This window comes from Streptomyces sp. NPDC006551 (assembly GCF_040611675.1).
Classification (GTDB): Bacteria; Actinomycetota; Actinomycetes; order Streptomycetales; family Streptomycetaceae; genus Streptomyces.
In genome coordinates this window covers 169,981-282,339 of sequence record NZ_JBEXOT010000005.1, presented here as the reverse complement: position 1 = coordinate 282,339, position 112,359 = coordinate 169,981, and the positions used below count along the sequence as shown (strand labels likewise).

The 112,359-nt window shown below is 72.2% G+C and carries 106 protein-coding genes (2 of these 106 cut by a window edge); 37 read left to right on the top strand and 69 right to left on the bottom strand.

Features of this window, described 5'->3' with window-relative positions; all coding sequences use genetic code 11:
- The 4 genes from ilvD to ABZY12_RS08790 form a co-directional block, all read right to left on the bottom strand.
- A protein-coding gene (ilvD, locus tag ABZY12_RS08805) for a dihydroxy-acid dehydratase (protein WP_356888570.1) crosses the window boundary here: on the bottom strand, positions 1 to 196 show its beginning. 1,658 nt of this gene lie to the left of the window's left edge; the window shows 196 of its 1,854 coding nt (coding positions 1–196); its start codon is at positions 194 to 196; the stop codon falls past the left edge of the window.
- A gap of 132 nt (positions 197 to 328) precedes the next feature.
- The gene (locus tag ABZY12_RS08800; RefSeq protein ID WP_356888569.1) at positions 329 to 940 is read right to left on the bottom strand and encodes a TetR family transcriptional regulator; all 612 of its coding nucleotides are present in this window, start codon (positions 938 to 940) and stop codon (positions 329 to 331) included.
- Entirely contained in the window at positions 937 to 1,776 is an 840-nt protein-coding gene (locus ABZY12_RS08795; RefSeq protein ID WP_356888568.1) for a sugar phosphate isomerase/epimerase, read from the bottom strand. The genes ABZY12_RS08800 and ABZY12_RS08795 overlap by 4 nt, the downstream gene beginning before the upstream one ends.
- Positions 1,777 to 1,910: 134 nt before the next feature.
- Positions 1,911 to 2,843: a Ppx/GppA phosphatase family protein gene (locus ABZY12_RS08790; protein WP_356888567.1), complete on the bottom strand. Its 933-nt coding sequence runs from the start codon at positions 2,841 to 2,843 to the stop codon at positions 1,911 to 1,913.
- A 40-nt stretch (positions 2,844 to 2,883) separates the two neighbouring features.
- Between ABZY12_RS08790 and ABZY12_RS08785 the strand changes: the two genes are divergently transcribed.
- The gene (locus tag ABZY12_RS08785; RefSeq protein ID WP_356888566.1) at positions 2,884 to 3,765 is read left to right on the top strand and encodes a hypothetical protein; all 882 of its coding nucleotides are present in this window, start codon (positions 2,884 to 2,886) and stop codon (positions 3,763 to 3,765) included.
- Between the two features lie 195 nt (positions 3,766 to 3,960).
- On the opposite strand, the gene ABZY12_RS08780 is transcribed toward ABZY12_RS08785, so the two are convergent.
- Positions 3,961 to 5,700, bottom strand: a complete 1,740-nt coding sequence (locus tag ABZY12_RS08780) for a hypothetical protein (RefSeq protein ID WP_356888565.1) — start codon at positions 5,698 to 5,700, stop codon at positions 3,961 to 3,963.
- A gap of 242 nt (positions 5,701 to 5,942) precedes the next feature.
- Between ABZY12_RS08780 and radA the strand changes: the two genes are divergently transcribed.
- Complete coding sequence (radA, locus tag ABZY12_RS08775; RefSeq protein ID WP_356888564.1) at positions 5,943 to 7,355, top strand: DNA repair protein RadA; 1,413 nt, start codon at positions 5,943 to 5,945, stop codon at positions 7,353 to 7,355.
- A gap of 255 nt (positions 7,356 to 7,610) precedes the next feature.
- Positions 7,611 to 8,735, top strand: a complete 1,125-nt coding sequence (disA, locus tag ABZY12_RS08770) for a DNA integrity scanning diadenylate cyclase DisA (protein ID WP_356888563.1) — start codon at positions 7,611 to 7,613, stop codon at positions 8,733 to 8,735.
- 47 nt (positions 8,736 to 8,782) lie between these two features.
- On the opposite strand, the gene ABZY12_RS08765 is transcribed toward disA, so the two are convergent.
- Positions 8,783 to 9,595 carry a hypothetical protein gene (locus tag ABZY12_RS08765; protein ID WP_356888562.1) on the bottom strand — a complete coding sequence of 271 codons (813 nt, stop codon included), beginning with the start codon at positions 9,593 to 9,595 and terminating at the stop codon, positions 8,783 to 8,785.
- Positions 9,596 to 9,777: 182 nt separating this feature from the next.
- On the opposite strand from ABZY12_RS08765, the gene ABZY12_RS08760 reads away from it, so the two are divergent.
- From ABZY12_RS08760 to cseC, 6 genes are all read left to right on the top strand, one after another.
- Positions 9,778 to 10,440 (top strand): phosphatase PAP2 family protein, encoded by a 663-nt coding sequence (locus tag ABZY12_RS08760; RefSeq protein ID WP_356888561.1) that lies wholly within the window; start codon positions 9,778 to 9,780, stop codon positions 10,438 to 10,440.
- Between the two features lie 22 nt (positions 10,441 to 10,462).
- Positions 10,463 to 11,377 carry an A/G-specific adenine glycosylase gene (locus tag ABZY12_RS08755; RefSeq protein ID WP_356888560.1) on the top strand — a complete coding sequence of 305 codons (915 nt, stop codon included), beginning with the start codon at positions 10,463 to 10,465 and terminating at the stop codon, positions 11,375 to 11,377.
- Positions 11,378 to 11,584: 207 nt separating this feature from the next.
- A complete protein-coding gene (locus tag ABZY12_RS08750; protein WP_356888559.1) occupies positions 11,585 to 12,160 on the top strand; it encodes a SigE family RNA polymerase sigma factor in 576 nt (191 codons plus the stop codon).
- A 341-nt stretch (positions 12,161 to 12,501) separates the two neighbouring features.
- Positions 12,502 to 13,113, top strand: coding sequence for a hypothetical protein (locus ABZY12_RS08745; RefSeq protein ID WP_356888589.1), 612 nt, complete (start codon positions 12,502 to 12,504; stop codon positions 13,111 to 13,113).
- 97 nt (positions 13,114 to 13,210) lie between these two features.
- Positions 13,211 to 13,915: a two-component system response regulator CseB gene (gene cseB / locus ABZY12_RS08740; RefSeq protein WP_356888558.1), complete on the top strand. Its 705-nt coding sequence runs from the start codon at positions 13,211 to 13,213 to the stop codon at positions 13,913 to 13,915.
- Positions 13,916 to 13,925: 10 nt separating this feature from the next.
- Entirely contained in the window at positions 13,926 to 15,242 is a 1,317-nt protein-coding gene (gene cseC, locus ABZY12_RS08735) for a two-component system sensor histidine kinase CseC (protein ID WP_356888557.1), read from the top strand.
- 68 nt (positions 15,243 to 15,310) lie between these two features.
- Here cseC and ABZY12_RS08730 read toward each other — a convergent pair whose 3' ends face one another.
- Positions 15,311 to 16,888: an MDR family MFS transporter gene (locus tag ABZY12_RS08730; protein WP_356888556.1), complete on the bottom strand. Its 1,578-nt coding sequence runs from the start codon at positions 16,886 to 16,888 to the stop codon at positions 15,311 to 15,313.
- Between the two features lie 124 nt (positions 16,889 to 17,012).
- Here ABZY12_RS08730 and ABZY12_RS08725 point away from each other — a divergent pair, with 124 nt between their 5' ends.
- The gene (locus ABZY12_RS08725) at positions 17,013 to 17,567 is read left to right on the top strand and encodes a helix-turn-helix domain-containing protein (RefSeq protein ID WP_356888555.1); all 555 of its coding nucleotides are present in this window, start codon (positions 17,013 to 17,015) and stop codon (positions 17,565 to 17,567) included.
- A gap of 16 nt (positions 17,568 to 17,583) precedes the next feature.
- Here the strand turns inward: ABZY12_RS08725 and ABZY12_RS08720 are convergent, their stop codons facing one another.
- Positions 17,584 to 18,306 carry a M23 family metallopeptidase gene (locus tag ABZY12_RS08720; RefSeq protein ID WP_356888554.1) on the bottom strand — a complete coding sequence of 241 codons (723 nt, stop codon included), beginning with the start codon at positions 18,304 to 18,306 and terminating at the stop codon, positions 17,584 to 17,586.
- 472 nt (positions 18,307 to 18,778) lie between these two features.
- Here ABZY12_RS08720 and ABZY12_RS08715 point away from each other — a divergent pair, with 472 nt between their 5' ends.
- Positions 18,779 to 21,808, top strand: a complete 3,030-nt coding sequence (locus ABZY12_RS08715; RefSeq protein ID WP_356888553.1) for an NACHT domain-containing protein — start codon at positions 18,779 to 18,781, stop codon at positions 21,806 to 21,808.
- 73 nt (positions 21,809 to 21,881) lie between these two features.
- On the opposite strand, the gene ABZY12_RS08710 is transcribed toward ABZY12_RS08715, so the two are convergent.
- Positions 21,882 to 24,407, bottom strand: coding sequence for an ATP-dependent Clp protease ATP-binding subunit (locus tag ABZY12_RS08710; protein WP_356888552.1), 2,526 nt, complete (start codon positions 24,405 to 24,407; stop codon positions 21,882 to 21,884).
- 463 nt (positions 24,408 to 24,870) lie between these two features.
- On the opposite strand from ABZY12_RS08710, the gene ABZY12_RS08705 reads away from it, so the two are divergent.
- Entirely contained in the window at positions 24,871 to 25,467 is a 597-nt protein-coding gene (locus ABZY12_RS08705; protein ID WP_356888551.1) for an SCO3374 family protein, read from the top strand.
- Here the strand turns inward: ABZY12_RS08705 and ABZY12_RS08700 are convergent.
- The 10 genes from ABZY12_RS08700 to ABZY12_RS08655 all read right to left on the bottom strand — a co-directional run bounded on the left by ABZY12_RS08700 (position 25,446) and on the right by ABZY12_RS08655 (position 33,463).
- On the bottom strand, positions 25,446 to 25,781 hold the full coding sequence (locus tag ABZY12_RS08700) for an Lsr2 family protein (RefSeq protein WP_356888550.1): 336 nt from the start codon (positions 25,779 to 25,781) through the stop codon (positions 25,446 to 25,448). The two genes, ABZY12_RS08705 and ABZY12_RS08700, sit on opposite strands and share 22 nt — an antisense overlap.
- A gap of 144 nt (positions 25,782 to 25,925) precedes the next feature.
- A complete protein-coding gene (locus tag ABZY12_RS08695; protein ID WP_356888549.1) occupies positions 25,926 to 26,462 on the bottom strand; it encodes an amino-acid N-acetyltransferase in 537 nt (178 codons plus the stop codon).
- Between the two features lie 9 nt (positions 26,463 to 26,471).
- Positions 26,472 to 26,894, bottom strand: coding sequence for a BlaI/MecI/CopY family transcriptional regulator (locus ABZY12_RS08690; RefSeq protein ID WP_356888548.1), 423 nt, complete (start codon positions 26,892 to 26,894; stop codon positions 26,472 to 26,474).
- Positions 26,895 to 27,014: 120 nt separating this feature from the next.
- Positions 27,015 to 27,191, bottom strand: a complete 177-nt coding sequence (locus tag ABZY12_RS08685; RefSeq protein ID WP_356888547.1) for a hypothetical protein — start codon at positions 27,189 to 27,191, stop codon at positions 27,015 to 27,017.
- A 14-nt stretch (positions 27,192 to 27,205) separates the two neighbouring features.
- Positions 27,206 to 27,781 carry a hypothetical protein gene (locus ABZY12_RS08680; protein WP_356888588.1) on the bottom strand — a complete coding sequence of 192 codons (576 nt, stop codon included), beginning with the start codon at positions 27,779 to 27,781 and terminating at the stop codon, positions 27,206 to 27,208.
- A 151-nt stretch (positions 27,782 to 27,932) separates the two neighbouring features.
- Positions 27,933 to 28,739, bottom strand: coding sequence for a type III pantothenate kinase (locus ABZY12_RS08675; protein WP_356888546.1), 807 nt, complete (start codon positions 28,737 to 28,739; stop codon positions 27,933 to 27,935).
- Positions 28,739 to 29,785 (bottom strand): carboxylating nicotinate-nucleotide diphosphorylase, encoded by a 1,047-nt coding sequence (nadC, locus tag ABZY12_RS08670; protein ID WP_356888545.1) that lies wholly within the window; start codon positions 29,783 to 29,785, stop codon positions 28,739 to 28,741. Before nadC ends, ABZY12_RS08675 begins: the two co-directional genes overlap by 1 nt.
- Positions 29,786 to 29,787: 2 nt before the next feature.
- Entirely contained in the window at positions 29,788 to 31,485 is a 1,698-nt protein-coding gene (locus ABZY12_RS08665; RefSeq protein WP_356888544.1) for an L-aspartate oxidase, read from the bottom strand.
- The gene (gene panC, locus ABZY12_RS08660) at positions 31,482 to 32,555 is read right to left on the bottom strand and encodes a pantoate--beta-alanine ligase (RefSeq protein WP_356888543.1); all 1,074 of its coding nucleotides are present in this window, start codon (positions 32,553 to 32,555) and stop codon (positions 31,482 to 31,484) included. Before panC ends, ABZY12_RS08665 begins: the two co-directional genes overlap by 4 nt.
- Entirely contained in the window at positions 32,552 to 33,463 is a 912-nt protein-coding gene (locus ABZY12_RS08655) for a DUF2520 domain-containing protein (RefSeq protein WP_356888542.1), read from the bottom strand. The genes panC and ABZY12_RS08655 overlap by 4 nt, the downstream gene beginning before the upstream one ends.
- Positions 33,464 to 33,587: 124 nt before the next feature.
- Here ABZY12_RS08655 and ABZY12_RS08650 point away from each other — a divergent pair, with 124 nt between their 5' ends.
- Positions 33,588 to 34,730, top strand: a complete 1,143-nt coding sequence (locus tag ABZY12_RS08650; RefSeq protein ID WP_356888541.1) for a beta-eliminating lyase-related protein — start codon at positions 33,588 to 33,590, stop codon at positions 34,728 to 34,730.
- Between the two features lie 198 nt (positions 34,731 to 34,928).
- On the opposite strand, the gene ABZY12_RS08645 is transcribed toward ABZY12_RS08650, so the two are convergent.
- Genes ABZY12_RS08645 through ABZY12_RS08635 form a run of 3 tightly spaced genes read right to left on the bottom strand, consistent with a single transcriptional unit; the run spans position 34,929 to position 37,443 of the window.
- The gene (locus tag ABZY12_RS08645) at positions 34,929 to 35,540 is read right to left on the bottom strand and encodes an ATP-binding protein (RefSeq protein WP_356888540.1); all 612 of its coding nucleotides are present in this window, start codon (positions 35,538 to 35,540) and stop codon (positions 34,929 to 34,931) included.
- 4 nt (positions 35,541 to 35,544) lie between these two features.
- On the bottom strand, positions 35,545 to 36,219 hold the full coding sequence (locus ABZY12_RS08640) for a response regulator transcription factor (RefSeq protein WP_356888539.1): 675 nt from the start codon (positions 36,217 to 36,219) through the stop codon (positions 35,545 to 35,547).
- A gap of 21 nt (positions 36,220 to 36,240) precedes the next feature.
- Complete coding sequence (locus tag ABZY12_RS08635; protein ID WP_356888538.1) at positions 36,241 to 37,443, bottom strand: sensor histidine kinase; 1,203 nt, start codon at positions 37,441 to 37,443, stop codon at positions 36,241 to 36,243.
- 97 nt (positions 37,444 to 37,540) lie between these two features.
- Here ABZY12_RS08635 and ABZY12_RS08630 point away from each other — a divergent pair, with 97 nt between their 5' ends.
- Together ABZY12_RS08630 and ABZY12_RS08625 are read left to right on the top strand one after the other, a co-directional pair.
- Positions 37,541 to 38,548, top strand: a complete 1,008-nt coding sequence (locus tag ABZY12_RS08630) for an SAM-dependent methyltransferase (RefSeq protein ID WP_356888537.1) — start codon at positions 37,541 to 37,543, stop codon at positions 38,546 to 38,548.
- Positions 38,549 to 38,638: 90 nt separating this feature from the next.
- Positions 38,639 to 39,781 (top strand): NADH-quinone oxidoreductase subunit D, encoded by a 1,143-nt coding sequence (locus ABZY12_RS08625; protein ID WP_356888536.1) that lies wholly within the window; start codon positions 38,639 to 38,641, stop codon positions 39,779 to 39,781.
- A gap of 21 nt (positions 39,782 to 39,802) precedes the next feature.
- Here ABZY12_RS08625 and ABZY12_RS08620 read toward each other — a convergent pair whose 3' ends face one another.
- From ABZY12_RS08620 to ABZY12_RS08605, 4 genes are all read right to left on the bottom strand, one after another.
- Positions 39,803 to 40,804, bottom strand: a complete 1,002-nt coding sequence (locus tag ABZY12_RS08620) for a hypothetical protein (protein WP_356888535.1) — start codon at positions 40,802 to 40,804, stop codon at positions 39,803 to 39,805.
- Positions 40,805 to 40,945: 141 nt separating this feature from the next.
- Complete coding sequence (locus ABZY12_RS08615) at positions 40,946 to 41,932, bottom strand: ABC transporter substrate-binding protein (RefSeq protein ID WP_356888534.1); 987 nt, start codon at positions 41,930 to 41,932, stop codon at positions 40,946 to 40,948.
- Positions 41,933 to 41,957: 25 nt separating this feature from the next.
- A complete protein-coding gene (locus ABZY12_RS08610) occupies positions 41,958 to 42,617 on the bottom strand; it encodes an ABC transporter permease (RefSeq protein ID WP_356888533.1) in 660 nt (219 codons plus the stop codon).
- A 1-nt stretch (position 42,618) separates the two neighbouring features.
- A complete protein-coding gene (locus ABZY12_RS08605; protein WP_356888532.1) occupies positions 42,619 to 43,317 on the bottom strand; it encodes an ABC transporter permease in 699 nt (232 codons plus the stop codon).
- A gap of 151 nt (positions 43,318 to 43,468) precedes the next feature.
- On the opposite strand from ABZY12_RS08605, the gene ABZY12_RS08600 reads away from it, so the two are divergent.
- Positions 43,469 to 44,572, top strand: coding sequence for an ATP-binding cassette domain-containing protein (locus tag ABZY12_RS08600; RefSeq protein WP_356888531.1), 1,104 nt, complete (start codon positions 43,469 to 43,471; stop codon positions 44,570 to 44,572).
- Here the strand turns inward: ABZY12_RS08600 and ABZY12_RS08595 are convergent.
- The gene (locus tag ABZY12_RS08595) at positions 44,559 to 45,671 is read right to left on the bottom strand and encodes an alpha/beta hydrolase-fold protein (protein ID WP_356888530.1); all 1,113 of its coding nucleotides are present in this window, start codon (positions 45,669 to 45,671) and stop codon (positions 44,559 to 44,561) included. The genes ABZY12_RS08600 and ABZY12_RS08595 overlap by 14 nt on opposite strands.
- Before the next feature lie 173 nt (positions 45,672 to 45,844).
- On the opposite strand from ABZY12_RS08595, the gene ABZY12_RS08590 reads away from it, so the two are divergent.
- The 6 genes from ABZY12_RS08590 to ABZY12_RS08565 all read left to right on the top strand — a co-directional run bounded on the left by ABZY12_RS08590 (position 45,845) and on the right by ABZY12_RS08565 (position 50,770).
- Positions 45,845 to 47,677: a phosphatidylglycerol lysyltransferase domain-containing protein gene (locus ABZY12_RS08590; protein WP_356888529.1), complete on the top strand. Its 1,833-nt coding sequence runs from the start codon at positions 45,845 to 45,847 to the stop codon at positions 47,675 to 47,677.
- 74 nt (positions 47,678 to 47,751) lie between these two features.
- Complete coding sequence (gene folP, locus ABZY12_RS08585; RefSeq protein ID WP_356888528.1) at positions 47,752 to 48,612, top strand: dihydropteroate synthase; 861 nt, start codon at positions 47,752 to 47,754, stop codon at positions 48,610 to 48,612.
- Positions 48,609 to 49,067, top strand: coding sequence for a nuclear transport factor 2 family protein (locus ABZY12_RS08580; protein WP_356888527.1), 459 nt, complete (start codon positions 48,609 to 48,611; stop codon positions 49,065 to 49,067). Before folP ends, ABZY12_RS08580 begins: the two co-directional genes overlap by 4 nt.
- 200 nt (positions 49,068 to 49,267) lie before the next feature.
- Complete coding sequence (gene folB, locus ABZY12_RS08575; protein ID WP_356888526.1) at positions 49,268 to 49,627, top strand: dihydroneopterin aldolase; 360 nt, start codon at positions 49,268 to 49,270, stop codon at positions 49,625 to 49,627.
- Positions 49,624 to 50,223: a 2-amino-4-hydroxy-6-hydroxymethyldihydropteridine diphosphokinase gene (gene folK, locus ABZY12_RS08570; RefSeq protein WP_356888525.1), complete on the top strand. Its 600-nt coding sequence runs from the start codon at positions 49,624 to 49,626 to the stop codon at positions 50,221 to 50,223. The genes folB and folK overlap by 4 nt, the downstream gene beginning before the upstream one ends.
- A 64-nt stretch (positions 50,224 to 50,287) precedes the next feature.
- On the top strand, positions 50,288 to 50,770 hold the full coding sequence (locus tag ABZY12_RS08565) for a DUF3180 domain-containing protein (protein ID WP_356888524.1): 483 nt from the start codon (positions 50,288 to 50,290) through the stop codon (positions 50,768 to 50,770).
- Between the two features lie 17 nt (positions 50,771 to 50,787).
- On the opposite strand, the gene folE is transcribed toward ABZY12_RS08565, so the two are convergent.
- The 6 genes from folE to dacB form a co-directional block, all read right to left on the bottom strand.
- Positions 50,788 to 51,393: a GTP cyclohydrolase I FolE gene (folE, locus tag ABZY12_RS08560; protein WP_356888523.1), complete on the bottom strand. Its 606-nt coding sequence runs from the start codon at positions 51,391 to 51,393 to the stop codon at positions 50,788 to 50,790.
- 98 nt (positions 51,394 to 51,491) lie between these two features.
- Positions 51,492 to 53,534 carry an ATP-dependent zinc metalloprotease FtsH gene (gene ftsH / locus ABZY12_RS08555; RefSeq protein ID WP_356888522.1) on the bottom strand — a complete coding sequence of 681 codons (2,043 nt, stop codon included), beginning with the start codon at positions 53,532 to 53,534 and terminating at the stop codon, positions 51,492 to 51,494.
- Between the two features lie 149 nt (positions 53,535 to 53,683).
- Entirely contained in the window at positions 53,684 to 54,223 is a 540-nt protein-coding gene (gene hpt, locus ABZY12_RS08550) for a hypoxanthine phosphoribosyltransferase (protein WP_132917781.1), read from the bottom strand.
- Between the two features lie 41 nt (positions 54,224 to 54,264).
- The gene (tilS, locus tag ABZY12_RS08545) at positions 54,265 to 55,326 is read right to left on the bottom strand and encodes a tRNA lysidine(34) synthetase TilS (RefSeq protein ID WP_356888521.1); all 1,062 of its coding nucleotides are present in this window, start codon (positions 55,324 to 55,326) and stop codon (positions 54,265 to 54,267) included.
- A gap of 196 nt (positions 55,327 to 55,522) precedes the next feature.
- Positions 55,523 to 56,653, bottom strand: coding sequence for a zinc-dependent metalloprotease (locus ABZY12_RS08540; RefSeq protein WP_356888520.1), 1,131 nt, complete (start codon positions 56,651 to 56,653; stop codon positions 55,523 to 55,525).
- 74 nt (positions 56,654 to 56,727) lie between these two features.
- Positions 56,728 to 58,152 carry a D-alanyl-D-alanine carboxypeptidase/D-alanyl-D-alanine-endopeptidase gene (gene dacB / locus ABZY12_RS08535; RefSeq protein ID WP_356888519.1) on the bottom strand — a complete coding sequence of 475 codons (1,425 nt, stop codon included), beginning with the start codon at positions 58,150 to 58,152 and terminating at the stop codon, positions 56,728 to 56,730.
- A 102-nt stretch (positions 58,153 to 58,254) separates the two neighbouring features.
- Here dacB and ABZY12_RS08530 point away from each other — a divergent pair, with 102 nt between their 5' ends.
- A complete protein-coding gene (locus tag ABZY12_RS08530; protein WP_019888410.1) occupies positions 58,255 to 58,749 on the top strand; it encodes an inorganic diphosphatase in 495 nt (164 codons plus the stop codon).
- 101 nt (positions 58,750 to 58,850) lie between these two features.
- Complete coding sequence (locus ABZY12_RS08525; RefSeq protein WP_356888518.1) at positions 58,851 to 60,518, top strand: threonine/serine exporter family protein; 1,668 nt, start codon at positions 58,851 to 58,853, stop codon at positions 60,516 to 60,518.
- A 172-nt stretch (positions 60,519 to 60,690) separates the two neighbouring features.
- Here ABZY12_RS08525 and ABZY12_RS08520 read toward each other — a convergent pair whose 3' ends face one another.
- Positions 60,691 to 61,389 carry a VTT domain-containing protein gene (locus ABZY12_RS08520; RefSeq protein WP_356888517.1) on the bottom strand — a complete coding sequence of 233 codons (699 nt, stop codon included), beginning with the start codon at positions 61,387 to 61,389 and terminating at the stop codon, positions 60,691 to 60,693.
- A 183-nt stretch (positions 61,390 to 61,572) separates the two neighbouring features.
- Between ABZY12_RS08520 and ABZY12_RS08515 the strand changes: the two genes are divergently transcribed.
- Positions 61,573 to 62,985: a glutamate decarboxylase gene (locus ABZY12_RS08515; protein ID WP_356888516.1), complete on the top strand. Its 1,413-nt coding sequence runs from the start codon at positions 61,573 to 61,575 to the stop codon at positions 62,983 to 62,985.
- Positions 62,986 to 63,218: 233 nt separating this feature from the next.
- On the opposite strand, the gene ABZY12_RS08510 is transcribed toward ABZY12_RS08515, so the two are convergent.
- The 6 genes from ABZY12_RS08510 to ABZY12_RS08485 all read right to left on the bottom strand — a co-directional run bounded on the left by ABZY12_RS08510 (position 63,219) and on the right by ABZY12_RS08485 (position 68,786).
- Positions 63,219 to 63,983, bottom strand: coding sequence for an ABC transporter permease (locus ABZY12_RS08510; RefSeq protein ID WP_356888514.1), 765 nt, complete (start codon positions 63,981 to 63,983; stop codon positions 63,219 to 63,221).
- The gene (locus ABZY12_RS08505) at positions 63,980 to 64,930 is read right to left on the bottom strand and encodes an ATP-binding cassette domain-containing protein (protein WP_356888512.1); all 951 of its coding nucleotides are present in this window, start codon (positions 64,928 to 64,930) and stop codon (positions 63,980 to 63,982) included. Before ABZY12_RS08505 ends, ABZY12_RS08510 begins: the two co-directional genes overlap by 4 nt.
- Positions 64,931 to 65,050: 120 nt before the next feature.
- Complete coding sequence (locus ABZY12_RS08500) at positions 65,051 to 65,680, bottom strand: PadR family transcriptional regulator (RefSeq protein ID WP_356888510.1); 630 nt, start codon at positions 65,678 to 65,680, stop codon at positions 65,051 to 65,053.
- Between the two features lie 53 nt (positions 65,681 to 65,733).
- Positions 65,734 to 66,273, bottom strand: a complete 540-nt coding sequence (locus ABZY12_RS08495; protein ID WP_356888508.1) for a DinB family protein — start codon at positions 66,271 to 66,273, stop codon at positions 65,734 to 65,736.
- 100 nt (positions 66,274 to 66,373) lie between these two features.
- Positions 66,374 to 67,831 carry an aldehyde dehydrogenase family protein gene (locus ABZY12_RS08490; RefSeq protein WP_356888587.1) on the bottom strand — a complete coding sequence of 486 codons (1,458 nt, stop codon included), beginning with the start codon at positions 67,829 to 67,831 and terminating at the stop codon, positions 66,374 to 66,376.
- 82 nt (positions 67,832 to 67,913) lie between these two features.
- Entirely contained in the window at positions 67,914 to 68,786 is an 873-nt protein-coding gene (locus ABZY12_RS08485) for a helix-turn-helix transcriptional regulator (protein ID WP_356888506.1), read from the bottom strand.
- Positions 68,787 to 69,107: 321 nt separating this feature from the next.
- Between ABZY12_RS08485 and ABZY12_RS08480 the strand changes: the two genes are divergently transcribed.
- Positions 69,108 to 69,605 (top strand): ATP-binding protein, encoded by a 498-nt coding sequence (locus ABZY12_RS08480; protein ID WP_356888504.1) that lies wholly within the window; start codon positions 69,108 to 69,110, stop codon positions 69,603 to 69,605.
- Between the two features lie 69 nt (positions 69,606 to 69,674).
- Here ABZY12_RS08480 and ABZY12_RS08475 read toward each other — a convergent pair whose 3' ends face one another.
- The 5 genes from ABZY12_RS08475 to rpmG all read right to left on the bottom strand — a co-directional run bounded on the left by ABZY12_RS08475 (position 69,675) and on the right by rpmG (position 71,865).
- Positions 69,675 to 69,887, bottom strand: a complete 213-nt coding sequence (locus ABZY12_RS08475) for a DUF397 domain-containing protein (protein ID WP_041129870.1) — start codon at positions 69,885 to 69,887, stop codon at positions 69,675 to 69,677.
- Positions 69,888 to 70,043: 156 nt separating this feature from the next.
- Complete coding sequence (gene rpsR / locus ABZY12_RS08470) at positions 70,044 to 70,283, bottom strand: 30S ribosomal protein S18 (RefSeq protein ID WP_356888502.1); 240 nt, start codon at positions 70,281 to 70,283, stop codon at positions 70,044 to 70,046.
- Positions 70,284 to 70,286: 3 nt separating this feature from the next.
- Positions 70,287 to 71,426 (bottom strand): GTP-binding protein, encoded by a 1,140-nt coding sequence (locus ABZY12_RS08465; RefSeq protein WP_356888500.1) that lies wholly within the window; start codon positions 71,424 to 71,426, stop codon positions 70,287 to 70,289.
- Positions 71,426 to 71,692, bottom strand: coding sequence for a type B 50S ribosomal protein L31 (locus ABZY12_RS08460; RefSeq protein ID WP_356888498.1), 267 nt, complete (start codon positions 71,690 to 71,692; stop codon positions 71,426 to 71,428). The genes ABZY12_RS08465 and ABZY12_RS08460 overlap by 1 nt, the downstream gene beginning before the upstream one ends.
- Before the next feature lie 8 nt (positions 71,693 to 71,700).
- Positions 71,701 to 71,865 (bottom strand): 50S ribosomal protein L33, encoded by a 165-nt coding sequence (gene rpmG / locus ABZY12_RS08455; protein WP_356888496.1) that lies wholly within the window; start codon positions 71,863 to 71,865, stop codon positions 71,701 to 71,703.
- Between the two features lie 63 nt (positions 71,866 to 71,928).
- On the opposite strand from rpmG, the gene rpmB reads away from it, so the two are divergent.
- Entirely contained in the window at positions 71,929 to 72,165 is a 237-nt protein-coding gene (rpmB, locus tag ABZY12_RS08450) for a 50S ribosomal protein L28 (protein ID WP_356888494.1), read from the top strand.
- Positions 72,165 to 72,470 (top strand): 30S ribosomal protein S14, encoded by a 306-nt coding sequence (gene rpsN, locus ABZY12_RS08445; RefSeq protein WP_356888492.1) that lies wholly within the window; start codon positions 72,165 to 72,167, stop codon positions 72,468 to 72,470. Before rpmB ends, rpsN begins: the two co-directional genes overlap by 1 nt.
- A gap of 283 nt (positions 72,471 to 72,753) precedes the next feature.
- On the opposite strand, the gene ABZY12_RS08440 is transcribed toward rpsN, so the two are convergent.
- The 5 genes from ABZY12_RS08440 to ABZY12_RS08420 all read right to left on the bottom strand — a co-directional run bounded on the left by ABZY12_RS08440 (position 72,754) and on the right by ABZY12_RS08420 (position 78,280).
- Positions 72,754 to 73,290 (bottom strand): GNAT family N-acetyltransferase, encoded by a 537-nt coding sequence (locus ABZY12_RS08440; RefSeq protein WP_356888490.1) that lies wholly within the window; start codon positions 73,288 to 73,290, stop codon positions 72,754 to 72,756.
- A gap of 73 nt (positions 73,291 to 73,363) precedes the next feature.
- Positions 73,364 to 73,924, bottom strand: coding sequence for a hypothetical protein (locus tag ABZY12_RS08435; protein WP_356888488.1), 561 nt, complete (start codon positions 73,922 to 73,924; stop codon positions 73,364 to 73,366).
- A 95-nt stretch (positions 73,925 to 74,019) separates the two neighbouring features.
- Positions 74,020 to 76,071 carry an FUSC family protein gene (locus ABZY12_RS08430; protein WP_356888486.1) on the bottom strand — a complete coding sequence of 684 codons (2,052 nt, stop codon included), beginning with the start codon at positions 76,069 to 76,071 and terminating at the stop codon, positions 74,020 to 74,022.
- A 662-nt stretch (positions 76,072 to 76,733) separates the two neighbouring features.
- Entirely contained in the window at positions 76,734 to 77,876 is a 1,143-nt protein-coding gene (locus ABZY12_RS08425; protein ID WP_356888484.1) for a DUF2786 domain-containing protein, read from the bottom strand.
- A complete protein-coding gene (locus ABZY12_RS08420; protein ID WP_356888482.1) occupies positions 77,855 to 78,280 on the bottom strand; it encodes a helix-turn-helix domain-containing protein in 426 nt (141 codons plus the stop codon). Before ABZY12_RS08420 ends, ABZY12_RS08425 begins: the two co-directional genes overlap by 22 nt.
- A gap of 79 nt (positions 78,281 to 78,359) precedes the next feature.
- Here ABZY12_RS08420 and ABZY12_RS08415 point away from each other — a divergent pair, with 79 nt between their 5' ends.
- The 3 genes from ABZY12_RS08415 (at position 78,360) to ABZY12_RS08405 (ending at position 82,223) form a co-directional block, all read left to right on the top strand.
- Positions 78,360 to 79,172 (top strand): NAD(P)H-binding protein, encoded by an 813-nt coding sequence (locus tag ABZY12_RS08415; RefSeq protein WP_356888480.1) that lies wholly within the window; start codon positions 78,360 to 78,362, stop codon positions 79,170 to 79,172.
- Between the two features lie 88 nt (positions 79,173 to 79,260).
- Positions 79,261 to 80,139, top strand: a complete 879-nt coding sequence (locus ABZY12_RS08410) for an ABC transporter ATP-binding protein (RefSeq protein WP_356888478.1) — start codon at positions 79,261 to 79,263, stop codon at positions 80,137 to 80,139.
- On the top strand, positions 80,133 to 82,223 hold the full coding sequence (locus ABZY12_RS08405) for an ABC transporter permease (RefSeq protein WP_356888476.1): 2,091 nt from the start codon (positions 80,133 to 80,135) through the stop codon (positions 82,221 to 82,223). The genes ABZY12_RS08410 and ABZY12_RS08405 overlap by 7 nt, the downstream gene beginning before the upstream one ends.
- A gap of 63 nt (positions 82,224 to 82,286) precedes the next feature.
- Here ABZY12_RS08405 and ABZY12_RS08400 read toward each other — a convergent pair whose 3' ends face one another.
- Both ABZY12_RS08400 and ABZY12_RS08395 read right to left on the bottom strand, forming a co-directional pair.
- Entirely contained in the window at positions 82,287 to 82,478 is a 192-nt protein-coding gene (locus ABZY12_RS08400; protein WP_356888474.1) for a DUF397 domain-containing protein, read from the bottom strand.
- Positions 82,475 to 83,332 carry a helix-turn-helix transcriptional regulator gene (locus ABZY12_RS08395; RefSeq protein ID WP_356888472.1) on the bottom strand — a complete coding sequence of 286 codons (858 nt, stop codon included), beginning with the start codon at positions 83,330 to 83,332 and terminating at the stop codon, positions 82,475 to 82,477. Before ABZY12_RS08395 ends, ABZY12_RS08400 begins: the two co-directional genes overlap by 4 nt.
- Positions 83,333 to 83,494: 162 nt before the next feature.
- On the opposite strand from ABZY12_RS08395, the gene ABZY12_RS08390 reads away from it, so the two are divergent.
- Both ABZY12_RS08390 and ABZY12_RS08385 read left to right on the top strand, forming a co-directional pair.
- Positions 83,495 to 83,929, top strand: a complete 435-nt coding sequence (locus tag ABZY12_RS08390) for an ATP-binding protein (protein ID WP_356888470.1) — start codon at positions 83,495 to 83,497, stop codon at positions 83,927 to 83,929.
- A gap of 476 nt (positions 83,930 to 84,405) precedes the next feature.
- Entirely contained in the window at positions 84,406 to 85,302 is an 897-nt protein-coding gene (locus ABZY12_RS08385) for a helix-turn-helix domain-containing protein (RefSeq protein WP_356888468.1), read from the top strand.
- Positions 85,303 to 85,346: 44 nt separating this feature from the next.
- Here ABZY12_RS08385 and ABZY12_RS08380 read toward each other — a convergent pair whose 3' ends face one another.
- Together ABZY12_RS08380 and ABZY12_RS08375 are read right to left on the bottom strand one after the other, a co-directional pair.
- Positions 85,347 to 86,633, bottom strand: coding sequence for an aminotransferase class V-fold PLP-dependent enzyme (locus ABZY12_RS08380; protein ID WP_356888466.1), 1,287 nt, complete (start codon positions 86,631 to 86,633; stop codon positions 85,347 to 85,349).
- A gap of 157 nt (positions 86,634 to 86,790) precedes the next feature.
- Positions 86,791 to 87,708, bottom strand: a complete 918-nt coding sequence (locus tag ABZY12_RS08375; protein WP_356888464.1) for an NADP-dependent oxidoreductase — start codon at positions 87,706 to 87,708, stop codon at positions 86,791 to 86,793.
- A gap of 125 nt (positions 87,709 to 87,833) precedes the next feature.
- Between ABZY12_RS08375 and ABZY12_RS08370 the strand changes: the two genes are divergently transcribed.
- Both ABZY12_RS08370 and ABZY12_RS08365 read left to right on the top strand, forming a co-directional pair.
- Positions 87,834 to 89,078, top strand: a complete 1,245-nt coding sequence (locus tag ABZY12_RS08370) for a LuxR C-terminal-related transcriptional regulator (RefSeq protein ID WP_356888462.1) — start codon at positions 87,834 to 87,836, stop codon at positions 89,076 to 89,078.
- Between the two features lie 68 nt (positions 89,079 to 89,146).
- Entirely contained in the window at positions 89,147 to 90,838 is a 1,692-nt protein-coding gene (locus ABZY12_RS08365; RefSeq protein WP_356888460.1) for a bifunctional 3'-5' exonuclease/DNA polymerase, read from the top strand.
- Positions 90,839 to 90,915: 77 nt separating this feature from the next.
- Here ABZY12_RS08365 and ABZY12_RS08360 read toward each other — a convergent pair whose 3' ends face one another.
- Positions 90,916 to 92,229, bottom strand: a complete 1,314-nt coding sequence (locus ABZY12_RS08360) for a hypothetical protein (protein WP_356888458.1) — start codon at positions 92,227 to 92,229, stop codon at positions 90,916 to 90,918.
- A 72-nt stretch (positions 92,230 to 92,301) separates the two neighbouring features.
- Positions 92,302 to 92,814, bottom strand: coding sequence for a SigE family RNA polymerase sigma factor (locus ABZY12_RS08355; protein ID WP_356888456.1), 513 nt, complete (start codon positions 92,812 to 92,814; stop codon positions 92,302 to 92,304).
- Between ABZY12_RS08355 and ABZY12_RS08350 the strand changes: the two genes are divergently transcribed.
- Entirely contained in the window at positions 92,783 to 93,346 is a 564-nt protein-coding gene (locus ABZY12_RS08350; protein WP_356888454.1) for a DUF6479 family protein, read from the top strand. The genes ABZY12_RS08355 and ABZY12_RS08350 overlap by 32 nt on opposite strands.
- A gap of 163 nt (positions 93,347 to 93,509) precedes the next feature.
- Complete coding sequence (locus tag ABZY12_RS08345; protein ID WP_356888452.1) at positions 93,510 to 94,418, top strand: sigma factor-like helix-turn-helix DNA-binding protein; 909 nt, start codon at positions 93,510 to 93,512, stop codon at positions 94,416 to 94,418.
- 104 nt (positions 94,419 to 94,522) lie between these two features.
- Here the strand turns inward: ABZY12_RS08345 and ABZY12_RS08340 are convergent, their stop codons facing one another.
- The 13 genes from ABZY12_RS08340 to ABZY12_RS08280 all read right to left on the bottom strand — a co-directional run.
- Positions 94,523 to 94,738 carry a hypothetical protein gene (locus ABZY12_RS08340; protein ID WP_356888450.1) on the bottom strand — a complete coding sequence of 72 codons (216 nt, stop codon included), beginning with the start codon at positions 94,736 to 94,738 and terminating at the stop codon, positions 94,523 to 94,525.
- Positions 94,738 to 96,045, bottom strand: coding sequence for a cation:proton antiporter (locus ABZY12_RS08335; protein WP_356888448.1), 1,308 nt, complete (start codon positions 96,043 to 96,045; stop codon positions 94,738 to 94,740). Before ABZY12_RS08335 ends, ABZY12_RS08340 begins: the two co-directional genes overlap by 1 nt.
- 30 nt (positions 96,046 to 96,075) lie before the next feature.
- On the bottom strand, positions 96,076 to 97,098 hold the full coding sequence (gene gntD, locus ABZY12_RS08330) for a guanitoxin biosynthesis L-enduracididine beta-hydroxylase GntD (RefSeq protein WP_356888446.1): 1,023 nt from the start codon (positions 97,096 to 97,098) through the stop codon (positions 96,076 to 96,078).
- Positions 97,099 to 97,180: 82 nt separating this feature from the next.
- On the bottom strand, positions 97,181 to 97,360 hold the full coding sequence (locus tag ABZY12_RS08325; RefSeq protein WP_356888444.1) for a hypothetical protein: 180 nt from the start codon (positions 97,358 to 97,360) through the stop codon (positions 97,181 to 97,183).
- 211 nt (positions 97,361 to 97,571) lie between these two features.
- Positions 97,572 to 98,729, bottom strand: a complete 1,158-nt coding sequence (gene rsgA / locus ABZY12_RS08320; protein WP_356888442.1) for a ribosome small subunit-dependent GTPase A — start codon at positions 98,727 to 98,729, stop codon at positions 97,572 to 97,574.
- Entirely contained in the window at positions 98,726 to 99,487 is a 762-nt protein-coding gene (locus tag ABZY12_RS08315) for a 4'-phosphopantetheinyl transferase superfamily protein (RefSeq protein WP_356888440.1), read from the bottom strand. The genes rsgA and ABZY12_RS08315 overlap by 4 nt, the downstream gene beginning before the upstream one ends.
- Positions 99,488 to 100,126, bottom strand: a complete 639-nt coding sequence (locus ABZY12_RS08310; protein WP_356888438.1) for a hypothetical protein — start codon at positions 100,124 to 100,126, stop codon at positions 99,488 to 99,490.
- Between the two features lie 7 nt (positions 100,127 to 100,133).
- Positions 100,134 to 101,393 (bottom strand): MFS transporter, encoded by a 1,260-nt coding sequence (locus ABZY12_RS08305; RefSeq protein WP_356888436.1) that lies wholly within the window; start codon positions 101,391 to 101,393, stop codon positions 100,134 to 100,136.
- Positions 101,390 to 109,663 (bottom strand): amino acid adenylation domain-containing protein, encoded by an 8,274-nt coding sequence (locus ABZY12_RS08300; protein WP_356888434.1) that lies wholly within the window; start codon positions 109,661 to 109,663, stop codon positions 101,390 to 101,392. Before ABZY12_RS08300 ends, ABZY12_RS08305 begins: the two co-directional genes overlap by 4 nt.
- The gene (locus ABZY12_RS08295) at positions 109,660 to 109,884 is read right to left on the bottom strand and encodes an MbtH family protein (RefSeq protein WP_356888432.1); all 225 of its coding nucleotides are present in this window, start codon (positions 109,882 to 109,884) and stop codon (positions 109,660 to 109,662) included. The genes ABZY12_RS08300 and ABZY12_RS08295 overlap by 4 nt, the downstream gene beginning before the upstream one ends.
- A gap of 5 nt (positions 109,885 to 109,889) precedes the next feature.
- Positions 109,890 to 110,969 (bottom strand): thioesterase domain-containing protein, encoded by a 1,080-nt coding sequence (locus tag ABZY12_RS08290; protein WP_356888430.1) that lies wholly within the window; start codon positions 110,967 to 110,969, stop codon positions 109,890 to 109,892.
- 28 nt (positions 110,970 to 110,997) lie between these two features.
- Positions 110,998 to 111,756: an SDR family oxidoreductase gene (locus ABZY12_RS08285; RefSeq protein ID WP_356888428.1), complete on the bottom strand. Its 759-nt coding sequence runs from the start codon at positions 111,754 to 111,756 to the stop codon at positions 110,998 to 111,000.
- On the bottom strand, positions 111,753 to 112,359 hold the 3' portion of the coding sequence (locus ABZY12_RS08280; protein ID WP_356888426.1) for an alpha/beta hydrolase. Its footprint extends 563 nt past the window's final position; 607 of the gene's 1,170 nt are visible here — the last part of the coding sequence; its start codon lies off the right edge, out of view; the stop codon is at positions 111,753 to 111,755. Before ABZY12_RS08280 ends, ABZY12_RS08285 begins: the two co-directional genes overlap by 4 nt.

Genomic DNA, 112,359 nt, shown 5'->3' with positions numbered 1-112,359 from the left:
TGATGGCCTCGGAGACGATCCGGCCGACCGGCTGGAGGTGGGTGTGGCCGGGGACGAACTCGGTGAAGGAGTTGGCGACGGCGATGATCGGCTTCCGGCCGATGTCCGCGCCAGGTACACCGGAGGCGCGCATAAGGGCGCGTGCGCCCGCCATGTTGCGGCCGTGGGTGACAGTGCGGGACCTCAGCTCGGGCATCGTCGCTCGCTCCTCGTGATGGGGGTGCTTGCTTTCGAGCGTACGCCGACGCTCCAAGATCTGGACAGGCTGTCCGCATGCCGGACCGGTTGTTCAGCTTTCGGTCAAGCGGTCGGCCCGGCCGGGCCGCGCTCAGGCTTCCGTGAGGTACCGCTGGAGGGTCGGAGCGACCTGGGCCACGATCTCCTCCGGGTCCGCGGAGGCCAGCGGCTCCACCTGGATGACGTACCGCAGGATCACGACGCCGATCATCTGGGAGGCGGCGAGCTCCGCGCGGAACTTCGGGTCCGGTACGCGAAGGTCGGCGGCCACCCGCTCCAGCAGACGGCGCAGGACGAAGCCGCGCAGCACCTTGGCCGCCGCCTCGTGGGTGAGGGCGGAGCGGATGATCGCCAGCAGCGGGGCACGGGTCGTGGGGTTCTCCCAGACGCCGATGAAATAACGGGCGAGGCGCTCGCCGATGCCCTCGAGCGGGCCTCCGAGGACCGCGGGGATGACGAGAGCGGGCTCGAAGGAGACCTCGATGGCGGCGGCGAAGACCTCGTCCTTCGTACCGAAGTAATGGTGCACCAGCGCCGGGTCGACGCCGGCCGCCTTGGCGATGCCGCGGACGGAGGTCTTGTCGTAGCCCCGTTCGGCGAACTGCGCCCGGGCCGCCTCCAGGATCCGCTGCCGTGCGCCGGGGCCGCTGTCCTCGGCGGTACGGGACGGGCGGCCGCGCCGGCGCGGGGCCGGTCCGGTCATGAGCGGGGGACCCGGCGCCGGGGCGTCGCGGTCGACGAGGCGAGGTGCAGCCGGGTGAACGCCAGGGCCTCGGCGAGGTCGGCCTCGCGTTCGGCGGCGGACATCGCGCGGCGGGTGTTGACCTCGATGACGACGTGGCCGTCGAACCCGGTGAGCGCGAGGCGCTCCAGGACCTCGGCGCAGGGCTGGGTGCCGCGGCCGGGGACCAGGTGCTCGTCCTTGGCGGAGCCCCTGCCGTCGGCGAGGTGGACGTGACCGAGGCGGTCGCCCATGCGGTCGACCATGGCGAGGGCGTCGGTGCGGGCGGTGGCGGTGTGGGAGAGGTCGACCGTGAAGTGGCGGTAGTCGTCCTTGGTGACGTCCCAATCGGGGGCGTACGCGAGCATCTCGCGGTCCTTGTACCGCCAGGGGTACATGTTCTCGACGGCGAACCGGACGTCGGTCTCGTCGGCCATCCGCCAGATGCCGGTGACGAAGTCGCGGGCGTACTGGCGCTGCCAGCGGAACGGCGGGTGCACGACGACGGTGGAGGCGCCGAGCTTCTCGGCGGCCGCCTGGGCGCGCTGGAGCTTGACCCAGGGGTCGGTGGACCAGACGCGCTGCGTGATGAGGAGACACGGCGCGTGGACGGCGAGGATCGGGACCCGGTGGTAGTCCGAGAGCCGGCGCAGGGCCTCGATGTCCTGGCTGACGGGGTCGGTCCACACCATGACCTCGACACCGTCGTAACCGAGGCGCGCGGCGATCTCGAAAGCCGTCGCCGTCGACTCCGGATAGACCGAGGCCGTCGACAGGGCGACCTTCGCATCCGGGATGCGCACCACTGGTTCTGCCACGAAGGACAGGGTACGGGGCCGACCGCGACCCCGTGGAGGTGGCTCGGTCACTCGGGGGGCGCGCGGCCCGTGACGGGGGAGGCGACCGTCCATGGTGGGAGGTCCCCACGCGGCGCCGAGGTGCGCCGGAGGCCCTACTCCGGCGGGAGGTGGTCCAGGCGGCGCAGGATCACGCCCTCGCGGAGCGCCCAGGGGCAGATCTCGAGATCGTCCACGCCGAAGAGGTCCATCGCGCCCTCGGCGACGAGCGCTCCGGCCAGGAGTTGAGGGGCGCGGCCCTCCGAGACGCCGGGGAGGCCGGCGCGCTCCCGGGCCGTCATGGCGGCGAGCTTGGGGACCCACTCCTCCAGGGACTTGCGGGTGAGGTCGCGCTGGACGTACAGCCCTTCGCTGGAGCCGGGCGCCCCGGCGATCCGGGCCAGCTGCTTGAAGGTCTTGGAGGTGGCCACGACGTGGTCCGGCTTGCCGAAGCGGGTGAATTCCCCGACCGTACGGGCGATCTGAGCGCGTACATGGCGACGCAGCGCCTTCACATCCGCCGCCTCGGCCGGATCGCCGGGCAGCCAGCCGGCCGTCAGCCTCCCCGCGCCCAGGGGCAGCGAGACCGCCGCGTCCGGCTCCTCGTCTATGCCGTACGCGATCTCCAGCGAGCCGCCGCCGATGTCGAGCAGGAGCAGCTTGCCCGCGGACCAGCCGAACCAGCGGCGGGCGGCGAGGAAGGTGAGGCGGGCCTCCTCCTCGCCGGTGAGGACCTGGAGGTCGACGCCGGTCTCAGCCTTGATCAGGGCGAGGACGGCGTCGGCGTTCGTCGCCTCGCGCACCGCCGAGGTCGCGAACGGCAGCACCTCCTCGCAGCCCTTGTCCTCGGCCGCCTGGAGCGCGTCGGCGACCGTGGCGATGAGCCGCTCGATCCCGCCCGGGGCGATGGCCCCGCCCTCGTCCAGGAGCTCGGCGAGACGCAGCTCGGCCTTGTGGGAGTGGGCGGGCAGCGGCCGCGCGCCCGGGTGGGCGTCCACCACCAGCAGGTGCACCGTGTTCGAACCGACGTCGAGGACTCCGAGTCTCATGGGCGGAACGCTACTGCGCCCGCGCGCATACGCTTGTCGTGTGCCAAAGACGAAAAAGGCGAAGCCGGACAAAGCCAGTGGCGGCGACAGCGGCCTCCCGTCCCCCAAGGCTCGCAAGGCCCCCAAGGAGCTCACGATCCTCCACCCCAAGAAGCAGGGCAAGGCGCCCGAACCGGACGAGAAGGGCCTCGACTTCCCCCGTGCCTGGGTCGAGTTCCCGGACCCGGCCGACGACGAGCAGGTCTTCCGCTGTGACCTGACCTGGCTCACCTCGCGCTGGAGCTGCGTCTTCGGCAGCGGCTGTCAGGGCATCCAGGCCGGGCGGGCCGACGACGGGTGCTGCACGCTGGGCGCCCACTTCTCCGACGAGGACGACGAGAAGCGGGTCGCCTCGTACGTGGACCGGCTCACCCCGGAGCTGTGGCAGTTCCACGACGTCGGTACGGCGACGGGCTGGACGCAGCTCGACGAGGACGGCGACCGGCAGACCCGCCGCTGGGAAGGGTCCTGCATCTTCCAGAACCGTCCCGGCTTCGCGGGCGGCGCCGGCTGCTCGCTGCACATCCTCGCCCTCAAGGAGGGCAAGGAGCCGCTGGAGACCAAGCCGGACGTCTGCTGGCAGCTGCCGGTGCGGCGCACCTACGAGTGGATCGACCGGCCGGACGACACCCGCGTCCTCCAGGTGTCGATCGGCGAGTACGACCGCCGGGGCTGGGGTCCTGGCGGGCACGACCTGCACTGGTGGTGCACGTCGGCGACCTCGGCGCACGGCGCGGGCGAGCCGGTGTACGTGACGTACCGGCCCGAGCTGACCGAGCTGATGGGCAAGGCGGCGTACGACGTGTTGACGGAGCTGTGCGAGGCCCGGCTCGCCTCCGGGCTGCCGCTGGTGGCCCGGCACCCGGCCGACCCGGTGCGATAGCCGCCGGCGATCCGGCCGTCGGCGGACCCGGTGCGACAACCGAGGCGCCGGCGGTCCGGGCCCCGGCGGACCTGCGACAACCCGAGGCGCGGGCGATCCGGCCCCCGGCGGACCTGCGACAACCCGAGGCGCGGGCGATCCGGCCCCCGGCGGACCTGCGACAACCCGAGGCGCGGGCGATCCGGCCCCCGGCGGTCACGGCGCCGGCGGTGGGGACTCCGGGTCGCTCGGGGTTCCGGGGCCCGTCGACGGCTCCCCGGAGGTCGGGGGCGGTGTGGTCGGGTCCGTGGTGGGCGTCGGGTCGGTCGTCGGCGGAGGCGTGGTCGGGTCCGTGGTCGGTGGCGGGCCGGTCGGGTCGGTCGAGGGCGGTGGCTCCTCGGTCGTCGGCGGAGGCGTGGTCGCGCCGCGGCCGGTGATCCGCAGCACCGCGCCCGAGGGGTTCACTCCGACCCGCGCCGACCAGGCGCCCGCGGGCTCGCGCGCGCGGTCGACGGAGATGTGGACCGTCACGGACTGCCCCGGCCGCAGCGTGCCGGACGCCTGGCTCACGTACAGCCAGGGTCCGTCCGTCCACAGCGACCAGTCGGCGGTGGAGTCGCCGGAGTTGGTGAGCGTGAGCGTCGTCGTGGCGCCGTTGCCGTGCGCGGCGACCGTGATCCGGCCAGGGCCCCGCCGGCCGGGCGGGGTCGGACCGGCCGGACCGCCGGGGGTGAGGACCTCCACCGAGACGTCGGGGCCCCGGGCCCCCTGGGTGAAGCGCGGGTCGGACGTGGTGCGGGCGTTGCCCGTGTGCTCGTAACGGTCGTTCGGATGCCCGTCGAGGCTCACCGGCCCGCCGTCCTCGCGCGCGGTGACCGGGGTTCCGGTCCCGCCCTCCCCCGTCGCCGGGGCGCCGCGGTACGAGGCCCACAGGGCGAGGACCGGGGCGGCGACCACGGCGGCGACGACCGTCGTCGTCACCGCGCGGGCCCGCATCCGGTCGCGGCGGGCGGCGTGGTCCTTGGGGTCCATCGGGAATCCGCCGGCGCCGAAGCGCGGGGCGGCGGCACGCGCGCGTGAGGCGTGCCGCATCGCCAGGTACGTCGCGGCCCGGTCCGCCTCGACCAGCGGGAGCCTTCCCGGGGACACCGTCGTCGCGCCGGGCCACGGGCCGCCCGCGCCCGCGCGTTCGGCGGCCCGCCGGCAGCGCGGGCAGTCGTCGACATGGCGGACGAGTTCGGCGCGCAGGGCGGCGGAGAACAACACCTGGTGGTCGCCGGTGAGCCGGGCGACCGTGGGGCAGGCGCCGGTCTCGACGACCGCGAGGGCGGCCCGTGTCCGCTCGACCTCGCAGGCGGCGGAGGAGAGCAGCTCGCGCGCGGCGAGGGGGTCGAGGGAGAGCACGGCGGCCACCTGGCGGTGCCCGAGGCCGTGGCGGACGGCGAGCTCCAGGGCTTCGCGCTGTTCGGGGCTGGTGCCGGCGGCCTCCGGCCAGGCGAGCAGGGCCAGCTCGGCGCGGCGCTGCTGCGGGTCCCTGCCGGATGCGGCACCGCGGGAGGTCTCCTGGAGGGCTCGGGTCGCCTCGGGGGCGGCGGCGGGGCGGCCGGTGTGCGCGCCCCGCCGGTGGCGGCGCTGTTCGGCGAGGCTGCGCAGACAGGCCCAGCGGGCCAGCGCGTACAGCCAGGCCGTACGCCCCTCCTCGTCGGAGGGGCAGCGACCGCGGTGGCGTTCGGCGACGGCGAGGACGTCGCCGAGGACGGCGGTCGCGGTGTCGTGGTCGCAGAGCACGGAGAGGCAGTACGTGAACAAGCCGTCGAGATACGCCTCGTAGCGCGCCGGCGGATGCTGGGCGCGCGTGTGGGTCCCGGGTTCCGCGGCGGAGTGGGACGGCGCGCGGCGGTGCGCCCGGTGTGCGCCGGTGGTTCGGGTCGGGGATTCCAGCCTGCTGCTCGTCACTCGGCGACCGTAGGCAGGGCGGGGCGGCCTCTTCGCACCCCTTCAACACTTTTAATCCTTACGGGTGAAGGTATCCCTCGAAAGGGGACAGGAACCCTTCATTCCGTGGGGTGGGTGAGAGCGCGCCCTGGGCTGACGTGCGGGCTCCCGTAGGTGGCCGGGCCGGGGATGACGGTGGGAGCGGGCGGGGGTCGCACCCGCCGCCGGACGCGTTGTCAGAGCGGCCCGCTACGGTTCGGTGCATGGCTGCCCGTACGAAATCCGCCAAGGACAGGCCGTCCTACCGCTGCACCGAATGCGGCTGGACGACCGCCAAATGGCTCGGCCGTTGCCCCGAATGCCAAGCCTGGGGGACGGTCGAGGAGTACGGCGCGCCCGCCGTCCGCACCACCGCCGCCGGGCGCGTGTCCACCGCCGCGCTCCCCATCGGCCAGGTCGACGGCCGGACGGCCACCGCGCGCTCCACCGGCGTCGACGAGCTGGACCGGGTCCTGGGCGGGGGGCTGGTGCCCGGCGCGGTCGTGCTTCTCGCGGGCGAGCCGGGCGTCGGCAAGTCCACGCTGCTGCTCGACGTCGCCGCCAAGGCGGCGAGCGACGAGCACCGCACGCTGTATGTGACGGGCGAGGAGTCCGCCAGCCAGGTCCGGCTGCGCGCGGACCGGATCAACGCCCTGAACGACCATCTGTATCTGGCGGCCGAGACCGATCTGTCGGCCGTCCTCGGCCACCTCGACGCCGTCAAGCCGTCGCTGCTGATCATGGACTCGGTGCAGACGGTGGCCTCCCCCGAGATCGACGGCGCGCCGGGCGGCATGGCCCAGGTCCGCGAGGTCGCCGGGGCGCTGATCCGGGCCTCCAAGGAGCGCGGGATGTCCACGCTCCTCGTCGGCCATGTGACGAAGGACGGCGCCATCGCCGGACCGAGGCTCCTGGAGCACCTCGTCGACGTCGTGCTCTCCTTCGAGGGCGACCGGCACGCGCGTCTGCGGCTGGTCCGGGGCGTGAAGAACCGGTACGGGGCGACGGACGAGGTCGGCTGCTTCGAGCTGCACGACGAGGGGATCACGGGCCTGGCCGACCCGTCGGGTCTCTTCCTGACCCGCCGCGACGTGGCCGTGCCCGGGACCTGCCTGACGGTGACCCTGGAGGGCCGCCGGCCGCTCGTCGCCGAGGTCCAGGCGCTGACGGTGGACTCTCAGATCCCCTCGCCGCGCCGTACGACCTCCGGCCTGGAGACCTCCCGCGTCTCGATGATGCTGGCCGTGCTCGAACAGCGCGGCCGGATCACCGCGCTCGGCAAGCGGGACATCTACTCCGCGACGGTCGGCGGGGTGAAGCTCTCCGAGCCGGCCGCCGACCTGGCGATCGCCCTCGCGCTGGCCTCCGCGGCCAGTGACACCCCGCTGCCGAAGAACCTGGTCGCGATCGGCGAGGTGGGCCTCGCGGGCGAGGTCCGCCGGGTGACGGGCGTGCAGCGCCGGCTGGCCGAGGCCCACCGGCTCGGCTTCACCCACGCCCTGGTCCCGACCGATCCGGGCCGGGTTCCGGCGGGCATGAAGGTGACAGAGGTGGCGGACATGGGCGACGCGCTGCGGGTTCTTCCGCGGAGCCGGAGGGCCCCCTCCGCGAAAGGCGAGGAGGGCCAGGGCGGCTAGGCCTGTCCGGCGGATCAGGGCCGGACGGGCCCTGGGGCCGCCCGGCGGATCAGGGCCGGACACGACCTGGGGCTGCCCGTTCGGATCAGGGCCGGACAGGCTCCGAGAGCGCTGCGGGCCCCCGGGCTTCGGTGTACGCCGGCCCGGGGCGGGGCAAGCCCCGCACGGGTCGCGCGGCGCGCGGCGGAGGGCCGCCGGGTCGTGTCGCTAGACTTTGCCCTGGTCTCGCCCATCCGTACGAGCCGGAGGAGTGCAGTGGCAGCCAAGGACGGGGCAGCAGCTCCCGGAAAGTCCGGCGCGGGCTCCGGCATCGAAGCGCTCATGCGCGCCTCGCTCAGCGCCGTCGCCCCCGGCACCGCCCTGCGCGACGGTCTGGAGCGCATCCTCCGGGGCAACACCGGCGGCCTCCTCGTCCTCGGCATGGACAAAACGGTCGAATCGATGTGCACCGGCGGCTTCGTGCTGGACGTCGAGTTCACCGCGACCCGGCTGCGCGAGCTGTGCAAGCTCGACGGCGCGCTCATCCTCGACAAGGACATCACCAAGATCCTGCGGGCCGGCGTCCAGCTCGTCCCGGACGCCTCCATCCCCACCGAGGAGACCGGCACCCGCCACCGCACCGCGGACCGGGTCTCCAAGCAGTGCGGCTTCCCGGTCGTCTCGGTCTCCCAGTCCATGCGCCTGATCGCGCTGTACGTGGACGGGGAGCGCCGGGTCCTGGAGGAGTCGGCCGCGATCCTCTCCCGCGCCAACCAGGCGCTCGCGACCCTGGAGCGGTACAAGCTCCGCCTCGACGAGGTCGCCGGCACTCTCTCCGCCCTGGAGATCGAGGATCTGGTGACCGTCCGGGACGTGACGGCCGTGGCCCAGCGTCTGGAGATGGTCCGCCGGATCGCCACCGAGATCGCCGAGTACGTCGTCGAGCTGGGCACCGACGGCCGCCTCCTCTCGCTCCAGCTGGACGAGTTGATCGCCGGCGTGGAGCCCGAGCGCGAGCTCGTCATCCGCGACTACGTCCCCGAGCCCACGGCCAAGCGCTCCCGTACGGTCTCCGAGGCGCTCACCGAGCTGGACGCGCTCACCCACGCCGAACTCCTCGAACTGCCCATAGTGGCAAGGGCCCTGGGCTACAGCGGCTCTCCCGAGACCCTGGACTCCGCGGTCTCCCCGCGCGGCTACCGGCTCCTGGCCAAGGTCCCCCGGCTCCCCGGGGCGATCATCGAGCGCCTCGTCGAGCACTTCGGCGGTCTGCAGAAGCTGCTCGCGGCGAGCGTCGACGACCTCCAGACCGTGGACGGTGTCGGTGAGGCGCGGGCGCGCAGCGTCCGCGAGGGCCTCTCCCGGCTCGCCGAGTCCTCGATCCTCGAACGGTACGTGTAGCGGCGGTACGGTCCGCCGTGCGGCGGCACGGCCGAACCGCCGACCCGTCAGTCCTTAGCCAGCGTGAACGACGCCGGAAGCACCTTCGCGCCCGGCATCGTCGCCTCCACCAGATACGTCCCCGGCCCCACCGGGGCCGCCGGAGGAGTCGCGCACTGCGGGGCGCTCCGCTCGCGGTCCCACTCCACGGTGTGCGTGATCGTCGAGCGCGCCGGCACCCGGAGCAGGACGCCGGCGGCCGGGCGCGGGCAGTCGCGGGAGGACCAGACGTCGTTGTCCGTGGCGTCGCTGATGGTCAACACGGCGTTCCTGGGCCCGAAATCGGCCTTGCAGTCGACGGCCGAGGTGTTCTTGGCGACCAGGTGGAAACGCGGCTTCTCGCCCGGCTCGTACGAGACCTTGGCGCTCTTGAGCGTCAACTGAAGCGCGCCGGGCGCGCAGTTCGGGAGCGGGGAACCGGCCGGAACCTGCTGTCCCGCGCTCGCTCCGCCGCCGTCGCCGCCCACGCCGTCCGTGTCGCCGTTCTTGCCGGCGCCCTCCGTACCGGCACCCGCGCCCGTGTTCGTACCGCCCTCGGCGTCGCCGCCGGAGCTGTCGCCGGAGCCGGAATTCCCGGACTCGTCGCGCCCACCGGGCTGTTCGCTGATCGCGGGACCGGAGCCGGAGGGTCCGGGGGTGATCGAGGGTGCGGGGGAAGAGCCGTTGGCGCCGTCACTCGGCTTCTTCCCGCCACCGCCACCGGAGGTGACGGCCCAGAGCGCGAGCACCGCGACAAGCGCGATCAGGCACAGCGCGACCGCCCTCCGTCGCCAGTAGATGGAGGAGGGAAGCGGCCCGACCGGATTGCGCAGAGATCCCACGCCCCGAACCTTACGAGAGATCGGCGCCAACTCCCGCCCCACCCGCCGCCCCAGGCACAAGTTTTGCCGATGATCACATCCTCCGCCGTTCACGGCCACCGGTCACCCCCACTTTCGTCGGGGGTCGTCGTCGCCCTTCGCCTCGGGCACCCGCCGTCCGCCTCCGGTTAGCGTCACGGGTCATGGACTACCTCTCCGATCTCTCCGCCGACCTGTATCTCGACATCACCGGCTTCGCCCACGCCACTCCGCACTGGTTCCAGTGGCTCGCCGAGGCGTGGACGGAGGCGGGCCTGCTGCTCTTCGGCGTGCTGTTCCTGGCCGGCTGGTGGCGGGCCAGAGCCGGATCGAGCGGCGCGATGGCGCTCGCGCTCCTCGCACCGCTCGCGACCGCCTTCGGGTACGTGGTGAGCGAGGCGCTCAAGTCGGTGGTGGACGAGGAGCGTCCGTGCCGGGCGGTGGCGGGGGCGCCCGCCGCGCTCGTGCCCTGCCCGGCGACCGGTGACTGGTCGTTTCCCAGCAACCACGCGGCGATCGCGGGCGCCGCGGCGGTCGCGCTCGCGCTGTCCTGGCGCGTCATCGCCCTGCTGACCGTGCCGATGGCGCTGCTGATGGCCTTCTCCCGGGTGTTCGTCGGCGTCCACTACCCGCACGACGTGACGGTCGGTCTGCTGCTCGGCGGCGCGACGGCGTTCCTGGTCGTCAAGGCGGCGTACCGGCCCGTCCGGGCGCTGGTCGAGACGTCCAGGGCGAGCCGTAACGGCGTCGTGGTGTGGTGCGCGGGGCGCGGGCCGCGCCAGGACACCTCCACGCGCCCCGAGGGCGTGCGCCACGGCGCGTACTGAACGTGTCAGGATCGTGGGTGCCATGACTTCCATCGACGCGCCCTTCACCGACGCTCCTCCGGCCCCTGCCGATCTGCACGGGCCCGTCCTCGCCTGGTTCGACCGGCACGCCCGCGACCTGCCCTGGCGCCGCCCGGAGGCGGGGGCGTGGGGCGTGATGGTGAGCGAGTTCATGCTTCAGCAGACGCCCGTCGTGCGGGTGCTGCCGGTGTACGAGCAGTGGCTCGCGCGCTGGCCGCGCCCGGCCGACCTGGCCGCCGAGGCGCCGGGCGAGGCCGTCCGCGCCTGGGGCAGGCTCGGGTACCCGCGGCGGGCGCTGCGGCTGCACGCGGCGGCCGTCGCCATAACGGAGCGGCACGGCGGGGACGTACCGAGCGAGCACGGCCAGCTGCTCGCGCTGCCCGGGATCGGGGAGTACACCGCCGCTGCGGTGGCCTCGTTCGCGTACGGGCAGCGGCACGCGGTCCTCGACACCAACGTCCGCCGGGTCTTCGCCCGGGCGGCGACCGGCGTCCAGTACCCGCCGAACGCCACCACGGCCGCCGAGCGCAGGCTCGCGCGGGAGCTTCTGCCGCGGGACGAGGCGACGGCGGCCCGCTGGGCGGCCGCCTCCATGGAGCTGGGCGCGCTGGTGTGCACCGCGAAGAACGAGGACTGCGGGCGGTGCCCGATCGCGGCGCGGTGCGTCTGGCGGCTCGCCGGGAAGCCGGCCCACGACGGCCCGCCGCGGCGCGGCCAGACGTACGCCGGGACGGACCGCCAGGTGCGCGGCAAGCTGCTGGCCGTCCTGCGGGAGGCGGTGGCCGCGGTGCCGCAGGCCGCCCTGGACGCGGTCTGGGACGAGCCGGTCCAGCGTGCCCGCGCCTTGGACGGCCTGGTCGCGGACGGTCTGGTGGAACCGCTGGAGAACGGCTTCTACCGCCTGCCGCTCTCCTGACCCTCCGTCCCCCACCGCTGTCCCGGCCGCCCCGAGACGGCCGCCGCCGACCGACGGCCCCTCCCCGCCACCGGCCCCCTGTTACACAACCGATGGGCAGCCGTGCGTCCGCCGACGGCTTCTCCGCACAGCCTCGTGACAACCGCTCCGTAGCGTCGTCGACGTCACAGAGACAAGCAGGTCACGGGGATCGGAAGGCGGTTCGGGATGTCGCACGGCGAGGTGCTCGACTTCGAGGAGTACGTACGCACTCGGCAGGACGCGCTGCTGCGCAGCGCCCGTCGGCTGGTGCCCGACCCCGTCGACGCGCAGGACCTGCTGCAGACCGCTCTCGTCCGTACGTACGGACGCTGGGACGGGATCGCCGACAAGTCGCTCGCCGACGCCTACCTCCGCCGGGTGATGATCAACACGCGTACGGAGTGGTGGCGCGCCCGCAAGCTGGAGGAGGTCCCCACCGAGCAGCTGCCCGACGCCCGCGTCGACGACGCCACGGAGCAGCACGCCGACCGGGCCCTGCTGATGGACATTCTCAAGATCCTCGCGCCGAAGCAGCGCAGTGTGGTCGTCCTGCGCCACTGGGAACAGATGAGCACGGAGGAGACCGCGGCGGCGCTCGGCATGTCGACGGGTACGGTGAAGAGCACGCTCCACCGCGCACTGGCCCGGCTTCGTCAGGAACTGGAGAGCCGCGGCGTCGCCGACGCCCGAGCTCTGGAGCGGACGACCGAGCGGACCACGGCACGAGGCAACGGACGGGGGCGGGAGCGGTGCGCGGCCTAGGGCGTGTCTTCGGGATCAGGCCGGATCAGGGAGCGGCGCCCGGTGCGTGCGATCGCAAGGCGGAGGAGGGAGACAACGCGGAGCGTTGGCGACCGACGACAACGCGGCGAGCGTGCGCACCGGACGCCGCGAGCCCGGCAAGATCCGAAAGACACGCCCTGGGCGCCAGATCCGACACCCACGAGAACCACGGCACCGACGAGCATCACGGCGGCCGCAGCGGCCCGAGCGGCTACGGCGGCCCTGACGGCCCCTTCGGCCACAAGGACCACGAAGACCAGGACCACGAAGACCCCGGGGCCCGCGGCTTTCGTTCGGTCCGGGCGGCGAGCACCACGGCACTGGCCGGGCTCGTCGCCGTCGGTCTGTTCGTGACCGCGTGCTCGACCGGCGGTACGGGCTCCCGCGACGAGGGCGCGGCCCGCGCGGACGAGCCGGCCTCGGCGCCCGCGGCCTCCTCTCCCTCGGCCTCCGCCGGGCAGCAGCCGTCCAAGCGGGTCGACCCGATCGCGCTCATCAAGTCCGATCCGAAGATCGGCGAGCGGCTGAAGGAGGACCTGAAGCCCTGCGTCGCGGACGCCTACCCGGTGGACACCTCCTACGGGAACCTGACCGGCGGAACCTCGCCCGATGTCGTCGTCAACGTCATGACCTGCGGCGACGCCGTCGGTATCGGCACGTACGTGTATCGCGAGGAGAACGACCGGTACAAGAACGTCTTCATGGCCGAGGACGCGGCGGTCTACGCCACGATCGACCGCGGCGACCTGGTGGTGACCAAGCAGGTGTACGCCAAGGGCGACCCGGTGGCGTACCCGTCGGGCGAGGACGTGATCACGTACCGCTGGTCGGGGAACAGGTTCACCCAGCACGACTGGGTGCACAACGACTACAGCCGCGCGCTGGGCGACGGTGGCATCGACCCCGCGCCCGCCCCGTCCGGCGGCGACTGACCGGACGGCCGGCACCGGCCCTCGCGGCGGCCGGGACCGACGAGAACCACGAGAATCACGAGACCCACGAGAACGACCCGGAACGGAGAGGCGCGCGATGGCCGAGACCCATGTGCTGTTCGTCGAGGACGACGACGTCATCCGCGAGGCGACCCAGCTCGCACTGGAGCGGGACGGCTTCGCGGTGACCGCGATGCCCGACGGGCTCTCCGGTCTGGAGGCGTTCCGGGCCGACCGGCCCGACATCGCGCTGCTCGACGTGATGCTGCCGGGGATGGACGGCGTCAGCCTGTGCCGGCGGATCCGCGACGAGTCGACCGTCCCCGTGATCATGCTGTCCGCGCGGGCCGACTCCATCGATGTCGTCCTGGGCCTGGAGGCCGGGGCCGACGACTACGTGACCAAGCCCTTCGACGGGTCCGTTCTCGTCGCCCGGATCCGTGCCGTGCTGCGCCGCTTCGGGCACGCGGGCGGTCCGGCGGCCGGCGAGGCGGGACGGTCCGAGGCATCCGAGGGCGGGGTGCTCGCCTTCGGTGACCTGGAGGTCGACACCGAGGGCATGGAGGTCCGCAGGGGCGGTGCGCCGGTGGCTCTCACCCCGACCGAGATGCGGCTGCTGCTGGAGTTCTCCTCGGCGCCGGGCACGGTGCTGTCCCGGGACAAGCTCCTGGAGCGGGTCTGGGACTACGGCTGGGGCGGCGACACCCGGGTGGTGGACGTCCATGTCCAGCGGCTGCGCAGCAAGATCGGCCAGGACCGGATCGAGACGGTCCGCGGCTTCGGCTACAAACTCAAGGGATGAAGCTCAAGGGATGAAGCGGGTCGCACTGCGTACGGGGGTCCGCTGGAAGATCGCCGTCGCCATCGCCGCGGTGGGCGCGCTCATCGCCGTCACCCTCAGCCTGGTCGTCCACAACTCGGCCCGCGTCTCGATGCTCGACAACGCGCGCGAGGTGCAGATGGAGCGGCTGCTCTTCGCCCAGCGCCTGTACGAGAGCTCCAAGCCGAAGGAGCCGCGGTTCGGCACCAAGATCAACGACCCGATGCTGCCGCCGCAGCTGGACCAGCTGATGCGGGACAAGCGGCGGGGCACCTTCGTGCAGGAGCACCGCCACGGCGGGCCGCCCGACGTGTGGGCGGCCGTGCCGCTCGCCAACGGGGACGTGCTCTCGCTGCACATCCCGTTCGCCGACCGCAGTACGGCGATCATGAAGGACCTCGACCGGGCCCTGATCATCGGCTCCGTCTCGGTGGTCTTCGGCGGCTGCGCCCTCGGCGTCCTCATCGGCGGCCAGCTCTCGCGCCGGCTGCGCAAGGCGGCCGCGGCCGCGGGCAAGGTCGCGCAGGGCAACACGAACGTACGGGTACGGCACGCGATCGGCGGAGTCGTACGCGACGAGACGGACGAGCTGGCCCGGGCGGTCGACGCCCTGACCGACGCGCTCCAGGAACGGATCGAGGCCGAGCGCCGGGTCACCGCGGACATCGCGCACGAGCTGCGCACCCCGGTCACCGGGCTGCTGACGGCGGCCGAGCTGCTGCCCCCGGGGCGGCCGACCGAGCTCGTACGGGACCGGGCGCAGGCGATGCGGACCCTGGTCGAGGACGTGCTGGAGGTCGCCCGGCTCGACAGCGCGTCGGAGCGGGCCGAGCTCCAGGAGATCGCGCTCGGCGAGTTCGTCGAGCGGCGGGTGCGGGCGCTCGACCCGGAGGCGGTGGTGCGAGTGGTGCACGAGTCCTGGGTCAACACCGATCCGCGGCGCCTGGAGCGGATCCTGGGCAATCTGCTCGCGAACGCGGCCAAGCACGGCAAGCCGCCGGTGGAGGTCACGGTCGAGGGCCGGGTGGTCCGCGTACGGGACCACGGCCCCGGCTTCCCGGAGGCGCTGCTGCGCGAGGGCCCGAGCCGGTTCCGTACGGGCACGAGCGACCGCGCGGGCCAGGGGCACGGGCTCGGCCTGACGATCGCGGCGGGGCAGGCCCGGGTCCTGGGGGCGCGGCTGACCTTCCGGAACGCGGCGCCCGAGGGCACCCCGGAGGGGGCGGGCGGCGCGATCGCGGTGCTCTGGCTCCCGGACCACGCGCCGACGAACACCGGCAGCTTCCCGATGATCACGTTCCCGGACTGAGCGCGTCCGCCCGCACGGCGGACGGCCCCGGCGCTCGCGCGCCGGGGCCGTCCTCGTACCGGTGATGCTCAGACCGTCTCGGCGACCTTGGGGGCGTCGCCCTCGGTGGCCGTGGCCGGCTTGCGCTCGGGACCGGCCCCGCGCAGCGCCACCTCCTTGACGAAGAAGGCGAGGACGAAGCCGATCACCGCGACCGCCGCGGCCACCAGGAAGGCGGAGTGGGTGCCGGAGGCCACCGCGTACTGGTACGCCTCGCGCAGCTCGGCCGGCAGCTTCGCCAGGCTGGCGGCGTCGAGCTGGGCCGAGCGCTGGGTCAGCTCGGCGCCGCCGCGCGCCGCCATCTCGTCCTGGACCCGGCCGGTGAAGAGCGCACCCATGATCGCGACGCCGAAGGAGGAGCCGAGCGTCCGGAAGAGGGTGGTCGCGGAGGAGGCGACGCCCATGTCCTTCAGCTCGACGCTGTTCTGCGCGACGAGCATCGTGATCTGCATCAGGAAGCCCATGCCCGCGCCGAGCACGGCCATGTAGACGCCCGACGTGAGCCGCGAGGTGCCGGTGTCCATCTGGGCGAGCAGGAAGAGGCCGACGACCATCAGCGCGGTACCGATGATCGGGAAGATCTTGTACTTGCCGCTGTTGGTGGTGATCCGGCCGGAGACGAGCGAGACGACCATCATCGCCAGGAGCATCGGCAGGAGCAGCAGACCGGAGTTGGTGGCGGAGGCGCCCTGCACGGACTGCTGGAACAGCGGCAGGAAGAGGACCGCGCCGAACATCACGAAGCCGGTGAGGAAACCGATCACCGACATGAGGGTGAAGTTGCCGCTGCGGAAGATGTGCAGCGGCATGATCGGGTCGGCGGCGCGCGTCTCGGCCCACAGGAACGCGGCCAGGGCGGCGACACCGGCGACCGCGAGTCCGACGATGGTCGCGGAGCCCCAGGCGTACTCCGTACCGCCCCAGGTGGTGACGAGGACGATCGAGGTGATGCCGACGGTCAGGAGTCCGGCGCCGAGGAAGTCGATGCGGGTGCCCGCGGTCCGCTCCTTGCGGGGCAGGTGCAGCACGGCGGTGACCATCGCGAGGGCGACGGCGCCCAGCGGCAGGTTGATGTAGAAGGACCAGCGCCAGCCCCAGTGGTCGGTGATGGTGCCGCCGACGAGCGGTCCGCCGATCATGGCGAGGGCCATCACGCCGGCCATCATGCCCTGGTACTTGCCGCGCTCACGGGGCGGGATCAGGTCGCCGATGATCGCCATGACGCCGACCATCAGACCGCCGGCGCCCAGGCCCTGGATCGTACGGAAGCCGATGAGCTGGCCCATGTCCTGGGCCATGCCGCTGAGCGCCGAACCGATCAGGAAGATCACGATCGAGATCAGGAAGATGCCCTTGCGGCCGAACATGTCGCCGAGCTTGCCCCAGATGGGCGTGGAGGCGGCCGTGGCCAGGGTGTAGGCGGTGACCACCCAGGAGAGGTGCTCCAAGCCGCCGAGTTCACCGACGATCGTCGGCATGGCGGTGCCGATGATCATGTTGTCCAGCATCGCGAGCAGCATCGCGATCATCAGGGCGAGCAGGACGACGCGGACGCTGCGCGCCTTCTCGGTCCCTTCGGCTCTCTTCGGCGCTGGTGTCGTCGTCATGTCTCCCACTCCCCGTACCCTTCTGGGTCCTTACTTGCCGCCCGGCTAGTTACTACACTGGGGACGGTAGACGCGTAACTAGCCGGGCGTCAAGTAAGTAAAAGTGTGTGGGAGCGAGCAGACCATGGCCAGAGGCAACACCCGCCAGCGCATCCAGGACGTGGCTCTCGAACTCTTCGCCGAGCAGGGGTACGACAAGACCTCACTGCGCGAGATCGCCGAACGGCTCGACGTCACGAAGGCGGCGCTGTACTACCACTTCAAGACCAAGGAAGACATCCTGATCGGGCTCTTCCAGGACCTCACCCGCCCCATGGACGAGCTGATCGCCTGGGCGCACGCGCAGCCCCGGACCCTGGAGACCCGGCGGGAGACCCTGCGCCGCTACCAGCTGGCGCTGCGCGACGCGACGCCGCTGTACCGCTTCATGCAGGAGAACCAGGCGACCGTGCGCGAGCTCAGCGTCGGCCTGACCTTCAAGGAGCGGATGCTGGAGCTGACGGACCTCGTGCAGGAGCCGGACTTCGCGATCGTCGACCGGGTGCGCTGCATCAGCGCGATCTTCACCCTGCACGCCGGCACCTTCCACATGGAGAACGTCGAGGGCGACCCCGAGGAGAAGCACGAAGCCGTCCTCGAGGTCGCCCTCGATCTGCTCACTCAGGCGCACCACGCCTGAGAGCTCGTTCCCAGCGTCAGATGGTGACGCCCACGGAGCGCAGGAAGGCCGACGGGTTGAGCGCGGAGCCGTAGTTCGGGGTCGTACGGATCTCGAAGTGCAGGTGCGGGCCGGACGAGTTGCCGGTGTTGCCGGACAGGGCGATCTTCTGGCCGGCGGCGACCTTCTGGCCGATGCCCACGTTGATCTTCGACAGGTGGGCGTACTGCGAGTACTTGCCGTTGGCGTGCTTGACGACGATGGCGTTGCCGTACGCCGGACCGTCACCGCCGCCGTTCGGGCCCGCCTTCACCACGGTGCCGGCGCCGGCGGCCTTGACCGCGGTGCCGACCGGAACGGCGAAGTCCTGGCCGGAGTGCTTGTGGGACCACATGGCGCCGCCCTGGTTGAAGCTGGCGGTCAGCGTGTAGGACACGACCGGCTTGACCCAGGCGGGGTTCTTCTTGACGGCCTTCGGGGCGGCCTTCTTGACGGCGGCGGCCTTCGCGGCGGCCTGCTTGGCGGCGACGGCCTTGGCCGCTGCCTGCTTCACGGCGGCGGCCTTGACGGCGGCCTGCGCCTGGGCATCGGCCTGCGCGGCGACGGCAGCGGACGCACCGGTCGCGGCGGACGCGATGGTGGCCTTGCCCTCGACGGCGAAGGCAGACCCTGCTCCGGCCACCAGCGACGCTCCCAGACCCGCGGCGGCGAGGGCGACGGCGGTGACACGGGCGGCGGGGTTCATGACGCGCTTCGACATACGGGGGAAAACCTCCGGGCAGAACGGGACCCGACGCGAACGGCGCGCCGGGCTGGCCATCCCTTGGTAACCCGGACCCCCATCACCACCCAAACCCCCCATCTACGACATCTCGTCGTAGCGATCTCCAGGGAAGTTCAGGTCTTGACGACCCAGGACCCCCCTCTCGGAAATCGGACAAACCACCCCAAGCGCTTCGGTTTATCCGCACGTCGGGCCCCTTGGGAAGGGAGCGACAGGCCGTATCCCGTACGGGTCGGGGCACTCCGGGACGAAAGTCCCGAGCCCGCCACCCTGAAAGTCCCGAATCGACACCAATGGTCATCACTATTCCGGTTAGTACAGGCCGAAACGCCTGTGCGCCTTGTCACGGCGGGCCGCACCGGAATGCGACCTGGGTCACGCAACCACGGCCCTCCGGATCACGTCCCGCACTACGCTGACGGCTCCGGGGACGTACGGGGGGACACCTATGGATCCAGCACTCATCGGCACCCGCCTCGCCTCCGGCGCGATCGGCCCGCTGCTGAGAAAACTCCTGGTCAAGGACGGCCCGGGAGCGGGCCTCACCGGGGCAGGCCGCCGCATCCGGCTCTCCCGGCTCGTCTCCTTCCGCGGCGAGCAGCGCACCCTGACCGACAAGGACGTCCGCACACTGGCCGCCACCCTGGTCGGGCGCGCGCGGACGGGCCCCGGGGAATCCCCGTTCCCCGCCGACGAGACCGAGGCCGTCACCGACACCCTGGCCGCCACGCTCCTCGCCCTCGGCGACCTCGACATGGACGACGTGCAGGCGGTCCGGCTCGGCCACCGCGACCTCGCCCGCCGTCTTCGCGCCGCGGCCCCGCCCCCCGACGGCCTGTCGACGGACTCCGCCCTCTTCCTCGACTCGCTCACCGAGTGGGCCTGCCTGCACATCCTGGAGTTCTTCACCCAGCGCTCCACCTTCGTCGGCCGCACGCTGGTCGAGCAGAGCCGGGGTCAGAGCGAGCTCATCGGCAAGCTCGACGCGCTGCTCACCCGTACGCCGAGGCCGGATGGGCGCGACGCGGAGTTCGAACGGCGCTATCTGGCGCACCTGGCGAAGAAGCACGGCCGGCTGACGATCTACGGGGTCGACCTGCATCACACCCCGGACGAGTGGCCGCTGGACATGGCGTATCTGTCACTGGAGGCGACGGCGGAGCCGACGGGCGGCCCCTGGTCCACGGCACCCGAAGCGATGGGCACGACGAACGCCGGCCCCGGCGGCCCGGCGTTCGCGGTCCCTGACGAGGACGCGCCGCCTGAGCTGATCGTCCCCGTGCACCGCGCGGCGGACTCCCTCCGCGCCGACCTCGCCCTCGCCCGCCACGACAGGGTCCTCCTGCGCGGCCTGGCCGGCTCCGGCAAGACGACCCTCGTCCAGTGGCTGACGGTCTCGGCGGCGACCGAGCGCCGGGCGGAGGGCATGGCGTACCTCCGGGGCCGTATCCCCTTCGTCCTCCCGCTGCGCACCCTCACCCGCCACGGCGAACGGCTCCCCTCCCCCGACCGCTTCCTCTCCGCCGCCGGCTGCCCGCTCACCCCGCCCGAGGGCTGGACCGACCGCGTCCTCGCCGCCGGGCGCGGCCTGATCCTCGTCGACGGCATCGACGAGATCCCCGAGGCCGAGCGCGAGCGCGCCCGCCGCTGGCTCCGCGATCTCCTCACCGCCTACGACGGCAACCGCTGGCTGGTCACCTCCCGCCCCACCGCCGTACGCGACGACTGGCTGACCACCGACGGCTTCACGGAACTGACCCTCTCCCCCATGTCCCGCGCCGAGGTCACCACCTTCGTCCAGCGCTGGCACCAGGCGGCGGGACCGGACGCCCACCCGTACGAGCGACCCCTCCTGGAGGCCCTGCGCACCACCGAGCACGTCGCGCAGCTCGCCACCAACCCGCTGATGTGCGGCCTCGTCTGCGCCCTGCACCGCGACCGCCGCGGCTTTCTGCCCCGGGGCCGCAAGGCGCTGTACGAGGCCGCGCTGGCGATGCTTCTTTCGCGGCGGGACCGCGAGCGGGACATGGGGACGCCGTACGTGATCGAGCTGGGCGAGGCGCCGCAGATCCAACTGATCCAGCGGCTCGCGTACTGGCTCACGCTCAACGGCCGCACGCAGATGGACCGTTCTCACGCCGAGTCGATCGTCCGGTCCGCCGTTCCCGCCGTCCCGGAGGCGGCGGCCTTCGGTGACCCCGGCGCGGTCTTCACTCATCTGCTCCACCGCAGCGGCCTGCTGCGTGAACCGACCCCCGGCACCGTCGACTTCGTGCACCGCACCTTCCAGGACCACCTCGCCGCGAAGGCCCTCGTCGACGAGTGGCACATCGGCGTCCTGGTCCAGCACGCGGCGGACGACCAGTGGGAGGACGTCATCCGCATGGCGGTCGGCCACGCCCGCCCGCGCGAATGCGCGGAGATCCTCGCCGAGTTGCTGAAGGCGGCTGACGCGGCGGAGGACCGCCGCGGCCGGCTCCGCGTCCTTGTGGTGGCGGCGACGGCCCTGGAACAGGCCACGGAGGTCTCCCCGGAGATCCGGCAGCGGATCCTCGCGCGCACGGCGGAGGTGATCCCGCCGCGCCACCCGGCGGAGGCGCGGGAGCTGGCGTCGGTGGGACGGGCGGTGCTGGACTTGCTGCCCGAACCACACGGTCTCGGCGACCACGAGGCTCAGATGGCCGTGGTGACCGCCTCCCACGTCGGAGCCGACGCCGCCCTGCCCTACCTGGCCCGGTTCGCCGACCACCCTGACCTCCTGATCCGCTCCCAACTCATGTGGGCCTGGCACCGGTACGACACCCATGCGTACGCCGACGAGATCATCGCCCGGATCGACCAGACGGGCCTCCAGTTCACCCTCGGCTCGGACGAACAGGCGGACGCGCTCGTCCGACTGGGGTTGAGGCCCGCGGCCCTGGACCTCCGCCCGGGCCTCTCGGACCGGGGAACGGCGACGCTGGCCCCCCTGCTCGCCGAGGTCCGGGACCTGAACGTCTCCGCATGGGATGCGTGGGCCGCCGCGACCTTCGTGAGGTCCGACCGCCTGAACATGCTCGTCGCCTCCGTCGCCCCGACCGAGGGCTTCGGCTCGCTCGCCCGGCTGCCGGACCTGAGGGTGCTCGTCCTCCGACAGGCCGCCTCGCTGACCACCCGGGACTGGCACGACATGGCGGGGCTCGGGAGCGTGCGTACCCTCCACGTCCGCTCCGCCGTGCTGCGCGACGCCCCCGACGCCCTCCGGCTGCCTCAGGTCGAGCGGCTGACGCTGTACCTGGCCCCCACCGACGCGCCCCTCACCAAGGTCGCCCAGGTCTTTCCCGGGCTTCGGCGGCTGTCCCTGCGGCAGGGGCCCGGGGACGGGGAGCAGAACCTGGCCCCGCTGGCCGGACTCGGGCACCTGCGGCTGGTCAGCGGGCCCGGTCTCCGCTTCACCGGCACCGAACACCTCCGCCCCACCGTCGGAGTCCGGACATGACCTGCCCAGACAGAAGGGGCGGCCCCGGACTCTTCCGAGTCCGGGGCCGCCCCTTCGACCGCTCAGCGCGGCGTCACGCGTCCTTCGAGAGGTTCGGGCCGGAACCGCCCGCGGCCTGCTCGATCGGCGGGACGTCCGGCAGTGCCGACTTCTCCTCGCCGCGGAAGGTGAACTTCTTCTCCTCACCCTCGCCCTCGGTGTCCACGACCACGATGTGACCGGGGCGCAGCTCGCCGAAGAGGATCTTCTCGGAGAGCGAGTCCTCGATCTCGCGCTGGATCGTCCGGCGCAGCGGCCGGGCGCCCAGAACGGGGTCGTAACCCTTCTTGGCGAGCAGGTCCTTCGCGGACTGGGAGAGCTCGATGCCCATGTCCCGGTCCTTCAGGCGCTCGTCCACCCGGCCGATCATCAGGTCGACGATCTGCAGGATGTCGTCCTGGGTGAGCTGCGGGAAGACGATGACGTCGTCCACACGGTTCAGGAACTCCGGGCGGAAGTGCTGCTTCAGCTCGTCGCTGACCTTCGCCTTCATCCGCTCGTAGTTGGACTTCGTGTCGCCCTGGGCCGCGAAGCCGAGGTTGAAGCCCTTCGAGATGTCCCGGGTCCCGAGGTTGGTCGTCATGATGATGACCGTGTTCTTGAAGTCCACGACCCGGCCCTGGGAGTCGGTCAGGCGACCGTCCTCCAGGATCTGGAGAAGGGAATTGAAGATATCGGGGTGGGCCTTCTCGACCTCGTCGAAGAGGACGACGGAGAACGGCTTGCGGCGCACCTTCTCGGTGAGCTGGCCGCCCTCTTCGTAGCCCACGTATCCGGGGGGAGAACCGAAGAGCCGGGAGACCGTGTGCTTCTCGCTGAACTCCGACATGTCGAGGGAGATCATCGCGTCCTCGTCGCCGAAGAGGAATTCGGCGAGCGCCTTGGACAGCTCGGTCTTACCGACACCGGACGGGCCGGCGAAGATGAACGAGCCACCGGGGCGCTTCGGGTCCTTCAGACCGGCACGCGTACGGCGGATCGCCTTCGACAGACCGCGGACGGCGTCGACCTGGCCGATGACGCGCTTGTGGAGCTCGTCCTCCATACGGAGCAGACGCGAGGACTCCTCCTCGGTCAGCTTGAAGACCGGAATGCCGGTGGCGGTCGCGAGGACCTCGGCGATGAGCTCGCCGTCGACCTCGGCGACGACGTCCATGTCGCCGGCCTTCCACTCCTTCTCCCGCTTGGCCTTCGCCGCCAGCAGCTGCTTCTCCTTGTCGCGGAGAGAAGCCGCCTTCTCGAAGTCCTGGGAGTCGATCGCGGACTCCTTGTCCCGGCGGACACCGGCGATCTTCTCGTCGAACTCGCGGAGGTCCGGCGGCGCGGTCATCCGGCGGATGCGCATCCGGGAGCCGGCCTCGTCGATCAGGTCGATCGCCTTGTCCGGGAGGAAGCGGTCCGAGATGTACCGGTCGGCCAGGGTCGCGGCCTGGACGAGGGCCTCGTCCGTGATGGAGACACGGTGGTGGGCCTCGTACCGGTCACGCAGACCCTTGAGGATCTCGATCGTGTGCGGCAGCGACGGCTCGGCGACCTGAATGGGCTGGAAGCGGCGCTCGAGGGCCGCGTCCTTCTCCAGGTACTTGCGGTACTCGTCGAGCGTGGTGGCACCGATGGTCTGGAGTTCGCCGCGGGCCAGCATCGGCTTGAGGATGCTGGCGGCGTCGATCGCGCCCTCGGCGGCGCCCGCACCCACGAGGGTGTGGAGCTCGTCGATGAACAGGATGATGTCGCCGCGGGTGCGGATCTCCTTGAGGACCTTCTTCAGGCGCTCCTCGAAGTCACCGCGGTAGCGGGAGCCGGCGACCAGCGCACCCAGGTCGAGGGTGTAGAGGTGCTTGTCCTTGAGGGTCTCGGGCACCTCGCCCTTGACGATGGCCTGCGCCAGGCCCTCGACGACGGCGGTCTTGCCGACGCCGGGCTCGCCGATGAGGACCGGGTTGTTCTTCGTACGGCGGGACAGCACCTGCATGACCCGCTCGATCTCCTTCTCGCGCCCGATGACCGGGTCGAGCTTGGACTCACGAGCGGCCTGGGTGAGGTTCCGGCCGAACTGGTCGAGGACCAGGGACGTCGAGGGGGTGCCCTCGGCAGGACCGCCGGCGGTGGCGGCTTCCTTGCCCTGGTAGCCGGAGAGCAGCTGGATGACCTGCTGCCGCACCCGGTTGAGATCGGCGCCCAGCTTCACGAGGACCTGGGCGGCGACGCCCTCGCCCTCGCGGATCAGGCCGAGCAGGATGTGCTCGGTGCCGATGTAGTTGTGGCCGAGCTGGAGGGCCTCCCGGAGCGACAGCTCCAGGACCTTCTTGGCACGAGGGGTGAAGGGGATGTGCCCGGACGGGGCCTGCTGGCCCTGACCGATGATCTCCTCCACCTGCTGCCGGACCGCCTCGAGCGAAATCCCGAGGCTCTCCAGGGCCTTAGCGGCGACACCCTCACCCTCATGGATAAGGCCCAGGAGGATGTGCTCGGTGCCGATGTAGTTGTGGTTGAGCATCCGGGCTTCTTCCTGAGCCAGGACGACAACCCGCCGCGCGCGGTCGGTGAACCTCTCGAACATCGTTAATCGCTCCTCAGAGCGGTCAGTCAGTTAGGGGTCGATCCCCTCCCTGTCCTTCCGCAGCTTAGTCCCGCAAGCGGGGACCGCTCATTCCAACTGCCGACATCCGTCCGGATCACCCCCTTGTCCGTGGGGAGACCTGCTGCCGAACAGCCGACAAATGCTCCAACCCGATGGTGCGAGACGATGTTCCCGCAGGCCAAGCAGTTACCCACGCCATCTGTACGCCGATGGCGAACGTGAGACGCCAAAGCCCGCGAGTCGCCCCTCCCCACTAGGAATGTCTTACCCGTAAGCACTGACACTCCATGCGGCACACCCTGGTTCCCTCCGCTACGGGCGAACAACCTTGCGCTCTCGGATGCACCCGTACGCCCCCATCTCGGACACTCTGCGCAGTGGAACGAGGACGCTGAGTCAGCTTCGGGCGTAACCAACGCGACGGCGTGAGAGTTCCCCGGGCATGGCCTTCACCGTCCCGCTTCCCCGCCCGCCGCTCGAAGACGGCCCCGCGTGGTGGTACGAGAACGAACTCGGCTGGGCGACCGTGGACGGGCCGCCGGTGCAGCTGGTCACGGGGCTGCGCTTCGACGTCCTGGAGCTGCCCGTGGCGGCAGGCGGTGCCGTGCTGCGCAGGATGGGCGCCGCCACCGGGCCGGTGGCCCTCCAGGGGCGCAGGATGCGGCTACTGGTCGCCGCAGGAAGCGCGGACGAGCTGCCGGGGCTGCTCGACTGGCTGGAGTGGGGCGGGATCTCGCTGGATCTCGCCATGCTGGGCGCGGGCGGCCGGATGACCGCGCCCATCCCCCCAGGACGGAGCGGTTCCGGCGCGCCGGGCGCCGCGGTGTGGCTGCGGGCCCCCGAGCCCGGCCGCGAGGTGGAGTCCTCGCTGCCGGCCCTGCGGACCGCCGTGCGGGGCGGTGCGGCTGCCCCGTGTCTCGTACGACTCGTGGCCGCCGCGGCCGCGGAGTGTCACCGGGTGCGGCTGCTGAGCGCCCGTACCCGTGCGACTGGCCCGGCGTCCCAGCAGCTGACGCCTCAGCGGTTCGCGTCCTCGTAGGCCGCCTTGATCTCCGCGGGCACCCGACCGCGGTCGTTCACGTTGTAACCGTTCTCCTTGGCCCAGGCGCGGATCTTCGCGGTGTCCTGGCTGCCGCCGGCGGCGACCCGGCCCTTGCCGCGCGTACCGGCGCTGCGGCCACCAGTGCGGCGGCCGCTCTTGGTGTACGGCTCGAGCAGGCCACGGAGCTTGTCCGCGTTGGCGGTGGTGAGGTCGATCTCGTAGGTCTTGCCGTCCAGAGCGAACGTCACGGTCTCGTCCGCCTCGCCACCGTCGAGGTCATCGACAAGAAGGACCTGAACCTTCTGTGCCACCGGATTTCCTTTCATCGAAAATGCAGTACGCGGAAAGGAAACCGCTTTTCCCGGAAAAACACAAACCCCTGGCAGAGGTTCAGAAGCCCGACAGCGCGGGAAACGTGCGCGATTCGGACATAGGGTTCCGGACGCTCCTTACGCTCACAGGTGCAGAAGCATCCGGCTGTTGCCCAAGGTGTTCGGCTTCACTCGTTCGAGACCCAGGAACTCGGCGACACCCTCGTCATAGGAACGCAGGAGCTCGCTGTAGACATCTCCGTCGACCGGAGTCTCACCGATCTCGACGAAGCCGTGCTTCGCGAAGAAGTCGACTTCGAAGGTCAGGCAGAATACCCGGCGCACCCCGAGCCATCGGGCGGTGTGCAACAACTTGTCGAGCACCTGATGTCCGACGCCGGCGCCCTTGAACTCGGGATCGACGGCGAGAGTGCGCACTTCGGCGAGGTCTTCCCACATGACATGGAGTGCGCCGCATCCGACGACGGCCCCGTCCTCGTCGCGTTCGGCGACCCAGAACTCCTGGATGTCCTCGTAAAGAGTCACCGTCGCTTTGTCGAGCAGGATGCCCCGGCCGACGTACGGATCCACGAGTCGGCGGACCGCCGGGACATCACTGGTGCGGGCCCGGCGTACGGTGACGGCTTTCGAAGAGGACGGGGATGCGGAGGACGACGGCATGGGGGGACGTTATCGCCCTGACCCCTCCGTCTCGTCGGCGCCCTCCGCCGGTGGGGGCGGCGCGTCGGCGCTGTTGTGGCCGACGATGCGGATGGCGTCGTTGAGGGCCTCCCGCTGCTCGGGCGACATCATGCCGAAGAAGGCGACCAGGGCGGCGGCGGGGTTGTCGCTCTGGGACCACGCCTCGTTCATCAGCGCGGCGGAGTAGGCGGCGCGGGTGGAGACGGCGGTATATCGATAGGCGCGGCCGTCGACTTCCCTGCGCACCCAGCCCTTCTGATGGAGATTGTCCATTACCGTCATGACGGTGGTGTAGGCGATGGACCGTTCCTGCTGGAGATCCTCCAGTACTTCCCGCACGGTCACCGGGCGGTTCCATTGCCAGACGCGTGTCATGACGGCGTCTTCGAGCTCTCCCAATTGACGGGGCACATCGCCACCATAGTGGGCGATGGAGGAACCGAAGGTTATTGACGTAACAAACGCAACAAAAAGGACGTACGCCGCTAAAGCGGGGCGTACGTCCTCAGTGACGCGGGGCCGGAGCCGTGGCTACGGGGTGGAGCCGTCCGTCTGACGGGCGGCCTCGGTGCGGGCGAGGGCGGCGTCGACGGCCGCGTCCTCCTTGGCCTTGTTCGGGCCGCCCTGGCTCTTGACGATCGTGACCACGAGAGCGATGAAGAACGCGGCCATCACGACCGGGGGCACGAGCGCGGATACGTAGTCCATGGCGTCCAGGGTAGCTATCCGGCGACGCGTTCCTCGGGCGGGGGCGGGGGTACGGGGCGCCGGCGCGGCGGGAACACCTCGGAGGGCTTGGGCACCGGCCGCTCGGCGGGCGTGGGCGGCGGCGTCGGCCTCGGCTTGGGCTCGTCGCCGGCGCGGCCGCCGGGCAGGGCGAGCAGCCGGGTGCGCGGGGCGGGGGCGGTGGTCACGGACGCCTGGCAGACCCGGGCGAGGCGGGCGCGCACGGAGCGCTCCGCGAGGACCTGGCAGCGCTCCAGGAGGACGGCGGCGCGGGGGTTGCCGCGCAGGGCCCGCAGGGCGGCGAGGTCGTCCGCGGCGGGGTCGTACCCGGCGGCCAGGGCGTCCTGGAGGAGCTCCAGATAGCCGGGGAGCGAGCCGGGCAGGGCCTCGCGATAGCGGGCCAGGTCGTCGAGGAGGAAGGCGCGCAGCCGGCCGGCCTCGCGGACGGCGTCGTCCACGGATTCGGCGAGGCGCAGGCAGTCCTGGACGTCCTCGTCGTGGAGGGGGGCGGGGTGGAGGGCGGTGGCAAGGGCGCGTCGGAGCACACGCAGCTCGTCCGCGCTGAACGCCATGCCGCCGCGGGATCCGTATGGCGTGGGCATGAGGTGACAATACGCGCTAATCGGACAAATTTCGTTTACCGATCATCCCCCGGGCGCGTTGCCCTCCGGGCGGGCGGCGGGGCGCGGGACGGGGCCCGAAGAGTGTCTCAGGCCCCGCCGCCTACATCCGGGACACGTTGCGCTCGTAGACCAGGCGGAGGCCGATCAGGGTCAGCCAGGGCTCGTGCTCGTCGATCTGCGTCGATTCGCCCAGGACCATCGGGGCCAGGCCTCCCGTCGCGATCACCGTCACGTCCGACGGGTCGCCGCCGCGGCCCACGATGTCGCGCTTCATCCGGGCCACCACGCCGTCGACCTGGCCCGCGAAGCCGAACACGATGCCCGACTGCATCGCCTCGACCGTGTTCTTGCCGATCACGCTGCGCGGCCGGGCCAGTTCGATCTTGCGGAGCTGGGCGCCGCGGACCCCCAGCGCCTCGACCGAGATCTCGATGCCCGGCGCGATCGCGCCGCCCGCGTACTCACCGCGCGCGGTGATCGCGTCGTACGTCGTCGCCGTACCGAAGTCGACCACGATCGCCGGCCCGCCGTAGAGCTCCACCGCCGCGACCGCGTTGATGATGCGGTCCGCGCCGACCTCCTTCGGATTGTCCGTGAGGATCGGGACGCCGGTCTTGACGCCGGGCTCGACGAGGACGGCGGGAACGTCGCCGTAATAGCGCCGCGTCACCTCGCGCAGCTCGTGCAGGACCGAGGGCACCGTCGCGCAGATCGCGATGCCCTCGATGCCGTCGCTCAGCTCCACGCCCAGCAGCGGATGCATGCCCATCAGGCCCTGGAGCAGGACCGCCATCTCGTCGGCGGTGCGACGCGGGTCCGTCGAGATGCGCCAGTGCTCGACGATCTCCTCGCCGTCGAAGAGGCCGAGGACGGTGTGCGTGTTGCCGACGTCGATGGTGAGAAGCATCAGACAGCCGCCCCGGAGGCGTCGCGCAGGTCCAGGCCGATGTCCAGGATCGGGGACGAGTGCGTGAGCCCGCCCACCGCGAGGTAGTCCACGCCGGTGGCCGCGTAGGCCGCGGCGTTCTCCAGCGTCAGACGGCCGGAGGACTCCAGGGCGGCGCGGCCCGCGACGAGAGCGACCGCCTCCTCGGTCTCCATGGGGGTGAAGTTGTCGAGCAGGATCAGGTCGGCGCCCGCGTCCAGGACCTCGCGGACCTGGTGCAGCGTGTCCACCTCGACCTCGATGGGCAGATCCGGGAAGAGCTCCCGTACGGCCTTGAACGCCTGCGCCACGCCTCCGGCGGCCACCACGTGGTTGTCCTTCACCAGGGCCGCGTCGGAGAGCGACATGCGGTGGTTGACGCCACCGCCGCAGCGCACCGCGTACTTCTCCAGGGCGCGCAGGCCCGGCGTGGTCTTGCGGGTGTCGCGGACCCGGGCCTTGGTGCCCTCCAGGGCGTCCGCCCACGCGCGCGTGGCGGTGGCGATCCCGGAGAGACGGCACAGGATGTTCAGCGCGCTGCGCTCGCCGGTGAGCAGGTCGCGGGTGCGCGTGGTGACCGACAGAAGCTTCTGGCCGGCCTCGACCCGCTCGCCGTCCTCCACGTGCCGCTCGACCTCGAAGGTCTCCGTGCAGACGATGGACAGGATCGCCTCGGCGACCCGCAGGCCGGCCACGACGCCGGCCTCGCGCGCGGTGAAGTCGGCCGTGGCGACGGCGTCCTCGGGGACGGTCGCGACCGTGGTCACGTCCACCCCGCCGTCGAGGTCCTCCTCGATGGCCAGGTGGGCGATGTCCTCGACCTGGACGGGGTCGAGCCCCGCGTCGGCGAGCAGCTGCGCGAGGGCGGGGTCGAGCCCGCACTCGTACACCTCGTCGCCGTCGGCGCAGCCGCAGCCGTCACCGCAGCCGCCCGCCTCCGCCGCGGCCGTGCCGGGCGCGCTGATCTGGATCAGGGGTACGTCCACGGGCTGCGGGCGTTCTTCTTCGGGGGTGCTCGGCGTGCTCACGGTTACGGCTCCCTGGGTGCGTCGGCGGCGGTGGGGGGAAAGTCATGGGTCTCGGTGGGCCGGACGTCGAGGGCCCGCTCCGGGGTGAGGCGTACGACGAGATGGCGGCGCCAGGCCGTGTCGTCGCGCTCGGGGTGGTCCTCGCGCCAGTGGCAGCCCCGGGTCTCCTCGCGGCGGCGGGCGGCCGCGACCAGGACGCGGGCGACGCACAGCAGGTTGGTGGTCTCCCAGGACTCGACGCCGGGCTCGGCCGCCTTCGAGTCGTCGGTGCCGCCCGCGAGGGCGTCCGTGTGGAGGGCGTCCAGGGCCTCGGCGGCCTCGCGCAGACTCGCCGCGGAGCGGAGCACTCCGGCGCCGGCGGTCATGATCCGCTGGATACGGGTGCGGGCGCCGGCGACGGGCAGCGGGAGGATGACGGGCGCCGGGTGCGGCACCGGGGCGCCGGGCACGCGCGCGGTGCGGGCCGTGATGTCCTCGGCGATGCGCTCGGCGAAGACCAGACCCTCCAGGAGCGAGTTGGAGGCGAGCCGGTTGGCGCCGTGCACGCCTGTGCAGGCCACCTCGCCGCAGGCGTAGAGGCCGGGCACGGTGGTCCGGCCCCGCAGGTCGGTGCGGACCCCGCCGGAGGCGTAGTGGGCCGCAGGGGCGACCGGGATCGGCTCGGTGACCGGGTCGATGCCGTGGGCGCGACAGGCGGCCAGGATCGTGGGGAAGCGGTGCTCCCACATCTCGGCGCCGAAGTGCCGGGCGTCGAGGTACATGTGCTCGGTGCCCCGCTCCCGCATGCGGCGCGTGATCGCCTTGGCGACGATGTCGCGGGGGGCGAGTTCGGCCAGCTCGTGCTGCCCGAGCATGAAGCGGACCCCGTCCGCGTCGACGAGGTGGGCGCCCTCTCCGCGTACGGCCTCGGAGACCAGCGGCTGCTGGCCCTCGGCGTCGGCGCCGAGGAAGAGCACGGTGGGGTGGAACTGGACGAACTCGAGGTCGGAGACCTCGGCCCCGGCGCGCAACGCCAGCGCGACCCCGTCGCCGGTGGAGACGGCCGGGTTGGTGGTGGCGGAGAAGACCTGGCCCATGCCGCCGGTGGCCAGGACCACGGCGGGGGCGTGGACGGCGCCGACGCCGTCGTGCTGTCCCTCGCCCATGACGTGCAGGGTCACGCCCGCCGTGCGCCCTTCGGCGTCCGTGAGGAGGTCCAGGACGAGCGCGTGCTCGATGGTGCGCACGCCCCGGTCCCGTATCGCCTCGACGAGCGCGCGGGAGATCTCTGCGCCGGTGGCGTCGCCGCCCGCGTGCGCGATCCGGCGGCGGTGGTGACCGCCCTCGCGGGTCAGGGCGATCTCGCCCTCGGAGGTCTTGTCGAAGTCGGCGCCGGTGGCGATGAGCCGGCGGACGGCGTCGGGGCCCTCGGTGACCAGGGCGTGCACGGCCTGCTCGTCGCACAGCCCGGCTCCCGCGACGAGCGTGTCGTCCAGGTGCTGCTCGGGGCTGTCGCCCTCGCCGAGCGCGGCGGCTATGCCGCCCTGGGCCCAGCGGGTGGAGCCGTCGTCCAGGCGGGCCTTGGTGACGACGACCGTACGCAGTCCGGCGGCGGTGCAGCGCAGGGCGGCGGTCAGGCCGGCGACGCCGGAGCCGACCACGACGACGTCGGCGTCGATGGCCCAGCCAGGCGCGGGCGCGTGCAGCCGTATTCCGGTCACTTGGTGGCTCCGAACGTCAGCGGGATGTTGTCGATCAGCCGCGTGGTGCCGACGCGCGCGGCGACGGCGAGGATCGCCTCGCCGTCGTGGTCGTCGGCGACGTCGGTGAAGTCGGCCGGGTCGACGAGGGCGAGGTAGTCCAGGACGAGCGGCGGCTCGGCCTTGGCCGCGTCGTCGAGGACGGCGCGGGCCGCGGCCCGTACGGCGTCGGCGCCGCCGCACTCGGCGGCGGTGGCCTGGGCGACGGCGTGCGCGTCGGCCGCCGCGCGGGCCTCGCCGAGCCGGGAGAGCGCCTCGGCGCGGCTCTCCGAGCCGGGCAGCGAGGCGGCACGCGCGCTCAGCGCCTGCTGGGCGGCGAGCCGGTCGCTCGCGGCGAACAGCGCCCGGGACAGGGCGAGTGCGGTGCGGCGCTCGCCGTTGGAGAGGTAGCGGTTACGGCTGGAGAGGGCGAGGCCGTCGCTCTCGCGGACGGTCGGCACGCCGACGATCTCGACCGGGAAGTTCAGATCGCGGACCATCCGGCGGATGAGGGCCAGCTGCTGGGCGTCCTTCTGGCCGAAGAAGGCCACGTCAGGACGGGTGAGGTGGAGGAGCTTGGCGACGACGGTGAGCATGCCGTCGAAGTGCCCGGGGCGGGACGCGCCTTCGAGGCGCTCCCCCATGGGTCCGGCGGTGATCCGGACCTGGGGCTCCCCGCCGGGGTAGACCTCGTCGGCGGAGGGGGCGAAGACGGCGTCGGCTCCGGCGGCCGCGGCGGTCTCCAGGTCGGCGTCCAGCGTGCGCGGGTACCGGTCGAGGTCCTCGCCGGCCCCGAACTGGAGCGGGTTGACGAAGACGGTGACGACGACGAAGCCGTCCGGGCCGACGTGCTCGCGGGCCGTGCGGACGAGGGTGGCGTGACCGTCGTGGAGGGCGCCCATGGTCATGACGACGGCGCGCCTGCCGCGGCTCGGCAGCGCGTGGAGCTCGTCCGCCGTGCGGACCACCGCGAGGGGCACGGACGGTGCGGACGGTGCCGACGACGACACGGATGACGCGGGTGACGGCGTGGATGACGACGTGGACCTCATCGGGACTCCCCCTCTGCGAGCACGCCCAGCAGATCCTCGGCCAGCTCGGGCTTGAGCAGACCGTGCGCGAGCGCCCGGTCCGCGGTCGTGCGGGCCATCGCCAGATAGCCGGCGACCGTGCCGGGCGCGTGCTTGCGCAGTTCGGCGACGTGGGCGGCGACCGTGCCGGCGTCCCCGCGCGCGACGGGGCCGGTGAGGGCCGCGTCACCGGAGCGCAGGGCGTTGTCCAGGGCGGCGCCCAGGAGCGGGCCGAGCATCCGGTCGGGGGCGGCGACCCCGGCCGTACGGAGCAGGTCCATGGACTGGGCCACCAGCGTGACCAGGTGGTTCGCGCCGAGGGCGAGGGCGGCGTGGTAGAGCGGGCGGGCCTCCTCCGCGATCCACTCGGGCTCGCCGCCCATCTCGATCACCAGGGCCTCGGCGGCCAGCCGCAGCTCCTCGGGCGCGGTGACGCCGAAGGAGCAGCCGGCCAGCCGCTGGACGTCGACCGAGGTCCCGGTGAAGGTCATGGCGGGGTGCAGGGCGAGCGGCAGCGCGCCGGCGCGGCGGGCGGGGTCCAGGACCTTCACTCCGTACCGCCCGGAGGTGTGCGCCAGGATCTGCCCGGGCCGTACGGCTCCGGTCTCGGCGAGGCCCTCGACCAGGCCCGGCAGGGCGTCGTCGGGGACCGTCAGCAGAACCAGGTCGGCGTGGGCGAGCACCTGGGCGGGCGACATGATCGGCACGTCCGGGAGCAGGGTCGCGGCGCGGCGCACGGACGCGTCGGAGACCGCGGAGACGGCGACGGGGCGGTGACCCGCGAGCCGCAGGCAGGCGGCGAGGGCGGGCCCCACGCGGCCGGCTCCGACGACTCCGACGGTGAGTCGCGCGGGTCGGTCTTCCGCTCGGGGTTCTGCAGGTTGATTCACGCGGCAACGGCCTTCCGTTCCAGTCCGCGGGGGGTACCGGACGATTTCTCGTCATGCTACGCCAGCGTTTCGCGCCCCTCCGTGCCTGTCCACAGGGTGCGGGTGGCAGTGTGATGATCAGCCCATGGATGAGCGGGAGGCCCGGCTGCACCGGGCGCGGAGGGTGTGGGGCGGGGCCGGCCGGAAGCTGTGGCACTCGCCCGTCGAGGCGACGGCGGGGAGGCGGCTGCGGGAGCTGGCCGACCGGGCGGACGCCGACGGGTGCGGGGGCCTGCCGCTCGACGCGTACGGCGGCGGCCCGGTCGAGGAGGTCGAGCGGCGCGTCGCGGAGGAGTTGGGCCTGCCCGCCGCGGTGTTCTTCCCGACCGGCACGATGGCCCAGCAGGTGGCGCTGCGCTGCTGGTCGGGGCGGACCGGCAGCCCGGTCGTCGCCCTGCACCCCCTTTCCCACCCGGAGGTCCACGAGCGCGGTGCGCTCGGAGCGGTGAGCGGGCTGCGCACGGTCCATCCGACGGACGAGCCCCGGCTGCCGACGGCCGAGGAGGTACGGAACCATCCGGAGCCCTTCGGGACGCTGATGCTGGAGCTGCCGCTGCGGGACGCCGGTTTCACGCTGCCGAGCTGGGACGAACTGGTGGACGTCGTGGACGCGGCGCGCGAACGTGACGCAGTGGTGCACTTCGACGGCGCGCGGCTGTGGGAGTGCGCCCCTCACTTCGGGCGGGACCTGCGCGAGATCGCGGGCCTCGCGGACACCGTGTACGTCTCCTTCTACAAGTCCCTGGGCGGGATCTCCGGGGCCGCGCTGGCCGGCCCGGAGGACGTGATGGAGGAGGCGCGGGTATGGCTCCACCGGTACGGCGGGCTGATCTTCCAGCAGTTCCCCGCGGCGATGGCGGCGCTGAGCGGTCTCGCCGTGGAGCTGCCGAGGCTGCCCTCGTACGTGGCGCACGCGCGCGTGGTGGCGCAAGGGCTGCGGGCGGGCTTCGAGGAGGCGGGGGTGCCGTGGTTCCGGGTCCACCCCGAGACCCCGCACACCCACCAGTTCCAGGTGTGGCTCCCGTACGACCCGGACCTTCTGACGGCGGCGTCGCTGGCCCTGACGGTGGAGACGGACACCGTGCTCTTCCGCCGCTGGTCCTCGCCGGGGGCGGGCGGGCCGCCGGGTGTGGCGGTGACGGAGGTGACGGTCGGGGAGCCGGGGCTGTCCTGGACGGAGGACGACGTACGGGAGGCGGTGGGCGCCTTCCTCGCGCGCGTGGGTTGATTCCCCCACCCCCACCCCTTCCCCTTCCCGAAACCCTGCGGGGCTGGGGGAAAGGCGGTCAGCGGGGGCTGACGCCCTGAGAACCCCCTGCCGTCGCCGCGGCGGCTCAGGCCGGACCGCACAGCCCGGCACCCGCGGATATGCGGCGGCCGACGGCCTGGACGTGGGCGTCGGAGGGAGGGCGGGCTTCGGTGGCCCTCAGTCGAAGCGGAGGTGGGACAGACCGACCCTGATCCGCCGCAGGCGGTGGCGGAGCGGCCCGTCCGTGTCCGGCAGGAGCCGCAGCCCGGCCCCGGCGGCCACCTCGTCCGCGACCCGCGGGACGGTCAGCCGGTCCGTACGGATGTGGTGCGCGAACTCCGGCCCCTCCAGTCGCTCCAGGCACAGGTCCAGCTTCGCCACGGCGAAGCTCTCCCGCTTGAGGCCGCGCCCCAGACCGCGCTCGGTCAGCCGCTTCAGCACGGTCCCGCGCTCCGCCAGCAGCGCGAAGTGCCGCACCCGGTCCTCACCGTGCTCCTCGCGCAGCCGTCCGACGATCTCGGTGAAGTACGCGGGCTCCACCAGCGTCATCGGCACGATCACCGGGCCGCCCACGTGCGCGCGCAGCGCCAGGTCCAGCACCTCGTAGACCCCCTGCCGCCAGGCGGGCAGGTCCTGGAAGTCGCCTCTGAGGGACGGCGGCAGCGTCCGGTGCAGTCCGAAGCCGATGTGCTCCGGGTCGCAGACCACGCTGCCCGGCAGCCGCCGCCGGATCTCGTACGCGGTCTGGGTCTTCCCGCCCCCGAACGGACCGTTGATCCACAGCAGCACCGGGTCAGACCGCTCCGCCGCCCGCCCGCACCAGGCCCGTCTCGTACGCCAGGACCACGACCTGCACGCGGTCGCGCAGGTCCAGCTTGGTCAGGATCCGGCCGACGTGCGTCTTCACCGTCGCCTCGGACAGGACCAGCCGGGCGGCGATCTCACCGTTCGAAAGACCCTGGGCGACCAGCATCATCACCTCGCGCTCGCGGTCGGTGAGCTTGTCGATCTCCTTGTGCTGGGGCTCCTTGCCCGACGACGGCAGCATCGGCGAGAAGCGGTCGAGCAGCCGGCGTGTGGTCGACGGGGCCACGACCGCGTCCCCGCTGTGCACCGAGCGGATCGCGCCCAGCAGCTCTCCGGGCGGCACGTCCTTGAGCATGAAGCCGCTCGCGCCCGCCTTCAGCCCGGAGAAGGCGTACTCGTCGAGGTCGAAGGTGGTCAGGATCAGCACCTTGGGCGCGTCGGGCTGCGAACAGATCCGCCGGGTCGTCTCGACCCCGTCCAGCTTGGGCATCCGTACGTCCATCAGCACCACGTCCACGGCCGTGGACCGCAGCACCTCCAGGGCCTCGACGCCGTCGCCGGCCTCGGCCACGACCTCCATGTCCGGCTGGGCGGCGAGCACCATGCGGAAGCCGGTGCGCAGCAGCACCTGGTCGTCGACGAGCATCACGCGGATGGACATGGGGTTTCCTCAGAGTCGGAGTCAGAGTGCGGGCTTCAGGGGAAGCAGGGCGCTGATACGGAAACCGCCGCCGGGGCGGGGGCCCGCGTCCAGGGTGCCGCCGACCATGCCGACCCGCTCCCGCATGCCGATCAGGCCGTGGCCCCGTCCGTCGGCGCCGCCGTCCTCGTACATCTCCGTGGTCGCGCCCCGCCCGTCGTCCTCGACGAGCAGCCCGAGCCCGTCGTCGAAGTACACCAGACGGACACTGGCCCCGGCGTCCGGGCCGCCGTGCTTGCGGGTGTTGGTGAGGGCCTCCTGCACGATCCGGTACGCCGTGAGCTCGACGCCGCTCGGCAGCGGCCGGGGCGTCCCCTCGACCTTGAAGTCGACGGTCAGACCGGCCCCGCGGACCTGCTCCACCAGATCCTCGATCTGCTGGACGTCGGGCTGGGGCACGTACTCCCCCGCCTCCTGGTGCTCGCCGGTGCGCAGGATCCCGAGGAGCCGGCGCATCTCGGCCAGCGCCTGCCGGCCGGTGGAGGAGATGGTCTCCAGGGCCTGCTTGGCCTGCTCCGGCGAGGCGTCCAGGACGTAGGCCGCGCCGTCGGCCTGCACCACCATGACGGAGACGTTGTGGGCGACGACGTCGTGCAGCTCGCGGGCGATCCGGGCGCGCTCGGCGGCCACCGCGACCTTGGACTGCGCCTCGCGCTCCTGCTCCAGGCGCGAGGCGCGCTCCTCCAGCTGCGCGAAGTAGGCGCGGCGGGTGCGCAGGGAGTCGCCGAGCACCCAGGCCAGGGCGAACGGCACCGTCATGATCACCGTGAAGAACACCTTGGCGAGCGCCGATCCCTCGCCCTCCATCGGCCATCTCAGCTGGGAGAGCGTGGCGGCGCTCAGTCCGCCGATGAGCGCGAGGCGGGAGGCCCAGCGCGGACCGTCGTGCGCGGCGACCGTGTAGATGATCACCAGCATCGCGAAGTCGGCGAGGAACGGCATCAGCCCGAGGGCGAGCTGGGCGAGGCCCAGAGCGACCGCGAGCACCAGCATCTTCTCGGGCGCGCGCCGGCGCAGGGCGACCACCAGCGAGAGGAGCACGGCGACGACGCCGTACGCGGCGGGCTCCTCGACCGCCGGGTAGGTCGACCCCACCCACAGCAGGGAGAACCCGAGGAGGACGACGGCCCAGAAGCTGTCGACGCCCGTCGGGTGTCTGCGGATGAAGTCGTAGACGCGCTGCACGTGACCCAGCGTAGGGAAGGCGGATAGGTGCAGGGGTCAACCGTGGGGTCGATCCTTGGCGTGAAGGCCGTACTCCGCAAGGTGGAGACTGGGGCACGTGACGGATGAGACGTGTCAATGGCCGGACGGACAGCGGGGCTGGCGGGGATGGCGGGAGGCCGCCGAGCGGGCGCTGTACGGGCCGGGCGGCTTCTATCTGCGCCCCGAGGGCCCGGCCGGGCACTTCCGTACCTCGGTGCACGCCTCGCCTCTCTTCGCCGGCGCCGTCGCCCGGCTGCTGACGGAGGTGGCCCGCGACCTCGACACGGACGAGATCGCGCTGGTGGATGTGGGCGCGGGGCGAGGCGAGCTGTTGACGGGGGTGCTGGCCGCTGCTCCGGCGGGGCTCTCGGTACGTCCGTACGGCGTCGAACGCGCCGCCCGCCCCGACGGGCTCGACCCGCGGATCGCCTGGACGGACCGGGTGCCGGAGGGCGTGCGCGGACTGCTCTTCGCGAACGAGTGGCTGGACAACGTGCCGGTGGACGTCGCCCAGGCCGACGCGTCGGGGGCGGTGCGGTACGTCGAGGTGCGGGCCGACGGCACGGAACGGCTCGGCGGGGTGGTCGCGGGCCCGGACGCGGAGTGGCTGGAGCGGTGGTGGCCGCTGCGGGAGCCGGGCGAGCGGGCGGAGATCGGGCGCCCGCGGGACGAGGCGTGGGCGCGGGCGGTGGGCGCGCTGGAGGCGGGCCTCGCGGTGGCGGTGGACTACGCGCATGTACGGGAGGCCAGGCCGCCCTTCGGGACGCTGACCGGGTTCCGGGCGGGGCGGGAGGTTCCGGCGGTGCCGGACGGGTCGTGCGACCTGACGTCGCACGTGGCGCTGGACTCGATCGCCTCGGCGGGCGGCCCCGGGGCCGAGCTGACGACGCAGCGGGAGGCGCTGCGGGGGCTGGGGGTGAGCGGGGGCCGGCCGCCGCTGTCCTTGGCGTCGAGCGATCCGGCGGCGTACGTGCGGGCGCTGGCCTCGGCGGGGGAGGCGGCGGAGCTGACGGCACGGGGCGGGCTGGGGGACTTCTTGTGGCTCACGCAGAGGGTGCCGGGTCCACGCGTCGGCCGGGCCTGAGAGGGCCGGCCCCCTGGGTCGTGCCCGCCCGTCCCTCCCCCATCTGGACGGCGGCCCACGACGGTGGAGGGGTCGGGGGATACTGTGCCCATGACGGAGACGACGGTCGGAATCGGCGGGGCGGCGGAGAGCACCGACATGGTGCTGAACATCGGGCCGCAGCATCCCTCGACCCATGGTGTGCTCCGCCTCCGGCTGGTCCTGGACGGCGAGGTCATCCGGCACGCCGAGCCGGTCATCGGGTACATGCACCGCGGCGCCGAGAAGCTCTTCGAGGCGCGCGACTACCGGCAGATCATCATGCTCGCCAACCGCCACGACTGGCTGTCGGCCTTCTCCAACGAGCTCGGTGTCGTGATGGCGGTCGAGCGGATGCTCGGCATGGAGGTCCCCGAGCGCGCCGTGTGGACCCGTACGCTGCTCGCCGAGCTGAACCGGGTGCTCAACCACCTCATGTTCCTGGGGTCGTACCCCCTCGAACTGGGCGGTATCACCCCGGTCTTCTACGCCTTCCGGGAGCGCGAGGAGCTCCAGGCCGTGATGGAGGAGGTCTCCGGCGGCCGGATGCACTACATGTTCAACCGGGTCGGCGGCCTCAAGGAGGACCTGCCGGCCGGGTGGCAGGACCGGGCGCGGGCGGCCGTCGCGGACGTCCGGTCCCGGATGGACGTGTACGACAAGCTGGTCCTCGGCAACGAGATCTTCCGGGGGCGTACCCGCGGCGTCGGCGTCCTGACCCGGGAGACCGCGCACGCGTACGGCGTCTCGGGGCCCATCGCCCGCGCCTCCGGCGTCGACTTCGATCTGCGCCGCGACGAGCCGTACCTGGCCTACGGGGAGCTTCAGGACACGCTCAAGGTCGTCACCCGGCAGGAGGGCGACTGCCTGGCCCGGTTCGAGTGCCTCCTCGACCAGACGCACAACTCCCTGGAGCTCGCCGACGCCTGCCTCGACCGGCTCGCGGAGCTTCCGCCGGGGCCGATCAACCAGCGGTTGCCGAAGGTCCTCAAGGCCCCGGAGGGCCACACGTACGCGTGGACCGAGAACCCTCTCGGCATCAACGGCTACTACCTGGTCTCCAAGGGCGAGAAGACCCCGTACCGCCTCAAGCTCCGCTCGGCGTCGTTCAACAACATCCAGGCGCTGACCGAGCTGCTCCCCGGCACACTGGTCGCCGACATGGTGGCGATCCTGGGCTCGCTGTTCTTCGTCGTCGGCGACATCGACAAGTGACCGGCGACAGGCCCGGGTCCCCTACGAGCTGACCGCTCCGCGCAGCTCCGCCACGTCGAGCTGCTCGGTCTCGTCGTGCTCGGTCAGGTCGATGACCTGGCCGATCGCCCGCTGCTCGGGGGCGCGCCGTGCCACGGCGGCCAGGACCTCCTCGCCGACGACGTCCGCGAGATCGGTGTCCTGGACCGCCTCGATCGCGGCCGCCGCCTTCTGCGTACCGAAGAAGTCGAAGCCTCCTTCGGGGCGCGGGGCGGGGCGGCGGGCGGCGTAGGGCACGATCGCGGCCGCGGCCGGGACCGGGCGGACCGCGGGCACGGGCGGCACGGTGGAGGCGGCGGACGACGGGCGGGCGTGGTGCCCGGTCCCGGCGGCCGCCGCGTGCTTCCCCTGCGGCTCCTCCGTCTCCCGGGCGCGCTCGGCGAGGTCGCGGCTGCGGGCCGCTTCGACGGTCCTGCGGGCCTGTTGGGCGGCGGCGTTGCGCGAGAGGTCGCGCAGCGCTTCGGCCGCCTGACGGTAGGCGTCCTTGGTCGGCGTGGATCCGGCGACCGGCAGCGCCTTCGCGGGCGAGGTCGCCTCCAGGGCGAGCTGCCTGCGGCCTTCCAGGGCGCTGGCCCGCTCGGTCTCCGCCGTGGCGTACCGGCGCAGCAGCTCCGCGTGCTCGCCGCGCAGTCCGGCGAGCTCGACCCGCTTGGCGCGCAGCTTCGCGTCGAGCTTGGCGCGCAGCTCGCGCGACTCCTCGATGTCGGACTCGAGTTCGGCTATCCGCTCCTCGGTCTTCCACTGGTCCGCGGCCCGCGCCCGGGTCAGCTCGGCGACCTGGCGGCCGGCGCTCCGGTCCCAACCGCGCATGAGGACGGCGCCGGTGATCGCGGCGGCGGCGGCCGCCGCGACGAGCAGCCGCAGCACCACCGGATCCGCGAGCAGCCAGGCGCCCGCGGCACAGGCGACCGACGCTCCTGCGACCGCCGAGGGCGGCAGAAGCTTGTGCAGAGGAGGGGAATGGCGGTGGCGTCCACGTGGCATGGCCTGAAATTTACCGTGCGTAGGCGCGGTATGGGGTGTCGGCCCCGCAATCTCTTGGCCACGTCTCGCCGTCGTCACCGCGCCTCTGCCCCGCCCGCGCCGCACTCAACCCTTGCCGCGCCGACTCCCTTTAGCCGACCCTCACTTCTTGACCAGCCCCTTCGACTCCAGATAGGTCTTCGCCACGTCCTCGGGCTTCGCCCGCTCGGCATCCACCTTGCGGTTCAGTTCGGCGAGATCGGCCGTTGTCAGGACCTTTGTGATCTTGTCGAGCGCCGCGGCTATCTCGGGCGATCCGGCGTCCTTCGCATTGACCACGGGCAGCACATTGTCGGCGTTCTGCAGCTTCTTGTCGTCGGCCAGCAGGACGAGGCCGAAGCCGTCCAGCGTGGCGTCCGTGGTGGTGGTCAGCACAAGCTGGTCCACGCCGTCCTTGACCGCCTGCTTGGACTGCGGTGTGCCGACTCCCTTGGGGTCGACACCGGTGACGTCGATCCCGTACGTCTTCTTCAGGCCCGGCGCGCAGAACGGCCGTACGGCGCATTCGTCACCGGCCGCGATCTTCACCTTCAGCTTGGCGCGGCCGAGATCGGAAAGCGTCGTCAGCTTGTTCTTCTCGGCGAATTCCCTCGACACCGCGAAGGCGTTCTGGTCGACGGCCTCGCCGAACGCGAGCACCTTCAGTCCGCGCGGCTCGGCGAGCTTCTTCAGCGCCTCCACCGTGGCGGCCGCGTCACCGGAGGCGACGGGGTTCTCCTCCGGTGCCTTCGGGCCGTTCGCCTTCGCATTGAGGAATTCCGCGATCGTCGCCGCGTATTCCGGTACGACGTCGATCTCGCCCTTCTCCAGCGAGGGTTCGTACAGCTCCCGGTTCTTCACCGTGGTGACGGTCGCGGAGTATCCGGCGTCCTCCAGCACCTGGGCGTAGAGTTCGGCGAGCACCTTGGACTCGGTGAACGCCGCGGCGCCCACGACCAGCGAGCCCTTCCCTGGCCCGGACGCACCACCGCCGCCCGCCTTCTCCTTCTCCAGGCTGTCGCCGCCGCACGCGGCGAGCCCGCCGGTCAGCGCCGCCACACCCAGCAGCGCACCCGCCAAACGCGAGGTCCTGCTCACGAGATCACCCATTCCCATCAGTCGTTCTTCGGTCGTCTCACGCGCGCCGGCCGAGCAGCCGGTCGGCCCCCACCAGCGCGGCCTCCACCAGGAGGGCGAGCAGGGCGACGAGGAGCGCGCCCGCCACCACCTGCGGGGTGTTGTACGTGTTGAATCCGGCGGTGATGATCCGGCCGAGGCCCCCTTGGCCGACCATCGCCGCGATGGTCGCGGTGGCGACCACCTGCACGGCGGCCGACCGCAGTCCCGTCATGACCAGCGGCCGGGCGAGGGGCAGTTCGACCTTCCGGAAGAGCTGGCCGCCGGACATCCCCATCCCCCGCGCGGCCTCCACCACCGCCCGGTCCACCTCCCGCATGCCGACGTACGCGTTGGTGAGCAGCGGCGGCACCGCGAACAGCACCAGCGCGATCACGGTGGGCACCGAGCCGGCGGTGCGCAGCGGCGACACCATGAACAGGGCCAGGACCGCGAAGACGGGGATCGCCCGCCCGACGTTGGAGATGTTGACGGCGAGCGTGCCGCCCCGGCCGAGGTGCCCCAGCCACAGCCCGAGCGGCAGGGCGAGCGCGCAGGCCAGGAGCAGCGCGACCCCGCTCACATACACGTGCTCGGCGAGCCGTTGCCCTATCCCGCCGTCCCCCGACCAGTTGGCGCCGGTGGTGAGCCAGGCCCAGGCGTCCGTCACGACCCCCATCTCACCCTCCCCCCGGCGCGGTCCGTATGCGGGTCCACGGCGTGAGCAGCCGCTGGAGGCCCAGGAGCAGCAGATCGGCGGCGACCGCGAGCAGGACGCACAGCACCGAGGCGGCGAGCACCTGCGCCTTGAAGAAGGTCGGCAGCGCGTCCTCGATGAGATTGCCGAGCCCGCCCCGGCCCACGATCGACCCGACCGTCGTCAGCGCGATCGTCGACACCGTCGCCATCCGTATCCCGGCCATCAAGGCGGGCAGCGACAGCGGGAGTTCGACCTCCCACAGCAGCCTGCCGGGCCCGTACCCCATGCCCCGGGCGGCCTCCCGCGCCTCGGCCGGCACGGCCGCCAGGCCCGCGAGGATGTTCCGTACGAGAATCGTCAGCGAGTACAGCACGAGACCGGTCACGACCAGCGCCGACGACAGACCGAAGAACGGCAGCAGCAGCGAGAACAGGGCCAGCGACGGAATCGTGTAGAGCAGGGTCGTCAGCCCGAGGACCGGTCCGGCGAGCCGTGGGCGCGCCCGGACGAGCAGGGCCAGCGGAAAGGCGACGGCGAGCCCGATCAGTACGGACACCAGCGTGATGCCCCCGTGCTGAAGCGTGGCTTCGGTCAACTCCTGGGCCCTGGTGCGCAGATACTCCCCGCAGATCCAGTCGTTCGTCACCAGACAGTTCGACGCGCTCGCGTGCCGACTCATGTGCCTCCCCCCGGCCGTCCGTATACCCGTATGCCCGAACGTATGTCTCAACCGACCCTAGCCCCCGGCACCGACAATCGCCGAGGACCGCCACGCCCCGGCAACACGCCCTTCACACGCGCCCCGCCGACAGGGGCCAGAATGGGGAACCATGATCCGGTTCGAGCATGTGACCAAGCGGTACGCGGACGGCACCACCGCCGTCGACGACCTCTCCTTCGACGTCGCCGAGGGCGAACTGGTCACGCTCGTCGGCCCGTCGGGCTGCGGCAAGACGACCACGATGAAGATGGTGAACCGGCTCATCGAGCCGACCGAGGGGCGGATATTCCTCGACGGCGAGGACATATCCACCGTCGACCCCGTCCGACTGCGCCGCCGCATCGGCTATGTCATCCAGCAGGTCGGCCTCTTCCCGCACCGGACGGTCCTCGACAACACCGCCACCGTGCCGCACCTCCTCGGCGTCCCGCGCGCCCGGGCCCGCGCCCGCGCCGCCGAACTCCTCGACCTGGTCGGCCTGGACCCGGGCACGTACGGCGACCGCTACCCCGAGCAGCTCTCCGGTGGACAGCGTCAACGCGTGGGCGTGGCCCGCGCGCTGGCGGCCGACCCGCCCGTGCTGCTGATGGACGAACCGTTCGGCGCGGTCGACCCGGTGGTCCGCGAACGGTTGCAGAGCGAGTTCCTGCGGCTCCAGTCCCAGGTCCGCAAGACCGTCCTGCTGGTCACCCACGACCTGGAGGAGGCCGTCCGCCTCGGCGACCGGATCGCCGTCTACGGCCAGGGGACGATCGAGCAGTTCGCCGCGCCGGCCACCGTGCTCGGCGCCCCCGCCACCCCGTACGTCGCCGACTTCGTCGGCGCGGACCGCGGCCTCAAGCGGCTCTCCGTCACCCCCGTGGAGGAGAGCCACCTGGAACACCCGCCGACCGTGCGCGCCGGTGACGCCTTCGACGCGCCGTGGGCGGTCCTTCTCGACGCCGACGGTCGCCCGGAGGGGTGGGTCTCGGCCGAACACCCCGAGCACACCCGACAGACCCCCGCTCCGCTACCGCTCGGCGCCTCCCTCCGGGAGGCGCTGGCGGCGCTCCTCCAGGACGACACCGGCCGGCTCCCCGTCATCGACCCGGTGGACGGCGGGCGGTACGCCGGAGTGCTGACCCCGGCCGGGATCCACCGGGCCCTGCGCCGGGCCGCCCCCGAGACGCCCGCCCCGGAGACACCCCCCGCCCAGAAGCTCAGTTCGCGCTGAGCCGCCCGCTCATCCACACCAGGCCCGGCGGGATCTCCCGGTTCCAGGTGTTGAAGTTGTGCCCGCCGCTGTCGAGGGTGATCGAGGAGACCCGCGCCGGGGCCTTCACCTTCTTGATGAAGGCGAGCGTCCCCTTCAGGTTGCCCTCGCCCTGCTTCGAGGTGGTCACCAGGAACGACGACTTCCCCCGCGGGGCGTGGTCCAGGCTCCACAGCAGGTCGGCCCGCTTGCGCGCCTTCCCGTCGCCGTGGAACAGATCGCCGGTCGTCACGTCCTCGGCCGCCTTGTAGTACGCGGAGAAGCCCGCGCCCGCCGCGAACCGGTCCGGGTGGTGCAGGGCGATCTTCAGCGCGCAGTAGCCGCCGGTCGAGTTCCCCATGAACCCCCAGTTCCGGGCCTTCGTCCCCACCCGGTACGTCTCCGAGACCGCCTTCGGCAGGTCCTCCGCGAAGAAGGTCTCGGTCTGCGGGCCGCCGGGCACGTTCACGCACTCGGTGTCCCGGGGCGGCGCCACCGTCGGGCGCAGCATCACCAGGATCATCGGCCGCATCTTCCCCGCCTTGGCCTGCAGGAAGGCCGTCTTCGGGTACTTCAGGCCCTTGAGCAGGTTCTCGGCCGTGCCCGGGTAGCCGGTCAGCACCACCGAGGCGGGAAAGGTGCTCTTCGCGTACGCCTTCTGGAAGTACTCCGGCGGCAGATAGACGTACGCCGGGGAGTCGATCCCCGACTTCTCGCCGGCGATGACGATCTTCTGGATCTGTCCGCCGACCGAGGGCTTCCCACCGCCGGGAACGTCCAGCGCCTTTGTGCCGACGACCTTGATGTCCTTGGAGCCGGCCGAGTGGTCGACGACCACGCCCAGGTCCTGCTCCTGCCCGAACAGGTCGGCCCAGGAGCCGTAGAACAGGAAGGAGTTGTTCGCCGCCAGACCGACCGAGGCGAACAGCGCGAGCTGGGTCGCGAGCAGCAGGCCGATCCGGCCCAGGACGGCCCGCCACCCCCCGCGGGCGAGCCGCGGCCACAGCCAGACGGTGGCGGTGAACAGCACCACAGCCAGCGCGACGGCGAGCGCCAGAACATTGTTGCTGGTGAGACCCATGAGGCGATCGAACTTTCTTCCTTGAGAATTTCCTGTGAGCGGATGAACCCGCTCCCCCGCAGGACCGTCCTAGAGGGCGCACAACCTCCGGACACGGCCCGCTCCTGACCACCCGCGCGGCCGCCGGACCAAGAATCTCTCGCGGATGCGGATCACGGGAAGCACGGGAAGCGATGTCTGTCACGGTAGATGGGGACAAATCACGATCGGTTCCGGATCGGGTACGCCGGATTCTGCGCGGACCACGACCGGAGAAGGTCCCCTCGCTCGTCGGCACGGCCTGCACGCTCATCGGCCTGATCGACATCGCCGCGGGCGTCTTCCCCCGCTTCCGCACCAGCCGGATGCACGCCGTCGCCGAAGTCCTGCCCGGCACCCTCGGACCGCTCTCCGCCGCGCTCTCCCTCAGCGCCGGCGTCCTGCTCCTGCTCCTCGCCCACGGCCTCAAGCGCCACAAGCGCCGCGCCTGGCGGGCCGCCGTCGTACTGCTGCCGCTCGGCGCCGTCGCCCAGTTCGTCTGGCGCCACTCGATCGTCGGCGTCCTGCTCTCCCTCGCGCTGCTCGCCCTGCTGCTGTGCCACCGCGGCGAGTTCGCCGCCCTGCCCGACCCCCGCAGCCGCTGGAAGGCCCTCGCCAACTTCGTCCTCATGGGCGCCGGGTCCATCGCGCTCGGCCTGGTCATCGTCAGCGCCCACCCGCGCCGCGTCGTCGGCGGCCCCGGCCTCACCGACCGCCTGGAACACGTCCTGTACGGACTCTTCGGCTTCGAAGGCCCCGTCCGCTACACCGGCGACGTCGACTGGACCGTCGGCTACTCCCTGGGCGCCCTCGGCATGCTGACCGCCCTCACCACGATCTACCTCGCCTTCCGCCCCGAACACCCCGCCGCCCGGCTCACCGAGGACGACGAGACCAGGCTCCGCGCCCTGCTCGACAAGCACGGCGCCCGCGACTCCCTCGGACACTTCGCGCTCCGCCGCGACAAGGGCGTCGTCTTCTCCCCCAGCGGCAAGGCCGCCGTCTGCTACCGCGTCGTCTCCGGCGTCATGCTCGCCAGCGGCGACCCCATCGGCGACGTCGAAGCCTGGCCCGGCGCCATCGAACGCTTCATGGACGAGGCCAAGGCCCACTCCTGGACCCCCGCCGTCATGGGCTGCTCCGAGACCGGCGGCCAGGTCTGGACCCGCGAAACCGGCCTCGACGCCCTCGAACTGGGCGACGAGGCGGTGGTGGACGTCGCGGATTTCTCCCTCTCCGGGCGCGCCATGCGCAACGTGCGCCAGATGGTGAAGCGCATCGAACGCAACGGTTACACCACCAAGGTCCGACGCGTCCGTGACCTCTCCGACGCCGAACTCGAACACGTACGACGCGCCGCCGCCGACTGGCGCGGCACCGACACCGAACGCGGCTTCTCCATGGCCCTCGGCCGGATCGGCGATCCCGGCGACGGGGAAGCGGTCATAGCCACCGCCCACAAGGACGATCCCGACTCGCCGTACGGCGACCTGAAGGCGATCATCCACTTCGTCCCGTGGGGCCCCGACGGCATGTCCCTGGAACTCATGCGCCGCGACCGCTCCGCCGACCCCGGCATGAACGAACTCCTCATCGTCGCCGCCCTCCAGGAATCCCCCCGCCTGTGCATCACCCGCGTCTCGCTCAACTTCGCCATGTTCCGCGCGGCCCTCGCCCGCGGCGAGAAGATCGGCGCCGGTCCCGTCCTGCGCGTCTGGCGCGGCCTCCTCGTCTTCCTCTCCCGCTGGTTCCAGATCGAGTCCCTCTACAAGTTCAACGCCAAGTTCCAGCCCCGCTGGGAACCCCGCTTCGTCGTCTACCGCAAGAGCCGCGACCTGCCCCGCATCGGCTTCGCCGCCATGCAGGCCGAAGGCTTCGTGAACCTCGAGATGCCCCGCCCCTTCGCCCGCCGCCGCACCGCCACCACCGCCCGCCCCTGCGCCCACATCGTCCCCCCGCAGAACGAGCCCGAGGTCCGCGCGGCCTGACCGGCCCCGGAGCCCTGGGGCCCTGGGCGCCGCGAGCCCGGCAAGATCGGCGAGACACCCCCTAGGCTGGTCGTATGAGTACGTTGAGCGGACGGGGCACGGCCTGGGGCCTGCCGGAGTGGGATCGCTGCGCGGTCATGGGCGTCGTCAACGTGACGCCGGACTCCTTCTCCGACGGCGGCCGCTGGTTCGACACCACGGCCGCCGTCAAACACGGGCTCGACCTCGTCGCCGAAGGCGCCGACCTCGTCGACGTCGGCGGCGAATCCACCCGGCCCGGCGCCAGCCGCGTCGACGAGGACGAGGAGCTGCGCCGCGTCGTGCCCGTCGTCCGCGGCCTCGCCGCCGAAGGCGTCACCGTCTCCGTCGACACCATGCGGGCCTCCGTCGCCCGCGCCGCCGTCGCGGCGGGCGCCACCCTCGTCAACGACGTCAGCGGCGGCCTCGCCGACCCGGAGATGGTCCCCTCCGTCGCCGCCGCCGAGGTCCCCTTCGTCGTCATGCACTGGCGCGGCTTCAGCCAGGACATGAACAGCCTCGCCGTCTACGACGACGTGGTCCGCGAAGTCGTCACCGAACTGCGCCGCCGCATGGACGCCGTCGTCGACGGCGGCATCGCCCCCGAGCGCATCGTCATCGACCCCGGCCTCGGCTTCGCCAAACAGGCCCCGCACGACCTCGCCCTCGTCGCCCACCTGCCCGAGCTGCGCGCCCTGGGCCGGCCACTCCTCGTGGCCGCCTCCCGCAAGCGCTTCCTCGGCCATGTCCTCGCCCGCGAGGGCGCCGCCCCGCCCCCCGCCCGCGAACGCGACGCCGCCACCGCCGCCGTCTCCGCCATCGCCGCCCACGAAGGCGCCTGGGCCGTCCGCGTCCACGAGGTCAGGGCCACCGCCGACGCCGTCCGAGTCGCCAGAGCCGTCGAGGGAGCCGCGTGACCCACCGGACCGACACCGAAGCGGTCGAGGCCGCCAACACCGCCTTCTACGAAGCGATGGAGCGCGGCGACTTCGAAGAGGTCTCCGCCCTCTGGCTCGACGACGGCGCCAGCCCCATCTCCTGCGTCCACCCCGGCTGGCCGGTCCTCTCCGGCCGCGGTGAGGTGCTCCGCTCGTACGCCCTGATCATGGCGAACACCGAGTACATCCAGTTCTTCCTCACCGACGTCAAGATCTCCCTCGGCGGCGACGTGGCCGTCGTCACCTGCACGGAGAACATCCTCAGCGGCGGACCCGCCGAGGACGGCGCCGAACTCGGCCCGCTCGTGGGCCAGCTGGTGGTCGCCACCAATGTGTTCCGCCGCACATTCGACGGCTGGAAGATCTGGTCCCACCACGGCTCCCCCGTCCTCGCCGAATCCGACGACGAAGAGGACGAGGAGCCAGGCGCCTGACGGGTCCCTGAGCCTTCCGGGTGATCCACGGGATTGGAATCCCGCCCCCTGGGTAGGGGCCGCTCCCAGCCCCTGCGGCCCTCGCCTGCTGCCCCCGTGGGCACGTGCTGTCGGTGCCCGCAGGTAGATTCGATGGTGGACACCCGGCCGTCCGCACCCGGCTGCGTGGCCCGAGAACTACGACAGCAGGAGTGATTCGCGTGGATCGTGTCGCGCTGCGCGGCCTCAAGGCCCGAGGACACCACGGCGTCTTCCCCAAGGAGCGCGAGGAAGGCCAGACCTTCATCGTGGACCTCGTCCTCGGCCTGGACACCCGCCCCGCGGCCGCCGACGACGACCTGACGAAGACCGTGCACTACGGCGTCGTCGCGGAGGAAGTCGTGGACGTGGTCCAGGGCGAGCCGGTGGACCTCATCGAGACGCTCGCCGAACGGATCGCCCAGCAGTGCCTCAAGCACGCCGGCGTCCAGGAGGTCGAGGTGTGCGTCCACAAGCCCGACGCACCCATCACCGTCCCCTTCGACGACGTCACCATCACCATCACCCGGAGCCGAGTATGAAAGCCACGCACAGCGACCCCACCGTGCAGCCCGTACCCGCCTCCGTCGTCGAGGCCGTCGACGCCGCCGACGTGACGCTCTCCAACCCCAAGTGGGCCGTCATCGCCCTCGGCGCCAACCTCGGCAACCGCCTGGAGACCCTCCAAGGGGCCATCGACGCCCTGGAGGACACCCCGGGCCTCCGGGTCAAGGCCGTCTCCTCCGTGTACGAGACGGAGCCCTGGGGCGTCGAGCCCGGCTCCCAGCCCTCGTACCTCAACGCCGTCGTCCTGGTGAAGACCACGCTGCCGCCCTCCTCCCTGCTGGAGCGCGCGCACGCCGTCGAGGAGGCCTTCCACCGGGTCCGCGAGGAGCGCTGGGGCGCCCGCACGATCGACGTCGACATCGTGGCCTACGCCGACGTGGTCTCCGACGACCCCGTCCTCACGCTCCCCCACCCCCGCGCCCACCAGCGCGCCTTCGTCCTGGCCCCCTGGCGCGACGTGGACCCCGAGGCCCAGCTGCCCGGCCACGGCACGGTGGCCGATCTCCTCACCGCCGTCGGTGGCGACGGGGTCGTGCCGCGTGTCGACCTGGAACTCCGTCTGCCCGAGTAGTCGTTAGTCTCGTCAGAGATCGAGATCGACCGAGATCGACGCCCGCGACGACGAAGGACACCCGGTGAAACAACTGCGGCTCAAGGTGCTCACCGGATTGTTCGTCGTGGCCGGCATCCTCTCCTGGGGCGGCGCGCGGCTCTGGGACTCGGTGGGCACCCTGCCGAGCGTGCCCCTGGCCGCCCCGATCGTGCTCGCGGCGATCGCCGTCGTCCTGACCGCGACGGCCCTCTCCCTCCGCTCCCGCCTCAAGGCCCAGCGCGAACGCCGCCCCGGAGCGAAGGGCGTCGAACCCCTGATGGCGGCCCGCGCGGTGGTCTTCGGCCAGGCCAGCGCTCTGGTGGCGGCGCTGGTCTCCGGCATGTACGGCGGCGTGGGCGTCTTCCTGCTCGGCTCCCTGGACGTCCCGGCCCGCCGCGACCAGGTGATCTACGCCGGCTTCTCGGTCCTGGCGGGCATCGGCGTGATCGCGGCGGCCCTCTTCCTGGAACGCGTCTGCAAACTCCCCGACGACGAGGACACCCCGGGCACGGCCCCGGTGGCCTGACGGGCCCGCCGTGCGGGCTAGCGGGCCATGATGAGGCTCATGGCCTCGTTGCGGGTCGCGGGGTCGCGGAGCTGGCCGCGCACGGCCGAGGTGAGGGTCTTCGCGCCGGGCTTGCGGATGCCGCGCATCGACATGCACATGTGCTCGCACTCGATGACGACGATGACGCCGCGCGGCTCCAAGATCTCCATCAGTGAGTCGGCGACCTGCGTGGTCAGCCTCTCCTGCACCTGCGGGCGGCGGGCGTAGACGTCGACCAGGCGGGCAAGCTTCGACAGGCCGGTGATCTTCCCGGAGGTCGAGGGGATGTAGCCGACGTGGGCGACTCCCCTGAACGGTACGAGGTGGTGTTCACATGTCGAGTACACCTCAATGTCCTTGACCAGCACCATCTCGTCGTGGCCGAGGTCGAACGTGGTCGTCAGGACGTCCTCGGGCCGCTGCCGCAGACCCGCGAATATCTCCTGGTACGCCCGCGCCACCCGGCCCGGCGTCTCCCGCAGCCCCTCGCGGTCCGGGTCCTCGCCGACCGCGATGAGGAGCTCTCGTACGGCGTTCTCGGCGCGCTTCTCGTCGAAATCGCCGATCTTGCCTTCGCCGTCCAGCGTCACCGGGTCGGTCATCTGTGCCTCGTTCCGTCTGACTCGCATGGCGCGAAAAAGTGCCGCGCCCCCACAGGCTAAAACCTGTGGGGGCGCGGCATTCATTCCGGGTGCGGAGGTCAGGGCTCCGGGGTCTCCTCCGGGGCCACCTCGATGCCGGTGGCCGGCGTCTTGGTGGTGTCCACCGACGGGCCGCCGTTCGTGCTGTTCACGCCGTTGGTCAGTGCCAGCTCCTTGGGGGAGAGCACCGGCGGGCGCGTCGAGGGCGTACGGCGGGAGGAGCCGGTCCACGCGGGGCGGGCCGGGCGCTTGACGATCGGGGCGAAGATCTCGGCGATCTCCTCCTTGCCCAGCGTCTCCTTCTCCAGGAGCTGCAGGACCAGGTTGTCGAGGACGTCACGGTTCTCGACGAGGATCTCCCACGCCTCGTTGTGCGCGGTCTCGATGAGCTTCTTGACCTCTTCGTCGACCAGCGCGGCGACCTCTTCGGAGTAGTCGCGCTGGTGCGCCATCTCCCGGCCGAGGAACGGTTCGGTGTTGTCGCCGCCGAACTTGATCGCGCCGAGCCGCTCGGTCATGCCGTACTGCGTGACCATCGCGCGTGCGGTGGCCGTGGCCTTCTCGATGTCGTTCGCCGCGCCCGTGGTCGGGTCGTGGAAGACGAGCTCCTCGGCCGCGCGCCCGCCCAGCATGTAGGCGAGCTGGTCGAGCATCTCGTTGCGCGTGGTCGAGTACTTGTCCTCTTCCGGGAGCACCATGGTGTAGCCCAGGGCCCGGCCGCGGGACAGGATGGTGATCTTGTGGACCGGGTCGGAGTTCGGCGAGGCCGCCGCGACCAGGGCGTGGCCGCCCTCGTGGTACGCGGTGATCTTCTTCTCCTTGTCCGACATGATCCGGGTCCGCTTCTGCGGGCCCGCGACCACACGGTCGATCGCCTCGTCCAGGGAGTGGTTGTCGATCAGCTTCTTGTCCGAGCGGGCGGTGAGGAGCGCCGCCTCGTTGAGGACGTTGGAGAGATCGGCACCGGTGAAACCGGGCGTACGACGGGCGACGGCGCTCAGGTCGACGTCCGGGGCGACCGGCTTGCCCTTCTGGTGGACCTTGAGGATCTCGAGGCGGCCCTGCATGTCCGGGCGGTCGACGGCGATCTGCCGGTCGAAGCGGCCGGGGCGCAGGAGCGCCGGGTCGAGGATGTCGGGCCGGTTGGTGGCGGCGATCAGGATGACGCCGCCCTTCACGTCGAAGCCGTCCATCTCGACGAGGAGCTGGTTGAGGGTCTGCTCGCGTTCGTCGTGGCCGCCGCCGAGGCCGGCGCCGCGGTGGCGTCCGACGGCGTCGATCTCGTCGACGAAGACGATCGCGGGGGCGTTCGCCTTGGCCTGCTCGAAGAGGTCGCGGACCCGGGAGGCGCCGACGCCGACGAACATCTCGACGAAGTCGGAGCCGGAGATCGAGTAGAACGGCACGCCGGCCTCGCCCGCGACGGCGCGTGCGAGGAGGGTCTTGCCGGTTCCGGGCGGGCCGTAGAGCAGCACGCCCTTGGGGATCTTGGCGCCGACGGCCTGGAACTTCGCCGGTTCCTGGAGGAACTCCTTGATCTCGTGGAGTTCCTCGACGGCCTCGTCGGACCCCGCCACGTCGGCGAAGGTCGTCTTCGGGGTGTCCTTGGTGATGAGCTTGGCCTTGGACTTCCCGAAGTTCATGACTCGGGAGCCGCCGCCCTGCATCTGGTTCATCAGGAACAGGAAGACGACGACGATGAGGACGAAGGGGAGCAGCGAGAGCAGCACGGACAGGAACGGGCTCTGCCGCTCCGGGGAGACCGTGTAGCCCTTGTCCAGTGCGCCGGAGGACGCCTGCTGCTGGAGTTCGGTGGTCAGGTTGGCGCCCTGGTCACCGATGTAGCTGGCCTGGATCTTGGTGCTGCCGCCGTACTTGTCCTTGTCGGCGCCCTTCTTGAGCTCGACCTTGATGACCTGCTCGTCGCCGGTCGTCAGCTTGACCTGGTCGGCCTGCTTGTCATTGATCGCCTGGACGACCCTGCTGGTGTCCACCGTCTTGTAGCCCTCGGACGAGCCGACGACCTGCATCAGCACGACCACGGCGAGGACGGCCAGCACGATCCACATGACCGGCCCACGGAAGTATCGCTTCACGTCCATCCATACGGAGCGAGAACGCTCCGTCCCTCCTGCCCGTAGGTAAATGCTGCTATGAGAAAAAGCTGTTCTTCGGACGGTACCCCAGCATTGTCACCCGCGACCGCCTTCCCTTCCTCCAACGGCGGGAAGGCGGTAAGGGTTCCCCTGGGTCAGCCTCCGTACACGTGCGGCGCGAGGGTGCCGACGAAGGGGAGGTTGCGGTACTTCTCGGCGTAGTCGAGGCCGTATCCGACGACGAACTCGTTCGGGATGTCGAATCCGATCCACTTCACGTCGATGGCGACCTTCGCGGCGTCCGGCTTCCGCAGCAGCGTGCAGACCTCCAGGGAGGCCGGCTCGCGCGAGCCGAGGTTGGAGAGCAGCCAGGACAGGGTCAGCCCGGAGTCGATGATGTCCTCGACGATCAGGACGTGCTTGCCCTTGATGTCGGTGTCGAGGTCCTTGAGGATCCGGACGACGCCGGAGGACTGGGTGCCGGCGCCGTAGGAGGAGACGGCCATCCAGTCCATGGTGACGGGGGTGGACAGCGCGCGCGCCAGGTCCGCCATCACCATCACGGCACCCTTGAGGACTCCGACGATGAGCAGGTCCTTGCCCGCGTACTCCGCGTCGATCTTCGCGGCCAGCTCGGCCAGCTTCGCGTCGATCTCTTCCTTGGTGATGAGCACCGACTTGAGGTCGGTGCCCATGTCCTTCTCGTTCACCCGGGTCACTTTCGTTGCAGCTTGCGTCAGCCTTGCCGAATGACCAGTCTGCCACCCTGGCGTCGCGCCTCGACGCGACCGGGCAGATTGATGGCTCCCTGGCCGCGCCAGCCGGTGATGAGCCGGTCGACTTCTTCGATGTGGCGGGCGAAGAGGGAGCCGGCGGGTGCGCCCTCGGCAATGACGGCGCGGCGCAGGACGCGGCGGCGGACGGCGGGTGGGAGCCCGAAGAGTTTGGCGCATTCGAGCCGGCCGGCTTCGTCGCGTACGGCGGCTTCCGCGTCGGCGGCCCAGGAGTCGAGGGCGTCGGCGTCGTCGCGGGAGAGCCGGGCCGTGCGGGCGAGGGCTTCGACGACGCCCTTGCCGAGGGCCTTCTCGAGGGCGGGCAGGCCCTCGTGGCGGAGGCGGGAGCGGGTGTAGGCCGGGTCGGCGTTGTGGGGGTCGTCCCAGACGGCGAGTTCCTGGGCGACGCAGGCCTTGCGGACGGTCTGCCGGTCGAGCTCCAGGAAGGGGCGGCGGTAGCGTCCGGCGGCGCCGGAGACGGCGGCCATGCCGGAGAGGGAGCGGATGCCGGAGCCGCGGGCGAGGCCGAGGAGGACGGTTTCCGCCTGGTCGTCGCGGGTGTGGCCGAGCAGGACGGCTGCGGCTCCGTGGCGTTCGGCGGCGGCGTCGAGGGCGGCGTAGCGGGCGTCGCGGGCGGCGGCCTCGGGTCCTCCTTCGCGGCCGACGGTGACGGTGACGGCTTCGACGGGGCCGAGGCCGAGGGCGGCCATGCGGCCGGCGACCTCGGTGGCGCGGAGGTCGGAGCCGTCCTGGAGGCCGTGGTCGACGGTGATGCCGCCGGCGCGGACGGCGAGTTTGCGGGATTCGAAGGCGAGCGCGGAGGCGAGCGCCATGGAGTCGGCGCCTCCGGAGCACGCCACGAGGACCAGCGGATCCGGTCGCTCGGGGGTGGTGGCCTGGGGCCGGCCGTTCCGGTCCGGCCGGTCGCCGGTGTGTTCGGCGCGGGTGTGGTGCTCGGTGAGAACGTCGTGGAGTACGCGGCGGACCGCCAGGCGTATCGCCGCGACCGCAGGATGGGGACCCATGTCCGGTGCCCTTCGTGAAGGAGTGGGGTGCCTCGGTCGGAGTCTTAACGGTCGGAAGAGGGGGTTCGGTCACTCAGAGTGCGTCGATGGTGACAGAACCTGGCCGTTACCCGAGCATTGCACGCCCCACCCCTTGCCTACGGTCCCTCGGATGGGTGATGGGGACCGTCTTCTCCTGTCGTACGTCGCACCTGTCTCACGAGTCTGCCTTACGGTGCACCCTCGCGACCCAGTCGGCCGGTGTGGCGATCTCCGCCTTGGTCGGGAGTGTGTTGGGTGAGGTCCACACGCGGTTGAAGCCGTCCATGCCGACCTGGTCGACGACGGCTCGTACGAAACGTTCTCCGTCGCGGTACTGGCGGAGCTTGGCGTCGAGGCCGAGGAGCTTGCGAAGGGCCAGGTCGAGGCGGGAGGCGCCGCGCGCCCGGCGCTGCTGGAACTTCTCGCGGATCTCGGCGACGGAGGGCACGACCTGGGGTCCGACGCCGTCCATGACGTAGTCGGCGTGGCCTTCGAGGAGGGACATCACGGCGGTGAGGCGGCCGAGGATCTCGCGCTGCTCGGGCGTCTGGACGAGTTCGACGAGGGAGGGCGAGGGTTCGCCCTCCTCGCCTTCGGGGCGGCCGCCGACCAGGGCCTGGGCGGCTTCGCGCAGGCGCTCGACGACGGTGGAGGGGTCGACCTCGGTGGCGCCGAGGAATGACTGGATCTCGCCCTTCAGGTGGTCGCGCAGCCAGGGCACGGCGGTGAACTGGGTGCGGTGGGTCTCTTCGTGGAGGCAGACCCAGAGCCGGAAGTCGTGAGGGGAGACGGCGAGTTCGCGTTCGACGTGGACGATGTTGGGGGCGACGAGCAGGAGGCGCCCGCCGCCGTCCTCCCCTGCGGGGAGGTCGCGGGTGGCGGGGGCGAAGGTCTCGTACTGGCCGAGGATGCGGGAGGCGAGGAAGGACAGCAGCATGCCGAGCTCGACGCCGGTGACCTTGCCGCCGACGGCGCCGAACACGGCGCCGCCCGGGGTGTTCGAGCGGCGTTCCCGCATCTTGTCGAGGAGGGGGGAGAGCAGTTCGCGGAAGCCGGCGACGTTGGCCCTGATCCAGCCGGCGCGGTCCACGACGAGGACGGGGGTGTCCCGTGGTTCGTGACCCTCGGGGATCATCCGGGTGAAGGCTCTGACGTGCTCTTCGGACGCCTTGGCGTGCCGGCGCAGCTCCGCGACGACTTCCCGGGCCTCGTCGCGGCTCACCTCCGGGCCCGGTTTCACCAGGCGGGTCGCGGTCGCGACCGCGAGATTCCAGTCGACCATCTCGGCACCACCGATGCTCGTCATGCGTCAACCGTACGTTCTCGGCGTCTGCTCGTCGCCGGTTCCGCGCGTACGGCTTGGGTGCGGGCCTGGGCCGGTCAGCGGCGGTCGGCACCGGTCGGCAGGGGGCCGCCGGGGGGTGCGAGGGCGGCGGAGAGCCGGTCGAGGGCGGGCTGCGCGGTGTACGGGGAGGGGGTCCGGCCGGCCAGGAAGGCGAAGGCGAGCAGTCGGCCGTCGGCGGTGACGACGGTTCCGGCGAGGGTGTTGACGCCGTTCAGGGTGCCGGTCTTGGCGCGGACGAGGCCGGCGCCGGTGGTGGCGGAGCCGGTGTCGAAGCGTCCTTCGAGGGTCCCGCTGAAGCCGCCGACGGGCAGTCCGGTGAGGACGGGCCGCAGGGCGGGACGGGCGGGGTCGGCCGCGCGGGTGAGAAGGCCGGTGAGGAGGGCGGCGGAGACGCGGTCGGCGCGGGAGAGTCCGCTGCCGTCGGCGAACCGCGCTCCGGCGAGCGGCAGGCCGAGCGCGGCGAGCTCCGCCCGTACGGCGCGCCCGGCGCCGTCGAAGCTCGCGGGCTGCTTGCGGGCGAGGGCGGTCTGGCGGGCGAGGGCTTCGGCGAGGTCGTTGTCGCTGTAGGTCAGGGTCCGCTCGACGAGGTCGGCGAGGGGTGCGGAGTACGTACGGGCGAGGGGGGCGGACTTGGGGGCGCGGCCGGGAGCGGGGGCGCCCTGGACGGTGATGCCGGCGCTGGTGAGGAGCTCGGCGAAGGCTGTGGCGGCGTCCTTGGCCGGGTCGTCGCTGCGCGGGGCGCGTCCGCTGCGGGACTTGTCCAGGCGGCCCGCGTCGAGCATGAGGGCGCTGACGGGGGCGATGTTCTCGTTGCGGCCGATGGGGTGCCGGACCGGGCCCTGGTAGAGGCTCGTGTCGTAGGTCACCCGTACGGCGGTGACGCCCCGGCCTTTGACGGCGCGGGCGGTGTGGGTGGCCAGGGTGCCCAGCCGGGCGCGGTCGAGGGTGGGGTCGCCGCCGCCGGTGAGGGTGACGGTACGGGCGTCGGGGGTGGCGGCTGCGGTGGTGGGGATGCGGTGGTCGGGGCCGAGTGCGGAGAGCGCGGCGACCGTGGTGGCGATCTTGATGGTGGAGGCCGGGGTCATGGGGGTCGTGGCGCCCTCGCCGTACAGCTGCCGGCCGGTGGCCGTGTCTACGACGGACGCGGTGCGCAGGGGGCCGAGGCCGGGGTCGGCGAGGAGCGGGACGAGACGGGGGGCGAGGTCACCCGGTCGGGTGGTGACGGGGGTGCCGAGGGGGCGGAGGACTCCGGCGGCGCTGGGGGCCGGAGCGGGGGGCGCGGGGGCGGGCGGTCCCGCGTGATGTGCGCCACCTGTGGGGGCCGTGGCGGCTGCCCGGGCCCGCTCGGCCTTACGCTGACCGTTGTCCCACGGGCCGGCGGCGGCCACCGCTCCGGCGGCCAGGGCCAGACCGAGTACCGCAGAGCACGCCGTGAGCTGCCATGTCCTCGGCTTCGGCACAGCTGACCAGCCCCTTTCGCGATCACACACAGGCGTGAGGGACACTTAATCACTGCGCGTTGCCGCAGGCATTCACATGTGTTGATTCAGGAGGAGCCACCCGTGGAGTTCGACGTCACCATCGAGATCCCGAAGGGGTCGCGGAACAAGTACGAGGTCGACCACGAGACCGGTCGCATCCGCCTGGACCGCCGCCTCTTCACCTCGACCAGCTACCCGGCCGACTACGGCTTCGTCGAGAACACCCTCGGCGAGGACGGCGACCCGCTGGACGCGCTGGTCATTCTGGACGAGCCGACCTTCCCCGGCTGTCTGATCAAGTGCCGCGCCATCGGCATGTTCCGTATGACGGACGAGGCCGGCGGCGACGACAAGCTGCTGTGCGTCCCGGCTTCCGACCCGCGCGTCGAGCACCTGCGCGACATCCACCACGTGTCGGAGTTCGACCGCCTGGAGATCCAGCACTTCTTCGAGGTCTACAAGGACCTGGAGCCGGGCAAGTCGGTCGAGGGCGCCAACTGGGTCGGCCGCGCCGAGGCCGAGGCCGAGATCGAGGCCTCCTACAAGCGCCTCGAGGCGCAGGGCGGCGCCCACTGAGTGGGGCCACGTCGACGACGTGACGGGCGGTGCACCTCTGGGTGCGCCGCCCGTCTCGCGTAACGCCGTATGCCCATGTCCATACTGGGCAGACGGGGCGAATGGGAACGAAGGCGGGAACAGTAGTGGCGGAGTCTGACGGCTCGGAGGACCGCAAGCCGCAGTCGGACGAGGCGCGCAGCGCCTTCACCCCGCCGGCCGGGGTCGAGCAGCCGGTGGTGCCGGAGGAGGAGCATCCGACCTCCGAGTTCGCCGTTCCCGACGGTCTCGCGACGGAGCCGCCGACCGAGCACGAGGGGTCGGCGTTCGCGCCGCCGTCCACGTACTCCGCGAAGCACTCGCCGCCGGCTTTCACTCCCGCGCACGGCATTCCGCTGGTGAAGCTGTCGAAGGACGCGCCCTGGCAGGACCGGATGCGGACCATGCTGCGGCTGCCTGTCGGGGACCGACCGGTGCCGGAAGCGCTGCGCAAGGAGGACGAGAGCGGTCCTCCGGTGGCGCGCGTACTCGACCTTGCCCTGCGTATCGGCGAGCTGCTGCTGGCCGGCGGTGAGGGCGCGGAGGACGTCGAGGCGGCGATGTTCGCGATCTGCCGCTCGTACGGTCTGGACCGCTGCGAGCCGACCGTGACGTTCACCCTGCTGTCGGTCACGTACCAGCCGTCGCTGGTGGACGATCCGGTCACGGCGAACCGGACGGTACGGCGGCGGGGCACCGACTACACCCGGCTGGCGGCGGTCTACCAGCTGCTCGCGGACATCAACGCGGAGGCGCACGAGGTCACGCCGGAGGAGGCGTACCGGCGGCTGGCGGAGATCCGTCGCAACCGGCATCCGTACCCCGGCTGGGTGCTGACGGCGGCGGCGGGTGTGCTGGCGGGCGCGGCGTCGGTGCTGCTCGGCGGCGGGGCGACGGTCTTCTTCGTGGCGGCGCTGGGCGCGGTGCTCGGTGACCGGCTGGCGTGGCTGTGCGCGGGGCGCGGGCTGCCGGAGTTCTACCAGTTCCTGGTGGCGGCGATGCCGCCGGCGGCGATGGGGGTGCTGCTGACGCTGCTGCACGCGGATCTGCGGCCGTCGGCGGTGATCACGGGTGGGCTGTTCGCGCTGATTCCGGGGCGGGCGCTCGTGGCGGCGGTCCAGGACGGTCTGACCGGCTTCTACATCACGGCTTCGGCCCGGCTCCTGGAGGTCGGGTACTTCTTCGTGGCGATCGTGGTGGGTGTGCTGTCGGTGCTGTACGTGGCCGTGCAGTTCGACGCCGAACTGAATCCTGAGGGTGTGCTGAATCCGGTCGAGCGGCCGGTGGTGCAGATCCTGGCGTCGATGGTGCTGTGCGCGACGTTCGCGATCCTGTTGCAGCAGTCGCGGCAGACCGTGCTGTTCGTGACGCTGAACGGCGGGGTGGCGTGGGTGATCTACGCGTCGATCGCGGTGACGGCGGACGCGTCGGCGGTGATGGCGACGGCGGTGGCGGCGGGTCTGGTGGGTCTGTTCGGGCAGCTGATCGCCCGCTACCAGCACACGTCGTCCCTGCCGTACGTGACGGCGGCGATCGGGCCGCTGCTGCCCGGTTCGGCGACCTACTTCGGAGTCCTGGCGATCGCCCAGAACAACCTGGACCAGGGCTTCACCTCCTTGGCGAAGGCTGCGGCCCTGGCCCTGGCGATCGCGATCGGGGTGAACCTGGGAGGCGAGCTGGCCCGCCTCTTCATGCAGGCTCCGGGCGCGGCGGCGGCCCGCCGCGCGGCCAAGCGGACCAGGGGCTTCTAGTTTTTTGGGGCTCGGTTCGCTTCCGGGGCGCCCACCAGCGGCGAGTGAGCCGAAGGGCGCGCGGCTGTCGAAAGGGAGGACGCGCGCAGGTCCCGAGGAACGAGGGACCGAGCACGGCCGACCGTCGACAGACGCATAAAGCGCCCGGAGGCGAACCGAGCCTCAAAAAAACTCAGCGCTTGGCGTGGCGGCCGCGCTCCGTGGGGGTGTCCTGGTCGGCGGGGGTGCCCTCGGTGTGGGCGGCGGCCTTCTTGGACTGGGAGCGGGCGCGGAGGTACTCGATCACGATCGGGACGACCGAGATCAGCACGATCAGGATGAGGATCGCCTCGATGTGCCGGTGCACGAAGTCGATCTTGCCGAGGGAGGCGCCGAGCAGGGTCACGCCCGCGCCCCACAGGATGCCGCCGATGATGTTGAAGGTGATGAACGAGCGGTAGTTCATCCGGCTCACACCGGCGATGATCGGCGTGAACGTGCGGACGATCGGTACGAACCGGGCGAGGATCAGCGACTTCGGGCCGTGCTTCTCGAAGAACTCGTGCGCCTTCTCCACGTTCTCCTGCTTGAAGAGCTTGGAGTCGGGGCGCTTGAAGAGGGCCGGGCCGACCTTGCGGCCGAACAGATAGCCGACCTGGTCGCCGATGATCGCGGCGAACACGATCAGGGTGCAGACGAGCCAGAGCGGGGTGTCCAGCTTGCCGGTGGTGACCAGCAGGCCGGTGGTGAAGAGCAGCGAGTCACCGGGCAGGAAGAACCCGATGAGCAGGCCGGACTCGGCGAAGACGATGACCAGGACACCGATCAGACCGAAGGTCTGGATCAAATAGTCCGGGTCCAGCCAGCTCGGTCCGAGGGCAAGCGTATTCACGGGTTCCGGGCTCCTGCGGTCGGTGGGGGCGGGGGGACGGCTGACCCAAAGTATCAACGCATTCTGACGGCTCTGGGTTCCACGGGCCTCTCCCGGGGCCCTCCGGGATGCGCGCGGGCGCCCTGGGACCGAGTCTGGGGGCCGGGTGGATCGCCCGTGACGCCCGCCCGGAAGGAGTCCCCCGTGCCGCTGCACCAGGTTCCCGCCGAGCCGGAGCCCGACCGGCGTCTGGCTCTCAACCCGATCTACGGCGAGGCCAACCCGGTCGGCGGTATGACCGAGGCACCGCCGCGTCACCGCCTGCCGGACGGGCCTCTGCCGCCCATGAGCGCCTACCAGCTGGTCCATGACGAGCTGATGCTCGACGGCAACTCCCGGCTCAACCTCGCCACCTTCGTCACCACCTGGATGGAGCCACAGGCCGGTGTGCTCATGGGCGAGTGCCGCGACAAGAACATGATCGACAAGGACGAGTACCCGCGCACCGCCGAGCTGGAGCGGCGGTGCGTCGCCATGCTCGCCGACCTCTGGAACGCGCCCGACGCCTCGGCCGCCGTCGGCTGCTCGACCACCGGCTCCAGTGAGGCCTGCATGCTCGCCGGGATGGCCCTCAAGCGCCGCTGGGCGCGGCGGAACGAGGACCGCTACCCGGCCGTCGCCCGCCCCAATCTGGTGATGGGGATCAACGTCCAGGTCTGCTGGGAGAAGTTCTGCGCCTTCTGGGAGGTCGAGCCACGGCTCGTGCCCATGGAGGGCGACCGCTTCCATCTGGACCCCGAGGCGGCCGCCGCGCTCTGCGACGAGAACACCATCGGCGTCGTCGCCGTGCTCGGCTCGACCTTCGACGGCTCCTACGAACCCGTCGCCGAGATCTGCGCCGCGCTCGACGGTCTCCAGGAGCGCACCGGCCTCGACATCCCCGTGCACGTGGACGGAGCCTCGGGTGCGATGGTCGCGCCTTTCCTGGACGAGAGCCTGGTGTGGGACTTCCGGCTGCCGCGTGTCTCCTCGATCAACACCTCCGGTCACAAGTACGGCCTGGTCTACCCGGGCGTCGGCTGGGCGCTGTGGCGCTCGCCCGCCGAACTCCCCGAGGAGCTGGTTTTCCGGGTCAACTACCTGGGCGGCGACATGCCCACCTTCGCCCTCAACTTCTCCCGGCCCGGGGCCCAGGTCGTCGCGCAGTACTACACCTTCCTGCGGCTGGGCAGGGAGGGCTACCGGGCGGTCCAGCAGGCCACCCGGGACGTCGCCAGGGGGCTGGCCGACCGGATCGAGGCGATGGGTGACTTCCGGCTTCTGACCCGGGGCGACCAGCTGCCCGTCTTCGCGTTCACCACCTCCCCGGCGATCACCGACTTCGACGTCTTCGACGTGTCCCGACGGCTGCGGGAGCGTGGCTGGCTCGTCCCTGCCTACACCTTCCCCGCCCACCGTGAGGACCTCTCCGTGCTGCGCGTGGTCTGCCGCAACGGCTTCTCGGCCGACCTCGCGGAGCTGTTCGTGGAGGATCTGAAGCGGCTCCTGCCCGAACTGCGCCGCCAGCCGCACCCTCTGAGCCACGACAAGGCGGCGGCGACCGCCTTCCACCACTGACGGCCCCCACGAACGGGGCGGTCAGGGATTCTCGTCCTCGCACCGACCACCACCGCCGTGTGCCGGCCGGGTTCGGTGGCCGGGCTGGGCAGGCGGCTCACCGACCAGCTGCGGCCCGCGTCCCTCGACACGGCGACGGCGGCCCGCCCCGAGACGGGATCGGTGCCCGAGACCCACCAGGAGCCGCCGGGCTCCGGCGCCGCGTCCGGCCTCGGGTTCCCACCTCGGCGCCGCTATGTGCTGAGCCGCCTGAACTTCGCCACCGCCAGCGGGAAGAAGGCCGCCAGCAGCACCAGCGGCCACACCACCGCCGCCATGACGTGCCCCGGTTCCCCTCCCGGGTTGCCGAACAGGTCCCGTACCGCCGTCGCCGTGGCGGACATGGGATTCCACTCCACGACCGTGCCCAGCCATCCGGGCATCGCCCCGGGAGAGGCGAAGGCGTTTGAGAGGAATCCGACCGGCCAGACCAGGATCTGCACGGCCTGCACGAGCTCCGCCCGGCCCGCCACGAGCGCCAGGAAGATGCCGATCCACAGCATCGCGAAGCGCAGCAGAAGCAGCAGCCCCACGGCCCCGAGGAAGGCGCCGAAGCCGCCCTGCGCACGCCAGCCGATGGCGTACCCGACACCGATCATCAGGATCAGGCCGGCGGCGGACTGGAGCATGTCGGCGACCGAACGGCCCACCAGGACCGCGCCGTCGGCCATCGGCATGGAGCGGAACCGGTCGATCACCCCCTTGTCGAGGTCCCGGGTGACGGCCGTCATCGTGCCTTCGAGGCCGAAGACCATCGTCAGCGTGAGCATGCCGGGCACGAGGAAGTCGACGTACTGCCCCTCGATGCCCCTGCCCCCGCCGACGAGATAGCCGAACATCAGCAGCATCATGATCGGAAAGACGAGTCCGACCACCACCTGGACCGGTTGCCTCGCCCAGTGGGCGAGTTCGCGGCGGGTCATGGTCCAGCAGTCGCTCATCGCGTACACGGCGCTCATGCCGCCACCTCCGTCGCGTGGTCGGTTGCGCCGGTCAGGTGCAGGAAGACCTCGTCCAGCGTCGGCCGTCGCAGGGCGATGTCCTCCGCCTCGATCCCGGCCGCCTCCAGGGCCCGTACGGTCTCCGCCAGCGCGGCCATCCGGTCCGTCACCGGCGCGCTGATCCGCCGCCGGTCGGTGTCGAGGGCCACGTCGGCCGCGGGAAGCAGCCGCGCCGCCTCGGCGAGCCGGCCCGCGTCCCGCAGGACGACGTCGATCCGGTCGCCGCCCACCTTCGCCTTCAGCTCGTCGGCCGTGCCGTCCGCGACGACCTGTCCCCGGTCCACGACCGAGATGCGGTCCGCGAGCTGGTCGGCCTCCTCCAGGTACTGCGTGGTCAGCAGGACGGTCGTCCCGCCGCCCACCAGGGAGCGGACCGACTCCCACACCTCGGCCCGGCCCCGTGGATCGAGGCCGGTCGTCGGCTCGTCGAGGAACAGCACGTCGGGCTCGGTGATGAGCGACGCCGCGAGGTCGAGCCGGCGCCGCATGCCGCCGCTGTACCGCTTGACGGGCTTGCGCCCCGTGTCCGTGAGCCCGAACCGCTCCAGGAGCTCGTCCGCGCGGGTCCCGGCGCGCCGGGCGCCGAGGTGGTGCAGCCGCCCGAACATCTCCAGGTTCTGCCGGCCGTCGAGCTCCTCGTCGACGGCGGCGTGCTGTCCGAGGAGCCCGATCCGCCGCCGCACCTGGGCGGCCTGCTCCCGGACGTCGAATCCGGCGACGCGCACCACCCCCTCGTCGTGCCGCAGCAGCGTGGCCAGGACCCGTACCGTCGTGGTCTTGCCGGCGCCGTTGGGGCCGAGCACCCCGTGCACCGTGCCGCTGCCGACGACCAGATCGAGGCCGTCGAGCGCCTGCTTGTCGCCGTACCGTTTCCGTGCGCCCTCGACGACGATCGCGTCAGTCATCCGCCCGTCCCCTCCACCCGTATCCACTCATTTCCACCCACATCCGCCCGCACCAGCCAGTAGTCAAACTTGACTACACGAGCGAAGCTATGCCCATGCCCGCCACTTAGTCAAACTTGATTAGTCGGAGTTCCCCGTCGCGAACGGGTTCTCCCGGCCCTCCGCGAGGACCCCCACGAAGGGCTCGCCGCCCTCGCCGGCGAAGGAGTACGCCCCCGCCTCGATCCGCTCGATCAGACCGAGCGTCCACTCCTTGCCCGCGTCGGCGGAGTGCACCCAGAGGTGCATGATCTCGCCGATGTGCCCGAGCTGCTGCGGCCCGCCCTCCGGCGTGTAGTACTCGGTGACGGCCGTACGCCACTCGTCGAGCGCCCGCACCCGCTCGCGCAGCAGCTCCACCACCTCGGCCCGCGGCAGATCGAGGATGAAGCCGATACCGGCCGACAGGACGTCCATCTTCTGGTCGTAAGTGGTCAGCGCCTCACGCAGCAGCGCGAAGTACTCCTCCGTGCCCTTGTCCGTCACCTCGTACTCGGTGCGCGGCGGTCCGCCGGCCGTGCTCGGCGCGGTCTCGTACGCGCGCAGCAGGCCCTGCTTGGCCATCTGCTTGAGCGCGTGGTAGATGGAGCCGGGCTTGGCGTTGGACCACTCGTGCGCGCCCCAGAACTCCAGGTCGTTGCGGACCTGGTAGCCGTGGGCGCGGCCGTGCTGACGCACCGCGCCCAGGACGAGGAGCCGGATCGCCGACATCCCCACCACCCCTCTCATCAATTTTGACTAGGGTACGGGGGACGTCCTGAGGGTCACCCCTCCTGCTCCCGCTTGATCAGCGAGAACGAGTCCTGGCCGTCCAGGGACTCCCGGATGATGTCCGCGTGCCCGGCGTGCCGCCCCATCTCCTGGACGAGATGGAGGAGCATCCACCGCACCGACACCCGCCCGTCCTTCGGGAACCACGGCGCCTCCGGCAGCGGGAAGGTGTCGTCCAGGCTCGGGACCTGGCGGACGAACTCCTCGGTCTCCTTCTTCACCCCGTTCCAGAAGTCCAGCATCTGCGGGATCGTCTCGCCGTCCACCAGCCGGAAGCCCTCGCTCCAGGTCTCCTGGGAGCGCCGCCGATCGTTCGGCCGCTGCTGCGCCAGGCGCAGCCAGTTCAGCTCGACCTCCGCGACGTGCTTGATCACGCCGGAGAGGCTGAGTTCACTGGCGCTGGGGCGACTCGCCGCCTGCTCCTCGGTGAGACCGAGGGACGCGCGGCGGATCGCGGCCCGCTGCGCCTCGACGAAGTTGAGGAACGCCTCGCGCTCGTCGCCGGGGGTCTCCGCGGGAACAAGAGCAACCATGGTGTCCGCCTTCCGTACGTGAACGACCGGTGGGTGCCGGGAGGGCGCGCCGCCTTCCCGACACCCACCAAGCTACGCACCCTTGCGGACAGCCATGGTCCTAAAAGGGGAAGTGGCTCCGCCCGTGCTGGATCGAGATCCACTTCTGGGTGGTGAAGGCGTCGATCATCGCGTCGCCGTTCAGCCGGCCGATGCCGGAGTGCTTCTCGCCGCCGAACGGCACGATCGGCTCGTCGTGCACCGTGCCGTCGTTGATGTGGATCATGCCGGTGTGGATGCGCTTGGCGACCCGTACGCCGCGCTCGAGGTCACCGGTGTGGACGGCGCCGCTCAGCCCGTACGGGGTGTCGTTGGCGATCCGTACCGCCTCCTCCTCGCCGTCGAAGGGGACGATCAGCGCGACCGGGCCGAAGATCTCCTGGCCCAGAACGGGCGCGTCGGCCGCGATGCCGGTCAGGACGGTCGGGGAGACGACGTTGCCGTCCGCCGTGCCGTGCAGCAGGGCCGTCGCCCCGCCCTCGACCGTCTGCTCGACGAGCGCGGAGATCGCCTCCGCCTGCTGGGAGTTGATCAGCGGGCCGATGTGGGTGGCCGGGTCGGCGGGGTCGCCGACGCGCAGGGTCTTGACCTTCGCCACGAACTTCTCGGTGAACTCCGCCTCCAGGGTGCGGTCCACCAGGATCCGGTTGGCGGCCATGCAGACCTGGCCCTGGTGCACGAAGCGGCTGAAGACGGCCGCGTCGACGGCGTAGTCGACGTCGGCGTCGTCCAGGACGATCAGGGCGCTGTTGCCGCCCAGTTCGAGGACGGCGTGCTTGAAGTTCTGGGCGCAGACGGTGGCGACATGGCGGCCGACCTTGTCGGAGCCGGTGAAGGAGATGACCTTCGGGATCGGGTGGGTCAGCAGCGCGTCGCCGATCTCGGCGATGTCGGTGACGACGACGTTCAGCAGACCGGCGGGCAGGCCTGCCTCCTCCAGGACCTTGGCTACCAGCGTGCCGCCGCAGATCGGCGTGTTCTGGTGCGGCTTGAGGACCACGGCGTTGCCCAGCGCGAGCGCGGGCGCCACCGACTTGATCGACAGCAGGAAGGGGAAGTTGAAGGGTGAGATGACACCGACGACACCGACCGGGAGGCGGTAGACGCGGTTCTCCTTGCCGTCCACGGGCGAGGGCAGGATCCGGCCCTCGGGACGCAGCGCCAGCTGGATCGCCTCGCGCAGGAACTCCTTGGCGAGGTGCAGCTCGAAGGCCGCCTTCAGGCGGGTGCCGCCGAGCTCGGCGACGATGGCGTCGCCGATCTCCCGCTCGCGCTCCTCGACGATCCGCAGCGCGCGCTCGAAGACGAGCCGGCGGGTGTACGGGTTGGTCTCGGCCCAGGCGGCCTGAGCGCGCTCGGCGGAGCGGTAGGCGCGGTCGACCTCGTCGGCGGTGGCGACGGTGATCGAGGCGAGCTTCTCCCCGGTGTACGGGTTGAAGTCGATGATGTCCCACGACCCGCTGCCGGGCTTCCACTCGCCGTCTATGTACTGGTGAGCCAGGTCGGTGAAGTAGGCCATGGACATTGGGCGAGACCCCTTAACCCGCGGTGGCGGACGTCGGTACGGACGTGAACTGATGTGACGTCATCGTACTGACGAGTCAGGAGAGTTGAAGGAGTCCTCGAAGAAGGTCCCGACTTTCGGCCGGATCGGGACTGTCCTTCTGCAGCCGCTCCATCACGCGCGCGTACTGGCCGACCTCCTCGCGCTTGTCGAGGTAGAGGGCGCTGGTGAGCTGCTCCAGATAGACGATGTCGGAGAGGTCCGACTCGGGGAAGCTCAGCATGGTGAACGAGCCGCTCTCACCGGCATGGCCGCCGAAGCTGAAGGGCATGACCTGGAGCGTGACGCCGGGGTGCTCGGAGATCTCGATGAGATGCCTCAACTGGCCGCGCATCACGGCCCGGTCGCCGTAGGGCCGGCGCAGCGCGGCCTCGTCGAGGACGGCGTGGAAGTGGGGCGCGCGCTCGGAGACCAGGATCTTCTGGCGCTCCAGGCGCAGCGCGACACGGCGCTCGATGTCGGCGCGCGGGGCGTCGGGCATGCCGCGGCTGACGACGGCGTGTGCGTACGCCTCGGTCTGCAACAGGCCGTGCACGAACTGGACTTCGTAGACCCGGATGAGGGAGGCGGAGCTCTCCAGGCCGATGTACGTCTGGAACCAGCCGGGCAGTACGTCGCCGAAGCTGTGCCACCATCCCGCCACGTTGGCCTCGCGGGCGAGCCCGAGGAGCGAGCCGCGCTCCATGTCGTCGCTGACGCCGTAGAGCGTGAGCAGATCCTCGACGTCTCTGGCCTTGAAGCTCACCCTGCCCAACTCCATACGACTGATCTTGGATTCGGACGCGCGGATCGAGTAACCGGCCGCCTCGCGGGTGATGCCGCGCGACTCGCGCAGTCGCCTCAGCTGCGAGCCGAGCAGGATGCGTCGCACCACGCTCCCGCTCGCCCCGCTCGATTCGCCTGCGGTCACGGCTCCAGCCTTCCCTTCGGGGGTCTCGGGCCCCGGATTCTGCCACTAAACGCTTCAGCGCGTACACATCCGATTACTCAAAGACGGCGACTTCAGGGCGGGTTGGCGATCGAGGCGAAAGGAGTCGGCAGAAGATTTCCACAGAATCGGCGCGGGGAAGGACAGGTCCGGCGCGTGCACGTGCATCTGCCCTTGCATCCGGGGGTCGCATTCGGAACCATGGACGCGCAGCCGCGTACCACCTCGTGTCGTCGCACCACCTGTAGCACCACGCCGTCGCACCACAGCCGCGATTCGCCGCGATTTCCGGGAGTGCCTCGCATGGGGACGAATGGATCGACCATGCTCGAGCCGTTACGGCAGGGGCTTCCGCCGATCGATCCCGCGGCCGTCTCCACCTCGGCCTCCTGCTCGCTGCCACCGCGTTACGACGCGGTGCGCGGCGCACGGAAGTTCACCCGCACCACGCTCGCCCAGTGGGAGCTCACCGACCGCTTCGACGATGTGGCCCTGGTCGTCTCCGAACTCGTCACCAACGCCCTGCGCCACGCGCTGCCGGCGGACGCGCCCCAGGAGGAAGGCCAGAATCCGCCGGTGCGGCTGCATCTGATGCGCTGGACCTCGCGGCTGGTGTGCGCCGTGCGCGACCCGAGCCACAAGAGCCCGGAGGCGCGCGGGAGCGACGACGACTGCGCGGCGGAGGGGGGACGGGGACTGTTCCTCGTCGACTCCTTCAGCGACGGCTGGGGATGGCACCCGCTGGCCGGGACGCTCCAGGGCAAGGTGGTCTGGGCGCTGTTCCGGCTCGGGCCGGAGTAGCTCGTACCCGAACGGAAGAGGGCCCCGGCGGACGCCGGGGCCCTCTCGCGTGCGCGGATCGCCCGGGACTCACACCAGGTGGTCGAACTCCCCGTCCTTGACCCCCAGCAGCAGCGCCTCTATCTCGGCGGGCGTGTAGACGAGCGCCGGCCCCTCGGGGTGACGGGAGTTGCGCACCGCCACGTCGCCGCCGGGCAGTTTGGCGAACTCCACGCAGGAGCCCTGGGAGTTGCTGTGCCGGCTCTTCTGCCACACGACACCACGCAGCTCCGTGGCCGCCATGCCGTTGTACGCACGATGCGCGTGGTGCACTGGTAGCTCCCCGAGATGCTTGGTGCAGTGGTCAACTTCCTCGGATCATAGCCGTGTTCACGTTATCAATGCATGAGCAGATGCACGTGCACGCGGGGTGCTGTATCGACTACGCGACGCTCCGTGCTAGCGGGCTACCGACGAGTAGGGCAAGAGTGCCATCTCCCGCGCGTTCTTGACGGCCCGCGCGATCTGCCGCTGCTGCCGCGCGCTCACACGCGTCACCCTGCGGCTGCGGATCTTGCCCCGGTCGGAGATGAACTTCCGCAGCAGATCGGTGTCCTTGTAGTCGATGTACGTGATGCCGTCCCGGTCCAGCGGGTTGGGGCGCGGCTTCGTGGGCTTGCGGGGGGACTTGGGGGGCACGGGTCAGACCTCCAGGAGGGAGTCGAAGGCGGGCGGGAGCCGCTTCCAGGCGTCGCGCCCGGCGGCGTACTCGGCGTCGGTGAGCAGGCAGGAGTCGAGGACCTCGGCGAGGCCGTCCCGGTCCAGGCCGGGCGAGGTGAAGACCAGGTGCTGGCAGCGGTCGCCGTGCTCGGGGTCCCAGTCGAGGGCGGCGGCGGCCCGGCGCACCGGCGGCACCATCTCCCAGGCGGCGTCGGGCAGCGAGGCCAGCCACGGCCCGGCGCTCTCGACGCACAGGGCGCCACCGGCCGCGTCCCAGGCGAGCAGCGTGTCGGGCTTGTCGGCCAGCCAGAACCGCCCCCGGCTGCGGGCCGCGGCGCAGGTCAGGTCCTCGAGAGCGGCATAGAGGCGCTCGGGGTGGAAGGGCCGGCGGTGGTGCCAGACATAGGTGGCGACACCGCTCGCGTCCGCCTCCTGCGGGAGCAGGGCGCACGCCGGATGCTGGGCGGCCGCGGCGGCCTCGACGTCGAAACCGGCGAGCGCGACGGTGGCCAGTTCCGTACCGCCGTCGATGGGCACGTGCCGCGCCGTGGGGTGGAGCTGGGCGAGGAGGGCCCGGTCCTCGTCGTCCGCGTCGGGGTTGTCGAGGAGGGCGAGAACGGGGGCGTACTCCAGCTGGCGCGCCCAGGTGTCGGCGATGGTCCGCTGGTCCGTGGCGGCGGCCGCGAGCCCGGCGTCGGCGAGGTCGTCGCCGTTGCCGAGGTAGGGCAGGACGAGAGCCGGGTCGACGGCGGTGATCACGGCGCCGATCCGGAGCCCGGCGGCGGCGACGACCTCGGCCATCGCCTTGGGCTCGACCGAGTCCCAGAGCTCGACGACGGCGAGGCGGGTCAGTCCGCTGCCCGCGAGCCGCTCCAGCTCGGGGACGAGGTCCTCGCGCAGGGCGCAGCAGGCGCAGTCGTTGACGAGCGGGGTGTCGTCGGTCGACAGGACGCCGGTGGCGTCGCGGACGGTACGGGCGACCGTCCCGGTCGCCGGGGCCGTCGCGAGGTCGTGGTGGAGGGCGACGCTGCCGGGGACGGTGGCGAGGAGCCGGTCGACGGCGGCGCGGCGGGCGTCGGAGTGCAGACCTCCGACGAGGGCGACGGAGAGGCCGGGTGACATCAGCGCGCCTCGCGCCGATCGTCCTTGCGGCCGTAACGGCGCTCGAAGCGCTCCACCCGGCCGGCGGTGTCGAGCACGCGCGCGGTGCCGGTGTAGAAGGGGTGGCTCGCCGAGGAGATCTCGACGTCGACGACGGGGTACGTGTGGCCGTCCTCCCACTCCACCGTCTTGTCGCTGGCGAGCGTGGAACGGGTGAGGAAGGCGAAGTCGGCGGCCTTGTCGCGGAAGACGACGGGGCTGTACCGGGGGTGGATGCCGTGCTGCATGGGGGTGCTCAGCGCTCCTCTCGGAAGTCGACGTGACGGCCGGCGACCGGGTCGAACTTGCGCAGGGTGAGGCGGTCGGGGTCGTTACGGCGGTTCTTGCGGGTGACGTAGGTGTAGCCGGTGCCGGCGGTGGACCGGAGCTTGACGATCGGGCGGAGTTCGTTGCGGGCCATGGCGTGTAGAGTAAATGAACATGGTTCCCATTACCAATAATCGCTCGGAGAGGTAGGTCACCCTTGTCCGCCCACTGCCAGCTGACCGGCGCCCAGCCGGGATTCGGCAACCGCATCTCGCACTCCCACCGCCGTACGTCACGGCGCTTCGACCCCAACATCCAGCGCAGGCGCTACTGGCTGCCCAGCGAGAGCCGGCACGTCCGGCTGACGCTCAGCGCCCGCGCGATCAAGACCGTCGACACGATCGGGATCGAGGCCGCCGTGGCCCGGATCCGCGCGCGGGGAGTGAAGGTCTGATGGCGAAGAAGAGCAAGATCGCGCGCAATGAGCGGCGGAAGGCGGTCGTGGAGCGCTACGCCGAGCGGCGGGCCGAACTGAAGGAGATCATCCGACGCCCCTCCACCCCGGAGGCCGAACGGGACGCGGCGCTGCGGGAGTTGCGGAGCCAGCCCCGGGACGCGAGTGCGACGCGGGTACGCAACCGGGACGCCGTGGACGGCAGGCCGCGCGGGCATCTGCGGAAGTTCGGCATCTCGCGGGTACGACTGCGGGAGCAGGCGCACGCCGGGTTTCTGCCGGGGGTGCGCAAGGCGTCGTGGTGACGGAGTGGCGGGAGATCGGGTGACCGGGTCCGGGGGACGGGGTGACCGGGTCCGGGTGACCGGGTCCGGGTGACCGGGTGCCTGAGTGACCGGGTGCCTGGGTGACCGCGGGTGCCTGGGTGACCGCGGGTGCCGCCGAGCCGGGGCGTGCGCGGCGCGGACCTCACCGCCCCCGTCGTCGCCGTCGGAGGGGCGCAGGCCCTCCGGTGCACCCCCGGGGGCCGCCGGAGGGGCGCAGGCCTCCGGCGCACGCGGGGCCGCCGGCCGCCGAGCCGGGGTCCGCTCAGCCCCGCTGGGCGAGCGAGGCCCTGTCCGTGGCGGCCGCGCGGCGGGTCAGCACGCGCGTCGTGCCGCCGTCGTCCTCGCTGATGTCCCGGACGTGCTCGAAGCCGATCCTGTCCAGCAGGGTCAGCGAGGCGCTGTTCGGTGCGGCCACGGTGGCGTGCACCTCGGTCAGCCCGAGGGTGCCGAAGCCGTAGGCCACGACCGCCTGGGCCAGCTCCGTCCCCAGACCCGACCCCCACGCCGCCGGCGCCAGCGCGTAGATGATCTCGTGGCCCCCGGCCTCCTCGGTCGGCTTGATCTCGGCGTGCCCGATCAGCAGACCGTCTCTGCGAACCGCCCAGACGTCGAACAGGCTGTGGGCGTAGACCGTCGTGAAGATCCGCCCGAACAGGGCCCGGTCCTCCTCCTCGGAAGCGGGACCGTCCCCCATCCACTGCGACACCCTCGCGTCCTGGAACAGAGCCACGAAGTCCTCTTCGTCCTCGGGGGTATAGGGGTCGAGGAGCAGGCGCGCGGTGCGCAGAGTCGGGGTCATGGGCGGCGACGTTACCGAGCCGACCTCACGCCCGGCGAACCACTTTTCACAGGGCGGCCCCCGCGACAGGTCACTAGGGGGTCCCGGGCAGGTCGGCCAGGAGGCGGCCGGTGCGGTCGTACAGGGCGACGGCCGGGCCGTCCGCCCCCGTCGCCGGGCCGTGGGCGTACCAGACGCCCCAGCCCGGACGTCCGGCGAGTTCGAGGAGCGTGGTGACCGTCCTGCGGCCGTCCGCGCCGGTCAGCTCCACCCGCCCGGCCTCCCGGGTCCCGTAGTAGAGACCCGAATGGAACGCCCCGTTCGCGTCGGACTCCGACTGGTGACTCACTCCCGGCCCCGACAGGTCCAGATTGCCGTCGGCCACGCTGCGGAACTCCTCGAAACCGTCCTTGCCCGACCAGTGCTTGCCCTCCTTCGTCAGCCACACCGTCCAGCCCCGGCCCGCGTCCACCCGCTCGCCGGACCGCAACACACGGACCGGGGACTCGGTCGCCGCGGGGGTCGCCGCCCGGGCGGCCGCGATCGTGGTGGTTCCGGCGTCGGCGAGCCGCGCGGCCGGCGCGGCCACGGCCGTGGGCGCGGTGATGACGACGGCGGCCACGACCGCGGCCGCCGCCGGCAGATACTTCTTCATCCGGTCGCTCCTGGGTGTCGAGTGGGTCTCCACTCCTCTCAACCCCACCTGAGCCGCCGCCGGATGACACGGTCCGGGAAAAAGAGCCGACACCCCTAAGGCTTCTCCGTCAGCGCCGTGGTGAGGTCGTCGAGGGCGTCCAGGAGGAGGCGGGCGCTCTTGTGGAGCAGGAAATGGTCCGGTGGGGCCGCGTCCCAGGCCGCGACGGTCTCCCGTAGGTCGTCCCACCGCGGGACATCGCGCTCCCGTACCGTCTTCGCGCCCCGTTCCGTCGCGCGGCGCAGCGACTCGGCGAGCGTCGTGGCAGCGGGGACGGGCGGCGCGCCACGCTCCGGAAGGTGTGCCTCGAGGAGCATCACGACGCGTCCGAACTGGGCCAGGGCGTGCCCGGCGTCCTCCGCCGCCGAGCGCGACAGGCCCCGGTGGCGCACTGGTTCGTGGGTCGCCCGCGCCACGGCCTCCTGCCAGGCGATGCGGGCCGTCCTGGTCTCCAGCAGCGCCTCGCGGACGTCCGGGAAGGCGGGGCCGGCCGGGGCGGCGTAGTGGGCGACGACGGTGGCGGCGTACCGCCCGTCCGCCACCAGCCAGTCGGCGAGACGGTGGCGCAGTCGGGGCGTCTCCCACGCCGGATAGACGGCGTACGCGACCATCGCCAGGATCCCGCCCAACAGCGTCAGGACCACCCGTTCGGGGACGGTCTGCGTCCAGGCCGAACCGCCCATGCCGAGCAGGAAGACGACGTACGCCGAGACGCAGACCTGGCTGACCGCGTACCCGGTGCGCATCAGCAGGTACATCCCGAACGCGCACACCACCGCGAGCGCGGCCGAGGAGTACACGCCCGGGCGAGCGGTCTGCACGATGCCGGTGGCGAGGGCGACGCCGAGGAGGGTCCCGCCGAAGCGGGCGACGGAACGGGCGTACGTCTGGGAGAAGTCCGGGCGCATGACCATCACGGAGGCCATCGGGGCCCAGTAGCCGTGGCCGAGGGGGAGGGCGGTGCCGAGGACGTAGCCGACGGCGGTGACGGTGGAGACGCGGACGGCGTGGCGCAGGATCGGCGAGTCGTGGCGCAGCTCGGCGCGCATCCGGCCCAGGGCGACGGGGGTCAGCCGCAGGAGGGTGGGGCGGGAGCGCGCCTCGGCGGCGGTCTCGGTGCGCGGCTCGGCGGTCTCCACGACGTCGTCGAGGAGCGCGGCGAGCCGTACGGCGGCGCGGCGGGGCGGACCGGTGAGGATCGCGCCGGTGTCGGGGGTACGGAGGGCGCCGAGCGCGGCGGGCGGGATGTCGACCGGTTCGCCGTGGCGGATGGCGTGGGCGGCGGCGTCCAGTACGGCGCCGGCGGCCGCCAGCAGCTCATGGACCCGGGCGCGCTGCGGGCCTTCGGCGGGGACGCCGACGGCCGGGTCCGCCAGCGAGGCGAGCACGGGCCGGATGCGCTCGGCGAGGCCCCGGGCGCCGTGCAGCTCGCCGGGGCGGCGGCGTGCCTGACGAGGGGTGACGGCGGCGGCGCTGCGGGCCGTCATGAGCGGTACGGGGTCGAAGGAGGCGGTGGGGTCGTGGCGCAGGCGGCGGGCGTAGTCCGCCTCGGCGGCGAGCGCGTCGGCGAGGGCGTCGCGCTGGGCGCCCCAGCGGCGGACCGGGAGCAGAACGACGAGCGCGGCCTGGACGAGCCCCCCGACGGCGATCATGGCGGCGTGGCCGGCGGCCCCGGCGACGGAGGTGGGGAGGGTGACGGTGACCAGCATGATCGCGACGTTGGAGGAGGCGATGATGCCGACGGTGGGGCCGTTGGCCCAGGCGAGCCCGGACAGGAAGGTCCAGAGGGCGAGCAGGGCGAGGAAGGGAGCGGGGTGGGCGCCGGCGTTGGTGACGTAGCCGAGGAAGGTGGAGACGGCGAGGCTGGCGCCGGAGGCGAGGGCGAGGGTGGGGCGGGGGCGCCAGGAGCGCTGGAAGGTGGCGATGGCGGCCTGGAAGGCGCCGAAGGCGGAGGAGACGGCGACGCCGGGGCCGAAGAGGACGAGGGAGACGCCGACGACGAGGGCGAGGCCGAGGGCTCCGCGGGCGGCGACGAGGGGTTCGAGCCGCCGCCGCTCGACGGCGAGCCCGGTACGGGCGGTCTCCTTCAGGGCGCGGAGCCAGCTCATGGGGTGAGGGTATCCACGAAGGGGGTGGACCAGACATTTCGGGCGCGGTCGGTGGCGCCGCCTGGCGGGGCCGGGGGGCGGCGACGGTGCCGGTCGCCCGGCGGGTACGGCCGCGCCGGCCGCCTGGTGGGGGCCTGGCCGCCCCGGCGGGGGTACGGCTGCCCCGGCCGCCTGGCGTGGCCCGGCCGCGCCGGCCGACTGGTGGGGGCCTGGCCGCCCGTGGGGCCTCACCACCCGTTGTGGGCATTCGTTCCGCAGGGCGGAACGGGTGGGCACAGCCCGACGACGGCGCCGCACCCGTGGGCACCGCAGGCACGGGGAGCCTGGGCCCGGCAAGGGCGCCGTCCGTTGTGCCCACCCGTTCCGCCCCAGCGGAACAGTTGCCCACAACGGGGTGGGGGAAGGGTGGGCACCGCCGCCCCGGCCGGGCGAAGGCCACGGTGGGGTGGGCGCCCGTGGCGGGGGTGGGCGACGGTCAGGGGCGGCGTTGGCGCACGGCCGGGCGGTCGGGGCGAAGGCCACGGTGGGGTGGGCGCCCCGTGGCGGGGAGGGCACCGGCCCGGTGGCGGGGCAGGGGCGGCGTTGGCGCACGGTCGGGCGGTCGGGCGGGCGGGGCGCAGGCTCCGGCGGGGTGGGCGCCCCGTGGCGGGGGTGGGCGACGGTCAGGGGCGGCGTTGGTGCACGGCGGGGCGGTCGGGGCCGAGGCCCGCCGCGTTCGCGGCCGTCGTGCCGTGGGTCCAGCCCGCCTCGTCCCACATCGCGCGGACCCGCGTCGTGCGGGTCTCCGGGAAGAGCTCGTCCGTGCGCGAGGTGACCGCGACCTCGCGCGAGGCGAGGGCCGGCAGCAGCGTCGGCGTCTCGGCGGCGACGCGGCGGGAGGTGCTCGACAGCCGCGCCCCCAGGCGGTTCGCGTAGGCGAGGAGGAAGGACTGGCGGAAGGACTTCGTGCGCTTGCGGCCCCCCGCCCGCTGCTCCGCCTCCGCCCGCGTCATCGCCGACGTCCCCTGCACCAGGAGCGAGGTGTAGAGCAGCTCCACCGGCTCCAGGTCCGCCTCGAAGCCGATCACCGTCGAGAAGCCGTACGCCTCGTTCCACACCGCCCGGCAGTGGTTCGCCGTCGCCACCGCGTCCAGCAGGATCGCCTTGGCCTGCTCGTACGGCGCGTCCACCCCGATTCGTACCGCCCCCGGCGTCTCCCCCGCCGGCGCCCCCGCCGCGAGCGCCGCCTCGTCCAGGCTGTGGCGGGCCATCAACTCCTGGGCCTTGGCCGTCAGCGCCTCCGCCTCCTCCGGGTATCCCGTCGCCTCCGCCTTGGCGAGCAGGGCACGGACCCGGGTCAGCATGCGCGGCTCGCCCGCCGCCGGGGGCGGAAGCAGCGCGTCGCCCGGCACCGGGCCCACCGGATCGAGGGACGGCAGCCGGACCAGCAGGCGGTACAGCTCCAGGACCGCCGTCGCGTAGGAGAAGCGGTCGGCCTTCCAGGGGCGCGTGTCCAGCTCGGCGATCTGCCCCGCCCACCGCGCCGGCAGCCGTTCGTAACCGGCCGTCTCCGACACGATCAGGGCACCGAGCAGACGCACGCGCTCCTCCGGAAGCTCCCGGCGTGCCAGCCGTACGACATCGGCCGGCTGCCAGCCGCGCTCCCACGCCCGGCGCACGAACTCCTCACCCCGACGCGCCAGTTCCGCGTCCGCCGCCGGGTCGGCGGCGAGCAGCGACGCCGCGGTGTCGAGTGCCCGCTCGTCGTCCGTGTAGAGCGCTTCCAGCGCCCGCTCCACCGTGCTCACTTCTGCTTCGCGTCCCATTCCTCGCGCGCCCGCCCGATCACCGCGCGATGGTCGAGCGACCAGTCGATCAGCTGCTTGATCAGATGGGTCATGCTGTGACCCGTCGCCGTCAGCGCGTACTCCACCTGCGGCGGTGCCGTCGGGTACACCGTCCGCGTCACCAGGCCGTCCCGCTCCAGCCGGCGCAGGGTGAGCGTCAGCATCCGCTGCGAGACGCCGGTCACCAGCCGCTGCAGCTCCCTGAACCGCCGTGGCCCCGCCGCCAGTTCGACCACCACGTGCACGGTCCACTTGTCGCCGAGCCGGTCCTGGACGTCCCGCACCCCGCACTCTTCCGCGCAGCTCACCACCGGGTCGACGGCGACCTCGGTGGTGACCTCGTCCGTGACCTCGGTGGTTACCTCCGTGTGCCCCACTGACATGAATGTGCCTCCTTACGCGGTCGCGCCCGCCCCACCAGAATGATCCTCACCGCACACCATCGCGAAATCAGGGGGAAGCATGCTGCTCGTCACCGGTGTCTCCGGCGGTCTCGGCCGGCTCGTCGCCGAGCGTCTCACCGGGCGCGACGACGTCGTCCTCGGCACCCGCGCGGGGCTGCCCGGCACCCGGCTCGTCGACTTCGACGAGCCCGCCACGCTGCCGGACGCCTTCGCCGGCGTCGACACACTGCTGCTGATATCGGCGGGGTACGGGGAGGACGACACGGTCATCGCCCGCCACGAGGCCGCCATCTCCGCCGCCGAGCGGGCCGGGGTCGGCCACATCGTCTACACCAGCCTGTCCGGTGACGGTGACCACCTCACGTACTCCCTCCCCCACCGCTGGACCGAGCGGCGGCTCCAGCGCTCCACGGCCGACTGGACCGTGCTGCGCAACGGGCTCTACGCCGAACTCCTCGTCTGGCTCGCCACCCCGGACGCCGAGAACCGCATCACCGGCCCGCTCGGCGAGGGCCGGCTCGCCGCCGTCGCCCGCGAGGACCTCGCCGAGATCGCGGTCACCGTCGCCACCAATCCCTCGGCCCATGCGAACCGCACCTACGAGCTCGTCGGGGAACGGCCCTTGGGAGGTGCCGACTTGGCGCGAGCGCTCGGCGCCGAGTACGCCCCCGGCACCCTGGCCGGGGCCCGCGCCGCCCTCGCCGCGTCCGGCGCCGAGTCCTTCCAGGTCCCGATGCTGACGGGCACGTACTCGGCCATCGCGCACGGTTTCATGGACGGGACGGGCGTGAAGAGCGAGCTGCGGGAGCTGCTCGGCCGGGAGCCGCTGGACGCCCTTGAGGTCTTCGCCGCAGCCGTACGGCAGGGGTAGGGCGTACGGCGGAGGTAGGTCCAGCCCTACCTCCGAGACGCCCTTCAGTGGTCGTGATCGGAAGGGGCGGAAACGGTTCGCTTGAAACATGACTTCAAGCGCCGTAGCCGTACGGCTCACCGCCCTGCACCGCCACCACCGGGACGTCCGTGCCCTCGACGGCGTCGACCTGGACTTCCGGGCCGGTACCTTCACCGCCGTGATGGGGCCCTCCGGTTCCGGCAAGTCCACGCTGCTGCGGTGCGCGGCCGGCCTCGACCGGCCCACCAGCGGCAGGGTGGAGGTGGGCGGGGCAGCCCTGGAGGGGCTGAGCGAGCGGCGGCTGACGCTGCTGCGGCGGGACCGGATCGGGTTCGTCTTCCAGTCCTTCAACCTGCTGCCCTCGCTGACGGCCGCGCAGAACGTTGCCCTGCCGCTCCGCCTCGCCGGGCGCCGCCCGTCCCGTACCGAGGTGAGGGAGGCGCTCGCCCGGGTGGGGCTGGCGGGGCGGGAGAAGCACCGCCCCGGGGAGCTGTCCGGCGGACAGCAGCAACGGGTCGCGATCGCACGGGCGTTGATCACCCGCCCGGCGGTGCTCTTCGCGGACGAGCCGACCGGCGCACTGGACTCCACGACGAGCCGCGACGTGCTGACGATGCTGCGTGAGCTGGTGGACCGGGACTGCCAGACGATCCTCATGGTCACCCACGACCCGGTGGCGGCGGCCCGCGCGGACCGGGTGGTGTTCCTGGTCGACGGGCGGGTGAGCGGGGAACTCCTCGCCCCGACGGTCGGGCAGGTCGCGACCCGGATGGCGAGTCTCACCGACGCGGAGGGCGCGTGTGCGAGGGCGGAGGGCCTCACCGACGCGGAGGACGCGGGCGCCAGGGCGGAAGGCCTCACCGGCGCTGAGGACGCGGGCGCCGGGGCGGAAGGCCTCACCGGCGCTGAGGACGCGGGCGCCAAGGCGGAGGGCGTCGCGTGCTGACCGTCGTCCTCTCCGGGCTGCGCGCCCGCTGGGCCGCCTTCCTCGGCAGCTTCGTCGCCCTCGCCCTCGGCGTCGGCCTCCTCACCACCATGGGCCTCGGCCTCTCCGCCACCTTCGACGCCCCGGAACGTACGCCGCAGCGGTTCGCGTCCGCGCCGGTGGTCGTCAAGGGGCGGGACGCGGTCACCGTCGACGTACGGCGCGGACCGGCCACCACCTCCGTCTCCAAGAAGCTCGACCGTCCACAGCCTGTGGATACCGAACTGCTGCGCGAGCTGAAGGCCCGCTGGACCGTCACCACCGCCGACGGCCCCGACGCCGTCGGCGTCCACGGCCCGGCCCCCGAGATCCGTACCCTCGTCGGCACCCGCGCCCAGGTACTCACCGGCGACGACCGACGGCTCGCGGACCCCGAGCCCGAGCGGGACGCCGAGGCGCTCGTCGCCCTCAACGCCCTCCTCGGCACGGCGGGCGGCGTCACCACCTTCGTCTCCGTCTTCGTCGTCGCCTCCACCTTCGCCTTCGCCGTCGCCCTGCGGCGGCGCGAGTTCGGGCTGTTGCGCACGGCCGGAGCGACGCCCGGACAGCTACGGCGGATGCTGCTCGCCGAGGCGGCGGGCGTCGGCGTCCTCGCCTCGGCCACCGGTTGCGCGCTCGGCGTCCTCGGTGCGCCCTGGCTGGCGCGCGTGCTCGTCGCCGGGAACATGGCCCCGGAATGGTTCGTGATCGACCACGCCACCACCTGGCCGCCGCACGCGGCCTTCTGGACCGGGGTGACGGTCGCGCTCGCCGGGGCGGTCGCCGCCTCACGCCGAGCCGGGAAGGTCGGCCCGACGGCGGCGCTCCAGGAGGCGGACGTCGACACGGACGTACTGCCGCTCGGCCGTGCGCTGCTGGGCGCGGGACTGCTGCTGGCGGGCCTCGGGCTGCTCGTGTGGACCTGCCTCACCGAGCCGTCGGAGCTGATGAAGCGCAAGACGTACACGACCCAGCCGATGCTGCTGATCACCGGTCTCGCGCTGCTCGCCCCGGCGCTGGTACGGCCGGTGGCGCGCGCCCTGCGGCTGCCGGGCGCGATCGGGACGCTCGTACGGGAGAACAGCGCGGCGGCCGTGCGCCGTACCGCCGCCGTCGCCGCGCCGGTGCTGGTGACCGTCGCCCTGGCGGGTTCGCTGCTGGGGTCGGCGACGACGGTGACGAGCACGAAGGCGGCGGAGGCGCGGGAGCAGACGCGTGCCGAGTACGTCGTGAGCGGCGAGGACCTGCGGCCGGTGCCCGGCGCGTCGGCGACGGGGGCGACGTCCGTCTTCGTACGGGACGGGGCCGAGGCGCTCGTGAAGTACGGGGCGCGGGCGGTCTCCGACCCGGCGGACTTCGCGGACCTGGCGCGGCTGCCGGTGGTGGCCGGGGACGTACGGGACCTCGACGACCGGTCGATCGTCGTCAACGAGGAGTGGGAACGGGGGCGCGTCGGCGAGGTCGTCGAGGTGTGGCTCGCGGACGGCAGCGGTCCGGTACGGCTGCGGGTCGTCGCGGTCCTGGCGCTCGGCACGGGTGACAACGGGCCGTACGTGACCCGCGCGAACGCGCCGGGTGCGGCGGTGGACCGGGTCGAGGCGCGGGGCGTCGCGCCCGAGGCCCTTTCGGCGGCCGGCGGACCCGTCCGTACGGTCGAGGAGTGGGCCGCCGCCACCCACCCGTCGAGTAGCCCGCAGACCCGGCTCGGGCTGCTCCTGGTCCTGGGCATCGCCCTCGTCTACACGGTGATCGCCCTCGCGAACACCCTGCTGATGGCGACCTCGGTACGGGGCGGGGAACTGGCGTCCCTGCGGCTGGCGGGGGCGACCCGCGCCCAAGCCCTCCGGGTGGTGACCGGCGAGGCGGGCCTGGCCGTGGCGATCGGGACGGTCCTGGGCCTGGCGGTGACGGCGGTGAACCTGGCGGTCCTGGGCGCGGGCCTGGCGGCCCTCTCGGCGCCGGTGGCCCTGACCGTGCCGTGGGGCGCGGTCGGGGCGGCGGCGGGAGCGTGCGCCGTGGTCGCGGTGGGCGCGGCGGCGCTCCCCGCGTGGCGCCTGACGCGCTGAGCGGCGAAGGTGGTGAGGACGGGGCGGTGACCGGAGTCGGAGCCGGGTCACCGCCCCGTCCCGCTAGCTTTCGGAGGCGTACGAGACGAAGGCGGCCCAGGCGGAGGGGGCGAGGTCGAGGTGGGGGCCGGGGATGTTCTTGGAGTCGCGGACGTGGACGGTGCCGGGGGTGGTGGCGACCTCGACGCAGTCTTCGCCGTTGCTGCTGCTGCTGAAGCTGCTCTTGAACCACTCCAGCTCGGGCTTGCGGATCATGTCTCTCCCAGCAGTTGTTCGATGAAGGCCCGCGACTCCCTCGGGGTGAGAGCCTGGGCCCGGATGATGCCATACCGCAGGTCGAGGACTCGGAGCCGCTTGGGATCGGACACCGGACGGCCGTTGAAGTCGCCGTCGGAGCGCCCCACGGCACTACCGTCCCCGAATTTCAGCACCTCGATCAATCCGCCCGTCCCCGGATGGTCCGCGTGCGCGGTCGGCATCACCTGGATCTCGACGTTGGGCAACTCACCGACCTCCAGCAGACGTTCGAGCTGACGACGCAGCACCATTCTGCCGCCGTGGGGTCGCCTGAGCGTCGCCTCTTCCTGGACGAAGCTGAAATCGGGGGCCGGTGATCTCTCGAAGACCGACTGTCGCGCCATGCGCGCGGCGACAAGCCGTTCCAACTCTTCCGGTGAGTACGCGGGACGCCACGTGCGAAGCAGCGCCCGTGAGAACTCGTCCGTCTGCAACAGGCCATGGATGTTGTGGGTGCTGTACAGGCCGAACTCGACCGCTCGCGCCTCGAGCTTCGCCAAGTCCCGCACCTTCTTCGGGTAGCGCACCTCCATCACGTCCTGCTTCATGGCCGAGATGCGACCGTCGGCCGCCAGCGCCTCGTCCACCTTGTCCAGGAACTCCGGCCGGGGGATGCGGGCGCCCCGCTCCACCTTGCGGATCAGGTCCTCGCCGTAACCGATCCGCTCACCGAACTCCGCCGCGCGCAGCCCCTTGGCCTCCCGCCAGAGCTTGATCTGCCGCCCGACGGCGGCCACCACCGCCGCTCCCGACTCGTCGTCCGGGTCGACCTCCCAGCCCGGCTCTTCCGTCCCCACACCGTCCACGCTCATGCCCGCCCACCTCCGAGGTGCCGTCCGCCATCCGTTCAGCGCCCCACTACCCGAAAGGTCACGCCGGACAGCCGGGACAGCACCGGACAGTCGCGGGACAATTACCGTACGTAAGGGGGTCTTTGCTGGGCAGCGTAGGCACGGCCCACCACGCTGGGTGACATGAATCAGGAATCACCCCAAGTCCTGGCGTGTGTACGCCAGTTCGGAATCCAGCTCTCCGCTACGCGGCGGGGCGCCCGGCTCGCCCGGCTCCTCGCGGTGGAGCAGCTGCGCGCCTGGGAGCTGGAGCCGATCTCCGAGCCGACGGCCCACATCGTCGCGGAACTGGCCACCAACGCGGTGACTCATGGTCGCGTCCCCGGGCGGGACTTCCGCCTCGCGCTCACCGCCACGGCGGCCACCCTCCGTATCGAGGTGACCGACACCCGGGCCGACCGGATGCCCGTCCTGGGAGGCGCGGAGCCGACCGACTCGGCGGAGTCGGGGCGGGGGCTCGTCATCGTCGAGGCACTCGCGGACCGGTGGGGCGTGGTGGCCGGCCCCGTACCGCGCAAGACGGTCTGGGCGGAGATCGGGTTCGGGGCCTCGGGGTAGGGGGCCCCGCCCGGCCGCCCCACACCACTACCGCGCAGCTCTGACCCGCAGACGCTCCACGGAGCCGAACGACAAACACAGCCCCCGCGCCTGGCCCCCACCCCCGGCCGCCCTCCGAGTGTGAAAAGGCGCCCGAAGCCCGCCCTTGAGGGGACGGCGCAGGGCGCCACACTCGGATAGAGGGCGGCCAGACACCAGAAACGAACAGGCAACGCCCACCCCGGCACATCCCGCGTCGCGGGCGTCCGCGACGCGGTGGCCCGCGACGTAAAGGAGTTAAAAGACCAGGGCAATTACCGTCCCCAACCCCTCCAGCCTCCCCGTCACTCACACGGGTGACTTGTACCAACTGGGCTGGATTTAGGGAGGGTTGCCTGGAATATGCTCATGGCAACCCACTGAAAACAGTTCGGCCCCCGGCCGGGAGTAGCGATCCCGATCGAGGGCCTGACCAACGAGGAAGCAACACCTTCCTGATGGATACCCAGAACCTTAGCGCTCCCTCGCGGGCCTCCGGCGTGATTCACGTCAACGTCACCCACACGACCCGCTACACGGTCGTCGGCAACCACCTCGCCCAGCACCGCAAGCTCTCGCTGCTGGCGATCGGGCTCGCCGTCCACATCCAGTCGCTGCCCACTGGAGCATCCGTCGGCATCAAGGCGATCGCCGAGCGTTTCCCCGAGAGCGAGCTGCGCATCGCCGCCGCCATGCGGGAGCTGGAGGCCCACGGCTACCTCAAGCGGTTCAACGAGCGGCTGCCCAACGGCCGGTTCGCCCCGCGCACGATCTCGTACAACCGCCCGGGGGGTGAACCGGAGCCGCCGCCGGAGACGCCCGTACCGGATGCGGCTCCCGAGCAGCCCGTACCACTCGGGCCACCCGCGCCACCCAGACCACCCGCGCCGAAGACGTCCCCACCGCCGTCACCCCCACCACCGGCCCCCGCCCCGCCCCCGGCTCCGGCCCCGTCGCCGTCACCGTCACCGTCACCGTCACCGTCACCGCTCACGCGACAGCACCGCCCCGCCTTCGACCTCCTCGCCGGGCTCCACCTCCACGAACCGCGGCTTCTCCTCGCCGAGCGGGACGTCCACCGCCTCGCCCCCGGCGTCACCGCCTGGCTGGAGCGTGGCGCGCACCCCGACGCCGTACGACGCACCCTCGCGGCCGACCTCCCCGACGACCTCAGACACCCGGCCGGGCTCCTGGCTCACCGCCTCACGGCCCTGCTGCCGCCGCCGCTACCGACGCGGCCACCCGCCCCCGCCCCGGTCCCCTTCCAGAACTGCGACTCCTGCGAACGCGCCATCCGCTCCCCAGAGCCCGGCCTGTGCCGCGACTGCCGCCCCGAACAGAGAGAGGCCGCCTAGTGACCGTCGGGACGTCGGCCGGCCGCGCTGAATCAGAACGGCTTTCAGCGGGTGAGATCAGCCAGGCTGTCGAGTGCCGTGTCGATCTCCGCCGGCGTGTTGATGACGGCGGTGCCGATGCGGGTGTAGGTCGAGGTGGACAGCCGCACGCGGTGGGTGGCGGCGTGGTCGACGACCTGCTGGTGGGTGTGGCCTGCCACGCTGAAACAGGTGATACCCGCGGACAGATCCGGGTCGGCAGGAGTGTGCACGGTGACCCCGGGGATGCGGCTGAGTCCTTGTTTCACGCGGGTCGACAGTTGCGTGATGCGGGTGGCGACGCGTGCTCGGCCCAGCTGCTCATGCAGCGCCACCGCCGCCGGCAGGGCGAAGGCGTGCTCGAACGCCAGGAACCCGCCGGGAGACAGGGACGCCGCTCCGCCGCTCCCGATGAAGCTCACGAACGTGGGCCGCAGCTGCTCGAGGACGTCCGGCGCCACCCAGACCAGCCCCGTTCCCCTGGGACCGAACAGCCATTTGTGCGTTCCCGCGATCACCACGTCCGCGCCCAGGCCGGCGGCATCCTCGTCGACGGCCGCCAGCCCGTGCACGCCGTCGACGACCAGCAGGCACCTGTCGGCAGGACCGCGCCCTCGGTTGGCCCGGCGCACCACCTCGGCCACCGCACGCACCGGCATCCGAAGCCCCGTACTGGACTGCACCCAGGTGATCCCCACGACTCTCGTGTTCGGGCGGATCGCCTCGCCGACCGCTGCCGCGATGCCGTCGGCCGTCGCGGTGGCCGGATCGGCGAACCAGGAGACCAGCCGCACCGTGTTGCCATGCTTTTCGGCGGCCAACCGTGCGGCGGTGCGATGGGAGATGTGGTCGTGCGCCGTCAGCAGGAACTCTTGTCCCGGACGGGTCACGATGCCGTTGTAGACGACACCCAGCCCGATACTCGTGCTCGCCGTCATCGCGATGTCCTCGGCCCGGCCTCCGAGATAGGCCGCGAGCGCCTGGCGTACCCGGGGCCATCCGGTCGGACCGTCGGGCAGCGCCATCCCCGTGGGCACCGAGAGAGGATTGGCGTCGACCTGTGCACTCAGATGATCCACCGCGTCCCGGACCACCTTCGGATGCGAGGTCAGGTAGAACAACGCGAAGTTCGCCCATCCCGGCTCCAGACGAAACTGCGCCCGCAAGGCGTCCCAGTCCACGCGCCCGTCGGGCGTGGTGACCGGCCGCGCCGGTGGGGTGTTCACCCTGGCCGCGCCGGAGCTGGGCACGAGGGCGACCGCCACCGCTCCCGCGGATTTGGCCAGCAGACCGCGCCGACTCGTCATCGACATCCAGCACCCCTTCCCACCTGCACCACGACCGGTGGAGCGGTGGCGGCATAGCTGTCGGTGCCCTTCTGGTGACGAGGCTACGCGTAGTGGCCACGGGTGCCGACAACACCATCACCCAAACGGTGGAGGCGTCATCCAAGCTCCGCAGGACGGCGCGCTAAGGGAGCAGTACCAGCTTGCCCCGCACATGGCCCGATTCGCTCAGTTCCTGAGCCCGAGCCGCCTCCTTCAGGGGGAAGGTCTGCGCCACGTCGAGGCGCAGACGGCCCTCCGTCGCCAGGCGGGCGTGGGTGGTCAGCCAGGTGCGGGCGGTCTCCGGCGGGACCGAGACGCCGGAGAAGACGATGCCGTGGTCCGCCGCGTCGGGCGCCGCGATGGTGACGATGCGGTCCTTCGCTCCGCCCGTCAGCTCGATCGAGACCGGCAGCGTGTCGTGCCCGGCGGCGTCGAAGACCGCGTCGACGCCCCGGGGCGCGGCCGCCCGGACCCGGTCCGCCATGCCCTCGCCGTACGTCACCGGGATCGCGCCGAGCCCCCGCAGGAAGGCGTGGTTGCGCTCCGAGGCCGTGCCGACGACCGTGACGCCGGCCGCGACCGCGAGCTGGACGGCCAGGGCGCCGACCGCGCCCGCCGCGCCGTGCAGGAGCAGGGTCTCGCCCTCCTTCAGGCCGAGCAGGGCCAGGACCCGCTCGGCGGTCTCGCCGGCCACGGGAATGCTCGCGGCCCGCTCCCAGGACAGACCGGCGGGCTTGGGGGCGAAGACCTCGGCGAGGGCGTACTGGGCGTAGGCGCCGGTCGTCGTCCAGCCGAACACCTCGTCGCCGACCGCGACTTCTGTCACCCCCTGCCCCAGCGCGTCCACCGTCCCGGCGAACTCCAGGCCGGGCACGGCGGGGAAGGTGGTCGGGTAGAACTCCTCGACCCATCCGTAACGGCGCTTGTGGTCCACGGGGTTGACGCCCACCGCCGCCACCTTCACCCGGACCCGGCCCGCGCCCGGCTCCGGCAGGTCCACCCCGGCCTCGTGGCGCAGCACTTCCGGGCCGCCGAACCTCTCGTACACGATCGCTTCCATCGCAACCTCCTCAGGTCGCCTCCAGCCTGCGGTCGACAGCACCTCCTCCCCGCCCGCCCAACGGCCAGTCGTACCTGTCCGGAAGGCCAGCCGCGCCGCCCCGCCCCCCGCGTACGCTCAAGCCCATGGACGCGACCACGCTGAGCACCGCGTACGAGATCATCCGGCAGCCGCTCGGCGAGATCCTTCCCCGGGTCTCGGCCGCCCTGGCGCCGCTGATCCCGCACCGGGGCGCCGCCGAACTCTCCACGCACTGCGCCCATTCGCCGTTCAAGTCGGTCGGCGAGACGGACGCGCTCCTCGCCTCCGATCTCACCCCTCTGCTGGCCTCCGGCGTCCCCGGGACCCCGTGGCAGGGCCGGGCCCCGGTCGGTGGCCTCACGCGCGACGTCGTCGCGGTCACGAGCGACGCGACCGCGCGGCGGTCGGTTCTGGTTCTCGTACGGGAGGAGGGCGCCGCGCCCGTCGCCGAGGCCGAACTCGCCGTCGCGCAGGCCCTGTGGGACCTGGTGACCAGCCATTTCGACCGGTTCGCGGTGGAGGCGCTGCCGGGCGCCCTGGCCCGCTCGCGGACCGCGGCCGACACCCGGGCGCGGGTGATCGCGGAGCTGTCGACGGCGCACGCGGCGGCCTTCTCGGGGGTCCTCGGGGTGCTGCGCAGCCGGGCTCTGGACGACGCGACCGCCCGGGCGACCGCGACCGATCTGGCGGTCTCCGCGCTGATCGAGATGCGGGCGGAGAGCAAGCGGGACCGGTTGATCGCCGAGGAGCCGTCCCGTGAGGCGTTCGCCCGGCTGGCCGACGATCTGCGGCCGATGCTGCGGCACAGTCCCGTACGGCTCGAACTCGGCCCGCCGGACACGGAGCGCTCCCTTCCGGCGGACGTGGCGCACAGCGCGCGGGCGATCGTCCGGGCGCTGCTGCTCGTGATCCTGGAACAGGAATCCGTGCGCCGGGTCCATGTCGGCTGGCAGGTGACGGAGCACGAACTGCGGGCGGCGGTACGGGACGACGGGGCGGGCGCCCTCGACCCGTGCGACCTGGGCGCGGGCACCATCACCGACCGCCTGGAGGTGCTGGGCGGTCACCTGGACATGGAGGCGGTGCCCGGCTGGGGCACGACGATCACGGCCGTGATCCCGCTGGCGACCCCGGAAGCCCTGGCGGGGGCGGCGGACCCGCTCACCGGGCTCGGGGAGCGGGAGCTGGAGGTCCTCACCCACCTCGCCCTCGGGCACCGCAACCGGCAGATCGCGCAGGAGCTGCACATCAGCGAGTCGACGGTGAAGTTCCACGTCGCCAACATCCTGACGAAGCTCGGTGTCGCCTCGCGCGGGGAGGCCGCCGCGCTGTTCCACAAGGCGGCGTGACCGGCCGTCGTCGCCAGTGGCGTCGGCGATGACGGCCGTTGTCAGTGGCGGGTGCCAGACTCGCACCCATGAGCGAGAGGTGGGCGCTGGCCTGCGAGGCGGAGGGGGGCGGAGCGCGGCTCGTTCCCCTCGGTCCCGACGGGCTGCCCTCCGGCCCCGTCCGGCGCGAGCCGGACCTCGTCGAGGCCGTGCGCTCCCGGCCCGACGTCGCCCGCTGGGTCTGGCGCTCGACCGCCGAGGTCTATCCGCGTCTCCTCGCCGCCGGGGTGCGGGTCGAGCGGTGCTACGACATCGAGGACGCCGAGCAGCTCCTCCTCGGGCACGAGGGACGCCTCGGGGAGCCCCGGTCGGCAGCCGCCGCCCTCGCGCGGCTGCGCGACGCGCCGGTGCCCCCCGACCCGCCGCAGCGAGCCGCCGAGCCCGGCTCGCAGGACTCGCTCTTCGAACCGGCCCCGACCGCCGAGATCCCGTTCGGGGGTCTTCTGGAGGTGTACGCCGAGCAGCAGCGGCGCCATGACCGCGCCGAGCATCCGGGCAGGATGCGGCTGCTGACCGCCGCCGAGTCCGCGGGGATGCTCGTCGCCGCCGAGATGCACCGGGCGGGGCTGCCCTGGCGGGCCGATGTGCACCGGGAGGTGCTGCACGGACTGCTCGGCGAGCGGTACGCGGGCGGCGGAGAGCCGCGCCGCCTCGCCGAACTCGCCGACGAGGTCTCGGCCGCCTTCGGCCGCCGGGTCCGCCCCGACCTGCCGGCCGATGTGATCAAGGCCTTCGCGCAGGCCGGGATCCGGGTGAGGTCGACGCGCCGCTGGGAGCTGGCGGAGCTGGACCACCCGGCGGTGGAGCCGTTGATCGCCTACAAGAAGCTGTACCGGATCTGGACCGCGCACGGCTGGTCCTGGCTCCAGGACTGGGTGCGCGACGGCCGGTTCCGCCCCGAGTACGTCCCCGGTGGCACGGTCAGCGGGCGCTGGACCACCAACGGCGGCGGGGCGCTGCAGATCCCCAAGGTGATACGGCAGGCGGTCGTGGCCGACGAGGGCTGGCGGCTCGTCGTCGCCGACGCCGACCAGATGGAGCCCAGGGTGCTGGCCGCGATCTCCCGTGACCCGGGTCTGATGGAGGTCGCCGGACACCCCGACGACCTGTACACCCGGCTGTCGGACCGGGCCTTCTCGGGCGACCGGGACCACGCCAAGCTGGCGCTGCTCGGTGCGATCTACGGCCAGACCAGCGGGGACGGCCTGAAGAACCTGGCCGCGCTGCGCCGCCGCTTCCCCCGGGCCGTGGCCTATGTCGACGAGGCGGCGAAGGCGGGCGAGGAGGGCAGGCTCGTCCGGACCTGGCTGGGCCGCACCAGCCCGCGGGCGGTCGGCTCGGGCGACGACGAGGAGGCCGGTCTCCCCCAGGAGGGCGGTGATCTTCCGGTGCCGGACGGCGAGTTCACGCCGGGCTACGCCTCCACCAACGCACGGGCCCGGGGTCGTTTCACCCGTAACTTCGTCGTGCAGGGCAGCGCCGCCGACTGGGCGCTGCTGATGCTCGCCGCGCTGCGCCGTGCCACCGCCGGGTTGCGGGCCGAGCTGGTCTTCTTCCAGCACGACGAGGTGATCGTGCACTGCCCGGCCGAGGAGGCGGAGGCGGTCACGGAGGCGATCCGCGCGGCCGGGGACGAGGCCGGGCGGATCGCGTTCGGGCCGACGCCGGTGCGTTTTCCGTTCACGACGGCCACGGTGGAGCGGTACTCGGACGCGAAATAGCGCGCGAGCCGGCACGCGAAAGGGTGGTGGGCCGGCCCCGGAAGGGTCCGGCCCACCGCCCGCTCAGGAGCGCCGTCCTACTTCGCGGAGCCCTTCTGCCACTTCGGGCTGAGCGCGATCGTCTTCAGCTGCTCCATCGTCAGCGCCGGCTCGGCGCGCGTGGCGTCCATGTGCTGTGCGCCGGTGTTGAACGCGGAGACCACGACACGGAAGCCGTCCTCGGTGATCGTGTCGGCCGTCCACCAGACGACGCCCGCGCCGCCCTTCTCACCGGGCTGCTGGGTCAGCTTCACGCGCCGGCCGTCGGGCAGGGTGGTGACGTCGCCGCTGCCGAAGAGTTCACCCGCGACGTCCCCCATCCCCGGCTGGACATTGATCTGGACGAGGCTCTTGCCCCGGCCGTCGTCGACGACCACGTAGCCGAATCCGGTGTCGCCGCCCCGGCTGACCACCTTCAGGCCCTTGGGGAGCAGCGTCTTCAGGTTCGCCTGGATGGCCGCGTCGCTCAGCTCGGCCTGCGCGGGCGCCGTGGTCGGCGCGCCGGGCTCGGCCTTGCCGGGCTTGTTCTCCGGCAGCTGCTCGAGCAGCCGCTTCCAGTCGTCGGCCGTGACCAGCGTCTTCAGCTGAGCGGGGCTGAACGGGGGGGTCTCGCGGCTGACCGGGGCGCCCTTCTGCGCGGCCGCGTTCCACTCGCTCGCGTCGACCAGGAAGCCCTCCTTGGTGAGCAGCACGGCCCGCCAGCTCTTGGTCTCCTCGCGCTTGTCCGGGTACTCGTACCCCTGGATGACCATCAGTCGGGAGCCGTTCGGCAGCCGTTCGCTGACGCAGTCGTCGTACGGGACGAAGGTCTTGTCCGGGCAGGTCACCTGGTCGGCTCCGGCTTCTCCGGTCTCCCCGGCGCGGTACAGGCCGAGGGAGACGGCCGCCTTGCCCTTGCCGTCGTCGTACACGCCCGCGACGGACTGGCCTGTGCCCTCCAGACCGTCGAAGGTCCAGGTGCCCGCCGGGGTGTTCTTCTCCAGGACGTCCGCGATGGCCTTGACCGGGATCTGGGACTGCGCCGCTCCCTTGTCCTGCGGGGAGGCCGGCCCGGCCCCGCCCGGCCGCGGCGCGCCGACGGAGGCCCCCTTCACCTCCCCGCCGCCCGAGCCCAGCAGGTCGGCGCCGTACACCCCGCCGACGCCGATCACCGCGAGGGCCAGCATGCTGCCGGTCACCGCGGCCGCGCGGCGGCGGGCCAGGCGGCGCCGGCCGCGGCTGAGGCCCATGGATGCCAGTTCGCGGCCGTCGTGCGCGGCGAAGCCGTCGCCCGTGAGGCGCAGGGCCTCACCGAGCTGCTCCTCGAATCCCTCGTGTCGCTCGTGTCCGTCGTGTCCCTCGTTCAGAGGCATGCCGAATCACCGTCTCCGGTCCATGGGTGAAAGTTCAGAAGTGAAAAGTCCGGGGTCCGCGAGTGCGGACCCTCAGCGGGACGCGAAGGCGACGATGCTGCCGCCCAGCCGCTCCCGCAGCTTGCCCAGCGCCCGCACCGAACGGGTGCGTACCGCCGCCGAGCTCACCTGCAGCGCTTCGGCGGTCTCCTCGATGCTGCGGTCCTCCCAGTACCGCAGCACCACGACCGCCCGGTCCTTGGGCGCCAGCGCCGCCAGCGCGTCCAGCAGGGCGATCCGCAGCGCCGGGTCGTCCCCGGTGGCGGGGGCCCGTTCGGGCAGCTCCCCGAGCGGTCGCTCGGTCGACGAGCGCCGCCGCTGGTGGGTGAGAAACGTGCGCACGAGAACGGTCTGGGCGTATCCGGCCGGGTTGCCGATCCGCCCCATCCGTCCCCACATCGCGTACAGCCGGCCGAGCGTCTCCTGCGTCAGATCCTCGGCGAGATGGGTGTCACCGCTGGTCAGCAGGCATGCGGACCGGAAAAGGTGCCCCGTTCGGGCGGACGCGAATTCCATGAACTCGTCCGCGCGGGACTTGTGCTGCATAACCTCCCCCTCCTTGTCCCCGTCGCTCCACACCTTTGACGCGACGGACCCGGGGGAATGTTTCACCCGTAAGGAGAAAGGTGGGGACCCGGGGATGTCTGAGTCGACCCTGGGCGGGTATTCGGCGGATATGAACGCTTTCGTCATGCATTCCGCAGAGGTCACGACGGCCGCCAGCGTCTGGACCCAGGGCCTGGGCCAGTTCCTGGCCGGTCTCGCCGTCGTCGGCGTCCTCATCGGCGCCTTCGTCCTCGGCCGAAGGATCCGGGACCGTGAGCCCCGCCCGCCGACCCCCGAGGAGCAGCCGCACCGGCCGGACACCGACCGGCTGCCCGGCGAGATGTCGGAGTACCGCCGCCCTGCCGAGATGCCGCAGACGGACGGTGAGCACCGGCTCATGCCGTACCAGCTGAAGGACTCGGGCACGTCCGGCACCGAGACCTCACCGGAACCGCCCAGCGAGGAGAAGCGCAAGTGGGGCGGCATCTCCAGCGGCGGCTTCGGCAGCGGCGGACCCGGGCACGGCGACTGACGCCCGTGGCGGGCGTACGGCCCCGTCCCCTGATCGCGCCGGGCGGTTCGGACCTGACCGAACCGCCCGGCGTCACCTCCGTCACCTGGACGTGTCCACGCGGGACACTCCGGTGACGGTGGAGTCATGCCCGACGGAGGTCACGACGGTGGACGATCACGTGGTGGATCACGCTTTTCCCGCCGAACGCTACGAGGAGCGGCGACCGCGCCTGCGAGCCGTCGCCTACCACCTGCTGGGCTCGCTGGACGAGGCGGACGAGGCGGTGCGGGAGGCGTGGTCGCGGCTGGGCCGGTCCGCCCCGAAGGGGGCCGGCGGCCCGGACGCGGCCGACGACCTGGACGCCGGGCTGACCACGGCCGTGGCGCGGGTCTGCCTCACCGTGCTCCGTGCGCGCGAGGCGCGGCGGGAGAACCCCTGGGACCCGTGGGCCTCCGGCGAGCCGGGTCGGCCGCACCGGCCCGAGGAGGTCACCGATCCCGAGCAGCGGGCTCTGCTCGCCGACACCGGCGGTCCCGCCCTGCTCTCCGTCCTGGACACGCTGCCGCCGGCCGAGCGGCTGGCGTACGTGCTGCACGACGTGTTCGCGCTGCCGATCGAGGAGATCGCCCCGGTCGTGGAGCACACCCCGGCCGTCACCCGGCAGCTGGCCGCCCGGGCCCGACGGCGGGTGCGGGGCACGGAGGAGATGCCGGAGCCGGACCTGCCGCGCCAGCGGGAGGTCGTGGTGGCCTTCCTCGCCGCCGCGCGCGCCGGTGACGTCGACGCGCTGCTCAGGCTGCTCGACCCGGACGTGGTGCTGCGGGCCGATGCCGAGGCGGTACGGACGGGGGTGGCGGCCGGGCACGGCGCGCGGGCCGTGGCGCGGACCTTCGCCGGACTGTCCGGGACGGCGCGGGACGCGCTGGTGGACGGGGCGGCGGGTCTGGTGCGGGCGCCGGTCGGGAAGCCGGAGACGGTGTTCGCCTTCACGGTGATCGAGGGGCGGGTCACGGCCATCGACGCCTTGGCGGACCCGCCCCATCTCGCCCGTCTGGACGTCCGGCTCCCGGCCGGCCCCGCCGACGGTTAGGGCCTGCCCGGCGGACACCTGGGCAGGCGCCCGGCCAGGTCCGCCGGACGGGCCCTCGGCCACGGCCGAGTTCCGCCCGACCGACCCCGCGCGCACGCGTGTCGCTACAGCGACGCCCTGGCGAGGCGGGTGACCCAACGGGCCAGTACCTCCTGCGCGTCGGCGGACGCGAGTTCGTCGAGGAAGCGCAGGACCTGGGCGTCGCCGCGTACGACGGCGACGATCCGGCAGGCACGGGTGATCACGACCGTACCGTTGGTGCGGTGCTCGTAACCGAAGTGGCGGAAGCGCGGCCGGGGTTGGGATACGGACGTGTGCATCAGTTGACTCCGATCGCTTGCTTACGGCTGTCGGTCGTCGGTTCCGGCGGCTCCGGCACCGTCACGGGCGCCGCGTCCCCCACGCCGAGCAGGCGCAGCAGGGGCCCGGCCATCGCGGTCGTCACCAGTGCCATGAGCACCATCATGGTGAACAGGTCCGGTCCGATCAGGCCGAGTTCGCGGCCGACCCCGAGGATCACGATCTCCGTGAGCCCCCGGGTGTTCATCAGCGTCCCGAACGCCCCCGCGTCACGCCAGCTCATCCCCGAGAGACGTGCCGGGATCGCCGCGCCGGCGAACTTCCCGATCACCGCCGCCGCCAGGACGACCACCAGGGTGAGGAGACCGGACGCGCCCAGTCCGCCGATGTCGACGGAGAGGCCGGTGATGACGAAGAAGACCGGGAGCAGCAGCGAAGAGGTCTTCTCCAGCGGGGCGGCGAGCTGTTGGTGCAGGCGCGGCTCGGTCGTGCGCGGCATGACGAGGCCGAACGCGAAGGCCCCGAAGATGGCGTGGATGCCGATCCAGGAGGTGGCGTACGAGGAGAGCAGCACACCGGCCACGATCAGGACGAGCCGTACGCCCGTCTCCTGCCGCCCCCCGGCGGCCGAGCGCAGCGCACGGTGCAGCAGCGGCCGTACGACGAGGAGCATCACCGCGGCGTAGACGACGGTCAGGGCGATCACGGTGAAGAAGCCGCCGGTGCCGCCCGAGCCCGCCAGGGCGACCACCAGGACCAGGACGCACCAGGCGACCACGTCGCCGGCCGCGGCGCAGGCCATCGCCATCGCGCCGACGCGGGTGTGGCCGAGCCGCCGGTCCCGGATGATGCGGGCGAGCACCGGGAACGCGGTGATCGAGAACGCGGTCGCCATGTAGAGGACGAACATGTCGGCGCCGACGCCGTCGGGGGCCGTCGAGCGGTAGAGCAGCGCCGCCGCGCCCGCGCCCACCACGAACGGCACGGCCATCGCCAGGAACGCCGTCGACCCGACGGATCCGGTCCGGCCGCGCAGCCGGCCGAGGTCCAGCTCCCAGCCCGCCAGGAACATGAAGAGCGCCAGGCCCACCTGGGCGAGCGCCGACAGGGCGGGTCGCGCCTCGGGCGGGAAGATCAGCGCGGGCAGATCGCCCGGCAGCAGCCCGAGCAGGCTCGGCCCGAGCATCAGCCCGGCCGCGATCTCCGCGACCACGGGCGGCTGGTGGAGCCGTCGGCCGAGTGCGACCATCACGGCACCCACGACCAGGACGATCGCGACATCCGCCAGGACGATCGCGTCCAGCGGAATACTTGACGACGCTGCCATCGCGTCTTCCCTCCCCTCGACCGACAGGTGCTAGATCAGGACGCGGCCGGCGGCGGTGTCGCGGGTCTCGCGTGACTTGCGCAGGTCGCGGGTGATGATCGCCTTCTGCAGCCAGCGGTCGGTGCCGTCGTACCGGGCGGTGAACGCCTTGCGGCCGTGGACGGCGAGGTAGTTGTCGACGACGAGGAGCGAGCCGGCCTCGACGACGACGTCGCGCGTCGCCGCCTCCAGTTCCCGCACCAGCTCCTTGAGCGCCTGCTCGGCGGCGGCGTCGCCGTCGACACAGCGCATGAAGAAGGGGTCGATCCGCAGATAGGGCGAGTCGGGGGCGCCGAACAGGACGGCCACGGGCTCGGGGGTCTCGCGCATGGCCCGCATGCGCAGCAGGCCGGGGTGGTCGGGCTGCTGGGCGGCCAGCTGCCGCAGGTGTTCGTCGTCGGGAAGAATGTAGAACCGCGGTTCGGAAAGGATCTTGCGGGTCTCCTCGCCGAGATCCACATCGCGTATGGAAGCGACGGTCGTCGGAACGCGGTCGTGGTTTCGGATTCCGAACAGGGCCAGATAATCGCAGCGATAGGGGTGGAAGCCGTCCTCGGTGTGCCATTCGAGCAGGACATCGCTGCCGTGACCGCTCTGCTCGTTCTCCTCGCCGGCGATCGGCAGCACGTTCTGGATCATTCTTCCGGATTGCAGCGTGGGCCAGCTGAACACCTCCCCGAGGCATGTGCCGATCAGTGAGAGGAAGAGTTCCTCGCGCCGGGTCCGCCGCGACGTGGCCGCTTCCGCCCAGTTCCGCGGGGTGGGGCCGACCGCCGTGTCGTCGACGGTGAACCCTTTGATCTTGAACGCCGCGGCCGGGTCCTCGCGCCGGAACTCCGCCAGGAACCTCCGCAGTCCGAGGGGAAGCCGTGCGGCGAGCTCCCACGCCCGGTCGTGGAAGAGCGGGTCGCCCGGGTCGCAGTCCCCCTCCTTCAACTCAATGATCAGAGCATCGAGTTGGGTGACTTCGTCGGTGGACAAGTCGTAGTGGAGCACGCCCTGGTCAATGGTCACGGAATTCGCCCTCTCTGGCGTGGGTGGTGTCGGAGCCGCGGGCCCGGGGGTGGTTCCCCCACGCCCGGGGGCGTCGGGGAGGTCAGTCCCAGCCCCAGCTGTCGCCGGCGTCGCCGTTCGTACCGGTGGCGGCGGTGGTGCCGGCCTGCGCCGCGGAGGTCACCGGGTGGGAGTCGGCCGCCTGTGCGGTGGCCGCCCCCAGGACCGTGGTCGTCACGGCCGCAGCGCACGAGATCAGGTAGACGAAAGCCTTGCGTCGCATTTTGCCGTCCGATTCCGTCGAAGTGGCGAGAGGAAATTCCTCTTTCCCCCGGGCGGGCCGGTGACCTCGCCATTTTCGTGGCTCTCATTCACCGGCCGCCGCTGAGTAATTTGCCAGGGGCCGAACGGGCCCTACAAGGATTTCCACTGGCACCAAGTTGCAGTGGCTGCAAGTGGCCACGGGCCGCTTCCACGGCGGGACCGTGCAACCGTCAGAACGCCTTGCGGTGTTTCCCGCCCCGCTTGCGCTCGTACATCTCGCGGCCCGCCGCCTCGCGGCGGCGCCATTCACGGGCCAGTTCGGCGCGCAGCCGGGCGTCGGTGCGTGAGGCGATCCAGGCGCTCTCCCGCAGCAGCTTGCGGTAGCTCTCGAACCGCCGGTGCGACAGCGTGCCGTCCTCGACCGCGGCGAGCACGGCGCAGTCCGGCTCCGCGTGGTGCTCGCAGTCGTGGAATCGGCAGTGCGTGGCCAGCTCCTCGATCTCCGCGAAGACCTGGGAGAGCCCCTCGTTGGCCTCCCACAGGCCCACTCCGCGCAGCCCGGGGGTGTCGATGAGCACCCCGCCCCGGGGCAGGACCAGCAGCTCACGGGCGGTGGTGGTGTGCCGGCCCTTGCCGTCGCTGCCCCGGACCGGGCCCGAGGCCTGCTCGTCCTCGCCCAGCAGCGCGTTGACGAGTGTGGACTTGCCGACGCCGGACTGTCCGAGCAGGGCGGAGGTACGGCCGGCCAGCTCGCCGGCGAGGGCGTCGAGGCCCTCGCCGCTGACCGAGCTGACGGGGAAGACCCCGGCTCCCGGGCCAGCCCGCTCCACGTCGGAGACGAGATGGGTGATGTCGGGGACCAGGTCCGTCTTGGTCAGGGCGACCACCGGCTGGGCGCCGCTGGACCAGGCCAGGGAGAGGAACCGCTCGAGGCGGCCGAGGTCCAGCTCGACGGCGAGCGAGACCGCGATCACGGCGAGGTCGATGTTGGCGGCGAGGACCTGGCCCTCGGAGCGGGCGGAGGAGGTCGAGCGGGTGAAGCGGGTACGGCGGGGCAGCAGCGCCCGTACGACGGGGCCGGTCGGCGGCGTCGTGTCGACGGCGGCCCAGTCGCCCGTACAGACGCCGGTCACCGGGTCGGTGTCGGCGCGTAACGTACGGACCGTGCCGCCGGCCGCGGGGTTCGCGCCGGTGCCGGCGGTGGTGTCGTCGGGTGCCGTGGCGATGGCGGGGGTCTCGTCGGGCGCGGTGGCGAGTTCGCAGCGGCCGCGGTCGACCCGCACGACCCGGCCGGGCACGAGGCCGGCCTCCGCGTGCGGGGCGAACGCGTCCGCCCAGTCGGTGTCCCACCCGTAGGCGGCGAGCGGTGAAGTGGCTGAGCTGGTCACGGAGTTCCCCTCGATCGGGCCAGGGGATGTCCGTCCCTGATCCGCCGGACAGCCCCCAGGTCAGGGCCATTGTCGGCGCCGGAGGCGGCGCCTCGGACGCGGCTCACCGTCGTCGCGGTGAGCAGCAGCCCGCCCCTGACCAGAAACCGCCCCTCGAATCCGCGCAGCCCCACACCGTCGACCAGCGGCCCGTCCACGAGCAGCCGGGCCGAGAACGTCGCCGTGCGCGGCTGGAAGGTGACCGTGGCCTCCGTGAAGTCCAGCCAGCGCCCGGTCAGTGGCGACCACGCCTTGTAGACGCTCTCCTTGGCGCTGAACAGCGCCCGGTCCCAGTGGATTTCGGGACGCAGCGCCGCCAGTTCGGCCAGATGGGCGCGCTCTTCGGCGCTCGTGACCATGTGCAGGACGCCGGTGTGATCGAGCGGCTCGTGCGGTTCGGCGTCGAAGCCCAGCGCCGCGAGGTCCTCGGCGCGCGCCACGGCGGCGGCGCGGTAGCCGACGCAGTGCGTGACGGTGCCGACGATCCCGGCCGGCCAGACGGGGGCGCGGGAGGTGTCGTAGGGGATGGCCACCGGCGGCTCTCCGAGCCGACCGAGGGCCCGGCGCGCGCACGCCCGCGCCGTGGTGAACTCCCGCCGCCGCGCGGGTACGGCGTGGGCCAGCAGATGCTCCTCCCCCGGGAAGGGGACGGGCTCCCCCGCCGGGTCGCCGAACGCCTCCGCGGTGGCGACCGGCCGGGGCAGCAGCTCCTCGATCATCTAGCCGGCCCTCTCGGCCGCGACCGCCTCGTCGGCACCGGCCTCCCACCACGCGATGTGCCGGTCGATCGGCGAGATCGGCATGACGGACTTGAACATGTCGTTCTCGACGTTGGCGAGCCGGGCGTCGTACGGCCTGCCCACCACCGTGAACGCCCGGTGGATGCGTTCCCTGCGCTTGTCGATGGCGGGCGCGTGCCGCTCGAAGGTGGAGGCCGGCTGGAGCAGGAAGTACGTGTGCGGGCTTCCGTGGTTGTAGCGCGGCGAGTGCTCCGGATAGCAGGGCGCGAAGGAGACGACGAAGAAGCGCTCGCCCTCGATCATCGCGTACCAGGTCTCGTCCGGATCCGGGGAGTCCTGGAGGTAGACGCTCGGGTACATCGCGCAGAGCGTCTCGAAGAACCGCTTGGTCAGCCGGGTCAGCGAGTCCAGGGTGGCGCCCAGGGCGGTGTCCTCGAAGGTGATCACCATGCCGTCGAGCTCCTCGGCCCGGGCGGTGCGGAAGAAGTCGGCGAGGGCGGTGCGGTGGGTGGGCAGTTCGCGCTCCACGTCGCCGGTGGCGAGGGTGAGGGGCGGGCCCATCTTCGACGGCTTCGCGAACGGACACAGGGTGCTCTTGACGATCTGGTCGAAACTCATGGTCACCTCACGGGTTCACTTTCTGGGCTTCGGAGCCGACGGGGGCGGCGGCCCGGGGCACGGTGGCCCGGCAGCCGAGGACGTAGAACCACCAGCCGGCGATCACGAGGGCGACGAGCGCGGCGAACATCGCGGCGGGCGAGGCGTGCACCAGCAGGAAGCCGCAGATGATCGGGCCGATCGCCACACCGATGTGGACGAGGTTCTGGGCGCCGAAGTAGCTGCCGCGCAGATGGTCCGGGGCGATCGCGTCGATGAACATGTACTCGGCCGGCACGACGATCACCTCGCCGATGGTGAAGACGACGATCGCGGCGACGATGATCCAGGCGTTCGTCGACAGGGCCATGCCGATCAGGCCGAGCACGAACGCGCCGGTGCCCCAGGTCAGCCAGCGCAGCAGCGTCTTCTCCTTCAGCCTGCTGCCGATCACGTACTGGGTGGAGATGACGACGATCGCGTTGGCTGCCGAGATGTAGGCGACCAGTTGGTAGGCCGTGTCGCGGGACTCGACCAGGACCAGGTACTGCGACATGTAGGTCAGCAGCGGACCGTAGACGACGATGCTGAGGATGCCGCCCAGGGTGAAGAGCCCGAGCCGGCGGTCGGCCCGCATCACCCGCAGGACCTCACGGAAGTTCATCGACTCGTCGTCGGCCGCGGCGGTCCCGTCCTGGGGTGCGGCGTTCCCCGTGAACAGCTTGCGGAAGACCACCAGCGGCACCAGGGCGGCGAAGATGACACCGGCGGCGAGCAGGAACGGCCCGCCCGTCCCGGCCTGCACCGTCCACACGCCGAGGAACGGGCCGACGGCGGCGCCGATGTTCTGCAGCGAGTAGCGCAGCGAGAACACCTTCGCCCGGTTCTCCGAGGGCAGCAGATCGGCGAGGAGCGCGTTGGCGGTGACGCTCATCGACGAGGAGGCGGTGTTGGCGACGAGCAGGATGCCGACGACCAGGAGCGGGGAGCCGACCATCGGCAGCGCGGCGTAGAGGACGGTGAGGATCACGTCCAGGACGATCATGAAGTGGACCTTCACGAACCGGTCGGCGAGATAACCGCCGTAGACGCTCACCAGGGTGCCGACGAGGAGGCAGACACCGAGGACGTAGCCGATGGTGGCGCCGTTCATGCCCAGCGCGTCGTGCAGATAGATCGGCAGATAGGCCAGGATGCCGAAGAAGCTGATCGAGCGCGCCATCGCGCACAGCAGCAGGATCCGTACGGCGATGGGCAGTTCGCGGACCAGCGTCAGGAGGCTCTTCATGCCCTGCCCTCCGCCGCGATCGCTTCGATGATGTCGATGAGGGATTCCTTGAGGGTGTCGATCCGCCGGCGGTCGAACAGATCGGGGTGGTGGCCGAAGAGGATCTCCAGCCGTTCTCCGGGGATGACCGTGACGCCGAGCGGATAGTGGGAGACGCCCTTGGCGCCCTGGGTCCGCTCGGTCACGCGCGGCCCGTCGGGGCCGGCGGACGGATCGGTCTGGTCGGGGTAGTTCTGGAAGACGTAGTACGAGTCGAACAGCTCGCCCGCGCCCACGAGCCGCTGGATGTCGGTCAGGCCGAGATGGCGGTGCGGGAACACGTCCAGCTGGGCGGACTGCACGCGGCCGAGGGTAGCGCCGAGCGGCTCGCCGGGCTCCGTCCGCACCCGCAGGGGGACGGTGTTGATGAGCAGGCCGACGACGGACTCGACGCCGTCGATCTCGGCCGGCCGTTCCGAGACGGTGGTGCCGAACACGACGTCCGTGCTGCCGGTGAGCCGGCCGAGCTGGAGGCCCCAGGCGGCCTGCATCGCGGTGTTCAGGGTGACGCCGAGGCGGGCGCACGCCCGCTCCAGGTCCCGGGTGAGCTCCGCGGGCAGGACGGTGGAGGTGGTGGCGGGCAGGACGTGGGAGGCGAGGCCGGGGTGTCCCACCCGGGTGGGCCCCTCGACGCCGGCGAGGTACTCCCGCCACGCCTCGACCGCGCCCTCCCGGTCCTGCCGCGTCAGCCAGGCCAGGTAGTCCCGGAAAGGGGTGACCGGGGGGAGTGCGGCGCCCCGGCCGGCGTACAGGTCGAACAGGTCCTGCCAGACGACCTGCATGGACCAGCCGTCGAGGAGGATGTGGTGGTCCGCGACGAGGAGCCGGTGCCGGGTGTCGGAGAACCGCAGCAGCGAGAAGCGGAGCATCGGGCCCCGCGCCAGGTCGAAGCGGAGGGCCGCGTCCTCGGCGACGATCCGGTCCGCCGCCGCGCTCTGCTCGGCGGGGGTGAGGCCGGTCAGGTCGTGGACCCGCCAGGGCACCTCGACGGAGTCCCGCACCACCTGGACGGGGGTCTCCAGGCCGCGGACCGCGAAGCTCGCCCGCAGGTTGTCGTGGCGCATGAGGAGCCCGTGCGCGGCCTGCCGCAGCCGGTCGGCGTCCAGCGGCCCTTCCAGGTCGAAGAGGGTCTGTCCCTGGTAGGGGTCGTCGTCCTTCTCCGGATCGGCGGCGCCGGCGTGCAGCAGCAGGCCCTGCTGGAGCGGGGCGAGCGGCAGCACGTCCCGCAGGCCCGGGTAGGTGCGCTCCAGGTCGGTGAGGGTGGACTGCTTGAGCGGGAGCAGGCTCACGTCGGAGGGGGTGAGTCCGCCGAGTTCGGGGTGGGCGGTGAGCCCGGCCAGGGCCGTCAGCAGCTCGGTCCACCGGTCGGCGAGCGCGGCGACGTCCTCCTCGGTGAAGAGCGCCGTGTCCCACCGCCAGACGGTGTCGGCCCCGCCGTCGTCGCTCGGCCGTACGTCGATCAGCAGCGGGTACGGCCCGGGGTCCCCCGCGACGTCGTAGCGGAAGCAGACCCGCGAGGACGCGAACGCCGCAAGTTGCTCGCGTACCTCCGCGCTCCCCCGCCGCAGCTCAGCGTAGCCGCGGCCTTCGGCGGGCAGCGAGCGGACCTGCTCCTTGACCCGCTTCAGGGCGCGGGCGAGGCCGCGGGGGTCCGACAGGCTGCGGTCGAGGTGGGCCAGGCCGGGCGTGAGCCGGACCGGGACCGCGTCCGGGACCGCCGCCGTCACCAGGTCGACGCGGAGCGCGGACTGGGCCGCGGGGATCCGCCGTCCGCGCCACTCGATGAGGGCCGGGGCGAGCGCGGCGAGCGCGATGTGCGCGGGGTCCGCGTGGAACATCCGGGGCAGGGCGGTCAGCAGCGCCTCGGCGAGGTCACCGGTCAGTGTCCGGTGCGCCTCGGCCCGCTCGTCGCCCGGTTCGCCGTAGGAGGGGTCGGGCGTCTCCAGCGTCTTCAGCCAGTACGGCAGCTCGCCGGCCGCCACGGCCGCCGGGTCGGTCGTCTCGGCCTGCTGGGCGGCGCGGGCGATCAGCGCCTCGACGGTCTGGTACTGGAACACGTCCCGGGGAGTGATCACGAATCCCTCGGCGCGGGCGCGGCTGACCAGCTGGATGGAGCGGATGGAGTCGCCGCCGAGGTCGAAGAACTGGTCGTCGACGCCCACGGTGTCGAGGCCGAGCACCTCGGCGAAGAGCCGGGCGAGGGTGATCTCCCGCTCGGTGCGCGGCGGTCGGACGGCCCGGGCGGTGAAGTCCGGGGCCGGCAGCCTGCGGGTGTCGAGCTTGCCGTTGGGGGTGAGCGGCAGCTTGTCGAGCAGGACCACGGCCGCGGGCACCATGTGCTCGGGCAGCTGCCTGGCCGCCTGGCGGCGGACCTCCACCGCCAGCTTCCGGCCGTGGTCCTCGGCCCGCGGGTCGTTGCCGTGCTCGTACAGGGACTGGCCGGGGGCCGCCTTGTGGACGAACAGGTCGGTGAGCAGCGGCTGTTCGGCCGCCGCGTCGAGCAGGACCGCGTCGAAGCGGTCGCCCTCCGAGGCGTCGGTCCAGGTCAGCGCGGCGCGGTAGCCGAGCTCCTCGGCCAGCGCGTGCACCGCCTCTGGGTCGATGCCGGGGCGCTCGCGGATGTCGAGGGCGAGGTCCCGCAGGCGGGCGGCCGATTCCGTACGGATCAGATGCGCGGCCTCGACCTCGGCGGCGACCCGGTGGTTGGGGATGCCGGTGACGCGGAGCGTCGCGGGACGGGTGGCGGCGAGGTGCTCGCGGACGGCGTCCAGGCCGGTGGCGTCCTGCCAGACGACCTCGGCCGCGTCCCGTACGGAGAGCGGCGCGGCGCCCCGCTTGTGCAGGACGACCTCGTAGCGGAAGTCGGTCAGTTCGTTGCGGTGGTGGCCGCGCTTGAGCTGGATGTCGACGCCCGCCACGTCCGCGATCTCCTCGCCGATACGGCTGAAGAACGCGGGGTCGAGGAGGAGTTCGCTCTCCAGCTCCACGGTGTGGGCGATCAGGTCCCGCACGGCCGTGACCGGCTCGTCCGCGTGGGCGCCGCCGTGCAGGGCGGTCGCGGTGAGGAAGGGGTGCAGGAGCCGCAGATGGCGGATGTCGCCGAGGAAGATCCGGCCGCCGGGCTCCAGGAGCTCCATGGCCTGCCTCAGGACGTCGATCAGATAGTGGACGCTCGGGAAGTACTGGGCGACCGAGTTGATGACGACGGTGTCGAAGCGGCGGCCGGCCAGGTCGCCGATCTCGTGGGCGGCGAGGCTGCGCAGCAGGATCCGGTCGCGCAGCTCCTCGGAGGCCTCCACCCGGGCGCCGAGCGTCTGGATGAGGGAGGGCGAGAAGTCGACGCCCGCGTACGTCTCGACGTGCGGGGCGACCTGCCACAGGATGAGGCCGGAGCCGACGCCGACCTCCAGGACGTTCCGGGGCCTCAGGTCGAGGATGCGGGCGACGGTGGCGGCCTGCCATTCGCGCATCTCCTCCAGCGGGATCGGCTGGTTGTCGTAGCTGCTGTTCCAGCCGGTGAAGTCCTGTTCGACGCCCAGGTCCTCCTGCTCGCTGTAGCCCTCTTCGTGGATCTCCTGCCACTTGTCGACGTGCGCGATGTCGTCGGCGAGGTCGCGTGCGGCCGCGTCGGCGGCCCTCGGGACGACGTAGCCGATGAGCTGCTGGTGGCCGGGGGTGTCCTCGCGGACGACGACGACGGACTGGGCGACGCCCTCGTGGGTGTCGAGGACCGCCTCGATCTCGCCGAGTTCGATCCGCATGCCGCGGATCTTGACCTGGTCGTCGGCGCGGCCGACGAAGTCCACGACGCCCTCCCCCGAGGGGAGCGTGCGCCACTTCGCCAGGTCGCCAGTGCGGTACATCCGCGAGCCGGGCGGGCCGTACGGGCAGGCGACGAACCGTTCGGAGGTGAGTCCCGGCCGGTTGAGGTAGCCGCGCGCCAGTCCGTGGCCGGCGATGTACAGCTCGCCGGTGACGCCGGGGGCGACCGGACGCAGCGCGGCGTCCAGGACGTAGACGCGGGTGTTGGGCAGCGGGCGGCCCACGGGCACCGAGTCGGCCTCGAACTCCGGGCCCGCGCTGCCGCACTCCCAGTACAGGGTGTCGACGGTCGCCTCGGTGGGACCGTACGCGTTGATCATCGTCCGGCCGCGCGACCAGGTCGCGGCGAGTCCCGGCGGGCAGGCCTCGCCGGCGACCATCAGATGGGGCACGTCCGCGAGGGCGTCCTCGGCCATGGAGCCGAGGATCGTCGGGGAGAAGGTGATGTGGGTCGGCCGGAAGCGGGCGGTCAGGGCGCGCTGGCGGTCGGGGGAGAGCAGCTCCTCGGGCGAGGTGAGGATGACGGCCGCGCCCGACAGCAGGGTGCAGCACATCTCGCAGAACGTCGGGTCGAAGTTGATCGAGGAGAACTGCAGGAAGCGGGAGTTCTCGTCGAGTCCGAACCGGTCGATGTAGCCGCGGGCCAGGTTGGGGATGCCGCGGTGGGTGACGGCGACGCCCTTGGGCCGGCCGGTGGAGCCGGAGGTGTAGATGACGTACGCGAGGTCCTCCGGCCGCAGCGGGGCGCGCCGGTCGGAGTCGGTGGGGGCGTGGCCGGGCAGGCCGGCCAGTTCGGCGCGCGCGTCCGGGTCGCCGAGGTCGAGCCGGAGCACGTCCCGCGCCTCGGCGGGCAGCTTGGCGAGCACGTCGGCGGTGGTGAGGAGCGCCTTGGGGCGGGTGTCCTCGACCATGAACGCGAGCCGGTCGGGCGGATAGTCCGGGTCGAGCGGCAGGTAGACGCCGCCGGCCTTGAGGATGCCGAGCAGGCAGCCGAGCAGCTCGGGCGAGCGGCGCAGGGAGAGGCCGACGACGTCGTCGCGGCCGACCCCGCGGGCGATCAGCCAGTGGGCGACCTGGTTGGCGCGCCGGTCGAGTTCGGCGTAGCTGAGTTCGGTGTCCTCGTGGACGAGGGCGAGCGCGTCGGGGGTGCGGGCGACCTGGGCCTCGAAGAGGGCGGGGAAGGTGGCGTCGGGCAGGTCGAGCGCGGTCGCGTTCCAGGTGTCGAGGAGCGCGGTGCGCTCGGCCTCGTCGAGGAGGTCGATGGTCTCCAGGCGGCGGGTGGGGTCGGCGACGACGGCGTCGAGGACGCGCAGCAGGTAGCCGGCGAACCGTTCGACGGTCTCCCGGTCGAACAGGTCGGTGGCGTACTCGATCTCGCCGCGCAGGCCGCCCGGCCGGCCGTCGGCGCCGAAGCGCTCGGTCAGCTCGATCGTCAGGTCGAACTTCGAGGTGTGCGTGGGCACGGTCTCGTGGACGGCGGTGAGCCCGTCGAGCCGCCATTCGGGCTCGATGTTGTTCTGGAGCACCAGCATCACCTGGAAGAGGGGGTGGTGGCTGGTGGTGCGGGCCGGGTTGAGCACCTCGACCAGGTACTCGAACGGCAGGTCCTGGTGCTCGTAGGCGGCGAGGTTGGACTCTCCGACGCGGGCGAGGAGTTCGGTGAAGGTGGGGTCGCCGGAGGTGTCGGTGCGCAGCACGAGCGTGTTGACGAAGAAGCCGACGAGTTCGTCGAGGGCGCTGTCGGCGCGGCCGGCGAGCGGGGAGCCGAGCGGGATGTCGGTGCCCGCGCCGAGCTTGGTCAGCAGGGTCGCGGCGGCGGCCTGCAGGACCATGAAGAGGCTGGCCCGCTCCCGCTGGGCGAGGGCCTGCAGCTTCTCGGTGAGGCCGGCGTCGACGTCGAAGCGGACGACGTCGCCCCGGAAGGTGGCGAGGGCGGGGCGCGGCCGGTCGGTGGGCAGGTCGAGCAGTTCGGGTGCGCCCGCGAGCCGTTCGCGCCAGTAGGCGAGGCGGCGGGACATGGTGGAGTCCGGGTCGTCCGTGGAACCGAGCAGCTCGCGCTGCCACAGGGTGTAGTCCACGTACTGCACGCCGAGCGCGGGTGCCTGCGGCTCCGTGCCGGAGCGGTGGGCGGTGTAGGCGTCGCACAGGTCCTTCACCAGCGGGGCGAGGGACCAGCCGTCGCTGGCGATGTGGTGGATGCACAGCAGCAGGACGTGGTCGTGCGGTCCGGTACGGAACAGGTCGACGCGGACCGGGATCTCGGCGGCCAGATCGAAGAGGTGTCCGGCGGCCCGGTCGACCGCGCCGCGCAGGTCGTCCTCGGCGATGTCGTGGAGGGTGACGTCGACCCGGGCCTCGGCGGCGGGCACGACGATCTGCTCGGCGCCGTCCGGGCCCTCGGCGAAGTACGTCCGCAGGCTCTCGTGACGTACGAGGAGGTGGTCGACGGCCGCCCGCAGCGCGTCGAGGTCCAGCTCGCCGGTCAGGCGGACGGCGATGGGCAGGTTGTAGGTGGTGCTCGGGCCCTCCAGGCGGTGCAGGAACCACAGCCGCTGCTGGGCGTACGAGACCGGGACGCGCTCCCCGCGCTCCCTGGGGCGGGGAGCGGGGCGGGCGGGGGCGCCCGCGTCGAGGCGGGGCGCGAGGGCGGCAGGGGTGCGGTCCTCGAAGACCGCGCGGAGGGGGAGTTCGACGGAGAGTGCGGAGCGGACGCGGGCGACGAGCCGGGTGGCGAGCAGCGAGTTGCCGCCGAGGTCGAAGAAGCTGTCGTCGGCGCCGACGCGGTCGACCCGCAGCACCTCGCGGAAGAGGTCGGCCAGGGCGCGCTCGTGGGCGGTGCCGGGCTCGCGGTACGGGGTGGAGTGCGTGAACTCCAGGGCGGGCAGGGCCTTGCGGTCGACCTTGCCGGCCGGGGTCAGCGGGAAGCGGTCCAGGACGGCGATCCCGGCGGGGACCATGTGCGCGGGCAGCCAGGCGGTCAGCGCGGCGCGCAGCGCGGCAGGCTCGGGGGTGTGGCCGGGCGCGGGCACGACATAGCCGGCGAGGTGGCGGCTGCCGGGGGTTCCGGGGGTGTCCTCGCGGACGACGACCCGGGCCTGGGCGACCTCCGGCAGGCGGCGCAGTGCCTCCTCGATCTCGCCGATCTCGATGCGGTAGCCGTGGATCTTGACCTGTTCGTCGACGCGGCCGAGGAAGTCGAGCGTGCCGTCGGCACGGCGGCGTACGACGTCCCCGGTGCGGTACATGCGGGCGCCGGGCGGCCCGAAGGGGCAGGCGACGAACCGCTCGGCGGTGAGCGCGGCCCGGCCGTGGTAGCCGCGGGCCAGGCCGTCGCCGGAGAGGTACAGCTCGCCGGGTTCGCCGTCCGCGACGGGCGCGAGGCGCTCGTCGAGGAGATGGACGCCGGTGTTCCACATCGGAGCGCCGATGGTGACCGGCTCGCCGGCGCGCACGGGGGCCACCAGCGACCAGATGGTCGTCTCGGTGGGGCCGTAGAGGTTCCACACCTCGGCGTGGCCGGCGGCGGCCAGGAAGTCGGCCAGGTCCTGCGGCAGCGCCTCGCCGCCGCAGAGCAGCCTGGTCCCGGCGGGCACCTCGGCCGGGGTCCAGTCGGCCTCGCGCAGCAGCTGCCACAGGGCGGGGGTGCCCTGGATCAGGGTGGGGCGGGCCTCGGCGAGGTGGCGGCGCAGCGCGGCGCCGTCGACGGTGGTCTCGCGCGGGACGAGATGGAGCGTGGCTCCGTTGACCAGCGGGAGGTACAGCTCCAGGCCCGCGATGTCGAAGGAGATCGGGGTGGTGGACAGCACCACGTCGCCGGGGTGCACGCGGTGCTGCGCGGACATGAAGGCGAGGAAGTTCGCGAGGGAGCGGTGGGTGACGACCACGCCCTTGGGGCGGCCCGTCGAGCCGGAGGTGTAGATGGTGTACGCGCCCTGGCCGGGGTCGGTGAAGCGGCCGGCGGGGTTCCCGGCGGGCTCGGCGGCCTCCTCACCGGCGTACAGAAGGGCGGTGGAGGGGGCGACGGGCCCCAGGCCCGGCTCGACCTCCGCGGTCGTGATCAGGGCGCGCGGGCGGGCGTCGGCCGTCATGTAGGCGAGGCGCTCGCTCGGATAGCCCGGGTCGAGGGGAAGGTACGTCGCACCGGCCTTGAGCGTGCCGAGGAGGGCGGCGACCAGCTCGGGCGAGGAGGGCAGGGCGACGGCGACGACGTCCTCGGGGCCGATGCCCCGGTCGATCAGTCGGTGCGCGATCCGGTTGGCCCGCTCGTTCATCTCGGCGTACGACAGCGAGACCTCGCCGCAGCGCACGGCGACCGCGTCGGGGGCCCGCTCGGCCCGCTCCTCGAACCGCGCGACGAGACCGGACGTCCAGGCGCCGACGTCCACCGCGTTCTCCGTCTGCGCCGTCATGACCGGCCGTCCCGTCCCTGGGACCCGGCGGGGGCGAGCGCCGTCCAGTGCTCCTCGACGTACCCGAGGCAGGCCGCGCGTACGTCCGGTCCGAAGGCGGTCTCCCAGCCGTCGGGCACGGCGCCGAAGTCCGGCCAGAGGGAGTGCTCGCCCAGGGCGTTGGTCAGGACGCGGTAGACGCCCGACTCGTTCTCGAACGGGTTGGTGCTTGACTGGTCCATGTCGCTCATTCCTCGCCCACGAAGTCGTCGATGCGCGCGGCGATCTGCGCCGCTTCGATCACACAGAGCCGCAGCCCGTACGCGTCGGAGTCCATGACTTCGGCGGTGAGTTCGCCTCGGACGATCTTCTGCCAGTCGGGCAGCGTCGGGTTGTCCTTGGCGAGCAGCAGCAGCACGTCGAGCTCGGCCGGCTCCGGGCGGTAGGTCTCCAGGGCGCGGGAGGTGGTCAGGAACGCCTGGTAGAGCCGCTCCATGAACTGTGTGCCGCCGTCCTTCGCGGCGGTCTCGGCGCCGAAGAGCGCGGTCGACACCTCCAGGAAGACCTCCTCGCGGGTGGCGTCGGCCGGCGCCAGCGGCGGGTGGTCCACGTGCGGGGCGACCATCCGCAGGACGTCGTCCCGGTACCCGACGAGCCTCTCCCCCTCCGGCGTGTCGTCCTCGCCGGTCACCGAGCCGTCGAGGTAGCCGTCGAGGATGACGAGCTTGCGCACGCCGAGGCCGCGCTCCTCGGCGATCCGCGCGATCTCGTACGCGATGACGCCGCCGGCGCAGGCGCCGGCCAGGTGGAACTCGTCCTCGCCGAACTCGTCCTCCAGCAGGTCCGCGTAGGTCTCGGCGAGCGCGGTCATCTCGTCCGGCACGTCCAGGGCGCTGATGTGCGGCGACTGGAGTCCGAAGCAGCCGCGGTCGCTGCCGAGCGCCCGCACGATCCGGGCGTAGCCGTCGACCAGTCCCAGGCCGGGGTGGATGAGGACGAGCGGGGTGCGGGAGCCCTGGTTGCTCAGGCGGATGATCGCGCGCTCGGTGTTCGCGGCCTGCGAGAGCGCCTTGTTGGCGCTCAGGGCGCGGACGGTCCGGTAGCGCAGCAGGTCGCCCATGTTGAGGGACCAGCCAAGGCGCTGGTTGATCTGCTCGATCGTGACCAGGGCCAGCAGAGAGTCGCCCCCGGTGGTGAAGAAGTCGTCGTCGAGACCGACCGAGGGCCGGTCGAGCGTGGTCTTCCAGATCTCGACGAGGGCCTGCTCCACCAGGCTCTGCCCCGGCGTGACCTCGCACTCCTCGGGCGCTATCGGCCGAGTACTCACAGCGGAACTCTCTTTCTGGCGGGAGGGTCTAGGACCAGCCGCCCGTGAAGTGGATGACGTCGCCGGTGAGGAAGTCGGCGGAACCGCTGCCGAGGAAGACGACCAGGTCGCCGATCTCCTCGGCCGTGCCGAGCCGGCCGGCCGGCAGGAGGTCCCGGAGCCGGGCCCGGCCCTCGTCCGTCTCCCACAGCTCCGGCGGGTAATAGGTCTCGCTCTGGAGGAAGTTGGGGGCGACGGCGTGCACGGTGACGCCGTGCGGGGCGAGTTCGCGGGCCGCGGCCCGCGCGTACGCGGAGGCGCCGGCGCGCAGCGAGCTGTAGGCCGAGAAGCCGGGCTCGGGCCGGACCGGGGCCGCGGAGGTCATCAGCACGATGTGACCGCTCCCCCGGCGCTTCATGTGCGCGGCGGCCTTGGCGAGGACCGCCGCCGGGGTGACGAGCAGGGCCTCCGCCGCGCGCCGCAGCTCCGCCGGGTCGGCCTGCTCCACCGGCAGGTAGCGGGCCGGGTAGACGTCGTTGCTGACGACCAGGTCGAGCCGGCCGTACCCCTTGACGGCCTGCCCCACCGCGCCGGTCGCGGTCCTGGCGGCGCAGGCCACCGCGCCGTCCCGGCCGTCCTCGAACGCGGCCCGCGCGGCCTCGTCGAGGAAGGTCTCGTCGTGGCAGAGCACGGTGTAGCCGGCCTTGCGCAGGGCCTCGACGGAGCCGGGCCCGGCGTAGCGCGTCGCGTGGGTGACCACCGCGACGCGCTCCGCCGTGTCCGGGCGCGTGGTCGCTTCCGCGCTCACGCGCCACCGCCGATGAACTTCCGGAGCATCGCGTAGATCTCCTGGTCGGGGATCAGGATGTCGTGATGGGTGCCGGACTCCCGTTCCGCGACGGTCACCTCGCCCGACACGAGCCCGCCGAAGTGGTGCGCCGTCTCGGGGTGGGTCATCCGGTCCGTACGGCTGGTGGCGATGAGCACCCGCTGCCGGAGGCGGCGGGCCGCCTCGTTCGCGTCGTACGCCATGAGCGCGTAGTTCTGCTTGGCGTACCGGTGGAACAGTTCCTCGTCGCCGTACGGGTAGAGGATGAACGGGGCGAGCCGCGGTTCGACGCCGTACAGCATGTTCGGGTCGAGGAAGAGGGTCAGCGTGTCCCGGGCCCGGCGGGGGCCGGACGCGGCCCCGGCGAGCACGCTCTGGAACTGCTTCTGGAACGGGGTGCGCATGACCCCCTCGCCGAAGTTCAGGTCCGGGTGGAGCACGGTCAGCGTCTCCACCCGGTCGCCGAACTCGGCGGCCGCGGCGAGCGCCACGGGGGCGCCGCCGCAGATGCCGATCAGATGCGCCCGGGTCGGGCCGTACTCGGCGAGAAGCGCGCCGACCAGGTCGATCTCCTCGGCGAAG

Coding starts and splice junctions, on each gene's coding strand:
- ABZY12_RS08800 (WP_356888569.1), bottom strand. CDS start 940: ATGACCGGACCGGCCCCGCGCCGGCGCGGCCGCCCGTCCCGTACCGCC.
- ABZY12_RS08790 (WP_356888567.1), bottom strand. CDS start 2,843: ATGAGACTCGGAGTCCTCGACGTCGGTTCGAACACGGTGCACCTGCTG.
- radA (WP_356888564.1), top strand. CDS start 5,943: ATGGCTGCCCGTACGAAATCCGCCAAGGACAGGCCGTCCTACCGCTGC.
- ABZY12_RS08760 (WP_356888561.1), top strand. CDS start 9,778: ATGGACTACCTCTCCGATCTCTCCGCCGACCTGTATCTCGACATCACC.
- ABZY12_RS08755 (WP_356888560.1), top strand. CDS start 10,463: ATGACTTCCATCGACGCGCCCTTCACCGACGCTCCTCCGGCCCCTGCC.
- ABZY12_RS08750 (WP_356888559.1), top strand. CDS start 11,585: ATGTCGCACGGCGAGGTGCTCGACTTCGAGGAGTACGTACGCACTCGG.
- cseB (WP_356888558.1), top strand. CDS start 13,211: ATGGCCGAGACCCATGTGCTGTTCGTCGAGGACGACGACGTCATCCGC.
- cseC (WP_356888557.1), top strand. CDS start 13,926: ATGAAGCGGGTCGCACTGCGTACGGGGGTCCGCTGGAAGATCGCCGTC.
- ABZY12_RS08730 (WP_356888556.1), bottom strand. CDS start 16,888: ATGACGACGACACCAGCGCCGAAGAGAGCCGAAGGGACCGAGAAGGCG.
- ABZY12_RS08725 (WP_356888555.1), top strand. CDS start 17,013: ATGGCCAGAGGCAACACCCGCCAGCGCATCCAGGACGTGGCTCTCGAA.
- ABZY12_RS08720 (WP_356888554.1), bottom strand. CDS start 18,306: ATGTCGAAGCGCGTCATGAACCCCGCCGCCCGTGTCACCGCCGTCGCC.
- ABZY12_RS08715 (WP_356888553.1), top strand. CDS start 18,779: ATGGATCCAGCACTCATCGGCACCCGCCTCGCCTCCGGCGCGATCGGC.
- ABZY12_RS08710 (WP_356888552.1), bottom strand. CDS start 24,407: ATGTTCGAGAGGTTCACCGACCGCGCGCGGCGGGTTGTCGTCCTGGCT.
- ABZY12_RS08705 (WP_356888551.1), top strand. CDS start 24,871: ATGGCCTTCACCGTCCCGCTTCCCCGCCCGCCGCTCGAAGACGGCCCC.
- ABZY12_RS08695 (WP_356888549.1), bottom strand. CDS start 26,462: ATGCCGTCGTCCTCCGCATCCCCGTCCTCTTCGAAAGCCGTCACCGTA.
- ABZY12_RS08685 (WP_356888547.1), bottom strand. CDS start 27,191: ATGGACTACGTATCCGCGCTCGTGCCCCCGGTCGTGATGGCCGCGTTC.
- ABZY12_RS08680 (WP_356888588.1), bottom strand. CDS start 27,781: ATGGCGTTCAGCGCGGACGAGCTGCGTGTGCTCCGACGCGCCCTTGCC.
- ABZY12_RS08675 (WP_356888546.1), bottom strand. CDS start 28,739: ATGCTTCTCACCATCGACGTCGGCAACACGCACACCGTCCTCGGCCTC.
- panC (WP_356888543.1), bottom strand. CDS start 32,555: ATGAGGTCCACGTCGTCATCCACGCCGTCACCCGCGTCATCCGTGTCG.
- ABZY12_RS08650 (WP_356888541.1), top strand. CDS start 33,588: ATGGATGAGCGGGAGGCCCGGCTGCACCGGGCGCGGAGGGTGTGGGGC.
- ABZY12_RS08640 (WP_356888539.1), bottom strand. CDS start 36,219: ATGTCCATCCGCGTGATGCTCGTCGACGACCAGGTGCTGCTGCGCACC.
- ABZY12_RS08625 (WP_356888536.1), top strand. CDS start 38,639: ATGACGGAGACGACGGTCGGAATCGGCGGGGCGGCGGAGAGCACCGAC.
- ABZY12_RS08620 (WP_356888535.1), bottom strand. CDS start 40,804: ATGCCACGTGGACGCCACCGCCATTCCCCTCCTCTGCACAAGCTTCTG.
- ABZY12_RS08615 (WP_356888534.1), bottom strand. CDS start 41,932: ATGGGTGATCTCGTGAGCAGGACCTCGCGTTTGGCGGGTGCGCTGCTG.
- ABZY12_RS08610 (WP_356888533.1), bottom strand. CDS start 42,617: ATGGGGGTCGTGACGGACGCCTGGGCCTGGCTCACCACCGGCGCCAAC.
- ABZY12_RS08605 (WP_356888532.1), bottom strand. CDS start 43,317: ATGAGTCGGCACGCGAGCGCGTCGAACTGTCTGGTGACGAACGACTGG.
- ABZY12_RS08600 (WP_356888531.1), top strand. CDS start 43,469: ATGATCCGGTTCGAGCATGTGACCAAGCGGTACGCGGACGGCACCACC.
- ABZY12_RS08595 (WP_356888530.1), bottom strand. CDS start 45,671: ATGGGTCTCACCAGCAACAATGTTCTGGCGCTCGCCGTCGCGCTGGCT.
- ABZY12_RS08590 (WP_356888529.1), top strand. CDS start 45,845: ATGTCTGTCACGGTAGATGGGGACAAATCACGATCGGTTCCGGATCGG.
- folP (WP_356888528.1), top strand. CDS start 47,752: ATGAGTACGTTGAGCGGACGGGGCACGGCCTGGGGCCTGCCGGAGTGG.
- folK (WP_356888525.1), top strand. CDS start 49,624: ATGAAAGCCACGCACAGCGACCCCACCGTGCAGCCCGTACCCGCCTCC.
- folE (WP_356888523.1), bottom strand. CDS start 51,393: ATGACCGACCCGGTGACGCTGGACGGCGAAGGCAAGATCGGCGATTTC.
- ftsH (WP_356888522.1), bottom strand. CDS start 53,534: ATGGACGTGAAGCGATACTTCCGTGGGCCGGTCATGTGGATCGTGCTG.
- hpt (WP_132917781.1), bottom strand. CDS start 54,223: ATGGGCACCGACCTCAAGTCGGTGCTCATCACCAAGGAAGAGATCGAC.
- tilS (WP_356888521.1), bottom strand. CDS start 55,326: ATGGGTCCCCATCCTGCGGTCGCGGCGATACGCCTGGCGGTCCGCCGC.
- ABZY12_RS08540 (WP_356888520.1), bottom strand. CDS start 56,653: ATGACGAGCATCGGTGGTGCCGAGATGGTCGACTGGAATCTCGCGGTC.
- ABZY12_RS08525 (WP_356888518.1), top strand. CDS start 58,851: ATGGGAACGAAGGCGGGAACAGTAGTGGCGGAGTCTGACGGCTCGGAG.
- ABZY12_RS08510 (WP_356888514.1), bottom strand. CDS start 63,983: ATGAGCGCCGTGTACGCGATGAGCGACTGCTGGACCATGACCCGCCGC.
- ABZY12_RS08505 (WP_356888512.1), bottom strand. CDS start 64,930: ATGACTGACGCGATCGTCGTCGAGGGCGCACGGAAACGGTACGGCGAC.
- ABZY12_RS08500 (WP_356888510.1), bottom strand. CDS start 65,680: ATGTCGGCGATCCGGCTCCTCGTCCTGGGCGCGGTGCGTCAGCACGGC.
- ABZY12_RS08495 (WP_356888508.1), bottom strand. CDS start 66,273: ATGGTTGCTCTTGTTCCCGCGGAGACCCCCGGCGACGAGCGCGAGGCG.
- ABZY12_RS08490 (WP_356888587.1), bottom strand. CDS start 67,831: ATGGCCTACTTCACCGACCTGGCTCACCAGTACATAGACGGCGAGTGG.
- ABZY12_RS08480 (WP_356888504.1), top strand. CDS start 69,108: ATGGGGACGAATGGATCGACCATGCTCGAGCCGTTACGGCAGGGGCTT.
- ABZY12_RS08475 (WP_041129870.1), bottom strand. CDS start 69,887: ATGGCGGCCACGGAGCTGCGTGGTGTCGTGTGGCAGAAGAGCCGGCAC.
- ABZY12_RS08465 (WP_356888500.1), bottom strand. CDS start 71,426: ATGTCACCCGGCCTCTCCGTCGCCCTCGTCGGAGGTCTGCACTCCGAC.
- ABZY12_RS08460 (WP_356888498.1), bottom strand. CDS start 71,692: ATGCAGCACGGCATCCACCCCCGGTACAGCCCCGTCGTCTTCCGCGAC.
- rpmG (WP_356888496.1), bottom strand. CDS start 71,865: ATGGCCCGCAACGAACTCCGCCCGATCGTCAAGCTCCGGTCCACCGCC.
- rpsN (WP_356888492.1), top strand. CDS start 72,165: ATGGCGAAGAAGAGCAAGATCGCGCGCAATGAGCGGCGGAAGGCGGTC.
- ABZY12_RS08440 (WP_356888490.1), bottom strand. CDS start 73,290: ATGACCCCGACTCTGCGCACCGCGCGCCTGCTCCTCGACCCCTATACC.
- ABZY12_RS08435 (WP_356888488.1), bottom strand. CDS start 73,924: ATGAAGAAGTATCTGCCGGCGGCGGCCGCGGTCGTGGCCGCCGTCGTC.
- ABZY12_RS08430 (WP_356888486.1), bottom strand. CDS start 76,071: ATGAGCTGGCTCCGCGCCCTGAAGGAGACCGCCCGTACCGGGCTCGCC.
- ABZY12_RS08425 (WP_356888484.1), bottom strand. CDS start 77,876: ATGGGACGCGAAGCAGAAGTGAGCACGGTGGAGCGGGCGCTGGAAGCG.
- ABZY12_RS08420 (WP_356888482.1), bottom strand. CDS start 78,280: ATGTCAGTGGGGCACACGGAGGTAACCACCGAGGTCACGGACGAGGTC.
- ABZY12_RS08415 (WP_356888480.1), top strand. CDS start 78,360: ATGCTGCTCGTCACCGGTGTCTCCGGCGGTCTCGGCCGGCTCGTCGCC.
- ABZY12_RS08410 (WP_356888478.1), top strand. CDS start 79,261: ATGACTTCAAGCGCCGTAGCCGTACGGCTCACCGCCCTGCACCGCCAC.
- ABZY12_RS08400 (WP_356888474.1), bottom strand. CDS start 82,478: ATGATCCGCAAGCCCGAGCTGGAGTGGTTCAAGAGCAGCTTCAGCAGC.
- ABZY12_RS08395 (WP_356888472.1), bottom strand. CDS start 83,332: ATGAGCGTGGACGGTGTGGGGACGGAAGAGCCGGGCTGGGAGGTCGAC.
- ABZY12_RS08390 (WP_356888470.1), top strand. CDS start 83,495: ATGAATCAGGAATCACCCCAAGTCCTGGCGTGTGTACGCCAGTTCGGA.
- ABZY12_RS08385 (WP_356888468.1), top strand. CDS start 84,406: ATGGATACCCAGAACCTTAGCGCTCCCTCGCGGGCCTCCGGCGTGATT.
- ABZY12_RS08380 (WP_356888466.1), bottom strand. CDS start 86,633: ATGTCGATGACGAGTCGGCGCGGTCTGCTGGCCAAATCCGCGGGAGCG.
- ABZY12_RS08375 (WP_356888464.1), bottom strand. CDS start 87,708: ATGGAAGCGATCGTGTACGAGAGGTTCGGCGGCCCGGAAGTGCTGCGC.
- ABZY12_RS08370 (WP_356888462.1), top strand. CDS start 87,834: ATGGACGCGACCACGCTGAGCACCGCGTACGAGATCATCCGGCAGCCG.
- ABZY12_RS08365 (WP_356888460.1), top strand. CDS start 89,147: ATGAGCGAGAGGTGGGCGCTGGCCTGCGAGGCGGAGGGGGGCGGAGCG.
- ABZY12_RS08360 (WP_356888458.1), bottom strand. CDS start 92,229: ATGCCTCTGAACGAGGGACACGACGGACACGAGCGACACGAGGGATTC.
- ABZY12_RS08350 (WP_356888454.1), top strand. CDS start 92,783: ATGAACTCGTCCGCGCGGGACTTGTGCTGCATAACCTCCCCCTCCTTG.
- ABZY12_RS08355 (WP_356888456.1), bottom strand. CDS start 92,814: ATGCAGCACAAGTCCCGCGCGGACGAGTTCATGGAATTCGCGTCCGCC.
- ABZY12_RS08340 (WP_356888450.1), bottom strand. CDS start 94,738: ATGCACACGTCCGTATCCCAACCCCGGCCGCGCTTCCGCCACTTCGGT.
- ABZY12_RS08335 (WP_356888448.1), bottom strand. CDS start 96,045: ATGGCAGCGTCGTCAAGTATTCCGCTGGACGCGATCGTCCTGGCGGAT.
- ABZY12_RS08325 (WP_356888444.1), bottom strand. CDS start 97,360: ATGCGACGCAAGGCTTTCGTCTACCTGATCTCGTGCGCTGCGGCCGTG.
- ABZY12_RS08315 (WP_356888440.1), bottom strand. CDS start 99,487: ATGATCGAGGAGCTGCTGCCCCGGCCGGTCGCCACCGCGGAGGCGTTC.
- ABZY12_RS08310 (WP_356888438.1), bottom strand. CDS start 100,126: ATGAGTTTCGACCAGATCGTCAAGAGCACCCTGTGTCCGTTCGCGAAG.
- ABZY12_RS08305 (WP_356888436.1), bottom strand. CDS start 101,393: ATGAAGAGCCTCCTGACGCTGGTCCGCGAACTGCCCATCGCCGTACGG.
- ABZY12_RS08300 (WP_356888434.1), bottom strand. CDS start 109,663: ATGACGGCGCAGACGGAGAACGCGGTGGACGTCGGCGCCTGGACGTCC.
- ABZY12_RS08295 (WP_356888432.1), bottom strand. CDS start 109,884: ATGGACCAGTCAAGCACCAACCCGTTCGAGAACGAGTCGGGCGTCTAC.